General features: G+C 47.8%; 83 protein-coding genes, 2 pseudogenes and 1 other annotated feature. Of the genes and pseudogenes, 75 read left to right on the top strand and 10 right to left on the bottom strand.

What is annotated here, in order from left to right:
- The 15 genes from GPK83_RS15185 to GPK83_RS15115 all read left to right on the top strand — a co-directional run.
- Positions 1 to 687, top strand: a 687-nt coding sequence (locus GPK83_RS15185; RefSeq protein WP_215705165.1) for a LytTR family DNA-binding domain-containing protein, incomplete at its 5' end; no start/stop codon positions are given.
- A 293-nt stretch (positions 688 to 980) separates the two neighbouring features.
- Complete coding sequence (locus GPK83_RS15180; RefSeq protein WP_117552990.1) at positions 981 to 1,616, top strand: hypothetical protein; 636 nt, start codon at positions 981 to 983, stop codon at positions 1,614 to 1,616.
- Positions 1,609 to 1,902, top strand: a complete 294-nt coding sequence (locus tag GPK83_RS15175; protein WP_117552989.1) for a hypothetical protein — start codon at positions 1,609 to 1,611, stop codon at positions 1,900 to 1,902. Before GPK83_RS15180 ends, GPK83_RS15175 begins: the two co-directional genes overlap by 8 nt.
- Before the next feature lie 195 nt (positions 1,903 to 2,097).
- Positions 2,098 to 3,144, top strand: coding sequence for a hypothetical protein (locus GPK83_RS15170; RefSeq protein WP_117552988.1), 1,047 nt, complete (start codon positions 2,098 to 2,100; stop codon positions 3,142 to 3,144).
- Positions 3,145 to 3,161: 17 nt separating this feature from the next.
- Positions 3,162 to 4,460, top strand: coding sequence for a CpaF family protein (locus GPK83_RS15165; RefSeq protein WP_242994106.1), 1,299 nt, complete (start codon positions 3,162 to 3,164; stop codon positions 4,458 to 4,460).
- Positions 4,444 to 5,217: a hypothetical protein gene (locus GPK83_RS15160; protein WP_117552987.1), complete on the top strand. Its 774-nt coding sequence runs from the start codon at positions 4,444 to 4,446 to the stop codon at positions 5,215 to 5,217. Before GPK83_RS15165 ends, GPK83_RS15160 begins: the two co-directional genes overlap by 17 nt.
- Before the next feature lie 15 nt (positions 5,218 to 5,232).
- A complete protein-coding gene (locus GPK83_RS17420) occupies positions 5,233 to 6,324 on the top strand; it encodes a type II secretion system F family protein (RefSeq protein WP_147327155.1) in 1,092 nt (363 codons plus the stop codon).
- Positions 6,325 to 6,375: 51 nt separating this feature from the next.
- Entirely contained in the window at positions 6,376 to 6,594 is a 219-nt protein-coding gene (locus GPK83_RS15150) for a hypothetical protein (protein WP_117552985.1), read from the top strand.
- 36 nt (positions 6,595 to 6,630) lie between these two features.
- Positions 6,631 to 7,290: a hypothetical protein gene (locus GPK83_RS15145; RefSeq protein WP_117552984.1), complete on the top strand. Its 660-nt coding sequence runs from the start codon at positions 6,631 to 6,633 to the stop codon at positions 7,288 to 7,290.
- A gap of 18 nt (positions 7,291 to 7,308) precedes the next feature.
- Complete coding sequence (locus tag GPK83_RS15140) at positions 7,309 to 9,837, top strand: DUF5702 domain-containing protein (protein WP_147327154.1); 2,529 nt, start codon at positions 7,309 to 7,311, stop codon at positions 9,835 to 9,837.
- A 15-nt stretch (positions 9,838 to 9,852) separates the two neighbouring features.
- The gene (locus tag GPK83_RS15135) at positions 9,853 to 10,653 is read left to right on the top strand and encodes a hypothetical protein (protein WP_117552982.1); all 801 of its coding nucleotides are present in this window, start codon (positions 9,853 to 9,855) and stop codon (positions 10,651 to 10,653) included.
- A gap of 12 nt (positions 10,654 to 10,665) precedes the next feature.
- The gene (locus GPK83_RS15130) at positions 10,666 to 11,295 is read left to right on the top strand and encodes an A24 family peptidase (protein WP_215705164.1); all 630 of its coding nucleotides are present in this window, start codon (positions 10,666 to 10,668) and stop codon (positions 11,293 to 11,295) included.
- Between the two features lie 24 nt (positions 11,296 to 11,319).
- Positions 11,320 to 12,657: a WG repeat-containing protein gene (locus tag GPK83_RS15125; protein WP_117552980.1), complete on the top strand. Its 1,338-nt coding sequence runs from the start codon at positions 11,320 to 11,322 to the stop codon at positions 12,655 to 12,657.
- A 21-nt stretch (positions 12,658 to 12,678) separates the two neighbouring features.
- The gene (locus GPK83_RS15120; RefSeq protein ID WP_117552979.1) at positions 12,679 to 14,118 is read left to right on the top strand and encodes a DUF6382 domain-containing protein; all 1,440 of its coding nucleotides are present in this window, start codon (positions 12,679 to 12,681) and stop codon (positions 14,116 to 14,118) included.
- Positions 14,119 to 14,132: 14 nt separating this feature from the next.
- The gene (locus tag GPK83_RS15115; RefSeq protein ID WP_117552978.1) at positions 14,133 to 14,861 is read left to right on the top strand and encodes a PP2C family serine/threonine-protein phosphatase; all 729 of its coding nucleotides are present in this window, start codon (positions 14,133 to 14,135) and stop codon (positions 14,859 to 14,861) included.
- A 58-nt stretch (positions 14,862 to 14,919) separates the two neighbouring features.
- Here GPK83_RS15115 and GPK83_RS15110 read toward each other — a convergent pair whose 3' ends face one another.
- The gene (locus GPK83_RS15110) at positions 14,920 to 15,390 is read right to left on the bottom strand and encodes a prepilin peptidase (protein ID WP_181968073.1); all 471 of its coding nucleotides are present in this window, start codon (positions 15,388 to 15,390) and stop codon (positions 14,920 to 14,922) included.
- A 480-nt stretch (positions 15,391 to 15,870) separates the two neighbouring features.
- On the opposite strand from GPK83_RS15110, the gene GPK83_RS15105 reads away from it, so the two are divergent.
- The 7 genes from GPK83_RS15105 to GPK83_RS15070 all read left to right on the top strand — a co-directional run bounded on the left by GPK83_RS15105 (position 15,871) and on the right by GPK83_RS15070 (position 24,802).
- On the top strand, positions 15,871 to 18,795 hold the full coding sequence (locus GPK83_RS15105) for a WD40 repeat domain-containing serine/threonine protein kinase (RefSeq protein ID WP_117552976.1): 2,925 nt from the start codon (positions 15,871 to 15,873) through the stop codon (positions 18,793 to 18,795).
- Positions 18,796 to 18,818: 23 nt separating this feature from the next.
- Entirely contained in the window at positions 18,819 to 22,532 is a 3,714-nt protein-coding gene (locus GPK83_RS15100) for an Ig domain-containing protein (RefSeq protein ID WP_117552975.1), read from the top strand.
- A 72-nt stretch (positions 22,533 to 22,604) separates the two neighbouring features.
- The gene (locus tag GPK83_RS15095; RefSeq protein ID WP_181968072.1) at positions 22,605 to 22,748 is read left to right on the top strand and encodes a hypothetical protein; all 144 of its coding nucleotides are present in this window, start codon (positions 22,605 to 22,607) and stop codon (positions 22,746 to 22,748) included.
- Between the two features lie 63 nt (positions 22,749 to 22,811).
- Entirely contained in the window at positions 22,812 to 23,075 is a 264-nt protein-coding gene (locus tag GPK83_RS15085) for a hypothetical protein (RefSeq protein ID WP_345941832.1), read from the top strand.
- A 38-nt stretch (positions 23,076 to 23,113) separates the two neighbouring features.
- A complete protein-coding gene (locus GPK83_RS15080; protein ID WP_215705162.1) occupies positions 23,114 to 23,368 on the top strand; it encodes a hypothetical protein in 255 nt (84 codons plus the stop codon).
- A 187-nt stretch (positions 23,369 to 23,555) separates the two neighbouring features.
- Positions 23,556 to 24,245, top strand: coding sequence for a hypothetical protein (locus GPK83_RS17185; RefSeq protein WP_118529343.1), 690 nt, complete (start codon positions 23,556 to 23,558; stop codon positions 24,243 to 24,245).
- A 317-nt stretch (positions 24,246 to 24,562) separates the two neighbouring features.
- Positions 24,563 to 24,802, top strand: coding sequence for a hypothetical protein (locus GPK83_RS15070; RefSeq protein WP_117553001.1), 240 nt, complete (start codon positions 24,563 to 24,565; stop codon positions 24,800 to 24,802).
- Positions 24,803 to 24,972: 170 nt separating this feature from the next.
- Here GPK83_RS15070 and GPK83_RS15065 read toward each other — a convergent pair whose 3' ends face one another.
- Positions 24,973 to 25,356: a metal-dependent transcriptional regulator gene (locus tag GPK83_RS15065; RefSeq protein ID WP_117552972.1), complete on the bottom strand. Its 384-nt coding sequence runs from the start codon at positions 25,354 to 25,356 to the stop codon at positions 24,973 to 24,975.
- 370 nt (positions 25,357 to 25,726) lie between these two features.
- Here GPK83_RS15065 and GPK83_RS15060 point away from each other — a divergent pair, with 370 nt between their 5' ends.
- The 3 genes from GPK83_RS15060 to GPK83_RS15050 all read left to right on the top strand — a co-directional run bounded on the left by GPK83_RS15060 (position 25,727) and on the right by GPK83_RS15050 (position 27,247).
- Positions 25,727 to 26,008: a DUF2325 domain-containing protein gene (locus GPK83_RS15060; protein WP_015555087.1), complete on the top strand. Its 282-nt coding sequence runs from the start codon at positions 25,727 to 25,729 to the stop codon at positions 26,006 to 26,008.
- A 135-nt stretch (positions 26,009 to 26,143) separates the two neighbouring features.
- Positions 26,144 to 26,731 carry a DUF3793 family protein gene (locus tag GPK83_RS15055; protein ID WP_117552971.1) on the top strand — a complete coding sequence of 196 codons (588 nt, stop codon included), beginning with the start codon at positions 26,144 to 26,146 and terminating at the stop codon, positions 26,729 to 26,731.
- A gap of 81 nt (positions 26,732 to 26,812) precedes the next feature.
- Complete coding sequence (locus GPK83_RS15050) at positions 26,813 to 27,247, top strand: flavodoxin (protein WP_117552970.1); 435 nt, start codon at positions 26,813 to 26,815, stop codon at positions 27,245 to 27,247.
- Between the two features lie 362 nt (positions 27,248 to 27,609).
- Here the strand turns inward: GPK83_RS15050 and GPK83_RS15045 are convergent, their stop codons facing one another.
- Positions 27,610 to 28,920, bottom strand: coding sequence for a hypothetical protein (locus GPK83_RS15045; RefSeq protein ID WP_117471065.1), 1,311 nt, complete (start codon positions 28,918 to 28,920; stop codon positions 27,610 to 27,612).
- 417 nt (positions 28,921 to 29,337) lie between these two features.
- Here GPK83_RS15045 and gdhA point away from each other — a divergent pair, with 417 nt between their 5' ends.
- The 4 genes from gdhA (at position 29,338) to GPK83_RS15025 (ending at position 34,080) form a co-directional block, all read left to right on the top strand.
- The gene (gene gdhA / locus GPK83_RS15040) at positions 29,338 to 30,690 is read left to right on the top strand and encodes an NADP-specific glutamate dehydrogenase (RefSeq protein WP_015555083.1); all 1,353 of its coding nucleotides are present in this window, start codon (positions 29,338 to 29,340) and stop codon (positions 30,688 to 30,690) included.
- Positions 30,691 to 30,982: 292 nt separating this feature from the next.
- Positions 30,983 to 31,927 carry a D-2-hydroxyacid dehydrogenase gene (locus GPK83_RS15035; RefSeq protein WP_015555082.1) on the top strand — a complete coding sequence of 315 codons (945 nt, stop codon included), beginning with the start codon at positions 30,983 to 30,985 and terminating at the stop codon, positions 31,925 to 31,927.
- 82 nt (positions 31,928 to 32,009) lie between these two features.
- Positions 32,010 to 33,191 (top strand): amidohydrolase, encoded by a 1,182-nt coding sequence (locus tag GPK83_RS15030; protein WP_015555081.1) that lies wholly within the window; start codon positions 32,010 to 32,012, stop codon positions 33,189 to 33,191.
- Between the two features lie 145 nt (positions 33,192 to 33,336).
- Complete coding sequence (locus GPK83_RS15025) at positions 33,337 to 34,080, top strand: zinc ribbon domain-containing protein (protein ID WP_015555080.1); 744 nt, start codon at positions 33,337 to 33,339, stop codon at positions 34,078 to 34,080.
- 80 nt (positions 34,081 to 34,160) lie between these two features.
- Here the strand turns inward: GPK83_RS15025 and GPK83_RS15020 are convergent, their stop codons facing one another.
- A complete protein-coding gene (locus GPK83_RS15020; protein ID WP_117552847.1) occupies positions 34,161 to 35,594 on the bottom strand; it encodes an amino acid permease in 1,434 nt (477 codons plus the stop codon).
- Between the two features lie 242 nt (positions 35,595 to 35,836).
- Between GPK83_RS15020 and GPK83_RS15015 the strand changes: the two genes are divergently transcribed.
- The 3 genes from GPK83_RS15015 to GPK83_RS15005 all read left to right on the top strand — a co-directional run bounded on the left by GPK83_RS15015 (position 35,837) and on the right by GPK83_RS15005 (position 38,294).
- Positions 35,837 to 36,061 carry a hypothetical protein gene (locus GPK83_RS15015; RefSeq protein WP_117552846.1) on the top strand — a complete coding sequence of 75 codons (225 nt, stop codon included), beginning with the start codon at positions 35,837 to 35,839 and terminating at the stop codon, positions 36,059 to 36,061.
- A gap of 121 nt (positions 36,062 to 36,182) precedes the next feature.
- Complete coding sequence (locus tag GPK83_RS15010) at positions 36,183 to 37,490, top strand: putative ABC transporter permease (protein ID WP_117505224.1); 1,308 nt, start codon at positions 36,183 to 36,185, stop codon at positions 37,488 to 37,490.
- Positions 37,491 to 37,565: 75 nt separating this feature from the next.
- The gene (locus GPK83_RS15005) at positions 37,566 to 38,294 is read left to right on the top strand and encodes a purine-nucleoside phosphorylase (RefSeq protein ID WP_117552845.1); all 729 of its coding nucleotides are present in this window, start codon (positions 37,566 to 37,568) and stop codon (positions 38,292 to 38,294) included.
- A 161-nt stretch (positions 38,295 to 38,455) separates the two neighbouring features.
- Here GPK83_RS15005 and pckA read toward each other — a convergent pair whose 3' ends face one another.
- Positions 38,456 to 40,060, bottom strand: coding sequence for a phosphoenolpyruvate carboxykinase (ATP) (pckA, locus tag GPK83_RS15000; RefSeq protein ID WP_117552844.1), 1,605 nt, complete (start codon positions 40,058 to 40,060; stop codon positions 38,456 to 38,458).
- Between the two features lie 503 nt (positions 40,061 to 40,563).
- On the opposite strand from pckA, the gene GPK83_RS14995 reads away from it, so the two are divergent.
- The 18 genes and pseudogenes from GPK83_RS14995 to GPK83_RS14910 form a co-directional block, all read left to right on the top strand.
- Entirely contained in the window at positions 40,564 to 41,055 is a 492-nt protein-coding gene (locus GPK83_RS14995; RefSeq protein ID WP_215705161.1) for a MarR family transcriptional regulator, read from the top strand.
- A gap of 209 nt (positions 41,056 to 41,264) precedes the next feature.
- The gene (locus GPK83_RS14990) at positions 41,265 to 43,169 is read left to right on the top strand and encodes an ABC transporter ATP-binding protein (RefSeq protein WP_215705160.1); all 1,905 of its coding nucleotides are present in this window, start codon (positions 41,265 to 41,267) and stop codon (positions 43,167 to 43,169) included.
- Between the two features lie 77 nt (positions 43,170 to 43,246).
- On the top strand, positions 43,247 to 45,034 hold the full coding sequence (locus GPK83_RS14985) for an ABC transporter ATP-binding protein (RefSeq protein ID WP_215705159.1): 1,788 nt from the start codon (positions 43,247 to 43,249) through the stop codon (positions 45,032 to 45,034).
- Between the two features lie 226 nt (positions 45,035 to 45,260).
- Positions 45,261 to 45,479, top strand: coding sequence for a hypothetical protein (locus GPK83_RS14980; protein WP_117505215.1), 219 nt, complete (start codon positions 45,261 to 45,263; stop codon positions 45,477 to 45,479).
- A 127-nt stretch (positions 45,480 to 45,606) separates the two neighbouring features.
- Positions 45,607 to 45,869 (top strand) — a binding site (T-box leader).
- A 188-nt stretch (positions 45,870 to 46,057) separates the two neighbouring features.
- Entirely contained in the window at positions 46,058 to 47,491 is a 1,434-nt protein-coding gene (proS, locus tag GPK83_RS14975) for a proline--tRNA ligase (RefSeq protein ID WP_015555070.1), read from the top strand.
- Positions 47,491 to 48,057, top strand: coding sequence for a biotin transporter BioY (locus GPK83_RS14970; protein WP_021905906.1), 567 nt, complete (start codon positions 47,491 to 47,493; stop codon positions 48,055 to 48,057). Before proS ends, GPK83_RS14970 begins: the two co-directional genes overlap by 1 nt.
- A gap of 30 nt (positions 48,058 to 48,087) precedes the next feature.
- On the top strand, positions 48,088 to 49,380 hold the full coding sequence (locus GPK83_RS14965) for a polynucleotide adenylyltransferase (protein ID WP_215705158.1): 1,293 nt from the start codon (positions 48,088 to 48,090) through the stop codon (positions 49,378 to 49,380).
- A gap of 295 nt (positions 49,381 to 49,675) precedes the next feature.
- Positions 49,676 to 50,731 (top strand): spore coat protein CotS, encoded by a 1,056-nt coding sequence (locus tag GPK83_RS14960; RefSeq protein WP_252196387.1) that lies wholly within the window; start codon positions 49,676 to 49,678, stop codon positions 50,729 to 50,731.
- Positions 50,732 to 50,868: 137 nt separating this feature from the next.
- Positions 50,869 to 51,324: a transcriptional regulator NrdR gene (gene nrdR, locus GPK83_RS14955; protein WP_117470946.1), complete on the top strand. Its 456-nt coding sequence runs from the start codon at positions 50,869 to 50,871 to the stop codon at positions 51,322 to 51,324.
- Between the two features lie 117 nt (positions 51,325 to 51,441).
- Positions 51,442 to 51,975, top strand: a complete 534-nt coding sequence (locus GPK83_RS14950; protein WP_215705157.1) for a YqeG family HAD IIIA-type phosphatase — start codon at positions 51,442 to 51,444, stop codon at positions 51,973 to 51,975.
- Between the two features lie 102 nt (positions 51,976 to 52,077).
- The gene (efp, locus tag GPK83_RS14945) at positions 52,078 to 52,635 is read left to right on the top strand and encodes an elongation factor P (RefSeq protein WP_118599501.1); all 558 of its coding nucleotides are present in this window, start codon (positions 52,078 to 52,080) and stop codon (positions 52,633 to 52,635) included.
- A 567-nt stretch (positions 52,636 to 53,202) separates the two neighbouring features.
- On the top strand, positions 53,203 to 54,540 hold the full coding sequence (mgtE, locus tag GPK83_RS14940) for a magnesium transporter (RefSeq protein WP_345941831.1): 1,338 nt from the start codon (positions 53,203 to 53,205) through the stop codon (positions 54,538 to 54,540).
- A gap of 61 nt (positions 54,541 to 54,601) precedes the next feature.
- Complete coding sequence (gene gltX, locus GPK83_RS14935) at positions 54,602 to 56,059, top strand: glutamate--tRNA ligase (protein WP_215705156.1); 1,458 nt, start codon at positions 54,602 to 54,604, stop codon at positions 56,057 to 56,059.
- Between the two features lie 103 nt (positions 56,060 to 56,162).
- Positions 56,163 to 58,133 (top strand): ATP-dependent helicase, encoded by a 1,971-nt coding sequence (locus GPK83_RS14930; RefSeq protein ID WP_215705155.1) that lies wholly within the window; start codon positions 56,163 to 56,165, stop codon positions 58,131 to 58,133.
- 107 nt (positions 58,134 to 58,240) lie between these two features.
- A complete protein-coding gene (locus GPK83_RS14925) occupies positions 58,241 to 58,771 on the top strand; it encodes a cob(I)yrinic acid a,c-diamide adenosyltransferase (RefSeq protein WP_117552837.1) in 531 nt (176 codons plus the stop codon).
- 167 nt (positions 58,772 to 58,938) lie between these two features.
- The gene (locus GPK83_RS14920; protein ID WP_144364385.1) at positions 58,939 to 59,274 is read left to right on the top strand and encodes a DUF1292 domain-containing protein; all 336 of its coding nucleotides are present in this window, start codon (positions 58,939 to 58,941) and stop codon (positions 59,272 to 59,274) included.
- Positions 59,275 to 60,065: 791 nt separating this feature from the next.
- Positions 60,066 to 60,812 carry a 3-oxoacyl-ACP reductase family protein gene (locus GPK83_RS14915; protein ID WP_215705154.1) on the top strand — a complete coding sequence of 249 codons (747 nt, stop codon included), beginning with the start codon at positions 60,066 to 60,068 and terminating at the stop codon, positions 60,810 to 60,812.
- A gap of 12 nt (positions 60,813 to 60,824) precedes the next feature.
- A pseudogene (locus GPK83_RS14910) lies at positions 60,825 to 61,106 on the top strand (thioredoxin domain-containing protein); the annotation flags it as partial.
- A 149-nt stretch (positions 61,107 to 61,255) separates the two neighbouring features.
- Here the strand turns inward: GPK83_RS14910 and GPK83_RS14905 are convergent.
- The 3 genes from GPK83_RS14905 to GPK83_RS14895 are packed head-to-tail and all read right to left on the bottom strand — an operon-like array spanning position 61,256 to position 64,799.
- On the bottom strand, positions 61,256 to 62,542 hold the full coding sequence (locus tag GPK83_RS14905; RefSeq protein WP_215705153.1) for an ATP-binding protein: 1,287 nt from the start codon (positions 62,540 to 62,542) through the stop codon (positions 61,256 to 61,258).
- Between the two features lie 24 nt (positions 62,543 to 62,566).
- Positions 62,567 to 63,859, bottom strand: a complete 1,293-nt coding sequence (locus GPK83_RS14900; protein WP_215705152.1) for a GHKL domain-containing protein — start codon at positions 63,857 to 63,859, stop codon at positions 62,567 to 62,569.
- On the bottom strand, positions 63,849 to 64,799 hold the full coding sequence (locus tag GPK83_RS14895) for a LytTR family DNA-binding domain-containing protein (protein WP_215705151.1): 951 nt from the start codon (positions 64,797 to 64,799) through the stop codon (positions 63,849 to 63,851). Before GPK83_RS14895 ends, GPK83_RS14900 begins: the two co-directional genes overlap by 11 nt.
- Before the next feature lie 78 nt (positions 64,800 to 64,877).
- On the opposite strand from GPK83_RS14895, the gene GPK83_RS14890 reads away from it, so the two are divergent.
- The gene (locus tag GPK83_RS14890; protein WP_215705150.1) at positions 64,878 to 74,345 is read left to right on the top strand and encodes an InlB B-repeat-containing protein; all 9,468 of its coding nucleotides are present in this window, start codon (positions 64,878 to 64,880) and stop codon (positions 74,343 to 74,345) included.
- 96 nt (positions 74,346 to 74,441) lie between these two features.
- Here GPK83_RS14890 and GPK83_RS14885 read toward each other — a convergent pair whose 3' ends face one another.
- Positions 74,442 to 74,924 (bottom strand): HD domain-containing phosphohydrolase, encoded by a 483-nt coding sequence (locus GPK83_RS14885; RefSeq protein WP_215705149.1) that lies wholly within the window; start codon positions 74,922 to 74,924, stop codon positions 74,442 to 74,444.
- Between the two features lie 226 nt (positions 74,925 to 75,150).
- On the opposite strand from GPK83_RS14885, the gene GPK83_RS17010 reads away from it, so the two are divergent.
- The 19 genes from GPK83_RS17010 (at position 75,151) to sigE (ending at position 95,726) form a co-directional block, all read left to right on the top strand.
- Positions 75,151 to 75,393, top strand: a complete 243-nt coding sequence (locus GPK83_RS17010) for an integrase DNA-binding domain-containing protein (RefSeq protein WP_252196386.1) — start codon at positions 75,151 to 75,153, stop codon at positions 75,391 to 75,393.
- 6 nt (positions 75,394 to 75,399) lie between these two features.
- Positions 75,400 to 75,981: a hypothetical protein gene (locus tag GPK83_RS14880; RefSeq protein WP_252196385.1), complete on the top strand. Its 582-nt coding sequence runs from the start codon at positions 75,400 to 75,402 to the stop codon at positions 75,979 to 75,981.
- A gap of 96 nt (positions 75,982 to 76,077) precedes the next feature.
- Entirely contained in the window at positions 76,078 to 77,175 is a 1,098-nt protein-coding gene (gene ychF, locus GPK83_RS14875) for a redox-regulated ATPase YchF (protein WP_015555060.1), read from the top strand.
- A 237-nt stretch (positions 77,176 to 77,412) separates the two neighbouring features.
- Positions 77,413 to 78,288, top strand: a complete 876-nt coding sequence (gene lgt / locus GPK83_RS14870; RefSeq protein ID WP_015555059.1) for a prolipoprotein diacylglyceryl transferase — start codon at positions 77,413 to 77,415, stop codon at positions 78,286 to 78,288.
- A gap of 1 nt (position 78,289) precedes the next feature.
- Entirely contained in the window at positions 78,290 to 78,442 is a 153-nt protein-coding gene (locus GPK83_RS14865; protein ID WP_015555058.1) for an aspartyl-phosphate phosphatase Spo0E family protein, read from the top strand.
- Between the two features lie 398 nt (positions 78,443 to 78,840).
- A complete protein-coding gene (mraZ, locus tag GPK83_RS14860; protein WP_015555057.1) occupies positions 78,841 to 79,266 on the top strand; it encodes a division/cell wall cluster transcriptional repressor MraZ in 426 nt (141 codons plus the stop codon).
- Positions 79,263 to 80,198 (top strand): 16S rRNA (cytosine(1402)-N(4))-methyltransferase RsmH, encoded by a 936-nt coding sequence (gene rsmH / locus GPK83_RS14855; RefSeq protein ID WP_015555056.1) that lies wholly within the window; start codon positions 79,263 to 79,265, stop codon positions 80,196 to 80,198. The genes mraZ and rsmH overlap by 4 nt, the downstream gene beginning before the upstream one ends.
- A gap of 137 nt (positions 80,199 to 80,335) precedes the next feature.
- Positions 80,336 to 80,827 carry a septum formation initiator family protein gene (locus GPK83_RS14850; RefSeq protein WP_015555055.1) on the top strand — a complete coding sequence of 164 codons (492 nt, stop codon included), beginning with the start codon at positions 80,336 to 80,338 and terminating at the stop codon, positions 80,825 to 80,827.
- Entirely contained in the window at positions 80,805 to 82,979 is a 2,175-nt protein-coding gene (locus tag GPK83_RS14845; protein ID WP_215705148.1) for a penicillin-binding transpeptidase domain-containing protein, read from the top strand. The genes GPK83_RS14850 and GPK83_RS14845 overlap by 23 nt, the downstream gene beginning before the upstream one ends.
- 196 nt (positions 82,980 to 83,175) lie before the next feature.
- Positions 83,176 to 83,853: a YkgJ family cysteine cluster protein gene (locus GPK83_RS14840; protein WP_215705147.1), complete on the top strand. Its 678-nt coding sequence runs from the start codon at positions 83,176 to 83,178 to the stop codon at positions 83,851 to 83,853.
- Positions 83,854 to 83,959: 106 nt separating this feature from the next.
- The gene (locus tag GPK83_RS14835) at positions 83,960 to 85,693 is read left to right on the top strand and encodes a penicillin-binding transpeptidase domain-containing protein (RefSeq protein WP_215705146.1); all 1,734 of its coding nucleotides are present in this window, start codon (positions 83,960 to 83,962) and stop codon (positions 85,691 to 85,693) included.
- 258 nt (positions 85,694 to 85,951) lie between these two features.
- Positions 85,952 to 86,920: a phospho-N-acetylmuramoyl-pentapeptide-transferase gene (mraY, locus tag GPK83_RS14830; protein WP_117470952.1), complete on the top strand. Its 969-nt coding sequence runs from the start codon at positions 85,952 to 85,954 to the stop codon at positions 86,918 to 86,920.
- Between the two features lie 79 nt (positions 86,921 to 86,999).
- Entirely contained in the window at positions 87,000 to 88,346 is a 1,347-nt protein-coding gene (gene murD / locus GPK83_RS14825) for a UDP-N-acetylmuramoyl-L-alanine--D-glutamate ligase (RefSeq protein WP_015555051.1), read from the top strand.
- A 12-nt stretch (positions 88,347 to 88,358) separates the two neighbouring features.
- On the top strand, positions 88,359 to 89,771 hold the full coding sequence (locus GPK83_RS14820; protein ID WP_345941830.1) for a putative peptidoglycan glycosyltransferase FtsW: 1,413 nt from the start codon (positions 88,359 to 88,361) through the stop codon (positions 89,769 to 89,771).
- A gap of 62 nt (positions 89,772 to 89,833) precedes the next feature.
- A complete protein-coding gene (gene murA, locus GPK83_RS14815) occupies positions 89,834 to 91,096 on the top strand; it encodes a UDP-N-acetylglucosamine 1-carboxyvinyltransferase (protein ID WP_242990596.1) in 1,263 nt (420 codons plus the stop codon).
- A gap of 119 nt (positions 91,097 to 91,215) precedes the next feature.
- Positions 91,216 to 92,031 (top strand): cell division protein FtsQ, encoded by an 816-nt coding sequence (locus GPK83_RS14810; RefSeq protein ID WP_345941829.1) that lies wholly within the window; start codon positions 91,216 to 91,218, stop codon positions 92,029 to 92,031.
- Positions 92,032 to 92,249: 218 nt separating this feature from the next.
- Positions 92,250 to 93,446 carry a cell division protein FtsZ gene (gene ftsZ / locus GPK83_RS14805; RefSeq protein ID WP_021905887.1) on the top strand — a complete coding sequence of 399 codons (1,197 nt, stop codon included), beginning with the start codon at positions 92,250 to 92,252 and terminating at the stop codon, positions 93,444 to 93,446.
- 555 nt (positions 93,447 to 94,001) lie between these two features.
- Entirely contained in the window at positions 94,002 to 94,910 is a 909-nt protein-coding gene (locus tag GPK83_RS14800; RefSeq protein ID WP_215705145.1) for a sigma-E processing peptidase SpoIIGA, read from the top strand.
- Positions 94,911 to 94,985: 75 nt separating this feature from the next.
- A complete protein-coding gene (gene sigE / locus GPK83_RS14795; protein ID WP_215705144.1) occupies positions 94,986 to 95,726 on the top strand; it encodes an RNA polymerase sporulation sigma factor SigE in 741 nt (246 codons plus the stop codon).
- A gap of 60 nt (positions 95,727 to 95,786) precedes the next feature.
- On the opposite strand, the gene GPK83_RS14790 is transcribed toward sigE, so the two are convergent.
- Positions 95,787 to 96,515: a hypothetical protein gene (locus GPK83_RS14790; RefSeq protein WP_252196383.1), complete on the bottom strand. Its 729-nt coding sequence runs from the start codon at positions 96,513 to 96,515 to the stop codon at positions 95,787 to 95,789.
- A gap of 274 nt (positions 96,516 to 96,789) precedes the next feature.
- On the opposite strand from GPK83_RS14790, the gene GPK83_RS14785 reads away from it, so the two are divergent.
- From GPK83_RS14785 to GPK83_RS14765, 5 genes and pseudogenes are all read left to right on the top strand, one after another.
- Positions 96,790 to 97,674 carry a DegV family protein gene (locus tag GPK83_RS14785; RefSeq protein WP_015555045.1) on the top strand — a complete coding sequence of 295 codons (885 nt, stop codon included), beginning with the start codon at positions 96,790 to 96,792 and terminating at the stop codon, positions 97,672 to 97,674.
- Positions 97,661 to 99,133, top strand: coding sequence for a HAMP domain-containing sensor histidine kinase (locus GPK83_RS14780; RefSeq protein WP_215705143.1), 1,473 nt, complete (start codon positions 97,661 to 97,663; stop codon positions 99,131 to 99,133). The genes GPK83_RS14785 and GPK83_RS14780 overlap by 14 nt, the downstream gene beginning before the upstream one ends.
- Positions 99,134 to 99,144: 11 nt before the next feature.
- Positions 99,145 to 100,083: a GerMN domain-containing protein gene (locus tag GPK83_RS14775; RefSeq protein ID WP_015555043.1), complete on the top strand. Its 939-nt coding sequence runs from the start codon at positions 99,145 to 99,147 to the stop codon at positions 100,081 to 100,083.
- A 28-nt stretch (positions 100,084 to 100,111) separates the two neighbouring features.
- Positions 100,112 to 102,487: a DNA internalization-related competence protein ComEC/Rec2 gene (locus GPK83_RS14770; RefSeq protein WP_215705142.1), complete on the top strand. Its 2,376-nt coding sequence runs from the start codon at positions 100,112 to 100,114 to the stop codon at positions 102,485 to 102,487.
- A gap of 339 nt (positions 102,488 to 102,826) precedes the next feature.
- Positions 102,827 to 102,913: pseudogene (locus tag GPK83_RS14765) on the top strand (IS200/IS605 family transposase); the annotation flags it as partial.

The following is a 102,913-nucleotide window of genomic DNA, read 5'->3' as shown; positions in this document are numbered from 1 at the left end:
GGGGGGGGGGTAATAGCTGGCATAGAAAACGTTGATACCTATCAGGATATCAGAAAACTGAAAAAAGAATTCCAGGCTGGAAATCGACCGGATGTACTGATCATGGATATCTGTCATGAGTTTAATCCTGCACTTCTGAAAACGAAAGAGCGGCAGGAGGGAATTGACTGTGCATATGAGTTAAATCAGAGGTATCCAGAACTTCAGATCATCTATATGACGGAGGATGCAAAGAAATACTCCCAGCATATTTTTCTGAAACCGGTGAATCTCCTCGGCTACCTTACAAAGCCGGTGGATCTGATTATTTTAAAGAAACTTCTTGAAATAGCAAAAGAAAAGCAGAAACAAAATGATGAGAAACGAGTTACGATCATGTGTCGGAACCATAAACAGATATTCTATCTCGATGAGATCTTGTATCTGGAAAGCCGGGCCCACCGGACCATGATCCACACCTATGAGGGAGAAGAGGTGTGCCGCGATAAAATATCGGATCTTGAACAGAGGATGGGAGATACCTTTGTGCGCTGCCATCAGAGCTTTCTTGTCAATATGAAATATATCAGACGGATCGAGAATGAAAGCTTTAAGCTGGAAAATGGGGAGGAGATTTCGATCAGTAAGAGGAGGTATGTGGAGACGAAGAACAGGTATTTCGCATATCTGAACAGAATCGAAAAATAGAGATAATAAGCTTGTTTTTTGAACTATTAGAAGAACTTATTTCAGGAGATACGCGGATGTTAAAGAAAAAACTGATTTATTTGGAGATATTGGCCAGTCTGATTTTGTATGGATGCAGTCCATCCGTAAAATAGACACAGGCGGCAGCAGAGAAAACGACGATAGAGGCCGAGACAACTGCTGAAGCGGAGGAGCCAGAGATTCCATATCTAGAGGCAGCAGATTCATTTGCAGGCGGAAGCGGAACAGAGGAAGATCCATACCAGATCGCCACAGCAGAACAGATAGCCCTGATGGGAAAGGTAAATGACGACTGGTCGCAGGAATATAATAAGGCATATTATGTGCTCACAGCAGATATCCAGTTAAATGATGTTGAAAATTATGAAAACTGGAAAGAGACTCCACCGGAATATCAGTGGAAACCGGTTGGCAATTCTTTTAAGGGAAGTTTTGATGGTGATGGGCATGTGATCAGTGGAATGTATGTACGGTCAGTAAAAGACTGGTTTGGGATTGGTTTATTTAGAGAACTTTTTACGGGCAGTGTTTCAAATGTAAAAATTGAAAAAGGATATCTTTATATAAACGATTCCAATACGTATGCGGGAGGAGTTATCGGAAATATTGTCGGAAATGTAAAAGTTGAGAACTGTTCAGTTGATATGGCTGTCTGCTCAGAAGTTACTAATGGAACGGACTGTGTAGGAGGAATCGTTGGTTGGTGCCAAAGCGGAGCTGTGATTACTGAATGTGCATTCCACGGAGATATCAGTTATCGTGATAGCCGTGGGATATTCGGTGGAATCTGCGGATATGCAAGCAGATCCACAATTATAAACTGTGAAACAACAGGAAGTGTACGAGTCAGAGATGAAAAGGAATATCCAGCGTTCAAGGATTATGATGGGCGGTTCCTGTATGGGTGAGATTGCAGGGGAAATGAATGGTGGTTTTATCAAAAATTGTCTGGCTGCAGGCGATATACTGGTAAATGAAAATTATAGCGGGTATGCAGGTGCTATCTGTGGACAGGTATTCTTCACAGGAGATAATTCAGAAGAAAAGTGTTACATCTCCAACTGTAAATACCTGAACAAATATCCTTTTGCCGCAACGGTTCCTCTTGCCCGTGAAAATGATCAGTCGGTCCAGAATGCAGAAGGAATCAGTGAAGAGGAAGCGGAAGTACTTTTGCAGCGATGGGGGCTGTAATAGAAAACATCAAAACAGTTAAAAAGGGAAACTTCTTTTCAATAGAGAAGCTTCTCTTTTTTTGTCGAAAAGTGGGTCGATTTTGAACGCCATAATAAAAGTTAGGGAATATATGGTATTTTATTTTTAGTAAATAGGAGACATTTTGCTTCTGTTCAAATAATTACAAAAAAGAAAATAAATGGGGGACTTGGTATGAATATTTTACTTGCAATAGCAGACTCAAATAAAGAGTACCTGAGAAAAATATCCGAAGAGCTGCAGGGCTACAGCGATTTGACGATCTATGTTTATACCAGTGCAGATAAACTTGAGAATGCGATGGAAAATGAGTCCTTTGATGTTGTAATGTTTGACCCGGATCTGTCGGAATCAAGGATTAATTTTTCAAGGGTGAAAATGCCGATCTGCCTTTACAGTGAAGAGGCGGAAAATACAAGTCTTTATAAGGAATGTGTTCACATTTCAAAATACCAGAGAATCAGTAAAATATATAAGGATATGATCCGCGCATATGCAGAAAAAGCCGGATATTCCTACGAATCAGATCATGCGGGAAAAATGTCAGTCGTATCGGTATATTCTCCTATTGGAGGAAGCGGAAAGACTACGGTTGCCCTTGCAATCGCCGGTCTGGCAGCAAAAAAAGGAAAGAAACCTCTGTTTTTAAGCTTGGAGGCATTGTGCAGTGCCGATGCACTGAATCCATATCAGGAGCCGGGGATTGTAGCACTGGCTGAAGCCGCGGCAGACGAGAGTGTAAACTTCGAATTAAAAATGAAAGGCCTGATGAAACAAGGCGTCAATGATATCTGCTATGTCGAGGGATTTGAGCGGCTTGCGGATCATAAGGCTGTTTCAGGGGAGGAAATCGAGGACATTATCCATAAGATCCAGAAGAGCGGTGTGTGCGATGTTCTGGTCGTAGACCTCAACAGTGGTATTGGATCTATGGAAGCGGCGGTAATGAAAATCTCTGATACGATCGTCGTGACAGAAAAACCTGGGGAGCTGTGTTCTATGAAGATGCAGCTGTTTTTACGACAGGGAATCGTCAATGAATATAAGAAAAAAATGCTGGTAGTCCATAATTTCGCTGAAAGTAATTCCTCATACTGCAGACAAAATGCCTTTGCTGAGGCGGGACTGATCCACAATTATGGAAATTTACAGATGAAAAATATTCTGCATGCGATCGAAAAAAATGGAGAAATGGACATCGACAGAATTCTGGAATCATAATGTAAAAGGGGTTTTTTATGGCAAAAGAATATTTTATGGATGAAGTTGCCGTTTTAAAGAAGATCGTTCAGGAAGCAGGACGGATGCGGGAGTACTCGGAAAATGAAATGTCTGATCTGATCGATCATAAGATTCAGGAACGAATCGAATGGGCGAGACAGAATGATGAAGGTCTCTACTGGTACTATCAGAATCTGTCATTCAAAGATAAAAAGACACTGAAATACACAGTGACAGAATCTGTAGAAGGTCTTGGAATTCTTGGCAAGATCATTATGGACCCGGATATCACGGAGGTCATGATCAATGGATATGACACGATTTTTGTGGAGAAAAGCGGAAAATTAATGCAGCTGGAAGAGCACTTTGAGAGCAGTGAGGATCTGGAACGTATTGTAAAGCGGTTTGTCAGCAGCATGGACCGAACAGTCGATGCCAGTAACCCGATCGTTGACGCAAGACTCGATGATGGATCACGTGTTCATGTAGTTCTCCCGCCGGTTGCGCTAAACGGGGCAACCGTCACGATCCGACGGTTTTCGAAAAACCCGATGACGATCGAAAAACTTCTTTCCTACGGATCCATCACTCCGGAAGCAGCGGACTTTCTGGAAAAGGTTGTGGCGACCAGACACAATGTGTTTGTATGCGGCGGAACCGGAAGTGGTAAGACAACATTTTTAAACGCACTGTCAAATTACATACAGCCGTGGGAACGTGTAATCACGATAGAGGATTCCGCCGAACTTCAGATCAAGAATATTCCAAACCTGGTACGCATGGAGACGAAAAAGGCGAATTCGAAGGATTCCAATGAAATTACGATCCGTGATCTGATCAAAGCATCCCTGCGAATGCGACCGGATCGGATCATCGTCGGAGAGGTCCGTGGACCGGAGGCACTGGATATGCTTCAGGCCATGAACACCGGACACGATGGAAGCCTTTCCACCGGACATGCAAATTCTCCGGAAGGAATGCTTTCCCGATTGGAGACAATGGTCCTTACAGGAAGTGCAGAGCTTCCGCTTGAGGCGATCCGGCAGCAGATCGCTTCCGCTGTGGACTATATCGTACATCTGTCAAGACTGCGCGACTTCTCCAGAAAGTGTATGGAGATTACGGAAGTTACTGGCTATAAAGATGGAAGAGTAACGCTGAACTCAATCTACAAATTTAAAGAGGATGAGAAGTCAACATTAAAGAAAGTATCCGGAAGACTGGTAAGGACAGAAAACAAGATACAGAATCAGGAAAAATTCATTCTGGCCGGAGTATATGACTATCTGGAGGAAAATGATGGACGAGAAGAATAAGGTAAGGCTCAAATATTATGAGTGTAATATGACAAAGGGACAGCATGTGCTGGCATATCTGTTTTTCTCTGTGATGATCGGTGCCGTGCTGTTTATCTACTATCGGTTTATTCCGGTTGCAGTGATCGGTGGATTTATAATCGGAATCTGGCAGGAAAAGAATTATTCTCAGACTGTGACAAAGAGACGCCAGGAAAAACTGAGACTTCAATTTAAAGAATTTCTGGAAATTATTTCGATCTCCATCAGCGGAGGAAGCGGACGGTCGATGGAAAATGCAGTTGAGGATTCATTGAGAGAACTTCAGATGATCTACAATCAGGATTCCGACATTGTCCGGGAAATTGCCCTGATCGTGAGTGATTACAGACATGCTGGAATTCCCATGGTGAAGGGATTTGAGGAACTGGGTGAGCGGAGCGATATTGATGATGTGCTGAGCTTTGCCGCAATCTACAAGACGATTGAAGGAAAGACAAGCGATTTCGGATATATCATTGCCCAGACCCGCGACATTATCAAGGACAAAGTTGAGATTGCCATGGAGATCCAGACAGAGATCAACTCTGCAAAGTCTGAGGCGTACATGATGTTAGTCCTTCCATTGGTACTTGTAATTATGATGTCCACAATGGGAAGCGGCTTCATGGACTCATTATTTACAACAGCTATCGGACGCATTGCAGCAACAGTTGGTGTGGTCTGCACATTTGTATCGTATGTGATAGCAACGAGAGCCGCAGAAATTGACGTATAAACGGAGGTGGAATTTGTGGCAGCGATAATACTGATGATAGTGGCAACGGTGGGAATAGTGCTCTTTTTTGTGAAAACGGGAAAGGCAGGAAAAACATCAGCTGCTGAAATTGTTCTTTCCAGAGCCTGGTCGAACCGGTTTTCGAGAATAGATCTGGAAGATAAAAGATTGGCATATTTGAAAGAGTACGAAAAATACCGCAGAGATAAAGAAAAAAAGGCAAAGAAGAAAGTTCGCGACTGGGACAAGCAGATTGAGAACTATAGGAATCAGGAAGAAAAATATTACAGCGGATCGACATTTTCATTCTTGGATTATATCTGCCTTTTCGGGTACCAGATGCTGATCGATCTGAAGCTGGACGGAGACAATGAAGTTTTAAAGAAGTTGACAGCGAGCTGTGAACAGTCTGGTTTTATTGAACTCGAGAGAAACCAGGAGACAAGTGGAAAGAGAAATTCGGCTATTTATGCATATTTCCTTCTGGCATCATTGGTGGCATTTATGTGGATCGGTCTAATTCTGGCCTGCCTGATGGGAACACTGATGATCGCGGCAGGAAAAGAAACAGGCGGTATTTTAATGCCGATGATGGCATCATTTATAGGATGTACCCTGTATGGATACCTTCCGTATGACGGTATACTCACAAGAGCAAAAAAACGTCAGGAAGAGCTGGATCGGGATTTTCCGAATGCAGTCTCAAAAATTACACTTCTGGTAACAGCTGGAATGAATATTACCCGCGCGATCGAGGAGACAGCCCAGAGCGACACTTCCCTGATTTATCAGGAACTGACACTTGTGGTGAAGGAGATGAACCGATCTTCAACACTTCAGGGAGCGTTTACACGTATGCAGTGCAGATGCAGCAATAAATATCTGGATAAGATGATCACGGTTATCAGTAAGAGCTATGCGTCAGGTAACGCAAACCTTTCGGATGATCTGAAAGAAATTAATGACGAGTGCTGGCTGGATAAAAAACACAGCGCCAGACGAATGAGTGAAGCGGTTCAGAACCGGCTGTATATTCCGACAATGTTGATGTTTATCGGAATTCTGGTTGTGATCATTGTTCCCGCTATGGCAGGTTTTAACCTGTAATTCAGAAAAGGGAATTGATGGTAATATACAAATCAAGAGGAGGAAACGAGAATGAAAATGTTAGACAAGATCTGCATTAATGCTATGCTCAGAGCAAATGTGGCAAAAGACAAACTGGAGAGCTTTTTAGAAGAGCAGGATGGCGTTTCAAACGTAGTTGCAACACTTCTTATTTTAGTAATTGTTGTTACGTTAGTTACCACATTCTGGGGCAGACTTCAGGAGTGGACTAACAAGTTGATGGATATTATTTTCAAAACAACTATTTAATAGGTGTGAATTACTGCAAAGACGGGGGAATAGCGTATGAACAGAAAAAAAGAAAAAGGACATATTGCTGTGGAAGCAATCGTCATACTTCCAATTGCTGTGTTAAGTACATTACTGCTTCTTTATCTGGCGCTATTCCTCTTTCAGCGCGCAAGTCTTCAGGCCGCACTGGAGACAACCCTTGTCTATTATAAGAATACGGTAACGGACACTTATGTGACAAAAAATGCGGAGATGGAGTATACGGAAGGCAGCGATTATCAGGTGGGAGCGGGAAACTCATATTCCGCTTCGCGTCCTCTTTCTCCCTATAGAGGAATGTTTGGAGACGGGAACAATCTGAATTCCCAGAAGGATTTTGAAAAGTATTTTAAATCTACAGCGGAACGCATTCTGTATCGGAACGACCTTTCACTTACGATCGATTACAGCAATTATGTACTGTTAAAACAATTTGAGGCGACTGCAACGCAGACAGTCTCATCGCCGTTGGATTTCTCAATTCTTGGAATCGACAATAAGTACCAAATTTCCGCTACGGCCCGTGTTGCGGTGGTGGATCATGACAGTCTGATCCGAAATGGAGATTATGCGATCAGTCTCGTGAAAGACACAAAGCTCGGAGAGGTGGCCCGGAATTTTGCAGGAAAAATTTCTGCGGCCTACTCGAAATTAAAAGAAATTCTTGGAGCATAGAAAAGGGGAGTTTCAGGAATGAAAATAATGAAAAAAATCTGGAAAAAAGAAAACAAGAAGAAGAGAACAGGCAGTCATGGAATCATCACAGTCTTCCTGACCCTGATGATGGTGCCGGTCGTTGCAATCAGCAGTGTTATGGTTGACGTGGCACGGTTAAATCTCTATAGTTCCCAGGCTGTTATGGCGGCGGATACTTATGGTGACGCAGTTTTAAGTGAATTTGACAATCTTCTGAAAGAGTTGTATGGCTTATTTTCAGTTACACAGAATAAAGAGGGACTTGAGGCAGTCAATAAGCTTGCGGATACGGTGGGATATTCCTTCAATCCGGTTGGTGATGGAAAAGCTTTATCCGGTTTTATGCCTTACAAGGATGCCGATGTAAAGATTTCCTATGAGAAAGTGGACGGTGCCAGTCTTTCCAATAATAACGTGCTGATGACTCAGATCAGTGACTTTATGAAATACCGTATTGTGGAACAGGTTATGGACGAGAATGGTATTTTGAGTTCGCTGGGGGAATTTGAAACTGTTGATGATGATATGGATGCAATCAAAAAAAGAAAAGAAATTTCCGAAAAAAGCCAGAAGGCGATGGAAGACATCCAGGATTATTATGATACATTGAAAGCGATTGCAGCATATCCGGATTATCTTGATGGTCTGGAGAGAAGGTTTGTTGCCTACAGTGATAAGCTGGAAGCAGTTGTAAAATCGGAGGAATACGAAAAATATACTTATTATTTAGAACACCAGGAAGAAATTGAAGCTGCCCTGGAAATGTTTGACAGTGAAGAGGAAGATACAGATACAGAAAGCAGCAGTTCAGAGGATGATCCGGAGGATGCTGAAAAAGTGGCAGACATGGCGGATCTGTATGACAAATATAAAGATTTTGATGTAGATGAATACCTTGACGACCTTGAGATAGAGTTATTAGTATACGAGAACCCATTGACAGATCCGAAAGGAGAACCAATCAATTTCGATAATGCAGGCGAAGCGATTAGCGCGCTGAGGGTACAGACAGTTATGCTGGATAACACTCTCAAGACATTAAAGGAACAGGTAAGGGAATTAAAAGAGCATCTTGTCGACTGTTCTGATGACATCAGAGTGGGAATCGAAGCGGAAATAAAAGATCTGGAAGATATTTTGAAACTTTCGGATCAATTCCAGGAAGTATATGACCTGATTGAGCCGACCAATCAGGACAAATTGAAAAATGAAAGAAATAAAAGTGATCTTGCTTATGAAGTAGGTGAACTGAAAGATGTCCGGGAAAAGATCTTAAGTGGTGAAATTGAAGCGGGTACTGACCGCACGTGGAAGTCAAAAGTCTGGGGACAATGGTATGACTTCAGGGATGATAAAGGAGAGTTTTATCAGGAGCTTCAGAAATTCTGCGAAGGAGGAGCAAGTGGAAAAGGCGATAAAGATGCCGGAGATAAAAAAATAGATGAGGCAAAAAAAGCACAGGAAAAGGCGGAGGAAGAACTGAATAAGCCTGAACAAACCGAGGCAAGAAATATCCCGGAGGGGATTGCAGCACAATTAAAATCCGGCGGAGCTACGGGAGATGTTCCAGGATTCAGTGATTATTTCTCAGGAGGACTTTCCCTGAAAAACCTGTCAGCAGGCGGAGAACATGCGTTGGATAAATTTCTCGTTACCAGTTATGATTTCGGAATGTTTTCCAGCAGAGTGACAGGCGTGAAATCACCAAAGAAAAACAGTCTTGAAACGAATATGACGGAAGAAAAAAAGGATTCCAAAGAAGACATCAGCCTGACCGGATACGAAATGTCACCGGATATCAACTACCTGTATGGAGCGGAACTGGAATATCTTCTCGGCGGATATAATAATTCGGTATCAAATCTGAATAAATCGAGAAATATCATCTGTGGAGTCCGTGAGACGATGAACTTTGCAGCCAGTTACGCGATCACGGAAATAAATGAGGCAATCTGTGCAGTGGCAGATACGGCAGCGACCGCAGTAGCTGCAACAGGAGTAGGTGCAGCGGTGGCTCCCCTTGTGCGGATTTCTGTCAGCGGCGCGTTGAGACTGGCGTTTGCTTCTATAGAGACAGCGGCGGACTGGATGGAACTAAAAGAGCGGGATAAGGTAACCTTTATGAAAACGGAGATGGAAGACCTGAACGGAATTGACGGAATCGCATCTCTGCTTCATATCGACATTCCGGAGTCCTCGGAAGATAAATTCGGCCTTACCTATGAGGATTATATGTTTGTACTGCTTTGCATTTTTACAGACTCAAATACGCTTACCTCACGAACGGCCAATTTGATCACACTAAATATGAATCAGGCAAAGCATAAAGGCGGTGAATGGTCGTCTCTTGACTTTAAAATGCAGGATACCGTGACAGCGGTAAAAGCGACCTGTAAAGTGAAGGCGGATTTTGTTGTTCTTCCCGATAATTTTGCGGAGATGTTTTATTCCGGTACAAGCACAGAGTCACAGATCGAACGTCTTGAGAACCATTATTTCGGATATTCTGTTATTCGAGGTTACTAAGGAGGGAATCGGTACATGCAGTGGAAAAAAACAGGAGAAGAAGGACTACTGACTGTTGAAGCAATTCTCGGTCTTGTACCTTTTATCCTGGTGATTCTTGGAATTATTTCTTTTATTGATATTTTTGCGGTTCATAATAAGATCCAGTATGCCATGCATCAGATGGGAAATGAAATCTCAGCGTATACATATTTTTATGAGGCGTTGGGGATCCGCTCTGCCGACCTTGGTTTAAAGGCCGACATTGATGAGCAGACAGCGCCACTGGATACGACATTGGATGATTTCTCCAGCTTTCTGGAGCAGGTCGGACAATTTGAAGATGACCTTAATGGAATAAAAAGTGGTTCATCATCCCTTTCCGGAACCATTGAATCCGGAAAGAATACGATCAATAAAGGACAGCAGCTGGTAAACTCTGCGGGAGTTTTTATCAGTGACCCGAAACAGCTGCTCAGGAGCATAGTATATCTTGGGATCGAAAAAGGCGAGCAAAAGGCTAAAACGTGGCTTCTCGGATGTATCTCGAACGGCATGTTTCAGGTTTATCTGGATGAAAGCTTCGCAAAACACAGGGCGATGTCTGCGGATGAATATCTGATCCACTATGGAGTGAAGGACGGAATAAACGGCCTGAATTTCAAAAACAGCAGTTTTTTGAGCGACGATCAGTATCGGATGATCGACTTGGTGGTGGAATACGATATCGAAGTGTACTTCTTTAAGCTTTTTCGGAAGGATCCGACGATCCACGTCGTTCAGAGATGTGAGGTCCCGGCCTGGCTGGACGGAGACGGCGTGACATATTCAAAATAGCAGGGGTATGAAATGAATGAGTATTTAATATTGGCAGCGGGAATGATCTTGCTGCCGGGAATTTATATATGTCTCACATTCTGGCAGACAGAGAAATTCAACGGAATGTCTAAATTTGAAGTGATCGTCCTTGCAGCGGCAGAAATTGCGTTTCTACGGATGTGGAGAACGGACAGCGCCGGGGAAGTGCCATATATTTTATCAGAGATGAAATACGTGATGCTCGCGTTCATGACATATTTCTGTGTGGAAGACCATAAAGAGCAGCTGGTTCCAAATCGTGTATTGTTGCTTCTTTTGGTATTATTTCCCATTCTGTTGGGCGGATATGGAATCCATGATATGGACACGGTCTTAAAGATCATACCGTCGATTATCTTGGGCTTTCTGTTCTGCTTGATCTCCTTCGGATTGGGATATCTGCTGAGTCATGGAAGCATGGGAGCGGGGGATGTAAAGCTTTCTCTGATTATGGGTATTTACCTAACCGGAAACGACATTCCAGGAGCAATCTTCTACGGATGCCTTATCTCGGCGGGATATTCAATCGTTCAGTTATTAAGGAAAAAAATATCGAAAAAAGATCGGCTTCCGTTCGTCCCATTTTTATACATGGGCGTGGTTGTTCGATATATTCTGTAAATTTATACGGGGCAGGTGGAAGAGATGGCAAAAAAGAAAAATCTTGTAGGCGGAGCAAAGGTAAAAATCAGTTTAATGCTGACTGCCGGTATGATTGCAGGCTGGGGAATTTGTGGATACGCAGTGATTCTGCAGAATGGAGTCAGAAAACAGAACGCAATGGTGGAGAATGCTGAAAGTTTCTTGCCAGACAAGCTGTATATCAGGGCAGCTAATGGGTACAAAGAGGCTTTAAAAACATATTCGACGAAGAATAACCTCACATACGAAAGACGCCTTCTCGATATTTACGATGAAGCGGGCATGGAGGATGAATATGCAGACCTTGTCGACGACAGGATTGAGGCAAAGACAGCACTTGTGGATGAGTATCAGAGCCGTGCGGAAACACTGATCGGAGAAGACAACATAAAGAAAGCAATCACCATTTTAAAACAGGGAATTGAAATATATGGCGACAGTCAGCTGGTGGAGCTCTGTGAGTCTATAAAATATCAAACCCGCGAGAATGGAACGAATTATCAGGAAGGAAAACTTCCGTCGGACAACTGGATCATTCCCATGTGGAACGGGGAAAAATGGGGATACACTGGAAAGAATGGACGTACAAGCCTGGATTTTATATATGACGAAGCTACACGATTTTCCGGAAATTATGCGGTCGTAAAGCTTGATGGAGTTTACACATTGATTGACCAGAATGGCTACTGGAATGCTGTGGACAAAAATGGTCTGGACGAGGTCACTGAGATTGCAGGAACAAGGATCATTGGAGTTAAAGATGGAAAATACGGGATCTATTCAAATACCTTTATCCGCCAGAGCGAGGAAAATTATGAAGATGCCCACTTAAATGACAACGGAATGATTCTGGTGAAACAGTCTGGAAAATGGGCAATTTTGGATCAAAATTTAAAGAATGTAACAGATTTTGTATTCACAGATGTTGCGGTGAACAGTAAGAATCAGGTGTTTAGTGGAAATTATGCAGTCGTGGCAGATGAAAACGGATATTTTCTGATTGACCAGAAGGGAAAAGCCTGCTTTGAAAAGAGATTCCCGAATGCAAAGGGCATGGAAGGCGGTTACTACGCTGTAGCAGATGAGAGCGGGCAGTGGGGATTCGCGGATGAAAAGGGAGAACTTGTGGTTCCATGCCAGTATGTGGACGCATACTCATTTTCTAACCAGACGGCAGCAGTACAGTATGCCGGAAAATGGGGATATATCAATCGCTATGGCAACATGGTAATCGATGCCCAATTTTCAACCGCACTGCCTTTCTTAAACGGAAAAGCAATGGTACAGGACGATCAGGAAAATATAAAAGTGCTTGAACTGAGATATTTTGATACATTCTAAAATGGGAAAGGGGAATTTGAGATGCTGACAGATGTTTCAGACGCAAATAAAAGTTATACAAAGCTTGAGGTGGCAGAAAAAAGTGATCTGGACCTTATCGCTGTGAAAGTACTTCGGAAAGACTGCCCGGATTTTTTGTTTCCATTAAAAATGATGGAAATCGATGGAGAGACGGAAATCCGTTATGAACTGACAGATGGGGTACGGTTCTGTTATATGCCGACCCAGATGAAGAAAAGGGAATTTATTGAATTGCTCACAAATCTGATCCAGCCGTTTAAGGCATGTAGCGACTGGTTCCTTGATTACCACAATTTTGTGTTGGATGAAAATTATATTCTGGTCGGAAAGAATGAGCAGTCAGTGAAATATATTTATGTGCCGACTAAGTCACAGACTAATTCTGACCAGGAGATCATTAGCTTCTTTGCGGGTCTGATCCTGAAAATGGACATCAAGGATGATCAGAGTTATACGGTCGATCTGCTTCGTGTAATCAAGAGTTCGAATGCCAATTTAATGACGCTGTTGGAACATCTTCAGAAAGACCATGTGGAGAAAAAAGCAGCGCCTCTGGCTCCGCCAAAGCCAGCCGAGGATCATATGAAGAAGATCGTTTCATTTGTCCAGGATATTCCGGAAAAAATGGCAGAGAAGAAAGAAAAGCAGGAGCCTGTAAAGGCAGAGAAAAAGACACCTGTCCGGGAGCAGGGAACACGCCCGGGAATCAGTTCCGGCGCTTATGGAAAGAGCGATGAGGAGAACCGGCTGATCAATAACCTGTTCGGAGATGATGAGCCGGATAAAAAGAAGGACAGGAAAAAGAAGGAAAAACAGCCGAAGGAGAAGGCACCGAAAGAAAAGGGCGCTGGTCTGTTTGGCTTTTTAAAGGGAAAAAAGAAAGAGGAAGAAGAACCGGAAGATCTGCTGGCGGGATTTAAGAAGGCGGCAGAGCCGGAGAAGGTGCAGTCCACACCGAAATGGGAATCTGTACCAACACCAGCACCGGTTTCTGATCCGGCAGGAGGCGAGGATACAGTTGAAGCTTACCGTTCTTATGTTCAGGAGGAAGATGGGGATGACAGCACTGCAATAGCAGGAGACGGAGAGCTGGATGATAACCGCGTGATCCGGTTGAGACTGGAAGATTGTGCCGGATGCACATGCCCGAAATTTATCGAGATCGATCTGAGAAAAGGTCATGCGACGATTGGAAGAATGGACAAGAATGGTGAGCCATGCTCAGATTATAACTTTGATGCTGCGGTTTCGTTTGTCAGCCGCCGCCATTTCCGAATCGAGCCGAGCGGAAATGAATGGCAGATCATTGATATTGGATCTTCAAACGGTACGATCGTAAGTGGAGAAAATCTTACACCAAATATGCCGCACACCCTGAAAAGAAATGATACGATCATGATCGTGTGCAAAAAGAGATTTATGATCTATCGGGTGTGCTGAGAAAGGCAGGGGTAATGAGAAAGTATGCAGGCTGTCTTTCTGTAAAAGGAAATTACAGGAAGAAGAATCAGGACCGGGCATGCTGCCTGAGCAGTTCAAAAAAAGGAATATTATTTGCAGTGGGATGTGTGTGCGACGGAATCGGCAGTTTTGCGCAGAGTGAGATCGCGGCGGAGATGATCCGGGTAGGAATTGAACGTTGGTTTCTTGGAATGGAGCCGTTGTATCCTGAAAATATTGACGAAGAGTCCTTGATAGATGATCTGGATATGACGATTCGCGAACTGAATGAGCTGATTTGGATTTATCGAAAGGAAAACGGAATTGATATTGGATGCACGATGTCACTATTGGTTCTTTTGAATGAAAAATATCATGTATTTCATGTTGGAGACAGCAAGATCCTGCTGATAGATGATCGCGTCTCACAGATTACGAAAGACGAGGTATCGGTTGTCGAGCGGGATGGAAAGTTGAAGACATTATTGGCAAATTTTATGGGGAAGGTCGAAGAATTGTGGATGAATCAGTCAAGCGGAAGCCTTGTTCCGGGAGAGACATTTCTTGTGGGGTCCGACGGACTTTTTAAGAGACTCCGGGAAGATATTCTGTTTGATGTGATTAGAAGGAAGAATGTGCAGAGTGATACAGAGGCAGAGGACGTGCTGAAATATCTGATCCGGAATGTCATGGAGATGGGGGAGAAGGATAATATATCAGGAGTTCTGGTCCGGATTGCTTAGAGTTCCAGGTATGCCTTATATATTGGATAAGGCTGCCGGAAGCAGGTCTTGAAGACCGTCAAAGCAGCCCAAGAGCAGCATAAATGATGAGAAAAACGGCTGAATAGATGAGATGATAGCCGGTGAAGATCATGATTCCTTTTAGCGTTCCGCGAAGATGGGAACTGCAGCGGAAGAACAGGAGAACGATCACGGCAGCGATCCACAGACCGCAGAGAAAGAGCGGATGCGTGAAAAATAACAGAAATGTAATCCCGTAGAAACATGTGAAGCTGAACTCGATAAGCGGGTAGCGGAGCGGGATTTTTGTTCCGCAGTAGTGACACTTTCCACCGAGAGCGATCCAGCTGATCACAGGAATCTGGTGCAGACCGTTTAAGACATGACCGCACTCCGGACAGTAACAGTCTTTTGTGATCAGCGGCTTATCAAAACGGATCCGATACTCGGCAGTCGTAAAATAAGCGCCGATGATGCTGCCGAAGACCAGTGTGCAGATCAGAAGAACAGAAAAATAATATGTGGTCACTGGAAAGTCCTCCAAATAGGTAAATTATAAAACATTTTTATATTAAAGAGCCTGGAGGAAAAAGTCAAGGACAAAGGGGGAAGAGAGTATGAAGAAGGGCTGGAAGATCGCAGCAGTGGGATTGATTATATTATTGCTGTTTTTGATTTTTTTTAAGGAGTGTTTGTGGGAGTGGTATGACGAAGTTCTGCATCCGTGGGCGCCATGTCGTGCGGATTGGCTTTGAAAAGTTGGACAAAGTATTAACAGATATGGTTTGCTTTATTGAGCATAATGAAACTGTCATGAAAAAATCAGAGGAAAAGCAAAATGCTGAATGAACATTTATTTTACGGTGGAATTTTTCTATGCGCGTGTTCCGTCGGACTTGCGGTGATTTTGGGAAGTCTGTATACAATCCAAAAGATCAGGCTGAACAGCAAGCTGAATGAAGAGTATGGGAAAGAAATAAAAGGAAAGTAACAAAGCGGGAGGTACCAGGTGGAGGAAATTATTGCATCGACGTATCGGATCATAAGAAAACTGGGATCCGGCGGCGGCGGAAACGTATATCTCGCAGATCATCTGAGATTGAATAAGAAAGTAGTCCTGAAGGCGGACAAACGCCGGATTACGACGAAAACGGCTCTGCTTCGCCGAGAGGCAGATGTTCTGAAAAACCTGAATCATCCGAATATTCCGAAGGTATATGATTTCTTTGTTGAAGATGACACGGTATATACCGTTATGGACTATATCGAGGGAGAGAGTCTTGACCGTCCATTAAAGCGGGGAGAACATTTTTCACAGCCTCAGGTAATTCAATGGGCGAAAGAACTCTTAGACGCTCTTGATTATCTCCATAGTCCGACACACGGAGACCCGCCGCGGGGATTTGTACATAGTGATATCAAGCCGGCGAATCTGATGCGGACACCGGATAACCATATCGTTCTCATTGATTTTAATATTGCTTTATCGCTCGGCGAGGACACAGTGATCGGCTGCAGTGCCGGATACGCATCACCGGAACACTACGGACTTGATTTCTCTTCAGACAGCGATACAGTAAACGGCGAGTCAGAGACAGAGGCGGAATCAAAATCCGGACAGGATAGTGAGACAGAGGTTGATAATCCTACAGTTGAGAGGACGATCACGGAATCTGATACAGAATCCACAGAGAAGGAAGAAGGAAACAGAAAAGAGAAAAGCTTTTCTGCATCCCCGAAGAAGATCATCGTTCCGGATGTGAGATCCGATATTTATAGTACCGGAGCAACCCTATATCACCTTCTCAGTGGTTCAAAGCCGGCAAAAAATGCGAAGGCAGTCGTATCGCTTTCAGAAAAAGAATATAGTCCGCAGGTTGTAAAGATCATCAAAAAGGCGATGAATCCGAATCCGGATCTGCGATATCAGACGGCGCAGGACATGCGTTCAGATTTTTTACATCTGAGAGACCGGGATCCCCGGGTCAGACGATTGAAGGCGGTAAAACGGCTGGATATCGGTGTAGTTCTTCTGCTTCTTGCGGCAGGTGCATCCATGACATTTGTGGGATTAAAGCGGATGCAGACGACGGAGAACTGGCTGAAGCTTGCGGAATACTCGAAAAGTGCTCTTGAGTCAGGGGATGTGGACGAGGCGGTCAAGGATGCTCTTGCAGGTCTTCCCGAGGCGAAAGGAATCCTGAAACCGGAATGGCTTCCAGAATCTAAGCGGGCGCTGGCAAATGCGCTGGGAGTGTATGATCTCTCCGACAAGTTTCGGTCGAGCGGAGTTATAAAGCTTCCGTCGGCTCCTTATAAGATAAAGATGTCCCCGGACGGGAAGAAGCTTGCGGCTGTATACCAGTCCGAGGCTGCGGTTTATGATGCGGAAAGCTTAAAATCGTTAATGACCTGCCCGATGATGGATTCAGCATTAGCGGATGCGTTGTTTTCCGATGATAGTCATCTGCTGGCTGCGGGAAAAGACGGAGTTTCACTTTACAACATTGAGAGCAGAGAGCAGATGTGGAGGGCAGGAATGGCTTCGACTCTGACAATCTCTGGAGACGGACAGGTTGCGGCGGCGATGGACCGGGACAGAAATATTGTCTCATTCTATGACATGAAAGATGGTCAGCTGCTGCGGGAACGCTCTATGGGAGATAAAAAAATGCCCTCTGCATTTAATGATTCCTTTGCGGATCCGGACAATGCAATTTTCTGCCTGAATATGGACGGAACCATGTTGGCGATCAGTTTTTCGGACGGCGGACTATATGTGATGGATACAGAGCATCCGGAGGATGACCTGATCGTGTACGAGAGCTCGGATTATACAGAGTTTGCAGGCGGCTTCCATGGAGATAAATTTGCGTTTTCTGCCGGAAAGAGTGGTCACAGCATCTTTGGACTCATCAATGTGGACGAGGGAGCCTATATCGGTGATATGGAGTCGAACCTGCAGATGAAGGCAAAGGCAGATGAGAGTGGAATCTGGGTTTCAGAGGGAAATCTCCTGTCTGAGTTTGATCCGGATACGCTGGATGATAAGGAGGTCTCCTTCACAGATACATGGAACATCAGCCATTTCAGCGTTTCGGACAAGCATGTGCTTGCCGTGACGGATGAGCCGGGATTTTCCATCTTCGATCAGGGAGAGAACGCCCTGGTACATGAAAAGAGTGATGAGGAATATAGCTTTGCGGAACTCGGGACAGAGTACGCGGCGTTGGCAAACCGGAGTCAGCCGGATATCCGCGTCATGAAGGAGGAGACTCATGAGGATACATGTGTGGTGCGTTACGACGCGAAGTATTCCCATGACGAGGCCAGAGTGACGGGAGACGGGGAAAAGGCGATGCTTTTCAGTTATGATGGATTCCGGATCTATGGTAGTGACGGAACCCTGACGGCGGAAGGAAGCTTCCCAGAGGCGGAAAAGATCTACGACCAGCAGTTTAGAAGGGACGGAGAAAAGTCCTGGCTGGATGTGATCTGGTACGATGGGACAGTCCGGGCGTATAGTTCGGAGGATGGCACTCTGATCTCGGAGGAGAGAGGGGAAGCGCCTTCAAAGGATCTGGAAGAGGAATTTTCAACAGAAAAGTACCGGTTTGTGTCGGAACTTCACAGCGCTCCGAAGGTTTATGACAAGCAGAGCGGAAAGTTTGTAAAGGAACTGGAGAAGGATGATTTCCTGGCCTATGTGACAGAGGTCGGCGAGTACATACTAACAGAATATGTCCGGGCAGATGGTGAGAGATACGGTCTTTTGCTGGACCAGAACCTTGAGATACTGGCAGATCTGCCGGATCTGTGTGATATTCATATCCCGGATGAAACAATCTATTTCGATTACAAAAATGGAGAATTGAGACAGTGTCATTTGTATTCGATCCAGGAACTGATCGATCTTGGAAAGAATTACAGATAAAATTTTAAGAAAGGGGAAAAATTATGAAAAAACGCATCTTTAAACAGGGAATGGCATTGATGCTGGCAGCTGCACTGGCGCTTCCGGCTAATGTGGTTCCGGCGGAAATTCTGGATCAGCAGACGGAGACAGAGCTGCCGCATATTGTATTAAATCAGGAAACACCTGATGAAAAAGTTACTGACAGTGATGCGAAGGAGAAGGAGGAGCAGACTGGAACGCAGACAGAGACAAAGAAAAAGACAGAAGTCAATACCACAGAAACTGCGGAACAGATCATTTACAATACCGGTTCCTTCAATGTTCACGTCGTAAGCGCGGAAGATTTTGAGAACGATCTCGGCGACGCATATTTTGAGGAGGATGGCAGCTATACCATCAATATCCCAGAGGAAAACCCATTCTTCCCGTATGAGGTTCAGTTTACCTATGACGGAAAAACAGAAAATGAGTGGTTCATGAATCCGGAGGATTCCATCGAGATCGACGGACATACCTTCTATGTATCCGCAAGCTTCGACGGAACAGCCGTTACCCAGATGACCATGGATGTTGCAGGTCAGGAGGTTGTTGTTTATCCGGAGAAGAAAGAGTTTACGGACGGAGATGATGTGGCGTTGATGTCATTGCTGCCGTTGGAGGAGAGAAATCTGTCGCTTGATCTGTCGGGATTTACGCCGATTGAACTGGCATGTGTAAAACCGGCGACTGTTTTTAAGGGTGAGAACCAGATTGGAACGGAAACAGAAATTTTATGGAAACCACGTGACAGCAGAGATAATTATGAAAGCGATCCAGATTCTGTCGGAGTAGTAGCGATGGATCTTGCATTTAATACCAGTGGGGCTACAAGTACCAGCTGGGAGATGATCGTAGGTAACCCGGATCAGCTGGATGCTTCCAATATTCGCTATTATGTAGATATTGCAGTGACAGATACAGAGAATTGGTTGATTCCAACTGTGACGATTCATAATGATGATGGAACGACCAAAAATGTGACAGTAACGGATGCGTATTATTCTGATTACGCATTTAGTAGACGGATGCATGTGGATGTACCGACAGAAGAAGTAAAAGGAAATACAGAGATGACAGTTTCTCTGAAAATCAATTCTGACTTATTTGAAAGATCGGTAATATCCAAAATAGAAACTCACAGTTTGTCAAGTGAGGTATCGCCTGAAGCTGTAAAAAAGGATGATGGTTGGTATCTTGAGATAACCGGAGAAAGAAGTAGAATTAGTCATAGCGTCTTCCGCATGAATGGTTATGATAAAAATGATCAGGTACTGGGGGATGCTTTCGATTTCAAACTTTATTTGTCCTCAGAGAGCGATCATATTTATACAAGCCTTTATGACAAAACAGGTAATAGCATCTCCTATAGCACAAGCTGGGAAGAAGATGAAGAAGATCCTTGGATGGAAGAAAAACTTGTCTATAATCTGGGAGCTTCCTATGCAGACAATGACACATACAGACTTGTTTTAACATTTGAAAAAGCAGTTGCAACAAGTGAGAACCAGATAATCGGAGCATTCATAGGAAGATATGAATCGATTGATGCGGCAAAGGCAGCAGGGGCTGTGGATGTCAAGGAAAGCCTGTTTAATCAGACACAGGGATATGAAGCAGATTTCAGCAAGGGTGTATATGTAAGTGTATTCAGCGGAAAAGCCGATGATGACAGCAGAAAGCTTAAAAGATATGTTTGGCATATTTATACAAGATCGGAGGCATTCTTAGATAATTCAACAGCGGTATCATTTTATGGCATCAATGATGCACAGGGAAATTATGTTGCTTGTAAGGTTCTAAATCCGTCTTATGGAGATTATAAAGACGATTATGCGGATTTCTCATACATTACGATTCTTGTAGGCGAGGATACCGATTTAACTTCATTAGCGCCTGTATTTACCATGCAGAACGGAATGAAACTGTATACCAATAAAGAAGAAATCAGCGGACAGAGTTTGCATGACTTCTCCAATGGCCCGGTTCATTATACCGCATCAGCCGAAAACTCTAAGAATGCAAAGAACTACTGGCTGCAGATCATTAAGCCAAAACAGGGTGAAAGCTGGCTTTATATGAACAGCCTTGCAGACGAGAGCTCAGATACCAGAGAAGAAAACGGTGTTGTTTATACAACTCGTGAAGCAATGCTGAATAGTATCCATGATTATGAGCACAGAATCATTCTTGCTAATATGGGAACGAAGGCATTATCCAAATTATCAGTGGAAGCAGAAGGTGCTTTATTTGATTCGTGGGTTGTAACTCTGGATAACTATTGGACATTAAAGGGAGAGCATGATCTTTCCGGTTATCAGGGACTGGGATATGATGAACTTGCAAATCTTGCAAAACTGAAGTTGGTTTATGATGGTGATGAGATAAATGGACAGGATCTCACAGGTACACTGACAATCAAGGAAGCTGGAAAGCCAATTATGGTAATAAATCTGACGGGTGTTGTTGGTGACCCGGGTATTGTGACAACTGAGATTCCGGACGCGGTCAAATATGTCCACTACGGTTCTATGATCCAGAACAGCAATAAGTATGATTTTAATACGGTAAGCTATAAGATCACAGATGGAAAACTTCCGAGTGGAATGGAATTAAAACCAAACGGTGAGCTCTATGGAGTACCGTTAGAAACAGGTGAATTTACATTTACCGTTCAGATGAAGAACAGCTATAGTGAGTTTGCAAATGTTACAAAAGAATTCACCTTAAAGGTTGTAGACAACACCGACGCAAACGTAGATAGTGCAGTCGATCAGGGATATGATCTGAAGGAACGTGTTCCAAATATCTTACTGAGTGACAACAACGATTATACTATGACATCCATCGGTGTGATCGAGGAATGGGACAACCTTACTCTTGATGGTAAACGCCTTGTAGAGGGTGTTGATTTCGATGCAAAATCCGGAAGTACCCGTCTTACGATCAGAAGCCAGACCTTAAAGGCTAATAATCAGGTAGGAACTCATACACTGAGTGCGGAGTTCCGTGAAAAAGGAACAGGAAACTTAAAGCGTGCGGCTCAGAACTACAGAGTTGGTAGAAAATCTTCCGGTGGCAGCAGCGGCGGCGGACACAGCAGCTCCGGACGTGCAACAGTAAGAGCTGATTATGGAAATATCGGCGCAGACGGCGCATGGGTGCAGGATGCAAAGGGCTGGAAGTGCAAAGCCGCAGATGGAACATGGTATACAGACTGCTGGAAAGAACTGAATTATCAGAACGAGAAGTCATGGTATCGCTTTGATGCTCAGGGGTATCTTGTAACCGGCTGGTATCAGGATAACGGAACCTGGTATTATCTGAATCCGAAGTCCGACGGAAAGCTTGGAAAGATGATGACGGGCTGGCAGTATATCAACGATATCTGGTATTACTTTACTGAAAATGCAGGCGACAAACAGGGCGCAATGTTCTGCAAGCGATGGGCGGAAGTCCCGTATAACGGTACAGTTGAGTGGTATTATTTCGATGAAAACGGAACGATGAAAACGGATTGGCTGACACAGGATGAAAACAAATTCTATCTTTATCCGATCGCAGACGGAACAAGAGGCAGAATGCTGACCGGCTGGCAGAAGATTGGTGATAACTGGTACTATTTCCATGAAGAGTCTGATGGAAATAAGGGCGTTCTTGCGAGAAGAACAAAAATTGGCAATTACTATGTAAACTCAGACGGAGTTTGGGCGAAATAATAAGTCAGGTAATGGGGCAGGATCGTAGGAATCCTGTCCTATTACTTATTTTACTTATGGAGGAATGAAGCTATGAAGAAAAAATTGTTAGTCCTGGGGTTAAGCATGGCAGGCGTACTTATGTTGTCAAATACTGCATTTGCGGGTGAATGGAAAAGAAATAATGTCGGCTGGTGGTATCAGGAAAGTACAGGTACATACCCGATGAGCCGATGAAGCAATATAGGCGGAAAATGGTATTATTTTGATAATGTCGGATATATGGTTCATGATAAATAGATCGGAGATTATTACCTGGGATCAGATGGCACTATGCTGACCAGTATCGTTACACCGGCTGGTTATAGGGTAGATGCGTCAGGAAAATGGATTTATAGTTCTCCAGAAGAGACTATATTTGGAAATTTTATTCAAAATGGAGAGTACAAGCAGTATATAGCTGATTGGTATGCGGATCCCGCTAAGTATGGTTATTTAGATATAGATGGGGATGGAAAAAAAGAATTAATCATTACGAGTGATGGTGTTTTTTTTATGCACTGATCTGCTCTGCAGATCTGCAAAGTGGAGAAGTGACAGTATTGGATAATGGATATTATTATGGAAGTCTGCGGTATTCAGAAAAACATCATGCATTGGTGTTGACAGATGTTCGGCCAAACTCCATGATGGGTGATTATGCGTTTGTGGAGATAAATGGTTCTGGAATGGATGTAAAATTTCATTTGGGGTGGGACGCAACAGAAGGGGAACGTTATTATAAAGATAAAACAAAAATCTCAGAGCAAGAGTTTTCAGAATATTTTAAAGATTTGAAAGAACTGGATTATATGTGACAGAATTGAGTAGAATAGCTTTTAAAAGCCCTTGAAGCTGCGGCATCGAGGGCTTTGTGCTGTAGTAGCTCTTCCGCCCCCATTTTGCCACTTTTCCATAAGAGAAGCGTAAGACTCGTCAAGTTGCATTTCGTTCGGAGATAAGCTATAATGGAATGAGTGCTAAATTTAAGTGAGGTGGATCGCTATGAAAAAATCGATCAAGACAGCTATCTTTGCCTGCATCTTCGCGGCAGCATTCCAGATCACGGCGTTTGCCGGATTTACCTGGAGAGTTGAGAGTGCGGACAGTTCCTATGTGGGGACGACGAATGTGACTGTGACAAATACATCGGGAAAGAAAGAGACGGAGGATGCGCCGATCGTGAAGAGAGGAACCGTCGTGACGTTTACGGAGGCGGCAGCGAGTGCGACTTATACGGTAAGGGCATATGATGGGATGGGAAATCCGATCCGGGATTTCAGCGCGTCTCTCGGAACGGTAAAGAAAGGCGGTACTCTCCAGTATACACTGGACTGGAACGCGAGAAAGTCGGAAGGAAAGTCCTCCTACACAGGACAGGCCGGTGTCTTTGAAATCCAGGCGAAGGATTCCGACGGAAAGACATGGAGACAGAGATTTGTGATCAATAATGTCTGCGCGTCAGGTGTGCTCTCCAATATGTACCTCTACAGCAAAGGTGCTCTCTACCAGTGGAAGAGCAATTCCAAAGGCTGGTGGGTGGACAAAAAGTCCGGCGGCTACCTCACAAATGCCTGGTTCCAGTCGCCGGTGAGCGGACTCTGGTACTATATGGGCTCTGACGGATATATGCTGACGAATACGACAACTCCGGATGGATATAAGGTCAATGCAAGTGGTGTGTGGGTGAAATAGTACTGCACTATAAAGATTCTGGAAAAGTCATGGCAGGAAAAGCCCTGTGTTCAGATATTCTACGGATCTGAAATGCGAAATATCGGTAAAATGTCGCCATAGTGTGTGTGTAAAAAAATTGCATGTCATAAATGATAATTTACTTAAATGAGAAAATTTCTCAATAAGAATCTTCCATTTTCTGCAAAAAGGTGTATGATAAAAATAGTTAGCAGCACCTAACAAACGGCTCGCGATCCACCCGGATCACATGAAAAACTTCCGATGGGAACGGCCGCTTTTAACGCAACTCCTGCGGGAGGGAAATGGAGCAGATCATGGGAAGATTTTATCAGCTTTCAAAGAAGATTTCGGAGCAGGAGGCATCGGAGATCATGCGGGAAGTCCTGGAACTTCCGGATATCCGGGATGCCGAGATCATTGATGACCGCAGCCGGGTCAGAGTTGAGACGAAGGACAATGTGTTTATCGATGTGATGAGTACGGTTGTAAATATTTTCCGCCGCGTGGCAGGCGGATGCGAGCTGTCCTTTGTGGGATTCGCTTATAAGGACTGAGGAGCAATAAAAAGAAAAGTGTGCGGGAAATCGCGCGCGGCAATAAAAAGCGCAGGATCATGGACTTATTGGAGTCTGTGATCGCTGCGCTTTTTTGTTGAATTGCATTTCAGACATTTTTAAGGACGTTCATAATGAAAATGGAACTTTCGAGAGAAGTTTTACATTACTCAATTCTTCGCTTCAGAAGAATATTTCTTAATATGTTCCTTGATCGCCGCAAAGCTCTCAGCACTGATATCGTGCTCGATACGGCACGCGTCATCGAGAGCTGTCTTTTCACTGACTCCGAGGTCCATCAGCCATTTGGAGAGGGCCGTGTGGCGCTCATAGATCGTCTCGGCGATCCGGCGGCCTTCGTCGGTCAGTGTAATGTGTCCCTCGTCATTTACCAGGATCAGATTGTTGACCCGGAGATTTTTCATTGCGACACTGACGCTTGGTTTCGAGAAGCCGAGCTCGGTCGCGATATCGATAGAACGCACATACGGCTGTTTTTCACTTAACATTAAAATTGTCTCAAGATAGTTTTCAGCGGATTCCTGGATTTTCAAGTAATTACCCCCATATGTTGTGTACATGGTTAGAAATAGTTCGGCGTTTTCATATACGAAAACCGTCATGAAAAAATACAACTGCGCAGAAAGATCAGCACAAGCCTGTAAACGTCGAAATATTAAAATATTGTGAGTACTCATGATCAGTTAAACAGAACTTTACTGTTCTTCTCACAAGTATAACATAATCCTGAAATTGAGTCAAAGTGTATTCTTTCTAATAAAAAAATATTTGAATTTAAAATTAGTTCAAACTAACCAAATGAGAAAATGTCTCATTTGCAGATATTGACAACAAAGTTAGCATATGCTAACCTTATATCATCAGTTAGACGAAGCTAACCCTTGGGCAAAGGAGGAACACATCATGAGCGTTGTTATTATTGGCGGACATGACCGTATGGTCAGACAGTATAAAGAAATCTGTGAAAATCATAAATATAAAGCGAAAGTTTTCACCCAGATGAAGACAGGGCTTGATAAACTGATCGGAAGACCGGATCTTCTGATCCTGTTTACCAACACCGTATCCCACAAGATGGTGCGCTGCGTATTAGATGAGGTAGATGAGAACCGTACTGATATCGTCCGCTGTCATACAAGCAGCGGCACAGCGCTTGCTGAGATTCTTGAAAAGCACAGTGCATAAACCGGAACTGCCGGTGGGATAATGTGATGAGAAAACAGGCAATAATCCGGCAGACCTGCACATTTACTGTGATGACAGTAAGAAAGCGCAGGCCGGAAGGCACGGAATCATTATGATGGAAAGGCGGTAAGACGCATGAGCGAAGAGATCTTCGGGGCAGTACAGAAGCTCCCGGTCAATGGAACGAAGAAGCAGGTCGTTTTACAGTGTGCGCCGCTTCTCACAGGCATCAAATTATCCAACCTTTTAAATGTGCGGGCAGACCAGAAAGACGAAGTGTTCAAGCTTTTTGAGGGATCAAAGATATGTTGCCGGGTTCTCTATGAATTCCGCGGCAGACTGTCGATCCTGCTTTACCGTCCGGGGATGCTTGCAGCATATCTGGAACGGGAGGACGTTCAGAAGCTGATGACGTCCTTCGGATATGGAGACCTTGAGCTGGAGGAGATATTAGACCGCATCGCGGACGGTTATCAGGAGCACATGGACGGAAAAAGGGGCTTCCCCCATGAGATTGGCCTTGTTCTCGGATATCCGCCGGTGGATGTGGAGGGATTCATCAAGAAGGAAGGCAGAGATTTTCTGTATTCCGGATATTGGAAAGTATATGGGAATCTGGAAGATACGTTAAAAACATTTGAAGCGTATGACCGGGCGAGAGATTACGTGATCTGCATGACCGGAAACGGAAATGAAATCAGGGATATTCTGGCGGCATCTTAAATACCGCCGGTTCCAATCATAAAAAACGGCGGACGGAGAAGTCCGGGTTACCGTAAAACAAATTTCAGGAGGAATTTAAAAATGGATAAGGTTATTGTTGCATACTGGTCACAGACAGGAAATACTGCTGCTATGGCTGCAGCAGTCGGCGAAGGGATCAAAGAGGCAGGCAAGGAAGCTGTTGTTACAGACATCTCCTCCGTTTCCATGGACGATTTAAAGGAAGCTTCCGCGTTCGCGCTTGGATGCCCGGCAATGGGAGCTGAGGTTCTTGAGGAAGGCGAGATGGAGCCGTTTGTAACTGAGGTTGAGGCATTTGCATCCGGCAAGAAGATCGGTCTGTTCGGTTCCTACGGATGGGGAGACGGTCAGTGGATGAGAGACTGGGAAGACAGAATGAAAGCTGCTGGCGCTACGGTTGTAGGCGGCGAGGGTGTTATCTGCCAGGAAACTCCGGATGATGAGGCTCTTGAGAACTGCAAGGCACTTGGAAAAGAGCTTGCTGCATTAGCATAAGATATATTTAAAGTAACTGTTCAGTAGGTCTGCGCACTTGCTGCGCTGACCGTAAGAAAACATAGGCTGGAGGGCAAAAATCCCATCAGCGAAGCTGATCTGGAATGGATTTTTGCGTGTAACTATGAAGGTACTGAATAGTTACTATTTAAATAAGAATGTTCTGACATAAACATAAAAGATGCCGCCGGGAAAGGATGCAGTCCCGGCGGCGTTTTTTATGGTGCTATATGTCTGAAAGAAGCTGCCGATCATCACGAGTGACCACTTCAGCGCAAAATGTACTTTGACATACTCTTACAGGTGATACAAAAGACCGCACCCCGCATGAAATGTGGCGGAGCGCGGTCTTTTATAATAGCCTAGAAGAAGGTCCGGATAAAATTATTCTTGCAGAACCGGTACTGTCTCGTCGGCCGTCCTTTGCCTTCCTGCTTCTGGGATTCGATCTCTTCTATTAAATTGGAATCCAGAAGCTGCTGTAAAATACGGTTGCAGCTGCGGCTCGTGATGTTGAGCCACTGGGACAGGGAGGCGGCTGTCATGATCGTGTCTTTATCCATCTGGAAGAGGCCGACGATCTTTAAGAGATTGCTCTCATTGATCCCATTGCTCTGGGAATAGTCCAGCGCTTTTGTGTTGGAATAGCTGTAATTTAAGGATCGCGTAAGAGAGAGCGGGCCGGTGAGGGCATTGTCCTCGCCGGAGATGACAAAACCGTCATTCTTTCCGTATTTGACAGCCTCCTGCAGGGCAAGATCTGCCTGATAATGACTCTCACCGAGAGATTTTCCGAATCCGGCGCCGAGACGGAATTCCAGATCGCCTTTCTGATCCAGAAAAGCGATGAGATCCTGGATACGGCTGAAGCTGCTCTTGTAGAGATCACTGTCGAGATCCAGCTCAAACCGGTTGGAGACTGCGTGAAGTGAGAAATCGTACGCGTACTCTTTTCGGAAATCAAGAAGATATTTGTGAAGGGTGATCTCCAGATATTCCCGGTCCTGTGAGGAGATATTATCCGGATAGACAAGCTTTATGAGGATCACGAGCTTGTTGAGCTGGTTCTTCTGTTTTAAGCGGATAGAATTGATTGCGTGCCGGATGGAATCGCGGACCATCTCCTCCGTGGGGAGAAAGTGGATATAGGGGATCTGAAGCTTGTTGAGAACCTCCAGCTGGTTTGTGGTCCGCGTGAACATCATGTCGATCTTTTTACTTTCCCAGAGCTCCACAGCCCGCTCTTTTAAGGTTTCATAGTTATAGACAGGATTTTCAAAGCAGTAAGGCATATGTTCCGGATCCAGATATTTCTTTAAATTCATAAAATCATTTACCGGAGTCAGAAAATCAATATAGAGTCTGTTTAGCGGAACATCCGGGTAATGGATTACAAAATTTAACAGGATGGACAGCAGAGTCTTTTCAGTATAGGAGATAAAGGTACATGGGACCTTCAGATCATCCACATGGGTCAGAATATAGGAGTAACCAAGTTCCCCGGAGAAAAACAGCACATCGGAGATGTCCTTACACTGTTCGTATATGTCTTTAATTTCTTCCAGATTTTCGTAAACGTACCTGTGAAATACACATCCAAAGTCGTTGTGTTCGATCGCTTTATCGATGACAGCCATTGATTTTAAAGGACTTATGATACTGATGCTGATCATGGCCGAACCTCCCTTTTTTTATATAAGGACATGCTATTAATGACAGGCATGTCGATAAATCAGCTTTTATAAGAATCGTACCACAGATTGTTGACAAAGTCAAAAGGGTATGTTAGAATAAAGACAAATAAAGGACGTAAGCAAAATGAGTCCCAAATAAATCAAGAGATTTGTAAGATTTGTATTGAGGGAAATGCGAAAGCTTCCAAATCGCGAGATACAGCGAGAAATCCTGTATACATAGTGAAAAACAACGTATTATATATGATATTTAAACTATATATACAAAAGATACAAAAGCTTTCTCGGAGATCCAATTAAGGACTTGATTTGGGATTCGTGAGCAGGGAAAAGTCTTTTATTGGTGCAAAATGGCACAGGGGTTTAAGAACCAACATTTAAGGAGGTATTTGCGAGATGAGCAAGTATGTTGAGAGGGTAATTGAGGACGTAAAGACTAAATATGCTAACGAGCCGGAGTTCTGCCAGACTGTAGAAGAAGTATTATCTTCCTTAGGTCCGGTTGTAGATGCACATCCGGAGTATGAGAAGGTTGCCCTTCTTGAGAGAATGGTAATCCCGGAGAGAGTTATCGAGTTCCGTGTTCCGTGGGAGGATGACAACGGAAACATTCATGTAAATACAGGTTACCGTGTACAGTTCAACGGAGCAATTGGACCGTACAAGGGAGGTTTAAGATTCGCACCGAGTGTAAACCTTTCCATCATGAAATTCTTAGGTTTCGAGCAGACATTCAAAGACAGCTTAACAACACTTCCGATCGGCGGCGCTAAGGGTGGTTCCGACTTCGATCCGAACGGCAAGAGCGATAGAGAAGTTATGAGATTCTGCCAGGCATTCATGACAGAGTTATATCGTCACATCGGTCCGGATGTCGATGTTCCGGCTGGTGACCTTGGTGTTGGCGGACGTGAGATCGGTTATCTGTTCGGTCAGTACAGAAAACTTAGAGGAGCTTACGAGAACGGCGTATTAACAGGTAAGGCTCGTTCCTTCGGTGGTTCCTTAATTCGTCCGGAAGCTACAGGTTTCGGTGCTGTTTACTACCTTGAGTCTGTTATGAAACATGAGCATGACACATTAGAGGGTAAGACAGTTGCAGTTGCTGGTTTCGGTAACGTAGCTTGGGGCGTTGTACAGAAATTATCTGAGTTAGGTGCTAAGCCTGTTACACTTTCTGGCCCGGATGGATACATCTACGATCCGGACGGAATTACAACAAAAGAGAAATTCGACTTCATGCTTGAGATGAGAGCTTCTGGACGTAACAAAGTTCAGGACTACGCTGATAAGTTTGGCTGCAAGTTCGTAGCTGGAGACAAGCCGTGGGGCGAGAAAGTTGATATCATCATGCCGTGTGCTACACAGAACGATGTAGACCTTACACAGGCTAAGAGAATCGTTGCTAACAACATCAAGTACTACATCGAAGTTGCTAACATGCCGACAACAAACGAAGCTCTTAGATTCTTAATGGATCAGAAGAACATGGTTGTTGCTCCGTCTAAGGCTGTTAACGCTGGTGGTGTTCTTGTATCCGCTCTCGAGATGAGCCAGAACAGCGAGAGAATCTCCTGGACAGCTAAGGAAGTTGATGATAAGCTTCATCAGATCATGACAGAGATCCATGATGGTTCTGCTGAGTGCGCTGAGAAGTACGGCCTTGGTTACAACCTGGTTGCAGGTGCTAACATGGTTGGTTTCCAGAAGGTTGCAGATGCTATGATGGCTCAGGGTATCGCTTGGTAGTTTGAAGCGAGTCTCAAATATGACAGCTTCCGATTTGCGAAAACTGCATAAAGAGCATTAGGTTCTGAATATTGGGGATGCTGTCGGGGAGTGTGTCCGACGGCATCCCTTTTAAGTTGTTGGCGTCTGCGAGAGGGCGTTGACGGCATGACGGCTATTAAGAAAATAAAACATATTCGCGAAAATGCTTTACAAAATTAGTTTGGTTTTGTAAAATATAATGAGAGCAGGGTAATTCCTGTTCACTGAGGGTTTGGGGAATAATTTCATTTCTTGAAAGGAGAATTTTATTATGAATTGCCTTATCATTGATAAAGTATGGGGTGGTATCGCTGAGGAACTCAGCAAATGCATGAACGTTAAAACAGCTGACAATCTTCCGTCCAGCAAAGAGCAGCTTATCGCTGAGATCGGTGATGTTGATGTCCTGATCATGCGTGTAGACCCGAAGATCGACAAAGAGATCCTCGACGCAGCTAAGAACTTAAAGGTTATCGGCGTTTGCTCCGTTGGTTTAAACCATATCGATATGGAATATGCGAAATCCAAAGGAATTCAGGTATTCAACGCACCGGGCTTAAACGCAAACGCAGTAGCAGAGTTAACAATTTCCAAGATGTTAGACATCTCCCGTGGAACCTTTACAGCAAACTACGATGTAAAATATAACCATGAGTGGGATAAGTACAAATTCGAAGGCCGTGAGTTAAGAGGAAAGACTCTTGGTATCATGGGATTCGGCCGTATCGGTCAGCGTGTAGGCGAGCTTGGCCGTGCATTCAAGATGAACATCGTTGCTTACGATCCGTTCCTTCCGGACGACGTATTTAAGCAGCAGTGCGCAACAAAGGCTTCTATCGACGAGCTGATCAAGGTTGCTGATTTCATCTCCATCCATGTACCGCTGACACCGGAGACAAAGAATCTCTTCAATAAGAAATCCATCGCTGAGATGAAAGACGGCGCTGTTGTTCTTAACATGAGCCGTGGCGGTATCGTAAACGAGGCTGATATGTATGAAGCTCTGAAAGAGGGTAGAATCGGCGGCTACGCAGCAGACGTTATGGAGAACGAGCTTGCAGGCAGCGGTTTAACAGGTAATGATACATTCGCAAGCCCGCTGTTCGAGTGCGATAACTTCATCGTATCCCCGCACATCGGCGCTCAGTCTGTAGATGCTTCTAAGGACATCGGTGTTCATATCGTTGCTAAAGTTAAAGAGGCTCTTGGTTTATAATTCAGAGAACTCAGAAGAACCCGGAGACGGACTGTCGCCGGGTTCTTTTCATTAAGACTTCAAAAATAAGGAGGACATAAAAATGGGCACAATTACGGAGTCAGCAAAGGCTTTCATGCCGAAATTATCTGAAATCAGAAGAGATTTTCACATGCACCCGGAGGTTTCCCAGCATGAGGAAAGAACCGGAAAGAAGGTAGCAGAGTATCTGAAGGAGATGGGATGCGACGAAGTATATGAAAATGTCGGCGGATACGGTGTAGTGGGAGTTATCAAGGGAAAGAAAACGGGTAAAGTCGTTGCTCTCCGTGCGGATATGGATGCATTACAGATCCAGGAGATGAATGAGGTTCCTTATAAATCCCAGAATGACGGTGTTATGCATGCCTGCGGACATGACAACCACATGACGGGTCTTCTTGGTGCTGCAATGCTTCTCTGCGAGAGAAGAGAAGAGATCGCCGGAACGGTGAAACTGATCTTCCAGCCTGCGGAGGAGATGTCTCCGGTTGGCGGATCCAGAGGAATGCTCCATTCCGGATATATGGATGATGTGGAAGCTGTATTCGGTCTTCATGTATGGCCGGATCTTCCGCACGGCAAGATCGGGGTGAAGGCAGGCCCGTTAATGGCTGCAACAGACCACTTTACGATCAATATCCATGGTAAGACTGCCCATGGCGCAAAACCGAATCAGGGTATTGACGCTGTTGTTCTCGGGTCCCAGTTCGTTATGGCCGCACAGACCATCGTCAGCAGAAAAGTTGATCCGCTTGACAATGCTGTTGTGACATTCGGTATTTTTAACGCAGGAACAAGATACAACATTATCGCAGGTGACTGTACACTGGACGGAACCGTTCGTACATTAAATGAGGACACCCGCGCGATGATCGAGGATTCTATGAGAAAGACTCTCGATGGTCTCTGCTTACAGTCCGGCGCAACTGCTGATATCAACTATGGTCATGGCTATCCGGCACTTGTAAATCATGAGGAGGACGCTGAGCTGATCCGCAATACAGCAATCAAGCTCTTCGGCAAAGATGATGTTGTGGATGTAAAACTCCCGGCTATGCCGGCGGAGGACTTCTCCTTCTATCTGAAAGAGAAGAAAGGCGCGTTTGTATGGCTCGGTACCGCTAAACAGGATCAGGATCCGGTATGGCCGTTACATAACAGCCGTTTTGATGTGGACGAGGATATCCTCTGGAGAGGTTCTTCCCTGTTAGCACAGACTGCGATCGATTATTTAAATAAATAATGGATGATCCTGGGGCGGCGGTTGGAGTAGAACTCCGGCTGGTCGCCCTGCTTTGTCTATGTGGTCAGCAGTTGAAAATACATGGTGAAACCACGATAACGAAAGGGGTCCGTTTGGAGGATTCCTTACAGCAGGAGGAAACGATATGACAGCAGGAAACGCGATCCTCATCGTCGCGATCGTGACTGGGCTGGGTCTGATCGGAGCTCTCTTTTTTGTGATGTTTAAGATCCGGCAGATTTCGCGGGAATTTTTCGGAACCTCGAGTCTGATCGAAGGGCTGAAGCGTCAGGAAGCGCTGGAGGACGATACGCCGAAGTCGGTGTCTGGAATGACGAGGGTGGAGCTTCCGCGGATCGAGAAGGATTTCCCAGAGTTTCACTGGCCGGAGTGGAAGCAGAGGTGTGAAAATCAGTTAAAGGGCTATCTGGAGGCGCTGGAGCACCGGGATCTCTCTTACCTTGGAAAGGTGTCTGTGTCCTTAAGGGATCAGGTACGGCTGAAGATCGAGGAGATGGAGGAGAAGGAGATCCGGGAAGAATTTGACGCGATCCATGTCCATCAGACGGAGATCTCCAGATACGACAAAGATCCGGGAAAATGCCGGATCCGGATCCAGTCCGCGGTGGAGTACCTGCACACATTAAAGACGCCGGATAAAAAGAAAAATGTGGAGCAGGAAAAAGAACAGCACCGCTTCAATATGGAGCTGGTCTACATCCAGGATATCACAAAGATACGCGCTGGCGAGACCGCTATCGGTGTCAGCTGTCCCCACTGCGGCGCACCGATCGCCGGTCTTGGCGATCGCGTCTGCCCATACTGCGGCGGCGCCGTGGAACCGGTGAATGTGAGAGTGTGGGAGCTGCATCGGATCGAGGAAGTGTAAATTGAAATGAACTGAAAAAACTCTGGAATTCTGATATTTTTGATCAGAATACTCCAGAGTCTTTTTGTCATTGAAATAAATTATTTTGCCTTTGCAACTTCCCGCTTTTTGATCTCCGGTAAGATCAGACCAAGTGCTGTGAGCACTACCGGTGTGATTACATTTAATGCTGTGGAAGCGATATCGCCTTCAACATACATTCCGAGGAGACAGCAAGCTGCGGTTACGAAGAAGCACCAGCCGCCTGCAACAAGGGCAACTGTCTGGTTCTTTGTAAATTTGTACTCCGGGTTGAACTTGTTGAGGGATTTTCTGAGAGCAATGTATGCTGCGAATACCCACAAGTAACGAAGCGGCATGGTTACAGAGTTCAGTTTGTTTAACTGAGTCAGAACGGATGCAGCACCCGGTACGAAGGACTGGATCAGGATGATGCTGCCGGATAAGCAGATAACCATCTTGATACCGTTGATGTATGCGCCATGCTCATTCTTCTTTAAGAGGCCGGACGGAACGAACTGTCTTGCGTCCTCGTTGTCAAGAAGTATACGAAGCGGAGCGTCGATACTTAATACAAGTGTGGAGAACTGACCGATGGCGTTGCATGCTGCGTAGATAACGAGCAGGAGGTTGCCAACATGGTAGTACTCACCGAGCTTCTGGAAGGACCAGTAAGCGCCGTTGGAAACGTAGGACTTGAAGCTGTCTGTGCTCTCGTTGATGACAGCCGGATCAAACATCATGCCCATCGCGATACTTCCGAGGATCGCGCAGACCATAACCATAACGGCTAACATGATCATACCCTTCGGGAATCCCTTGGACGGATCTTTTACCTTATTTACATAAGGGGAGATCTTCTCGCATCCGCCGACTGCGAATACAAGGATGGAGAGGGATGTGAAGTAGTTCACGTTGAACTGCGGGATCAGACCTTTTACTGTGTAATCAGCAGATACGAAACCGCCGTTCGGGTTGATTGCCGGAGCTGCGAACATCATTAAGATGAACAGGATGGACATTACGAACATACTGGAACCAGCGATCGTTGCTAATTTCTTTAACGGGTTTAAGCCGCGGCTTGCAACCCAGCAGAAGAACAGGAAGACAGCGAGTGTTGCCATCTGTACAGCGATCGTCGGGAATGTGTCGTAAGTGGAGCCGTTCTGGAATACCATCCAGCTTAATGCCTTTAATCCGCCGCTTCCTTTACTTGCGATGTAAGTTACATGGCAAGCCCAGTAAGTCCAGCCAGCGTAATAAGCGCATTTCGGGCCGATCGTTTCGTGGATCCAGGAGCTCACGCCGCCGCCGGACTGTTTGAACGCGGAGCCGAGCTCACCTACCATCAGGGCATACGGCACGAAATAGAGAGCGAACATCAGAACCCAGCTGAAGATTACCTGTACTCCGTTGAAGTAAACGAAGCCATTCAGCACGTTTCCGAATCCCCAAACCGTGGAGAATGCCATGAAGGCCAGGGTGTACCAGTCGATTTTCTTGGTGTTTTCCATAAGAAACCTTCCTTTGATATAAAATTGTATTTGTCCGCGTAACACGAACTTGTCTAGTATAACATATAATTATGGAAATATGAACAATTTTTTATGAGAAAAAAATGGAAATCAATTAAGAAAATTTGGTAGAAAACCATAAAAATGCAGGAAAAGGTCGGATCGAAAAGATTTTCTAAAGAAAAGGGGGGGACAGAGAGAAAAATGAAAGGGATGAGGGATTGGGGCAGCGGTGTGGAAATATGAATGAAAAAACAGATGTCCTTGCGAGAAGGACAAATATGACAAAAGTCATGGAAAAAGCGGAGAATCCACTGCATATTTATTCGGAATATTGGATGCAGGGGTGCGGTGGGAGATGCCCTTATTTAAATAGGAAAACTTTGAAAAAACGAAATAAAAGAAACATATTCTATATGAAGAAGAAATGTGGTAGAATATCTGGATACATGTTCTGCTTTTTATAGAAGCAGGATGAAAAATAAGGGAATGAAAAAGCGGAGGACCGTATTCCGGGGAACAGATGCAAAAATGAGGCAATGCTTCCGGGAAAACAAAAGAAAAATCAGGAGAGGATAGGTACAAAATATGGGGTATACAGGATTTGAGCGACTGTGGCTGTTCTTTGCGTTCAGCTTTTTCGGCTGGGTCCTCGAGACGGTGACAGCGGCAGTGCGGCAGAGACGGTTTGTAAACAGAGGTCTCGTGAATGGGCCGTTCTGCGTGCTTTACGGTATTACGGGAACCGCGATGCTTGTTGTCTGCCGGGAACTGCATGGAATCTGGCTGTTTCTCGGCAGTATGATCTTTTCGACCCTGGCGGAGTGGATCGCTGGCCATGTGATCGAGAGGATGTACCATGAGCGGTGGTGGGATTATTCCCACATGAAATGGAACCTGGACGGATATATCTGTGTGCCGGTGTCTATCGTATGGGGCGTTCTTGGTGCCGCTACGATGCGGTGGGGTGCACCGGTCCTGGTGCGGGTATTCCGGATGCTCCCGCGGACTCCGGGGCATCTGATCGTGTGGATTCTGGCGGCTGTGCTGGCGATGGATGTCACGGCGACCTTATGTATCTTATCCGGCAGAAGCCGCAGAATCCGCCAGTGGGAAGGCGTGGATTCCTGGCTCACAGGTGTGAGCTCAAGGCTTGAGCGGAAGATCTATGGCTGGGTGGACCGCCGTATCCAGAACGCCTACCCGGAGGCGGTATACCGGGAGGAGCTCCAGGCGGAGGCTGAGCAGAGAAAGACGATATTCGCCTACGGCCTTTGTTTTTACAAGATCGCGCTGCTTCTGGTAGTCGGCGCGTTCCTCGGAGATATCGTGGAGACGATCTTCTGCCGGGTGACGGCGGGCGTGTGGATGAGCCGCAGCAGCTTTGTCTGGGGACCGTTCAGCATCGTCTGGGGCGTGGCCCTGGCTGCGGCGACGATGCTGCTGTACCGCTACCGGAAGTATTCCGACCGGTTCCTGTTCTTTATGGGAACATTCCTCGGCGGTGCCTATGAGTATACCTGCAGCGTTTTGACAGAAATGCTCTTTGGAAAAGTTTTCTGGGACTACAGTAAGATTCCGTTTAACCTTGGCGGGCGGATCAATCTTTTGTATTGCTTTTTCTGGGGAATTGCGGCTGTGGCATGGATCAAGGGTATCTACCCGGTAATGTCCGCCTGGATCGAGAAGATTCCGATAAACTTCGGAAAGGCAGCGACATGGCTTCTCCTGATATTTTTCTGCGTGGACATGGCGGTCTCCGGGCTGGCCCTTGTGCGAAGCAGTGAGAGGGAAAAGGGAATCCCAGCGGATTCCGCTTGGCAGCAGGTGATGGATGAGCATTATGGGGATGAGGTGCTGAAAAAGATCTATCCGAATGCGCTGAAAGTGGAGTAACCATGGTTTCCGGCAGACAATCCGGTGAAATTATGGTAGGATATACATATGAAAGAAAAAGGAGCGTGAATACAGATGACGATGCATAATCATGCCGAAGTCGGCGAAATTTCTGAGCGGATCGTCCTGGTAGGAGATCCGAACCGGGCGAAGTATATCGCGGAACATTATCTGGAAGATGCGGTGCTTGTGAATGATGTGCGGTGTGCGTACTGCTATACGGGAATGTTTGAGGGAGTACGGGTATCTGTGATGGCAGTCGGAATGGGCGGACCGTCCATGCTGATCTACGCCACGGAGCTCTGCAGGGATTATGGCTGTAAGATCCTGGTGCGGGCAGGTACCTCCGGCGGCTACCGGGACGATATGAAAAACTTCGATATCGTCCTGTCCCAGGCGGTCAGCACCACCAGCGGAATCAACGACAACATGTTCAACGGACATTTCTCACCGGTGGCAGATTTCGGGCTTTTGAGCACCGCGAGAAGCATTGCGGATGAGGAACATCTCGTGACGTACGTGGGCGGAACGGTCTGCAACGACAGACTTTACCGCGACGAAAATTATAAGTCGAAGATGTGGAAGAAGTACGGCATGCTGTGCTCTGAACAGGAGGGCTGCGCATTTTATACGGCGGCAGCAGAGTTTGGATGCCGGGCTCTGATGATGGTGGGAATCACAACAGGAATCCGCTATGACGAGAACGGACAGGAGATCTTTGTGGACCTTCCAGAGCGGGAACATGCCCAGTCCATGGATGATCTGGTACGGCTGGCGCTTAAGACGGCGGCACATGCGGAGTAGAGAGCGCTGAACAGGAAAGACCAGCTTATAGTAGGAGCGGATCCTGCTGGCTCAGAATGTTAAGGATCGTAATAGTGATAAGATGCAAAAAGAGGACACTGCACGTTACATGCAGTGTCCTCTGACATTTATCAGCTTATAAAGCTAAATCAGTAAGACGATCAGATCTGCGGGCCAGCGGCAACGAGAGCCTTACCAGCTTCGTTACTCTCATATTTTGCAAAGTTCTTGACGAATCTGCCGGAGAGGTCTTTTGCCTTCTCTTCCCAGTCAGCAACGTTTGCGTATGTATCACGCGGGTCGAGGATCTTGGAGTCAACGCCCGGAAGCTCAGTCGGAACTTCGAAGTTGAAGTGCGGGATCTTCTTTGTCGGTGCGTTTAAGATATCGCCGTTTAAGATCGCGTCGATGATTCCACGGGTATCTTTGATGGAGATACGCTTGCCGGTTCCGTTCCAGCCTGTGTTAACGAGGTATGCCTTAGCGCCGCTCTTTTCCATCTTCTTAACAAGCTCTTCCGCGTATTTTGTCGGATGGAGCTCCAGGAATGCCTGACCGAAGCAAGCGGAGAAGGTCGGTGTCGGCTCTGTGATTCCGCGCTCTGTACCAGCAAGCTTTGCTGTGAAACCGGACAGGAAGTAGTACTTTGTCTGCTCCGGAGTCAGGATGGATACCGGCGGAAGTACACCGAATGCATCTGCGGAGAGGAAGATCACGTTCTTAGCTGCCGGACCTGCGGAGATCGGGCGAACGATATTTTTAATATGGTCGATCGGATAGGATACACGGGTGTTCTCGGTTACGCTCTTGTCAGCGAAGTCGATCACACCGTCTTTATCAAGTGTTACGTTCTCGAGAAGAGCATCGCGCTTGATCGCGTTGTAGATATCCGGCTCGGATTCTTTATCAAGGTTGATAACTTTAGCGTAGCAGCCGCCCTCGAAGTTGAATATTCCGTTGTCGTCCCAGCCGTGCTCGTCATCACCGATCAGGAGACGCTTCGGATCTGTGGAAAGAGTTGTCTTACCTGTTCCGGAAAGTCCGAAGAAGATCGCTGTGTTTTTGCCTTCCATATCTGTGTTAGCGGAGCAGTGCATGGATGCGATGCCCTTTAACGGAAGGTAGTAGTTCATCATGGAGAACATACCTTTCTTCATCTCTCCGCCGTACCAGGTGTTGATGATAACCTGCTCGCGGCTTGTGATATTGAAGACAACAGCTGTCTCGGAGTTTAAGCCGAGTTCCTTGTAGTTCTCAACTTTTGCTTTGGATGCGTTATAAACAACGAAATCCGGCTCGAAGTTTTCAAGCTCTTCAGCAGTCGGCTTGATGAACATGTTCTTTACGAAGTGTGCCTGCCAAGCGACCTCAACGATAAAACGGATCGCCATGCGGGTGTCTTTGTTTGCGCCGCAGAATGCGTCGACAACGAAAAGTCTCTTGTTGGAGAGCTCTTTTAATGCGATATCTTTTACTGCCTTCCAGGTTTCCTGGGAAGCCGGATGGTTGTCGTTCTTATACTCGTCAGAAGTCCACCATACAGTATCTTTGGAATTTTCATCCACAACGATAAATTTATCTTTCGGTGAACGGCCGGTGTAGATACCGGTCATAACATTAACTGCTCCGAGTTCGCTGACCTGTCCTTTTTCGTAGCCTTCGAGTTCCGGCTTCATTTCCTCCTCGAATAACATCTCGTAAGACGGGTTGTAGACGATCTCTGTGGTTCCGGTGATGCCATACTTGCTTAAATCAATCTTTGCCATCGCTTATCTAACCTCTTTTCATAAATTTGGTCCCGACCGCAGTGGGGCAGGACTATCGTCTTGTACATGTTCAGGGTTGAACAGGTACCATTACCTGGAAATTTTACAGGCAATAATGATATCTTTCACTTCCATTATACATGAAATTTGGACAAAATCAACAACAAAATGGCAGACTTTGTTAAAATAATGTCATTCTTTTGCCGGATGCTGTTTTTCATACTGAAATTTTAAGAAAATAAAGTAAAGACATTATTTTCGAAGAAAAAGCAGAAATATGAGGTTGACAAAATTAGATAGTTGTACTATCATCCAATTTAGATGATGGTACAACTATCTGGAGCAAAATTGTGTTAAAATTTGCATAGTGGTGAGACAGGACGGATATGAACGAGGGAGTCCGCCGGGATTTACGATATTGTAATTCTATGGAACAGGAATAAGATACGCAGATAGCGTGAAGCCGGGAGAGCAAAAGTAAAGCGATATTTGGAGGAGACTTTATGGACCAGACTGGAAGAAAGATCACAAAGATCGCCCGTGAGGTTGGAAAGTTCACGGTGCAGACCATGAAGGAAGAGGGGATCGGAACAGCGGAATTCGATTTTATCCATCTCGTGCGCCACAATCCGGGAATCACCCAGACGGAGGTACGGGAGACTCTTAAGATCGATAAGGGCGCTGCGGCGAGGCGGGCGGCAAGCCTGGAGGCAAAAGGGTATCTCGAGAGAAAGCCGAATCCGGCGGATGGAAGAAGCCAGCTGCTTTACGCGACAAAAAAGGCGGAGGCATTAAAGAATTCGAAGGCGAGTATCGAGGCGGTCTTTTATGAGTGGCTGCTGGCGGAGCTGCCGGAGGAGGAGAAAAACGCATTTTGTGAGACGCTCGACAAACTGTACTGGCGGTCGAAGAATGAGCGGAGAGCTGGATTTGTGGATATAGCGGAGTTAGTGGAGAAGCATAAGGAAGAGAATATAGAGGGTGCAGATGAATAAAAAAAGATGTAAAAAATAGAACTGTTTGAAGCTAGGATCTTGAAAGCAGCGGTGATAATAAAGAGAATGAGAAATTCTGGGTCTGGAGCAGAAAAAAGATATTTTTGAAGAAATTGCAGCAAAAATAAAAACAGACACTCCAGAAGAAGCTGCTTCAGAGAGAAATCGGTAACTCGGAAAAGTTTATAAGACTTCAGGAAAGAACAGAAATGGAAAAGAAAAATTTTCGCCCAGATAAGATCATGATGTATTTCCGGGCAGAATGGAAGGTTCTGGCGTTGATCACGGTGTCGGGATTGATCTATAACCTGGGCCTCATGGCGGGGCCATGGTTTGAGGGAAAGATGGCGGGCTGCCTGATGCAGATCCTGACAGGGACGGAGCGTTTTCCGGCGATGCTCCGGCTGGCGCCCGCCTATGTGATCGTGATCGGAACGGTGCAGCTGGCGAGATATATCAAGCGGTTCTATGTGCGCCGGTTCGCCAACAATGTAAACCGGCGGATGAAGCGGATCCTGTACCGGACACTGATACATAAATCCCGTGTGGAGCTGGAAAAAGAGGGCGCCGGAAATGTCATCACGAAGGCGATCTCCGACGTGGATGACTGCGTGGAAGGTATGAGAAAGTTTACCACGGAGATCTTTGATACAGGTGTGGCACTTTTCGGATATGTGTGCATGCTGCTCTATTACGACTGGAGACTGGCGCTCTGTTCCATGATCTTTCCTCCTTTTTCCTATATTATAGCAGAGAAGATGAAACGGATTGTCCAGACAACGGGAGCAGCTTACAAGAAGCAGACCGGAAAGCTCAACGCGGTGACCCTGGATCGGATCACCAACGCCATTACATACCGTGTTTTCGGATGTGAGAAGGAGCGCGGGGAGAACTACGAGGTCCACTTAAAAGAGTATGAACAAGCAGCTGTGAAGGCGAATATCTGGAACGCGGCTCTGCCGCCGGTCTACAAGGTGATCGCCATGGCGGGAACTGTGATGATCCTGTATTTCGGTTCAGAAAATATCCTCGGAATGGGCTGGACGTCATGGGATGTGGCGGCATTTACCACATTCCTGGCATGTTACGCGAAGCTCTCCGATAAGTCCTCGAAGGCGGCGAAGCTCTTCAATGCGGTCCACAAGGCGCAGGTTTCCTGGAAGAGGATCCATCCGTACATGGAGCGGGCGTCTGAGGCTGTGGAGAAAGATGAGATCGCGGCGCAGAATGAAAACTACAATGCTGAAAGCTCCGACAAGGATGTGAAGAATGGACCGGGAGGCAGTGCGGTGCAAAAATCCGGGCAGCAGTCAGAAAAAAACAGCGTCAAAGAAAACGTAGCCGTAGCTGATCATCTCACTTTCGCCTATCCGGGCAGTGACCCGATCTTTAAGGAGATTTCCTTCACTGCGAAACCAGGTCAGATCGTTGGCATCACGGGTCCGGTGGCGTGCGGAAAATCTACACTGGGAAAGAGTTTTCTCTGCGAATATCCGTATGAGGGTCATCTGACTTACGGCGGCAGGGAGCTTTCTTCCTACACGGAAAATGAGCGGAGCCGGATCATCGGGTATCTTGGACATGATCCGGAGCTTCTGGGAGACAGCGTGGAAAACAACGTGCTCTTGGGGGATGATGACAACGTCTGGACATGGCTTAGGGCTGTATGCTTCGACGAAGAGGTCCGGGAGATGGAGGAGAAGGAGAAGACCGTTGTGGGAAACAGTGGCGTCCGTCTCTCGGGAGGGCAGGCGGCGCGTCTTGCGTTGGCGAGAACACTCTGCCATGGAAAGCCGGTGCTGGTTCTGGATGATCCGTTCTCGGCGCTCGACAGAAATACAGAAAAACAGGTATTTGAGCATGTGAAGGAGCTCTCGAAAGACAGGATCGTGTTCCTGATCTCCCACAGACTATACCTGTTCCCGGAGTTCGACCAGGTGATCTGGATGGACCAGAAGATGGGAACATGCAGCAGCCATGAGAGGTTGATGGCGGAAAATCCGCAGTACGCGGAGCTTTACAGGGCGCAGGTTTCGGAGAAAGATGAAAATATTCTGTCAAGTGAGAAAAAAGATCATCCTGACGGCGCACAGAAATATGAGGATATTGAATAGACAACGAAAAGAAGCGGAAATCGCGGGAATCCATCAGGGAGACCGCGTGAAAATTCTGGGGAGAGGAGATGGAAATCATGACTGCAAATAGACGTATCAGCGCGGCATCGATTATCGGAAATACCGTCGTGCGGGAAAAATGGCTTTCCATCGGAATCATTCTGACGGTGACGGGTGCCGTTGTCATTTCCCTGCTTCCGCCTCTCGTTCTCGGAAAGATCATTGACCGGATCGCCGGCGGAAATTTCCCGGGATTTTCCATGGCAGCGGAGTATTTTCTGCTGATCTTTTTGTCGGGGGCGCTGGAGTCCTTGAGAGAAAGTTTCCTGACTGTGTTTGGACAGAAGATGACCCATGCGTTCCGAAGCGAGCTTTCGAAGAAGCTTGTCCGGCTGAGCGCTGACACATTAAATAAGGAAGAGCCGGGTGCTGTGGTATCCAGGTTTGTGGGCGATGTAGATACCGTGGAGGCATTGTTTACCTCCGGAATCATCAGCATGTTCGCGGATGCCTGCAGAGTCATCAGTATCTTTGCGGTGATCTGGTTCCAGAACCGGGGACTTGCGCTGCTTCTTGTTGTATTGATTCCGGTGATCTTTGCGTTCACGAGAATCGTCCAGAAGCAGATGCTGACGGCGCAGTTAGAGAACCGCGCGGCAATGAGCCGTGTCACAAATCATGTTCCGGAGACAATCTGGTGTATCAGAACGATCCATACACTTGGAAAAGAGACGTATATGGAGAAAAGGTATGATGACTATATCGGGGAGAGCTATTCGGCGGTCGAGAAGACGAACTTTTACGACGCTGTTTACTCGCCGTTGATCCTGTTCCTGAATGCGGTGGCGGTGGCGATCATCATGCTGCTTGCGGCATCCGGAAACGCGAAGATCCTGGCATTGTTCGGCATGTCCGTGGGAAAATCTGTCGCAGTCATCAACTATATTTCCCAGGTATTCTCGCCGATCGAGAACCTCGGCATGGAGATCCAGACGATCCAGTCGGCGGTTGCGGGTGTTTACCGGATCAACGAGTTTCTGGCGAAGCCGGAGAGGGAGATGGTAGAAGAGAGAGCATTTGTGGATTCCAGACATACAGTTGGAAAGAATGGCGCTGTACAGGAATTAGAGAATACGCAGGGGAGAGCGGAGAATAGTTCCGGGGACACCAGTGCGGCAAGTATAGATTTAGATGCAGTCAAGGTAAATGATAGCGGAATTTTCGAGAACACAGAACCATGCGTGGAGTTTAAGGATGTCACCTTCGGCTACGACGACCACATCGTTTTAAATGACATGAATTTCGCAATCTATCCGGGCGAGCAGGTAACGCTGACGGGACGTACCGGCGCCGGAAAGAGTACGATCTTTAAGCTGCTTTTGGGACTCTATCGCCCGAATTCCGGTGAGGCTCTGATTGAGGGCGAGGCGGCATATCGGCTCTCTGACAAGGAGAAAAGAAAGAAGTTCGGCTATGTGGAACAGTCCTTTCATATGGTTCCGGGCACGGTCCGCGACCAGATCACACTGTTTGACCCGGCGATCGGGGACGAGGCGGTGCAGGCGGCCGCGAAGCTCGTGGGACTCCATGGGACGATCGTGAGCCTGGATGATGGCTATGACACATTATGTAAACCGGAGATATTCTCCCAGGGTCAGTGGCAGCTCTTATCCATCGCGAGAGCCGTTGCCGGAAAACCTGGGATCCTGCTTCTCGATGAGATCACGGCGAACCTTGACGCGGAGACGGAGGAGATGGTGCTCCGGGCATTAAAGAGCGCGTCGGAAGGACGTACTGTTATCTCGATCTCCCACCGTGTTTACCAGAAGGACGGAACTGGGCGGCTCATTACCGTGTATGGATAGGGATTTTCTGAACTGAAAATCCCGTACAATACAGTTATGGCAGCGGATTTTGCCGATTTGGAATGCGAAGCATCGGCAAAATCGGTTACAGTTCATGTAAGCATGAACTGTAACACCAGATCAGGTATTTAGCGATTGGGAGCTGATTTATATTTACAAATGTTGACAGTGGGAATATAATAAGCCGAAGAAATCCTCGAGATTTTGTTTGACTGGAGGCGAAATCATGTCAATTTTATTTGCGATCGTATTTCTTGTCGTGATCTTTAAGTGCGTTGGTCTTGTGCTTGGCGTATGTGGAAAACTTCTCGGCGCGGTGCTGAGCTTGTTTGGATTTATCTTATCCATCGCTGTCGGAGCAATCGTATTCGGAATTTCCACGGCATTTGCATTGGTGCTGTTATGCATCGCGGCGGGATGGCTGTTGATCAAGCTGATATTTTAAAGATCGTGTGTTCAGAATGGACACAGAAAGTGTGAGACTCCGGGATGGTGATGCCGGCCTGCAAAATCCGTCCCGGAGTCTTGACAAACATGGAAAAATCCATTAAAATCCATCATATATGCATATCAGACAGGCATTGAAGAGGGAAAGTAGATGAATGGCGGCATCCCAGAGAGGAAGCAGACGGTGAGAGCTTCCATGTGCGCGTTGTTGAACCGGCCTCGGAGCTTTGTGCGAGAGATGTGGAAAACGGCAGTGAAAACAGATTGCCGCAGTGAATGACTACATTGCTAAGTACAGCGTAGATCCGGCGTTAACGGATATCAGAGGAGAGTTCCCGTAAAGTGCGGGAGCTAATTTGGGTGGTAACGCCGGCTGTCGGTCCCTTTTGTGGACGACAGCCTTTTTTATGTAACAGGGAATTCCTTGGAATTTCCTGTTACATAAAAAGGTACTAATGTGCCAAGGCACATTCTTTTTCGTTTCCACGGGGAGTGTCCCGGAACGGAACAGGCGTCCTGCATCCTCAGAAATTTTAGATGTATGCAATCCAAGAATTCATATAAAGGAGAAAAGCAATGGCAAGAGAGAAGAAACTTGTGGAATCCATCACTTCTATGGAAGACGATTTCGCGCAGTGGTACACAGACGTTGTAAAAAAAGCAGAATTATGTGATTATGCAAGCGTAAAGGGCTGCATGGTCATCAAACCGGACGGATACGCGATCTGGGAGAACATCCAGCATGAACTGGACAAGCGCTTCAAAAAAGCAGGCGTAAAGAATGTTTACATGCCGTTATTCATCCCGGAGAGCTTACTTGATAAAGAGAAAGACCATGTAGAAGGTTTTGCACCGGAAGTTGCATGGGTAACACAGGGAGGTCTTGAGCCGCTTCAGGAGCGTCTCTGCGTCCGCCCGACATCCGAGACTCTGTTCTGTGATTTCTACCAGAAAGACATCCACTCCTACCGTGACCTTCCGAAGGTATACAACCAGTGGTGTTCCGTAGTAAGATGGGAGAAGACGACAAGACCGTTCCTCCGCTCCAGAGAGTTCTTATGGCAGGAGGGCCACACCGCACATGCGACAGCAGAGGAAGCTCAGGAGAGAACGATCCAGATGTTAAACCTCTATGCAGATTTCTGCGAGGATTTCCTTGCGATCCCGGTCGTTCGCGGACAGAAGACAGATAAAGAAAAATTCGCAGGTGCTGAGGCAACCTATACCATCGAGTCCTTAATGCATGACGGAAAGGCACTCCAGTCCGGAACCAGCCACAACTTCGGCGATGGTTTCGCAAAGGCTTTCGGCATCCAGTATTCCGATAAGGACAATCAGTTAAAATATGTTCACCAGACCTCCTGGGGTATGACGACCCGTATGATCGGTGCCATCATCATGGTACACGGTGACAACGAGGGTCTTGTACTTCCGCCGAACGTAGCTCCGACTCAGGTTGTGATCGTTCCGATCCGCCAGCAGCAGGAGGGCGTCCTTGAGAAGGCAAGGGAGGTTGAAGAGGTTCTCTCCAACTTCCGCGTAAAAGTTGATGATTCCGATAAGAGCCCGGGCTGGAAGTTCTCCGAGTCCGAGATGAGAGGAATCCCGGTCCGTGTAGAGTTAGGACCGAAGGATATCGAGGCAGGTCAGGCTGTATTAGTACGCCGTGATACCCATGAGAAGATCACTGTCGCTTTAAGCGAGATCGCAGAGAAGGTGGATGAGCTCTTAAAGACCATCCAGCACGACATGTACGAGCGCGCGAAAGCACACCGTGACGCCCACACCTACGACGCACACAACATGGAAGAGATGAAGGATATCGCTGACAATAAGCCGGGCTTCATCCGCGCAATGTGGTGCGGCTGCCAGGAATGTGAGGATAAGTTAAAGGAGCAGGTTGGCGTGACCTCCAGATGTATGCCGTTCAAGCAGGAGAAGCTTGCTGAGACCTGCGTATGCTGCGGCAAACCGGCAACCAAGATGGTTTACTGGGGCAAAGCATATTAATGAAGCAATGGAACATCAGGGATCTGACGCTCGGAGGGCTGTTTACAGCCCTCATTGGCGTCGGAGCTTTTCTTAAGATCACGATCCCGGTGCAGCCAGTGCCCATGCACTTTACGCTGCAGTTTTTCTTTGTGCTGCTTGCGGCCCTTTTGCTTGGATCAAAAAGGGCATTTGCCAGCGTGCTGACATATCTGGTGATCGGATTGTGTGGGATCCCGGTCTTTGCCACGGGCGGTGGTCCGGCGTATCTTTTAAAGCCTACATTCGGCTTTTTGATCGGATTTGCGGCGGCGGCCTATGTGACGGGACGTGTATATGAGATCAGGAAAAGTACATCTTTTTCCTGGCTTTTATTTTCTGCATTCTGGGGACTTCTCGCAGACTATGGCTGCGGGATGATCTATTTTTATGTGTGCAGCAATTTTGTCCTTGGCGTAAGCGTCGGATGGAAGGTCGTGTTTGTCAACTGCTTTCTTCTGACGGTCGGTGAGGATTTTATTTTATGTGTTCTGGCGGCAGTTTTGGCGAAACGGCTGATCCCAGTTCTTAAGAATCTGGGGAAATGATTACTAATTTATAAGGAGGAAACCGGACCGGTGAGAATTGAGATGCCCTATGAGGCGGAATGGATCATTGACAATATACGAAGCCATGGATACGAGGCATTTATCGTCGGAGGCTGTGTCCGGGACGCAGTCCTCGGGAGAATTCCGGGGGACTGGGACATTACAACCTCCGCAAAGCCGGAGCAGGTGAAGGAGATCTTCGGGAAAACCGTGGATACAGGCCTTAAGCATGGAACGGTGACGATCATTAAGCATGGAAGCGGCTATGAGGTCACCACATACCGGATCGACGGGGAATATCTGGACGGAAGACATCCGGAGACGGTTGAGTTTACGCCGGATCTCAGGGAAGATCTAAAGCGCCGGGACTTTACGATCAATGCCATGGCATACAGCCATGAGACGGGGATCGTGGATGAGTTTGAGGGCATGGAAGACCTGAAGCGCCGGGTGATCCGGTGCGTCGGCTGTGCGAAGGACCGGTTTACGGAGGACGCGCTGCGGATTCTCAGGGCAGTGCGGTTTGCGGCACAGCTGGACTTCGTGATCGAGGATGAGACGTACAAGGCCATTGCTGAGATCGCGCCGAACCTCGTCCATGTGAGCAAGGAGCGGATCCAGGTGGAACTCACGAAGCTTCTGCTGTCGGATCATCCGGAGAAGATCTGGATGGTGGACGCGACGGGAATTGCAGACTATGTGACATCCGGGTTCCCGGAGGTGTTTGAGAGGGAGCTGGAGAGAGAAAATTCGCATAATGCAGGGGAAAACGAAACTCCGGGGACATCTGGCTGTTTGGTGGACGGGGCTTCCAGAGATGCATTGAAAGAATGCTGGATCGGTCTCGCCGCGCTTCCGGCTGACAAATCCCATCGCTGGGCAGGTTTCCTGCGCCATATGACAGCGGAGCAGGCGGTGAAGATCCTTCGCGGATTAAAGCTTGACAATGATACTATTGGAAACGTAAAGAACATGATCATGGCATTCCAGGCACCGCTTGCGGTCGATAAGGTCGAGATCCGGAGACTTTTAAGCCGGGTGACGGAGTACCAGTTCCTCGGAGCCATGCAGCTAAAGAAGCTGGACGGCGATGAGACAGTTCCGGGGATCCTGCGGCTTTTTGAGGAGATCAAAGAGGCAGGAGACTGTGTGAGCCTGAAGCAGCTGGCGGTCAACGGAGGCGATCTTCTCGCAAAAGGTCTGGAAAAAGGAAAACAGATCGGCGACGGGCTCATGTACCTTTTGAATCTGGTGCTTGAAAAACCAGAATTAAACAAAAAAGATATATTATTAGAGAAAATCAATCAATTTAAAGAGAAATAAAAATGTCAGTAGGGACATCTGCAGAGAATTTTGCAGGTGTCTTTTTGTAATAGGAAATTCCAAGGAATTCCCTATTACAAAAAAGGCACTAACGTGTCGATGATGCGCACTCGCGCGAAAATGTAGGTTGTTGCAAGCGGCCGCGCGAGGCGCGAAAATGTGCCAAGGCGCACTTTTTTTATTTAACGGCGGACAGCCAGAAAGCAGGAAAAATGTACAGGCAGTATTCTGGAAACAGGGGAATAATCCCCCCTTTCATTTCATATCTTGTGCAGAAGGAAATTCCGGCAGCAGGATGAGGGCCGGAATTGTTGTCGATGGAAAAGGTCAGAGCAGGATATGGGGGGATAGAATCGTGATCGACTGGAAGGAAGAGGCGGAGAAGACGTACGGATTTCGGGTGGATGTGCTGCGGAGAGGACGAGGATCCTGGATCCTTGAGACGGATCTGGGACTGCGGCTTTTAAAGGAATATCGTGGAAGTGTGAACCGCCTGGAGTTTGAGGAGGCGGTTTTGCAGTCTTTAGATGGAATGGAGACTCTGAAGGCGGACCAATATGTGAGAAATTCTGAGGGGGAGCTGTTGTCGACGGCGGAGGATGGGACCAGATATATCGTGAAGGAATGGTTCGCGGACCGGGAATGTGACCTGAAGGATGAAAGAGAGGTATTGTCGGCGGTGCGGGCATTGGCGCTTCTGCATCGGCAGTTCCGCATGATCAAACGGCAGGAAACGTGGAATATGAGATCCATGATCTCACTGCCGCTCTTTGAGGCCATGCGCCGCCACAACCGGGAGTTAAAGAAGGCGAGGACATTTATCCGCGGAAAGCGGAAGAAAAATGAATTTGAGCTCCGAGTGATCGGAAATTTTGAAATTTTCGCAGCCCAGGCCGTGGAAGCAGAGCGGGGCATGGAAAAGCTGTATGAGATTCACGGAAAAGAGATCGCAGATGGGTACGCGGTCTGCCATGGGGAGCCGGATTACCACCATATCCTGATCGGAAACGGATACACGGCGGTGACGGAGTTCAACCAGATGCACCTGGGTGTCCAGATGGAGGACCTGTATTATTTCCTCAGGAAGATTATGGAGAAGCATGACTGGAATGAGCGGCTGGGGCGGCAGGTCATGGAGTCCTACGAACGGGTGCTGCCGGTCTCGGAAGTGGAGCGGCAGGTGCTTTATTACCTGTTTTTATATCCGGAAAAGTATTGGAAACAGATCAATTTTTATTACAACGCCAACAAGGCCTGGGTGCCAGCGAAGAGTACGGAGAAGATCAGAAAGCTGGAGGCTCAGCAGGAGGCGAGGGAGAGCTTTATACAGACAGTTATTCAAGGCGTGTAAGGAAAAAGCCAGGAGATCGGAATTACGGATAAAGAGCAAAAGACTTGCGGAACCAGAGGATAGTGTGATAAGATATGGTATAAAAATGCGGCCGTGAGCGGAAAAATAGTACGGTCGGCAGCAAAGGAGGAAGTCCCATGAAATGTCCGTTTTGTGGTGCCCAGGATACAAAGGTCATCGATTCGCGTCCGGCTGATGATAACAGCTCGATCAGACGCCGACGTCAGTGCGAGGAGTGCGGAAAGCGCTTTACGACATATGAGAAATTAGAGACACTGCCGCTTATGATCATCAAGAAAGATGATTCCAGAGAACCGTACAATCGTGCGAAGATCGAAAACGGAATCCTTTTGTCATGTCATAAGCGTCCGGTCTCCTCGGACCAGATCACGAAGATGATTGACGAGATCGAGAAGCAGATCTTCAGCATGGAAGAGCGTGAGATCCCGTCCGTGACCATCGGCGAGCTTGTCATGAAAAAACTCAAGATGGTGGACGAGGTTGCATACGTCCGTTTTGCGTCTGTCTACAGGGAATTTAAGGATGTGAACGCGTTTATGGATGAATTGGCTAAGTTCTTAAATAATAAATAACAGCAAAAGAGGCGGTTTGGCTGTGTACCGGTCTGCAAAAGGGTCAATGAATGACGTTGTTCACCCGGATAAAAACAGGAGCAGGTATGGCTGAAGTGCTGAATTAAGGGTAATATTATGTTTGAAACATTCTATCCGGGGAACTATGTGGACAGCGCATACGAGATCCCGTACGAGAAACTTTATGAGAGAGGATACCGGGGAATCATCTTCGATGTGGACAATACCCTGGTTCCCCACGGGGCACCGGCGGACAAGCAGGCGATCGAGCTCTTTGAGCGGCTCCGCGCCATCGGCTTTTCCACCTGCATCCTTTCCAATAATAAGGAGCCGCGTGTATCACCTTTTGCGGACAAGGTGGGAAGTCCCTATATTTTTAAGGGTGGGAAACCGTCGAGAAAAGGCTACGAGCGGGCTATGGAGCGGATGAAAACGGACCGTGATACCACTTTTTTTGTCGGCGACCAGCTGTTTACGGACGTCTGGGGCGCAAACAGGACAGGCCTCTATTCGATCCTTGTAAAGCCCATCAATCCAAAAGAAGAGATCCAGATTGTCCTGAAACGGTATCTCGAGGCGGTAGTTCTCATGTTTTACAGGAAACGATTGAAAAAAACGGGGCGGACAGCCGGGGATTTTTGCAAAAAATAGTTGAAAACCGTTGGAGAATAGTATAGAATAGGATAGAATCAGCGATAAGCGTGAAATTTGAAATGAAATAATTGGAAACAGTTTTAAGGAGGATTATCATTTATGGTATCAGCAGGTGATTTCAGAAATGGCGTTACACTTGAAATCGATGGACAGGTTGTTCAGATCTTAGAGTTCCAGCACGTAAAACCGGGTAAGGGTGCTGCTTTCGTTAGAACAAAATTAAAAAACGTTATCAACGGCGGTGTAGTTGAGAGAACATTCCGTCCGACCGAGAAATTCCCGGCAGCAAGAATCGACCGCGTAGATATGCAGTATCTGTATGCAGATGGTGACCTTTACAACTTCATGGATGTTAACACATACGAGCAGATCGCATTATCCTCTGACGTTGTTGGTGATGCATTAAAGTTCGTTAAAGAGAACGAGACAGTTAAAGTCTGCTCCTACAACGGCAAGGTATTCTCTGTTGAGGCTCCGTTATTCGTAGAGCTCGAGATCACAGATACAGAGCCGGGCTTCAAGGGCGATACAGCTACAGGCGCAACAAAGCCGGCTACTCTTGAGACAGGCGCTCAGATCAACGTTCCGTTATTCGTTAACCAGGGTGACCGCGTTAAGATCGATACACGTACTGGTGAGTACCTTTCCAGAGCTTAATCCACGCAGTATTATAACCCCAGGAAACCTTATGTTTCCTGGGGTTTTCGTTCCATAAAACGCTGTAAAATACGCACAACTAGTAACGTAATAGTAACAAACTAATAACACTGTGTTCATGAACGCTGCCAGCCCATATCCTGGCGGCTTTTTGTCATTGTTCACGGGTAGGAATTTTCTGAACTGAAAATTCCGTACAATACAGTGGTGGTAGTGGATTTTTCATCTTCTTCACGAAAAATTGCGTAACCGGTTGCCAATTGGGTAAAATTTTCTTATAATGGAAAGCACAGAGAAAGGAAGTGAACACATAATGGAAGGTCGAAGTCATACGATGGAAGCAGACGTACACCCTGAACCGGTGGCAATAGGCATGACAGGGACGATCTGTTATGTGTATTGCCGAATTTAACTGTACAGGAGCTTGTGGACCGGCGCAGGGGAAATGCGGCGGCTGCAGGTGTCTTTGCTTCCATAATCGCGTGAAAAGATCAGCAAAATGCTGAGTGAAAACAACTGATTATGGGGGAAAAGAAAATGCCGAATGATGGAAATGAGACATTTGACATGGAGCATCTTCTGGAACTGGCGAAGGAGAAAAAGTACCGCCTGTTAAAGGAAGAGCTTGTGGAACTGAACGAGGTGGATATCGCGTCGTTCATCGAAGAACTGGATTCCGAGCGTACGGTCATCGTGTTCCGGATGCTGCCGAAGGCGCTGGCGACCGAAGTGTTTGCCGAGCTTCCGGTGGACAAGCAGAGTCACATTATCAACAGCATCACCGATAAAGAGCTTTCCGAGATCGTGGAAGAGCTTTATGTGGATGATGCCGTAGACCTGGTGGAGGAACTTCCGGCAACGGTGGTCCGCCGTGTCCTTCAGAACACGAAGCCGGAGACGAGAAAACTGATCAACCAGTTCTTAAACTATCCGGAAAACACAGCCGGAAGTATCATGACGGCTGAGTACGTCGGATTAAAGAAGACTATGACGGTGGAACAGTGTTTTGCCTATATCCGTCACCACGCGGTGGATTCCGAGACGATCTACACCTGCTATGTGATGGACGAAAAACGGATGCTGGACGGAGTTGTTACGGTGAAGGATCTTCTCCTTCAGCCTTATGAACGTCAGGTGGGCGATATTATGGACACCCACGTCATCAAAGCCCAGACGACCGATGACCAGGAGCAGGTGGCGGACACGATGAACAAGTACGGTCTGCTCTCCATGCCGGTAGTTGACAGTGAGGACCGCCTTGTGGGGATCATCACCGTTGACGATGTCATGGAAGTCATGGAAGAGGAGGCCACCGAGGACTTCGAGAAGATGGCGGCGATGCTGCCGAGTGAAAAGCCCTATTTAAAGACCGGTGTCTTCACGCTGGCGAAAAACAGGATCCCGTGGCTTCTGATCTTAATGCTTTCCAGTACGATCACCGGCGGAATCCTCGTAAAATATGAGAATGCCTTTGCGGCGATCCCGCTTCTTGTAAGCTTTATCCCGATGCTTATGGATACCGGCGGGAACTCCGGAAGCCAGAGCAGCACCATGATCATCCGTGGTATGGCCATCGGCGATGTGGAGCCTTCGGATATCCTGAAGGTCGTGTGGAAGGAAGTACGGGTTGGCGTGATCGTTGGCTTTGTCCTGGCGGTGGTAAACTTTATCCGTCTGATGATCCAGTATCCGGGCAACACGATGATCTGCGTGACTGTCGTGATCAGCCTGTTCTGTACGGTCATCGTTGCGAAGACGATCGGATGCACACTGCCGATCGGGGCAAAGGTCTTAAAGCTTGACCCGGCGATCATGGCGTCACCGATGATCACGACGATCGTGGATGCGGTGAGTCTGATGGTGTACTTTAATCTGGCTTGTCATTTATTAGATATGACGGTATAAAAAGAATGTCTGTCTGCGGAACTATCCGCGGATAAATATATATCAACAGGAGATATGGATTATGGAAAAAATCAGAACAAGATTTGCGCCGAGCCCGACCGGCCGGATGCATGTAGGTAATTTAAGAACAGCTCTTTACACATACCTGATCGCAAAGCATGAAGGCGGAGATTTCATTCTCCGTATTGAGGATACAGACCAGGAGCGCCACGTTGAGGGTGCTGAGGGAATCATCTACCGCACACTGGCAAAGACCGGACTGATCCATGACGAGGGTCCGGATAAGGACGGCGGCTATGGTCCGTATGTCCAGAGTGAGCGCCAGAAAGCCGGAATCTACATGGAGTACGCGAAAAAGCTTGTAGAAAAAGGTGAGGCATATTACTGCTTCTGTACCCAGGAGCGCTTAAATTCATTAAAGAAGACCGTAAACGGTGAGGAGATCATGGTTTACGATAAGCACTGCCTGCATCTTACCAAAGAAGAGGTAGAGGCAAACTTAAAGGCAGGAAAGCCGTTCGTTATCCGCCAGAACAACCCGAAAGAGGGAACTACAACATTCCACGATGAGATCTACGGAGATATCACGGTAGACAACGCAGAGCTCGACGATATGGTCCTTATCAAATCCGACGGATACCCAACCTACAACTTCGCAAACGTTGTGGATGACCATCTGATGAAGATCACACACGTTGTCCGCGGAAACGAGTACCTTTCTTCCTCACCGAAGTACAACCGTCTATACGACGCATTCGGCTGGAAAGTTCCGGTATATGTACACTGCCCAACCATCACAAACGAGGAGCACAAGAAATTAAGCAAGAGAAGCGGACATTCCTCCTTCGAGGATCTTCTTGAGCAGGGCTTCTTAACAGAGGCGATCGTAAACTTCGTTGCCCTTTTAGGATGGTCCCCGACAGACAACCAGGAGTTCTTTACTCTTGAGGAGCTTGTAAAAGCGTTCGACTACCACAATATGAGCAAGTCCCCGGCGGTCTTCGATATGACAAAGCTTCGCTGGATGAACGGCGAGTACATCAAGAAGATGGACGATGAGAAGTTCTTCGAGCTTGCAAAGCCGTACCTTGAGGCTGCGATCAAGAAACCGTTAGACTTAAAGAAGATTGCCGGAATGGTGAAGACGAGAATCGAGACACTGTGCGATATCGCGGATCAGGTCGACTTCTTCGAGGAGATGCCGGAGTACAGCGCGGACATGTATGTTCATAAGAAGATGAAGACAACAAAGGAGAACTCCTTAGAGACATTAAAGGAGGTTCTTCCGATCCTTGAGGCACAGGAGGTCTACAGCAACGACGATCTGTTTGAGACCCTATCCAAATATGTTGCCGATAAGGGCGTAAAGACTGGTTTCGTTATGTGGCCGATCCGCACAGCAGTATCTGGAAAACAGATGACACCGGCAGGCGCTACCGAGATCATGGAGATCATCGGAAAAGAGGAGTCCCTGGCACGTATCAGGAAGGGAATTGAATTGTTGGAGGCTGCTGAGTAATTTGCAAATCGCGTAGCGGTGGACTGAACAGTCGCAAAACCGCAATACGATCATGCGGCGGACCGGACAGAAACAGAAAGAAACCTGACCGGAATGGATAAATATGGATTTTAATAAAGCACAGATGACGGCCTTGGAGCACCGGGATGGACCGATGATGGTCTTAGCGGGTCCGGGGTCCGGAAAGACAACAGTAATTACACACAGAATCAAGAGACTGCTGGAGGCGGGCGTTGACCCCTCCGGCATTCTTGTCATTACGTTCACGAAAGCGGCGGCCGCGGAGATGAAGGAGCGGTTTCTCAGACTGGCGCGGGAGGAAGATGAAAAGCGGAGAAAGGCGGGGAAGAAAGATGATCACCTGCCGAAAAACGGATGGAGTCTGCACAGGCCGGAAAAAAGCCAACAGAGTGCAGCCGAGGCCAGGCAGCGCGCGCAGGGAGCCGGAAATTCTTTGGAAGCCGCGGGCAGCCGTGTGAGTTTCGGAACCTTCCATTCCGTCTTTTACCACATCTTAAAGTGGGCGTACCGCTTTCCCGCCGGAAATGTGATCAGCGGGGAGGAAAAGCGGCAGTATTTTAAAAAGTTTCTCGATGAGTCCGGGATGGAGGTGGAGGACGAGGCGGAGTTTATCTCCTCCATCATCAACGAGATCAGCTACGTGAAGGGCGAGCGCCTGAACTTAAAATATTACTATTCCCAGAACTGCCCGGAAGAGTGGTTCAAGAAGCTCTATGACGGGTACGATGAGATGCTGAAGCAGACTGGAAAGATCGATTTCGACGATATGCTCGTCATGTGCCATGAACTGTTCACGGAACGGAAGGACATCCTGGCTGCCTGGCAGAAAAAATTCAAGTATATTCTTGTGGACGAATTCCAGGACATCAATCTTTTACAGTATCAGGTGGTGCGGATGTTAGCACTGCCGGAAAACAATCTCTTTATCGTCGGGGATGATGACCAGTCCATCTATCGGTTCCGCGGGGCGAAGCCGGAGATCATGCTGGGATTTGAGAAGGACTTTCCGGGGACAGAACGGGTCCTTCTTGGAACAAACTACCGGTCCACAAAGGAGATCGTGGAGACGTCCCTGCGGCTTATCCGTCACAACAAAGTCCGCTTTGAGAAGAAGCTGGAGCCATTCCGGGGATCCGGGCGGCCGGTGGATTTCAGGGTCTTTGACAATCCGGGACATGAGATGGACACGGTGGCCCAGAGTATCCGGGCGTACCATGACGCCGGGTACGCGTGGAACGAGATCGCGGTGCTGTTCCGCACCGGGGCGAACTCCGGACTGATGGCGGAGCGGCTCATGGGATACAATATTCCCTTTCAGCTCCGGGATGTGATCCCAAACCTCTATAGCCACTGGATCGCGAAGGACCTCTTTGCCTACATGGAGATCGCGGCGGGCAGCAGGAAACGGTCGGATTTCTACCGGATCATGAACCGTCCGAACCGGTATTTCAGCAGGGACGCCTTTGATACGCCGACGGTGTCCTTCGACCGGTTAAAGTCCTTTTATCAGGACAGGGACTGGATGGAGGACCGGATATGCGACCTGGAGGCGGATCTCAGGGCGATGTCGAGGCTCAAGCCTGTGGCAGCGGTGAACTATATCCGAAAGGTCATCGGGTATGACGATTATCTCAGGTCCTACGCGGAGTTCCGGAGAATGAAACCGGAGGAACTTTTCGAGACAGCGGACAAGCTGGCGGAGAGTGCGGCAGAGTTTGAGACCTTCGAGGCTTGGAAGGAACATGCGGTGCGGTACGAGGAAGAGTTGAAAAAGCAGAATCTCGAGGAGACCAGGGAAGCGAAAGACCGGGTGACACTGTCCACGATGCACAGCGCGAAGGGGCTGGAATATCCGGTGGTGTTCGTGGTGGATGTGAATGAGGGGATCGTTCCGCACCATAAGGCGGGACTCCCGGCGGATATCGAGGAGGAGCGGCGGCTGTTTTATGTGGCCCTGACCCGCGCAAAGGACCGGCTCCATGTGGCGGCGGTGCGGGAGCGGTACCACAGGAAGACGGATGTTTCGCGGTTTATCGGGGAAACAGGTTTGTAGAGGATTCAGAGAGGAGCCAGAGCCATTGCGGCTTAGGCCGCCGGAAAGGCACCATAGCAGAGAACAGTTCTTTTCTGCTGTGAATGCATGAAGAATGGAGGAGACAAATGGGACTTGTCCATATTTACTGTGGTGACGGAAAAGGAAAGACCAGCGCGGCGATAGGGCTTGCGGTCCGGGCAGCGGGCAGCGGCAGGCGTGTCGTGATCGCGCGGTTTTTAAAGACAGATAACTCCGGGGAAGTGGAGATCTTAAAGAGACTTCCGGAGGTGACACTGATCCCGTGCCGGAAGAACTTTGGCTTTGTCCGGTCTATGGATGAGGAGACGAAAAAAGAGTGCGCGGATTATAACAGAAATCTGTTTTTGGAGGCGGCAGAGCTGGCGAAAACTGCGGATCTCGTGGTCTTTGACGAGATCATGGCGGCGGTGAACTACGGGATGGTACTGGAAAAGGACATCCTGGATTTTCTGGAAAACCGGCCGAAAAAGGGCGAGCCGGATGGACTGGAAATCGTCCTTACGGGGCGGAACCCGTCGGAGTCGCTACTTGGGGCGGCGGACTATGTGTCGGAGATCTGCAAGAGAAAGCATCCGTTTGACAAGGGAATCATGGCACGACGCGGAATAGAATACTGATGTTACTGTGCGTGGGCATGGAGTGCCCGTGTACTGTAACTGGATTTAGGTAATTCTTTCTATTGATTTTATGGATGTTTACTGGTATTCTATAAAAAACAGCGGCCGCAGATAAAACGGCTGTCAATTAACGGCACACGGCCGGAAATGAGAGGAATGTTGAGGTTATGGCAAAGGACAAAAATATGAATCAGGACGCAGCAAACGATGAGGAGATGACTGTCACTCTGACACTGGATGATGGAACAGATTTAGAGTGCGTGGTTCTTACGATCTTCGAGGCGGCAGATAAGGAATATATTGCGCTTCTCCCGTTAGATGGCAATGAGGCTGAGGACGGAGAGGTCTACTTATACCGCTACACAGAGGATGCAGAGGGCAACCCGGATATCCAGAATATCGAGAGCGATGAGGAGTACGAGATCGTTGCGGACGCTTTCGACGAGTTCCTTGATACAGCAGAGTACGATGAGATCGTAAGCGAGGAAGACTTAGACGATTAAGCCGGGAGCAAAATAGTGTTTTCAGACCGGGTCTGTCAACAGTGCAGCGGAAAATGGAGATATGTTTCCGACAGGGAAACTGGTTCGGAGACAAAGATAAAAAGCATAGATGGAGTCAAAAAAATACAACAAAGAAAAAAGCCTGCCAAGGTTAGTTAATCCCTGGCAGGCTTTATTTGACATCTAGGCGGTGTGGTCAAAGATTTCTCCTGAGACCATCCGTGTGATATTCGATATTCATATACTTTACGAGCGGTTCCCCAATGCTCACACATGGATGTGATACTGTAATACTTTTCACCAAGGTGGTCGTAACATACAATACCACCATGTCTATTTGTCTACAAAAACCAATAAACTATTGTAACAATCATAAGGAAGATACCATATAGCCATATTATTATTTCTGTAATAGAAAGAAGTTGCTTAAGGTGTAGACATTTAGGACAGAATACGGAGTAGTGATTTCTCTATTGACATGAGGAGGGCGTATGATAGGCTGCCTTGCCTGTGGCAAACGTCCCTTGGACTGGGGGCCGTTTTGCTGATGCGTCATGCGCCCGAGAGGCTCGTGTCAATAGGGACAGATAATAAAAAACAGAGTATACTCTGTTTTTATTTGCTGCAGGGGATTTTGCATGTAACTGTGGGTACAGAACAGTCATGGATCTATTTCCTGACAGGGAAGGGATATTCAGCTGCGTGATTATATCACAGAAAATGGCGAAGTGTTTGCTTACAATAAGATCATAAACAAAGGTATAACCAAACAAAGCAAGGAGGTATTTTGAATGAGATTAAAGGATAAAGTTGCGATCATTACAGGAGGAAGCCGGGGCATTGGCTATGCTACCGCTGATAAATTTTTGAAGGAAGGAGCTGCCGTTATTGTAACAGCAAGTACGCAGGGATCAGCAGATCGTGCAGTGACAAAGCTGAAAGAAAAATATCCGGATGCCATCGTCGATGGAATCAGTCCCGATCTGGCCAGTCTTGAATCTGTCAGAAAGGCTTTTAAAGAAGTAACCGGAAAATACGGATGCGTGGATATTCTGGTAAATAATGCGGGGATTTCGGAAAGCACCCCGTTTATGGAGTATACAGAGGAGACATATGATAAGGTCATGGATCTGAATGTAAAAGGAGTTTTTACGGCTACCCGTGCAGCAGCAGAATGCATGGTGGCAAGAGGTGAGGGTGTCATTCTTTCCACTTCCTCCATGGTCAGTATTTCCGGACAGCCAAGCGGATTTGCCTATCCGGCATCAAAATTTGCAGTAAACGGCTTCACGATATCTTTGGCAAGAGAGCTGGGACCTAAAGGTATTCGTGTGAATGCAGTTGCTCCCGGTATCACCGAAACGGATATGATGAAGGCTGTGCCAAGGGAGGTCATTGAACCCATGATTGAAAGAATCCCGCTTCGTCGTCTGGGACAGCCGGAAGATATTGCCAATGCATTTGTATTTCTTGCTTCCGATGAAGCAAGCTATATCACCGGCGTGATACTGAGTGTGGATGGCATGGCAAGAAGTTAAGACAATGTAAGAATGGTGATGTCATCACCGAATATAAATGGATTTCAGGCTATCATAGAGTCATCAAAACAAAAGACAAAGGAGGAATGTAACATGTCTGCGATCAATATCAGTACCAATAATTTTCAGAAAGAAGTAATGAATTCCGATAAACCCGTCCTGCTGGATTTCTGGGCGCCCTGGTGCGGACCCTGCCGTATGGTAGTTCCGATCATAGAGGAGATTGCAGAGGAACGGTCTGATATCAAAGTGGGTAAGATCAATGTGGATGAGCAGCCGGAGCTTGCTGACAGGCTGCGGAAGGACATGATTTGAGTAGAGCACTTAGCGAGGTTATTTCGAGCTTAGTGCGAACCATACAAGTTCACTTGGCAAACCGAAGGTGAGTCTAGTGAAGCTTGTTCAGGAGTGGGCAGGCTCCTTTTGCGAAGTAAAACTTCAGCTTACAGAGCAATCACGAGCTTAAACCAGCCGCCTTCTGTGGAAAAATTATAAAAGGCATTATGCTTTTCACAGAAAGCCATGATGGAGCGTGTACCAGTTCCGTGACCTGTTCTGGTTGAGGTTGGGAGTCCGTTTCTTCCAAAGGTGATCTGTCCTTTATAGGGGTTTGCAATCTCAAACATAAAGGCAGGCCTGCAGATACAGCGGATAATAATTTTTCTCTCATTTTCAGGAAGCTCTGTACATGCTTTGGTGGCATTTTCCAGGGCATTGGCAAAACAGATGGAAAGCTCGGCGGAATCAATAGGGAGGCTTTCCGGAATCGCAAGATGGTGCTCTATGGTAATGCCAAAATTCCGGGCCCGCTCAAGATAAGCAGTGAGAGTAGCATTTAATATGGGATCACTGCAGTAGTGAGTGGGAGTGCTAATCCGGTTCAGCTCAGTTGATTCGGATATAAGATCAAGGATGGCCTTAGAATTTCCTTCTTTAGCAAGAGCCGCGATACCGGACAGCATCTTGTGAGTATCCTGCCAGATGAGCGTTACTTCTTTGGCGTTCCGTTTCGTATCATCAACATGTTTTTTAATGCCCTGTATCTGGATTTCCAGAATCTCACGGTTCTGTTCATCCATCTGATACTGATACTGTGTCCGCAGATATTGGAAAACAGCATAATAAATGATGGCGATGACAGCACCTGAGAGGTAGAACAGAAGTGGAAAAGCCGGGTTTTGTGTGTAATGGACCGGATAGAGTGCAAGCGTCATCACAAAGAGGAAAAAGGCGATAGGGATCAATGCGAGAATTCCAAAGCCCCGGGTGTTCATCCCGGTTATATCCGGAAAAGCTCTTCTCAGAACAAAAAATTCCAAGACAATCGCAGCAAGATAGGCAGACAGAAGAAGTATTGCATTTGACAGCAGCGTGCCTTTAAACAGTGTGTTGAGCAGTGTTACACTGATCAGAAGGTAGAGTGAGAGCAGGAGCTGAGACAGGCATTTGAAGACATGCCTTGAGACGGTGGTGTCTGCAGTCATATAGATCATGATCACACCCGGCAGAGAAATAGTAAGGATAACGCTTCTGAGAAAAGACAGAAATCCCCAAAAATGCATGAAAAAAAAGGTGAACACAATTGCATAAATGGCATATCCGCCTAAAAAAAGCAGATTCCTTTTATAGTTTTTTCTCATCGGAGATGTGGCAACTACCATGCCGAGCGTGCCAAATATAGCGACAAAGATACGGTAGATCTGGTAAGCCGTATTATCATCAAAAATCATAGTATTCCTCCATTTTGAACATTATCATAATGTGACCATAATCTTAAACCAGCCGTTTTCAGTCGTAAAGGTGTAAAAGGCATCATATTTTTTGCAGAATGCCACGATAGAACGGATATGGGCTTCCATACCGCCCTCCGGTAAATGTGGAAGACCATTTCTGTCAAAGGTTATCCTGTCCGGCTGAGGATTCTCAATCTCAAACATCAGCTTAGGTTTCCCAATGCATTTAAAAATAATTTTTCGTTTCTCCTTTGGCAGCTTTTCACAGCATTCGATGGCATTTCCAAGCACATTGGCAAAGCAGATGGCAAGTCCGGCAGAGTCAACCGGAAGAATATCTGGGATAGTGACGGAGATTTGAAGCAGGATACCGGATTCCTCTGCGGATTTAAAATAAGAATAAAGTGTTGCATTCAAAAGGGCATCTGTGCAGTAATGGAAGGCTTCAGGCATATCAGGCTTCTGGTAGGCGTTGTCGGTAAAGTCAAGGATCGCCTGCATATCTCCGCTCTCAGCAAGAGATGCGATTGTGGAAAGTATGTGCCGGGTGTCGTGCCGGATGATTTTTGTCTGCGTTGCAAGCTTTTCCATGTCGGCAGCCTCTCTTTGTATATTTTGTACCTGCAGCTCAAGAATTTTTCTGTTCTGATCTATTTCCTGCCTGTGATACTGCATAGAAAGAAATACGCCGATCGCAGTGTAAAGAATGACGATGACGGCACCGAGCAGATAGATCATTACGACACTTGTGGGACGTTTAGTATAATGCTCCGGATAAAAAGCAAGTGCTACGGCAAGGAGGATCAGAGCACAGGGAATCAGGGAAAGGATTCCCCAGCCTTTCCTGATCTCTGTGATAAAATCCAGATAGATGCGGCGGATGAAATGAAAATCAAACAGGATGACAAGCAGATAGGCGAGCAGACGCATCAGGATATCTGAGAGCTCCGTTCCGTGCAGCGCAGTATTTATGAGTGTGATGGTGCCTGCGATATATAAAGAAACAAGTATGTGTGTTGCACGGATGAATACAAGCCGTGGAAATGGCTCGTCAGACATATTATGCAGCAGAAGGATGGCGGGACAGGATATTGTCAGGAGAAATACCCGCAGCAAATGCTGGTAGCTGAAAAAACAGATGATCGCATAGGATGAAATTATGACATAAATGAAGTAGGAAGCAAAAATGATGATACTTATGGGCTTCTCCTTCACATAGCGGAACTTCGTGGTGGAGCCCATCATGCCTAAGGTACCTGTGAAGGTGATCATAACTTTTAAGATCAAAAAAATAATATTTTCCTCAAAAAGCATAGTATCTGCCTCCATTCAGCCAAAAGTCCGCCCACTCCTTCTTGACTGTTTCGTACATACGGCGGGGAACCGGAACACGAAGCTCCCCGGTCAGCAGCAGATCTGATCTTGTAACCTCTGTGACATGGAATAAATTGACGACAAAGGAGGAACCTACCAGAAGCATTCGTTTGTGCGAAAGCAGCTCAGACACAGCATTTTGGAAAGAACAGTTGAAGCTGGTGCTGTGTATCACAGTATTATCTGTCAGATGATAATCGATATGTTTATCTATGCGCTCTGCATACCGTATGTCGGCGATGGGGATCATACGGATACTGTCCGTGGTCTTTATGGCAACGGTCTTTTGCATGATCTGTGAAAAAGAGCGGTAAGCCTTGTCAAGGCTTTGGAAAAATAGTTCGCTCTCGACAGGCTTTAACAGATAATCAAAGGCATCTACCCGGTAAGAATCAAGCGCAAAGTCGGGGGAGGTGGTGAGGTAGATCAGGAATCCCGTATCATCACGCGTTCTCAGGGCAGCACCAAGCTCAATACCATTCATTTCCGGCATAATACAGTCCAGGATATAGAGGTCAAAGCAACCATGTTCATCTACATGGTTGATAAGCTCTTTTCCTGATGCAAAAGAAGATAAGGAAAGAGTCCGGTCAGAATGTAGCTGTTTATATTGTCTGATAAGCTCCCTGACCGTTTCATGGTTCGTTATTTCATCATCACATAAAGCAATCTGCAAGGCTTGCTCCCCCTCCCGGTTTATTTTCTGAATAGTTACCAGTATATATAAAAGCTTGTAAAACGCCTGTTCCGGACGCATGAAACAGGCGTGGTCATTATCTGCGATTACATCTATAGTGTAGCAAAGAAGGCAGGAAGAGTCAACGAAACGGGGGGTGACCAAATCCGAACAAAAAGCTGCCAAATCCGCAATGATGACCATAACAAAAAGTAATTCCGATATACTTTAGCTGAAAAGACAGAAAAAGCTTTTAGAAGATAAAATGGGAAGGAGAGCATTATGAAGATACATAAGCTTAAGGCCGGAGAAAAAGCTACTCGTATCACAGCACTGGTTCTGACAGCAGCACTGATATTTACAAGCATTGATCTTGCCGTGTTTGCAGCTGCCAATGAAGGAATAAAAACACAGGAAGTGATCACGGGCTTTGGAGAGTTGGATGAATCGGTCGCAGTGCAGCTTTTGCCGGTCGGTGCACAGGAAAGTGAAATCGTATTTCCTGATACCCTTACTGTAATGTTGGAAACAAACAGTGTGGAGGAGTCCACCGGGGATGTAACGCAGGAGACAGAAGCTTCTGCGAAAGAGAACACAGAAGCTGAAGAAATCCAGACACCGGAGAAAGATACAGAGCATGGGGGAAGCACAGCTTCAGGAGAAAGCACAGACACCGGAGAAAGTATGGACTCGGGAGAAAGCACAGACACCGGGGAAAGTATAGCTTCGAAAGAAAGCACAGACACCGGGGAAAGCACAGCTTCAGGAGAAAGGACAGACACCGGGGAAAGTATAGCTTCAGGAGAAAGGACAGACACCGGGGAAAGTATAGATTCAGGAGAAAGCACAGACACCGGGGAAAGTATAGATTCAGGAGAAAGCACAGACACCGGGGAAAGTATAGCTTCGAAAGAAAACGCAGGAACGGAAGAAGATGCGGCAGAGGAAGAGAAACCGGCAGAGGAAGAACAACCGACAGAGGAAGAACAACCGACAGAGGAAGAACAACCGACAGAGGAAGAACAACCGACAGAGGAAGAACAACCGACAGAGGAAGAGAAACCGACAGAGGAAGAACAACCGACAGAGGAAGAACAACCGGCAGAGGAAGAACAACCGACAGAGGAAGAAACGCTCCCCCCTGTAAAAAGAACGCAGGAGACTTCCATTCATGTGACATGGGAAAACAACACAGAGGACAGCTTTGACTCTTCCGCATTGGGAAATCATTATGTTTATATTCCGGTTATTCCGGAAGAATACAGGCTGGCGGATGGTGTCAGCCTTCCGCAGATCAGTGTGACAATTGCAGCTAAGGGAGGACAGGGGCTTGCAGAACTGCTTGCATTGTTAGAGAAGCTGCCGGATCCCCTTACCTATCTCTCCACAGGCGTAGAAAATAAGGAGATAATTGATCCGGAGCAGCTTACCGAGGCGCGGGAGAAGCTGGATGCATGGCTTGCAGAAAATAAAACAGAGGATACAGAGAATAAAGAAACATTTTCCGGGGAAGAGGAGGAGCGTCTTACGGAGCTTATCAAGCGTCTGGAGGGCCTTGAGCATATACGTGATACGGAGACGGACTGCATAGATCTCAAATGTCCGTATCATTATCCGGAGCTGATACAGCAGCGGATGGCGGAGGATGAGCTGCCGGAGCTTCTGACACTGGAGGATCTGGTGGAGGACTATGGAGTAGAGCCGCCGGAAGAGAATGCCTTGCCTGCTGCTGCCTGGGATATAGACCTGCCCTTGCGGGCACCTGCCAAGGCACCGGCTCTTACACCACATCCACAGACACTGATGGTTACGACAGATAATGAGAACAACAGTCATACGGGAAAGGCAGATGGCGACATTGATGTAAGTATGGGTGTTTCAGACAAAAAACATCCCATCGAGCTGGCTTTTACTCTGGACGAGCTTCCGACCCAGAGTGCCTATCTGGCGGTGAAGGCTTATGATGTGGATGAGGATTACGGTGAGACAGATTACGTGTACCTCAATGATGACATATATCTGCCGATGGATCAGACCAATCAATCTGGTAAAAATTATAATAAAGAGACAATCGGGTATCTGTCAGGCACGGACAATACGTGGAATACGACTATATTGGAGATACCCCTTGAAAAATTAAAAAAGGGAAAAAATGTCATATCTGTAACGGTGGCACCGCCGGGCTGGATTGTAAGAATAGACTGGATGCAGCTTGTGCTGGACGGTGGTGCAGCAGATCCTGACATTGAAAAATTTTCCCTGGAGCTTCAGGACACATCCACAAAAGGTAAAACGGTTACCGTACAGTCTCTTGTGACAATCCGGCAGAAAGGAAAGAAAGAATATGCGACAGAGTATACACTGACACAGACAGAGACAGGCAATGCGCTGGATGCCTGTTTTGGTAAGGCAAAGTCACAGGAGCAGATTGCTTTGAGCATGCCCCTGAACTCGCCTGGCGGTGTATACAAAATCACCGGAATTCTCAAGGATCCTGAGACAGAAGAAATCAAGGCAACAGACAGCTTCAGCTTTTATTTTAATCAGGGTGTAGGTCTTGGCCCGAAGGTCAGTCATACGCTGTCACCGGACACACTCACCAATCGTGATGTGACGATAACGGTAAAGGCTGAGGATATGCCGAAGCTGGGAATCACGGATGTAAAGGTTGCAGCTGGAGCAACGAAGACAGCGACAGTAAACAAAAAATACACCTTTACGATAACCTATAAGTTAAAAGGCAGTGATAAGTCCCTCTCTTATCCGGTATGGGTGGACAATATCGACAAGATGGCACCGGTGCTCACCTATACGCCGGTCATTGTGGTGGAGGAAGAGCAGCAGGAGACGGTGGAGAAGCTGTTTGGTGAGTCACTCTCTGTAGCGGATAACCACAGGCTTGCCGAGAAGCCTTTGACTTATACCATACCAAAGGATATCGCAGCTCTTCCAGGGAAAAAGACAATCAAGGTAACAGCATCCGATGACGCAGGAAATACGACCACTAAGGATTGTGTAATCACGGTGACTGCAAAGCCATTGGAACTAAAGCTTGGCACACTTACCGCAGCTGCAGGAAGCAAGGACAGCTTCAATCTGAAAGCGGTTCTGGCACATACCGGTGGGGATACAATCAAGGAAACCGGCTTTGTATGGGGCGTGATGCCTGCTCCAACGGTGGAGTTTCATAACGGAAGTATCAAAACCGCACAGGTCATTACAACAAAAAATGGAAATCTGACTGCAAAAGCTACAGGTCTGAATGCTGGCGTGGAATACTATGCGCGGGCGTATGCGAAGGTTACGGCTGACGGCAAAGAGAAGGTGTATTACAGTGAAGCGGGAAAATTCGGCTTCGGGATTCCGCAGTATGGTACATTCTCTGTGAGCAGTGTATCAGGTAGTAATGGCAAAGCAACCTTTACAATCACAAGAAGTAATGGAACGGATAAATATCAGGTGGTATATTACCGCACGGTAAATGGCTCAGCGGTGGGTGGCACGCATTTTACCCATACGGAGGGGGCTGTCTTCTTTGCGGAGGGAGAAACGTCAAAGACCGTGACAGTGACGGAGCTTGGCGTGACAGAGCCTTATCAGAGTAAGGCGGGAACAAAGTATTCCAATGCCGACAGAACGTATTCGCTGGAACTCTACCGTGTGGGGGTGGGCGGCGGAACGATTGACCAGGCGCACCGCTCGATGCTGCGGACAATGCCGAAAGACAACAGCTATACCGTGGACCGGTCGGTTTACACAACAGAAAAAACGATCACGGATTTCCCTGAGACGACCGGGAAAAACGGAAAACGGATTGCAGATACAAACCAAAATCAGGGTGGAAAAAGAACCAATGTGAGTTTTCTTAAAAACCGCTACAACGATACAAACTATAATACCAGCAGTTCTTTTTCCGGCTATTATACGGATGCACGGCAACAGGAGTATCTAAGATCCACAGCCGGCGGATGGTATTACCGGTATGTGCTGAGGGCATATGAAGACATTGACGGCTATGAACACGCCTATCTGGGAACCGAACCATTAGAAAATATAAATTATGGTATAAATAGTGAAAGTGCAGCTGTCACAGGAGTAAAAGGGCAGCTCTGGGCATGTAATTTTCTGCAGCCAGCAAAAGGTAATGCCGGAACCTATTCTTTTCCTGATAAAAGAACGGGTGGAGGGGAAGGATCATATTATCCCAAAAACAGCCACGGTACGGCGTATATTTACAATGATAAAATCTGGGTGAAGCTTGGAGTGGATCAGACCTGCTACGCTTATTTTGGTGCGACCGGTGCGGATAGCGATGTATGGTATGTGGACGGTCTGCAAAGCTTTGTGATGGTCAATGACGAGAAGGAGCCGGCGCTCCTTGGGGTTGCACCGATGGCAAAAGGCACCTATCTTCCGGGAGATCCGATCACGGTAGCACTCGTCTTTGATGAGATTGTCGACAGTCAGAATAGCAGCTTAAGCAGCAGCCTTACGATTTCTACGAATGTGGGAACTCTGTCCTATGCCGGTGGTGCGGACACGAATGTGCTCTATTTTACAGGGAAAGTATCCTCCGCTGTCAGCTTAAATAGTACTGACGCACTCAAGGTCAACAGCATCAGTAGTATTGGCAGCATTAAGGATATGTGCAATCTATCCGGTACGAGCCAGACCTTTACAGGAGGCAATACCAATATCAATGTGGATGCCACGAAACCGGTACTGACCGTCAGGGCGGATACCAGTGGCAGTCTGCCTCGTCATAAGGCAACGATCACAGCCACAGGAGCAGCCTCCATTCAGTATGCATGGACGAAGGATACTAAACTGCCAGGCTATGGCTGGCAGACCACTACAAGTGGTACGCAGCTCACAGAGAGCAGAGGAACCGCAGGACAGACACAGACCTGGTATCTGCATGTGCTTGCGACTGCAGCATCGGGGGCATCGACACATGAGTGTCTGGCATTTTCCTTTATGAATCCAGCAATCACGGATGTGTCAGTGAGGGCTGGCAGCGCAGCAGCTTCAGCGGATGCAGCCGATGTGTGGAAGCCAGGCAAATATATCGTGGTGCAGTATGCAGGCGCCCAAAGCATAGGGACTAAGCTTACCTTTGACGGACCAAAGAAGGAAGTGAAAAGTATTACATCCTCCAGTGGTTCAGCCAATCTGTATGTCACGGAAAATGGAAGCTATACCGTCACGCTGGCGGATACCTATGGAAATGTGATATCAAAAATTATTGAGGTTAAAAAAATAGATAGTAAAAAACCGACCGTGACGCTTCGCAGCGGCAGCAGTACCGGAGCGGACACGGTATACAATGAGCTGACCATTGCCGTACTGCCGGAGGACACCGGTGGCAGTGGTCTGGCAAAGGTGGAGTATGCATGGACAAATACGGCAGGGACACCTTCTGCATGGACGCCACTGTCTGCGGCTGCAAATGGCAGCTATCAGGCGGAGTATGCCGCAACAGAGACATCAAAGACCGCAAAGTATCTTCATGTAAGGGTGACAGACAATGCAGGCAATGTATCGGAAACCGTGAAGTCGGGACCTTATTATGTGATAAAGAAAGCAGTGGGAGCAGCCCTTCCTTCTATTACAGTAACGGGAAATCCGTCTTCGTGGACAAAAAGTGCCACACTTACATGGAAAGCTGCACCGGGAAGCGGCACAGGTGCGGGAGCACTTGCGTTTGTCTACACGCCGAAGGGTATCGTGACGGAGAATATGACCGGCGGAAGCTGTACTGTGACGAAAAATGGTGTCTATGAATTTATGGTAACGGATAAATTCGGGAACTCTGCGGCAACAGAGGTGCTTGTGACCAGAATCGACAATGAGGCACCGAAACTGGAAGCTCTTACAGCTGCAGGCAGCAAGCCGGGAACAATACGGCTGACAGGTGTTACAGATGACCATACGGCTGTTTATGATAAGAAGGGAAGCATTACAGGATATAGTGGCAGCGGCATCAAGACCAGAGAGTACAGGATGCATGGAGATAGCAGATGGACAACCTTCACCGGAGACAGCTTGACCGTAACGAAAAACGGAAGCTATGTGGTAAGGCTTACGGACAATGCGGGAAATGTCAGTGAAGAATACCGTGTGGAAATCACAGGTATGGATACGACCGCACCAACAGTCAGCTGTACAGTCAATGGAACACTTAATGGAACAAGTGGATGGTATCCGTATTCCGATGTTTCAGTAAAGCTTACCTTTACGGATAAGGTAGGGGCTGAGGGAGGCACACCCAGCGGCGTTCAAAGTGCAGCGTATCAATGGGTGACAGATACTTCCCAGAAACCGGTCACAGGAATGGTCAATCTTGACGCAGCTGCGGTTGCAGCGGGTGAGTATACGATTTCTTTGTCAGACTATTATGGAACCTGTTATTTATATTATAAGGTGACAGACCAGAAGGGAAATGTAAGGGATGGTTTTTCCAAGCAGATAAAAAAGGATGATGTCCATCGTCTGGGATTTACCGGGCCAGACAAGGCACAGCCCTTGTCTGCAGGACTGCCGATGAATGTTTCTCTTACCTATGGACCATCAGGAGGAAAGCTCACCGGAACGGTACAGACGGAGATATTGGCAGAGTTAGAGGCCTATCAGGGAATCTACCATTTCTCAGAGCTGAAAAAGACACAACCGGTCTATACGGTAAAAAGCACCGGCACAAAGCAGATTCAATATTATAAGAAGGCATACAGTGACAGCACCGCCTGTGAGCAAAAGACCTTTTATGTCAGACAGATTACCTTTAACAGTCAGGGCGGAAGCAGCGTGGAGCCGCAGCTGATATGGACGACCTACAATGGTCTTATTCCGGGGGCGGCTGTGCAGTGTGCGGTCACGGAGCCGCAGGAACCTGTCCGTGAGGGCTACACCTTCGGAGGATGGTATAGGGATGCGGAATGTACAGACAGCCGGAAATTTAATTTTGATACCCAATCGCAGCTTATGACAGACACAACACTTTTTGCAAAGTGGATGCCGAATTCCTATCGTGTGAATTATAAGCTGTCCCTGCCGGATGGCAGCGTTTATGAGCCGGAAGACAGTTATAAAACCTATGTCCATGGACAGGAGCTGGCTATGCCGGTTCCATCACAGGAAGGATATGAGTTCTGTGGATGGTATGACAATGCCGGTTATACAGGAACAGCTTATACAAAGATCGGGGCAGCGGAATGTGGAGACAAAATCTGCTATGGTTATTTTAAGGATGTACAAAAGCCAGAGCTTGCCGCGGCAGTAGAGAGTAATGTCAGCCCGAATACAAAGGGCTGGTATAGTACGGATCAGATCCGCATTGTTCTGTCATATTCCGATAACAAGGGAGTCAAAAGCCTGTATGGTAAGGTGGATGATGGTGAGTATGAAGAGATTAATGGTGTTATTACAGGAGGGGGGACAACCCTAACAAAGGATTATGCCTGTGTCGAGGGATGGCACACCTATACCTTCAAGGCAGTGGATGCAGCAGGAAATGAAACGGTGACAGAAGCACTGACCGTAAAGCTTGATACGATAAAGCCGGTGATGGGTGAAGCAGTCTTCAATGAGGGATATAAAAATCTCTGGAACTGGCTGATCCGAAAAGACAGTCTTGAAATTACGGTACCTGTCGAAGAGGCGGGAAGTGGAATAGAGAGCGTAGATTACGAGCTGATACCGGAAGATGGCAGTACTACAGCAGGCCGGACATCGGTAAAAAAGGCTTCAGGAGAGAACAGTGCCGGTTATACGGCGGTAATCTATGTCAACCCGGACTTTAAGGGAAAAATCAAGATCACTGCAAAGGATCATGCAGGAAATGTTTCAGATACGAAGATGATAGGAACGGATGGCAGTGGCATCCATGGTATTATCGTGGAGGATCATGCACCGGAGATCACATTTTCGGTAAATGGCAGTGAAAGTCCGGCAGAAGAATATGAGAAAGCCCCGACAGTCGATGTGACGGTAAAGGATGATAAGGAGAATGTTCTTTCCGCAGGACTGGCTTCGGTAGCTTATCAGGTTGGAAACAGTGCAGAACATGTATTACAGGAGGATTTTACCACAGGCATTAGAACAGAGGTCAAATTCAGCATACCCAAAGAGAAGCTTCCGGCAGCCGGTGCGGACATTACCGTGAAAGCTGTGGATAATGCCGGAAACCGGGCAGAAAAGAAAATCACGGTAAGGATACATACTCACAGAGCAGTTCTGGTGAAGGCTGTAGAGCCAACCTGTCTTGCAGAGGGAAACATAGCCTATTATGTCTGTGCCTGTGGAAGACGGTATGCAGACAGCAGTTGTACGACAGAAATCACATCGCAGGATGTGGTACTGCCGGCAAAAGGCCATACAGAAGCCATAGATCCGGCCAAAGAAGCTACCTGTACGCAGACAGGACGAACACAAGGCAGTCATTGCAGTGTCTGTGGGGTGGTGATCAAGGCTCAGACAGTGACACCAGCGCTGGGACATCATTATAGTGGGGATTATGCTTACGATGCAGACGGACATTGGAGAGTATGCAGCCGATGTGCTGCATTGGAGGAAAAGCATAGCCATGCATATGACGATGATAAGGATGCCATCTGCAATGTCTGTGGCTTTGAACGGACGATAAAGAATCCGGAACCGGAGAAACCGGGAGGTGGTGGAACAGAAAAACCATTACCAACAGTACAGCCGGAAAAACCGGAAAATACCCCGGAGAACAAACCGGAAAATACTCCGGAAAACAAGCCGGAGAACAAACCGGAGAACACTCCGGAGAACAAACCAGAGAACAAACCGGAAAACAAGCCGGAAAACAAACCGGGGAACACTCTGGAGAACAAACCGGAGAACAAGCCGGAAAACAAACCGGGGGACAAGCCGGAAAATACTCCGGAAAACAAGCCGGAGAACAAACCGGAAAACAAACCGGAGAACAAGCCGGATGAACAACCGGGCATAAGAGATGGCGTAGATGTACCGGAGATGACAGAGGATGGCAAGGCAAACACATCGGGTGAAGCTGTGCCAACGGGAAATGTGCAAGGCATGGCGGACGCAAGTACGGCCTTGGATTATGGAGATGGTACAGTCATTGTAACGGTTGTCTGTGAGGAACAGGAGTATACGGCAGGAGTGTCTGATACTGCTGCGGTGGTGAATGCAGTACTGACACCGGCACAGCTAAAAAGTGTAGCTGCTGGAGAAAACATAGAAATCCGGGTAGAGGTGAAGGATATTTCCGGCAATGTACCAAGGAAGGATAAGAGTGTGATTGAGAACGGTATAAAAGAGTACCGTAAGGAGATACCTGATCTGACACTTGGAATGTATGTCGATATCTCTCTGTTCGTTAAAATAGGAGAAGCTGACTGGAATGCCGTTACAGGAACGGTAGAACCGGTCGAGGTAGTGATCGGTATTCCGCAGAAGATGCAAAGCATTGACAGGGAGTTTTTCATTATCCGTTCCCACGAAGGGGAATATACCCTTTTAACGGATATGGATGATGCACCGGATACAGTAACGATCCATACAGACAGATTCTCTGCTTATGCCATTGCGTACAAGCAGGTGAGCCGGACACCACAAGCCGGTAAATGCAGTCTATGCCACATTTGTCCGACTTTCCTTGGCATCTGTTATTTTGTGTGGCTGATACTTATTATGGCAGTGCTTTTGATTGTCTTTAGAGTGATACGAAGAAACAGAAATGTGAGAGAAAACCAGAAGCCGTAATAGAAAATGGATTGTGGAAGTATACATTGGTTGTATGTGTAGTGCTGCAATAAAGTAGAAAATAAGTGACTTTATTGCAGCACATTTGATGATATCCTATGTCCGGAAACAGGAATCAACCTTGGAAACGATATCAGCGTCAAGCCAGCTCTTGTCTGCCATATCTTTTAGAATTCCACAGGCTTTTTCATGGGACATGCCCTGTTTATAAGGACGGCTCTCAGTTAAAGCCTGAGAAATATCTACACATGCCATCATGCGCTCCTGGGTGTTCAGGTCGGCAGCCGTTTTGCCGAAGGGATAACCGGTGCCGTCTAACCGTTCATGATGAAAAGCCGCCCAGTCCCGCAGCTCTTCGAAACCATCAATTATATATTGTGTCAGGGCATTGTCGTGTAATAGGGCACAGACCGCCAGATCCTGCAGCTCTTTGCCCTGAATGCCCATCTGCTCTGCAACGCAGACACTCATATATGCAACACGCTTGGCATGCTCACTGGTTACGTGAACCAGCTCTGCTTCCACACAGTCCAGTGCATAAGAGCATGCCGAAATCAATCCTAAAGCATCCAGTTCCATAAGGTGTTCCTCCTTATGATAAATCCATTTTACTCCAAAACCGGTGGAATGCAAGCAGAAAAGTGTGAGCAGGTGAAGATGGTCTTGACTATTGTCTGCGGTATTTATCTAATCATCGTAGAATCCCTGAAAGGGCTTAAAAGTGAAATTACTATTGAAAAAAAGAGCTTGTTGTGGTACACTCTATAAGTTGTATTGGGCTCATTTTTTCAGAAAGGAGCTCAATATGGGAAAAGATTTAAAAGGTAGGGAGCTAGGCACTGGCCTTGCTCAAAGAAAAGATGGTCGGTATACCGCTCGCTTTGTTACCCGAACGGGGTATAGAAAGCAATCTTACTTTGACACGCTTACGCAAGCACGTAACTGGCTACAAGACGCGCAATATAATGACAAGCGCAAAAGCATTGTAGCACCGTTCGATATGGTTGCAAAAGATATCGTAAGTAGCAATGCTGAATTGGCTGCATGAAATGATATGACGGTGGATGGGTTCTTTGAGTTTTGGATGAATCATCTTATTCCTGATTTACGTAGCAACACAAAGCGAAATTATCGGGATCGTTACATCCATAATATTCAGCCTGTCGTTGGAAAGTTGAAAGTTGGAGATGTGCGTCCTTTTCATTGCAAAAAGGTTTTGCTTGATATGGAAGAGGATTATTCACCTTCTACTGTCGTTCAAACGTATATTGCGATGGGAACTTTGTTTAAGGCGGCGCGTGAAAATGGTGTAATTAATAAGCATCCTATGGATGGTGTGAAATGCCCAACAGCGCGCAAGAGTATGTCGGATATCAAGGTTCTTACTGTTGAGGAACAGACCAAGCTTTTAGAAGTGGTAAAGAGGTCTCATAATTATGACCAATATGTTTTGCTTCTGCAGACAGGTTTACGAACAATAGAGCGCCAGATACCACCCAAAACGCTGCAGCGTCTTCTTGGTCACGCTTCATTGCAGGTTACGATGGACACTTATGTTCATGTAACTGAGAATACGAAAATTGAAGCTATTAAGCAGTTTGAGAAAAATGAACCTGAATCATTAAAAATGGTGTAATGGTGTAAAACATTTCATCAGAATGGTGTAAAAATGGTGTAAAACCTCGCTGCATTACACTAAAAATCCCATAAATACGGGCAAGGAGGATATATTATGAAACTAGGCATTGTCGGCCTGCCGAACGTAGGTAAAAGTACATTATTCAACTCTTTGACAAAGGCGGGCGCTGAATCCGCAAACTATCCGTTCTGTACCATCGACCCGAATGTGGGCGTTGTTCCGGTACCGGATTTCCGTTTGAAACTCTTATCCGATCTTTACAATTCCGAGAAGATCACACCGGCTGTGATCGAGTTCGTAGATATCGCAGGTCTCGTAAAGGGTGCGTCCAAAGGTGAGGGTCTTGGAAACCAGTTCCTGGCAAATATTCGTGAGGTAGACGCTATCGTTCACGTTGTCCGCTGCTTCGAGGACCCGAACGTGATTCATGTAGACGGAAGCGTTGATCCGCTTCGCGACATCGAAACCATCAACTTAGAGCTGATCTTCTCCGATATCGAGGTCATCGACCGCCGGATCGCGAAGATGGGCAAGGGCGCAGCTTCCAACAAGGCACTTGCGAAAGAATTAAATATCTTAAAGGCTGTGAAGGAACACCTCGAGAACGGCAATCTTGCAAAGAGCTTTGAGTGTGAGGACGATGAGGAGCAGGCCTTTGTTGCTTCTTTAGATCTTCTTACCTGGAAACCGGTGATCTTCGCTGCGAATGTTGGTGAGGATGATCTTGCCGATGACGGCGCTTCCAATCCACATGTACAGGCTGTCCGCAAGTTCGCTTCTGAGAACGACAGCGAAGTGTTTGTTGTGTGCGCGCAGATCGAGGAGGAGATCTCCGAGTTAGATGACGATGAGAAAAAGATGTTCTTAGATGACCTTGGTTTAAAGGAGTCCGGACTTGACAAGCTGATCGCGGCAAGCTACCGTCTCCTCGGTCTTATCAGCTACCTGACAGCAGGAGAGAAGGAGACACGTGCATGGACCATCAAGGTCGGCACAAAAGCACCGCAGGCAGCAGGAAAGATCCACACCGATTTCGAGCGCGGATTTATCAAGGCAGAGGTTGTAAACTACAAGGATCTCTTAGACTGCGGTTCCTACAACGGAGCGAAGGAAAAAGGACTTGTCCGCATGGAAGGTAAGGACTACGTGATGAAGGACGGAGATGTCGTTCTTTTCCGGTTCAATGTATAATTTCTCCTGAAGATCTGATAGAATAAGGAATATAAAAGTCATGGAGTGTATCAGTTAAACACCATTCCATGGCTTTTCTTTTGTTTTAGGACAGCTTCCTGACGGTTCCTGTTTGCGCAAGACGTGAACGGCAGTTCATGTCGAATAAACACGAGGACTGTCAAGCGAATCTGTTTGCTTTTTGCCGCTTTTCGGAGTAAAATAAAATTCACCAAAGAAAAAAGGAGAACAGAATCAATGTCAGGAGCAGATGTAAGCTTCGTTCACCTGGGGATCTCGATTCCCCACATGGTGAAGAGCTTTTCAATCGGAGGAATATCCTTTGCGTACTACGGACTGATCATCGGGATCGGCATGATCTTAGGACTCTGTGTTGCCCAGTCCGATGCGAAGCGCAGGGGACAGAATCCGGATATTTACCTTGATTTCGCACTTTACGGAATTATCTTTTCCATCATCGGAGCGCGGATCTACTATGTTTTCTTCCAGTGGGCCTACTACAAGGACCACCTGATGGAGATCGTGAACTTGAGGAAAGGCGGACTTGCGATCTACGGCGGAGTGATCGCCGGAATCCTGACGCTGCTTGTCTTTACAAAGAAACGCCACCTTTCCTTTTTGTCCATGGCAGACAGCGCATGCCTTGGACTTATAACCGGACAAATGATCGGACGATGGGGTAACTTTATCAACTGCGAGGCCTTCGGCCGCTACACAGACTGCCTGTTTGCCATGCGGATCAGACGCAGCATTGTGAATGAGAGCATGATCTCACAAAATCTCCTTGACCATCTGATCCTGGACAATGGAATCGAGTACATTCAGGTCCATCCGACGTTCCTCTACGAGTCCCTCTGGAACTTCGGTCTCCTGATGTTCATGTTCTGGTTCCGCAAGCGGAAAACGTTCACAGGGGAAATGCTTTGTATCTATCTGGCCGGGTATGGAATCGGAAGAGCGTGGATCGAAGGATTGAGAACGGATTCTCTCCTGATACCGGGTACCCAGATCGCGGTATCCCAGGCATTGTCTGTTGTGCTGGCGACCGTCTCTCTTGTGATCCTTATTTACAACAGGAGAAAGGCTTTCGTCCAGGGAAAGGAAGCAAACTGATATGGAGAGCAGGGAAGAATTGGTAAATCAGATCGAGGAGGCGAGAAAACGATTGAACGGAAGTATTGATGGAAAGGAGTCCTACGATCTGATCTACCGATACAGTGTGGAACTTGACCGGCTGATCGAACAGTATATGGACGCGGGATACTAAGGGGGCCACAGTACATAAAAATCGAATAAACTCCAGATAAAATGCGGAAAAGCTGCCTGAAAGGTGGCTTTTTCGTGTTTTATAGGAAGATTTCCATAAAATGGCACCTTGTTTGTTACTGTACACGGGTAGGAATTTTCTGAACTGAAAATTCCGTACAATACAGTGGTGGTAGTGGATTTTGCCGATTCGGAATGCGAAGCATCGGCATAATCAGTTACTGTTTGCGCAAGGCGTGAACAGTGACCCTTGTTTTGTACATGAAAAAATGAAAAATTCCTTGCTATTTTAAAGTAAATGTACTAAGATTACATTAGAAGTGGTGGAAAGTGGATAAAAGTGGTTTAAAATGGTGGATCAGTGGATTACGATGGACCACATAATCACAGGAGTGAGTAATGTTCATTGGAGAGTACAGTCATACAATCGATGCAAAAGGCCGTCTGATTGTCCCTTCCAAATTCCGTGAGCAGCTGGGCGATGAGTTCGTTGTTACAAAGGGATTGGATGGGTGTCTCTTCGTGTACGAAAATTCTGAGTGGAAATCTTTTGAGGAAAAGCTCCACGCGCTTCCTCTTACGAATGCTAATGCCAGAAAGTTTTCGAGATTTTTCCTGGCTGGTGCCTGTGCCTGTGAGGTGGACAGGCAGGGAAGGATCCTGATCCCTTCTGTTTTAAGAGAATTCGCGAAGCTGGAAAAAGACGTTGTATTGGTCGGCGTCGGAAGCCGGATCGAGATCTGGAACAAGGCGGTCTGGAACGAGAAGAATGTCTACGATGACATGGAAGAAATTGCAGAAAATATGGAAGGTCTTGGCATATGATTTTTGAACATAAATCAGTCCTGCTGATGGAAACCGTCGACAGCCTGAATGTAAAACCGGATGGGATCTACGTGGACGGGACTTTAGGCGGCGGCGGACATGCATACGAAGTATCCCGGAGACTCGGCGAAAAGGGCCGTCTGATCGGAATCGATCAGGACGCGGACGCAATCGCAGCGGCAACGGAACGTCTTCTCCCATTTAAAGATAAAGTTACGATCGTCAGAAGCAACTATAAGAATATCCGGGAAGTGCTCTTTAACCTTGGAATTGAAAAGGTGGACGGCATCTACCTGGATCTTGGTGTGTCTTCATACCAGCTGGATACGGCGGACCGTGGATTCTCTTACAGAGAGGATGCCCCGCTGGATATGAGAATGGATCAGAGAAACGACAAGACCGCGGCGGATATCGTAAACGGCTACAGCGAGATGGAGCTGTATAGAATTATCCGCGATTACGGCGAGGATCGTTTCGCAAAGAATATCGCGAAGCACATCGTCAGAGAGAGGGAGATCCACCCAATCGAGACGACACTGCAGCTCGCAGAGATCATCCGCGGCGCGATCCCGGCAAAGATCCGGGCGGAAGGCGGACATCCGGCAAAACGGACATTTCAGGCGATCCGCATTGAATTAAACCACGAGCTGGATGTGTTAAACGATTCCATCGACACAATGATCGACCTCTTAAATCCGGGTGGACGTTTATCGATCATTACGTTCCACTCTTTGGAGGACCGCATCGTGAAGACGAGATTCCGCACAAATGAAAATCCGTGTATCTGCCCTCCGGATTTCCCGGTATGCGTATGCGGAAGAAAGAGCAAAGGCCGCGTTGTGACGAGAAAACCGATCGTTCCATCAGATGAGGAACTGGAAGAGAACAGAAGATCAAAGAGTTCGAAACTGAGGGTGTTCGAGAGAAGCTGAGAGTTCCCAAGTACAGAAAAAGCAGAAAGTTTATGGTAAAGGTTCAGCAGGTCTGCATGTTCCTGAAATCGACAACAGGGGAACATGAGCAGAACGGCACTGGACTGTTGCATATATATTAGAAAGGAAGTGATGGTATGGCAGCAAGGAGACGGAAAAGAGCCCCGCAGACCGAAGAATATGTAGAGGGAAATACTGTCCGTAAAGTCGAGCGTGTTCCCCGGTACGAGGAGCAGGAAAGAGGACATCAGCAGAAGCGGAATGTATCCCATACCGTTACAGTTCGGAGAAATCAGGAAAAAGCGCTTCAGATGAATCTTTTTTCCGTATTGTTGCTGACAGTGGCGGTGATCTGCACACTGTATATCTGTGTGAGCTATTTAAAGCTTCAGTCTTCCGTCACAGCGAGACTCAATCATATTGAGAGTCTGGAGGAGAGTATTGAAAAACTGAAAGGGGATAACGACGCTCTTCTCACAAGGATCAACACGTCGGTGGACCTGGATTATGTGTATAAGGTAGCGACTGAGGAACTGGGAATGGTTTATGCCAATAAGGACCAGGTCCGCTTATACAATAAGACGGAAAGCGAGTATGTAAGACAGTATGAAGACATCCCGGAACAGTAATAATAAGAAAGTTTTTACCATGAGTATGAAAGAAAAGCTGGCGGTTACGGTTCTCGTAACGACGCTGGCTTTGTTTGGTCTTGTCGTTGTTTTATACCGGATGATCAAGGATAAAAACGAGGATTACACCCAGATCGTATTGAACCAGCATTCCTCCTACGACAGCCGGACGATCCCGTACCGCCGCGGCGATATCGTGGACCGGAACGGAACATATCTGGCTACCAGTGAGAAGGTCTACAACCTGATCCTTGATCCGAACCAGATCAACCAGGATAAAGAGAACTACCTGGAACCGACGGTGTCCGCACTCTGTGAGGTATTCGGATACGACAGGGCAGATATTCTGGCGACGATCTCCGCCAATGAAAATTCCTACTATGTGCCTTATGAGAAACAGATCTCCGCAGACAAGAAGGAAGAATTTGAGACAAAAAAGAAAGAGCTGAATGATGCCTACGCGAAGTCAAAGGAAGACAGTGGAAAGAAGATCAAGGGCGTCTGGTTTGAGGATGAGTACCGGAGATTTTATCCGTATAATACCCTGGCCTGCAACGTGGTGGGATTCTCCTACGATAACGGAAAGCAGGGAAGTGGCGGAATTGAGCAGTATTACAATGACCAGCTCACCGGAACAAACGGAAGAGAGTATGGATACCTGGATGACGAGTTCAACATGGAGAAGGTTATTAAATCCGCTGAGAACGGAAATACTATCGTATCCACCATCGATGTGAATATCCAGAGGATCGTGGAAAAATATATCGATGAGTGGATGAGCGGGATCGGCAGCAAGACGGCGGCTGTGATCGCCATGGATCCGAGAAACGGTGAGATTCTTGCCATGTCTTCCAACCGCAGATTTGATCTGAATAATCCGAGAGACTTAAGCTATGCTTACTCTCAGGATGAGATATCGGCTATGACGGATGAGGGCAGGATGGATGCCTGGAACCAGATGTGGAGAAATTTCTGTGTAAATGATACTTACGAGCCGGGTTCCCCGGCGAAGCCGATGACAGTTGCGGCGGGGCTTGAGGAAGGCGTCATCAGTCAGAATGATACATTTCTCTGCGACGGCGGACAGGATATTGGCGGCTACAGGATCAAATGTTCCAATATCTATGGACACGGAATCCTGACGTTGGAGCAGTCCTTAATGAAATCCTGCAACGATGCTATGATGCAGATCGCGGCGAAACTCGGAGTACAGCGGTTTGCAAAATATCAGAAATTATTCGGCATGGGTCAGAAGACCGGAATCGATCTTCCGGGAGAGGCATATGGACTGATCTACAATGCGGACAATATGGGCCCGACAGACCTTGCGGTAAACTCCTTCGGACAGAGCTATAACAGTACGATGATCCAGATGGCGGCGGCATTCGCCTCTGTCATCAACGGCGGTTCCTACTATGAACCTCATGTGGTAAAGCAGATCTTAAATGATCAGGGTTCTGTTGTGAAGAAGATAGAGCCGAATTTGGTGCGGGAGACCGTTTCCCAGTCCACCAGTGACTTTATCAGACACGCCCTGTTTATGACGGTCGACGATGAGGAGGGAACCGGTAAGGCGGGACGTGTTGCCGGGTATAAGGTCGGCGGAAAGACGGGAACGGCGGAGAAGCTTCCGCGTTCCGCTCACAACTATCTTGTATCTTTCTGCGGTTTCGCGCCGGCAGATGACCCGCAGCTTCTTGTGTACGTGGTCATCGATACCCCGAATCTTCCGGGCAAAGAGCAGGCGCACAGCACTTTCGCCACAGGGGTCTTTCAGAAGATCATGGCGGAAGCGCTTCCATACTTAAATGTATTCCCGGATACGGATACGATGACGGAGGACGCAGGTCTTACGGACCAGAGTGAGGGAATCACAAACAACAATGAGGGCGGACTGGAGCCTGGAACCGGAGAGACCGGGGCGGAGACTGAGGCATCGACGGATGCGGAAGGAAATGTGATCCAGACGGAGCCTGCGCCGGAGGAAGAAGTGATCCCGTATGATGACGGTCTTGGACTTCCGGATGATATACCGTCTGACGGATCGGAATCTGCGGCGGGGAGTGCGGGCGAAGCCCAGAGCATGGAATCAGTCCAGGAGACTGAGACCATGGAAAATGGAGCAGAGGAGACAACGCAGGTCGCGCAGTAATTTGCTGACGGTTGAGCCATGTGGTAATTTATATTTGTGCAGAAAAATGTGCTGCAAGCTTGCTTGCATAAGCGTTTTCCTGCACAAATTAGTATATAGGGTAACTGTTGCCATGCATCTGGAAAAAACTGCCGGTGGCAGGTTCTGCAGGTGAGGGTGCTGAACAATTACATATGGGAAATAATAGGAGAAGATCATGAACAGAGAGATGGATATGGCGGAGGTTTCCGACGGAAAACTCTATGGCCTGGATGATATGGTGAAGGCGGACTGCGCAGGGTGTGAGGGCTGCCATGCCTGCTGTACCGGGATGGGAACCTCCGTGGTTCTCGATCCTTTTGACGCGTACCGCATGACGGCGGGGACAGGGAAGACCTTTGAGGCGCTTCTCGCGGGACCTCTGGAACTTAATGTGGTGGATGGGATCATTCTCCCGAACCTCAAGATGGCGGGGGAGGAGGAGGCCTGTTCCTTTTTAGACCAGAATGGACGCTGCAGGATTCATGCGTACCGCCCAGGGATCTGCCGGCTGTTTCCGCTTGGAAGAATTTATGGGGACGGCGGTTTTAAGTATTTTTTGCAGGTCTACGAGTGCGCGAAGGAGACCAGGGCCAAGGTAAAGGTTAAAAAATGGATCGATATGCCGGAGCCGAAGCGTTATGACGAGTTTGTCTGTACCTGGCATTATTTTTTAAAGGATCTGGAGCAGGTGATCGGGAAAGACACGTCAGGTCAGGCAGCGAAGACCGTGAGTCTTTATCTGATCAAACAGTTTTATCTTCTCCCTTATAATAAGGAAGAGGAGTTTTACCCGCAGTTTGACGAGAGAATGACCGGAGCTAAGAGAGCACTGGCGGGCTTCCTTGCAATGTAAGAGTTCACAGCAACGATCCGTGATTGATTTTTATGGATTTTCGTGCATGAGAAAATGAGAAGTCCCGTATATTAATTACCAAGACTTTTGAGATAAAGGTTTTGGAATGACGGAATTTCTGACACATCACAGAAAGAAGCTTTTTATCGTTTTTCTAATCTCGGTGCTTCTGATGGTGGGGCTGTGCGCCCAGCTGGGATTCCTGATGATCGCGAGGTCGGACCACTACAGCAAGATGGCGGATGAGCTCCACAAGAGGGAGCGGACCATCAAGGCTGCCCGGGGCGAGATCGTGGATCGGAATGGCACTGTGATCGCCGCGAACCGGACGGTCTGCACCGTGTCCGTGATCCACAATCAGGTGACGGAGCCGGAGAAGGTGATCCGGGAGCTGGTGCGGATCCTGGAGCTTCCGGAGCCGGAGGTCCGGAAAAAGGTAGAAAAGTGGTCTTCCAGGGAGATCATCCGGACAAATGTGGAGAAGTCGGTGGGGGACCAGATCATGAATCTCGGACTCTCCGGTGTGAAGGTCGATGAGGATTATAAGAGATATTATCCTTACGGAAGTCTCGCATCAAAGGTCCTGGGATTCACCGGAGCGGACAATCAGGGGATCATCGGCCTGGAGGTCAAGTACGAGAGGTACTTAAAGGGCAGGGACGGTCTGATACTGACGACCTCCGACGCGAAGGGCACGGAACTCCAGAATGCCGCGGAGGAGCGGGTAGAGCCGGTGCCCGGAAATACCCTGACCGTGAGCCTGGATGTGAACATCCAGAAGTACGCGGAGCAGGCGGCGTACCAGGTCATGGAGAAAAAAGGTGCGAAGGCGGTCTCCGTGATCGTCATGAATCCCCGGAATGGGGAGATCTACGCTATGGTAAATGTCCCGGAGTTTGATCTGAACGACCCGTTCACGCTGAATGTGGAAAGCGGCGGACTCACTGGGACGGAGCTCCAGGACGCGAGAAATAAGATGTGGCGGAATCGCTGCATCAACGATACCTACGAGCCCGGCTCCACATTTAAGATCATCACAGCCGCGGCGGGGCTGGAGGCGGGAGTGGTCCATCTGGATGACAGGTTCTCCTGCCCGGGCTTCCGGATCGTGGAAGACCGGAAGATCCGCTGCCATAAGATCGGTGGACATGGAGGAGAGACATTTTTACAGGGAGCCATGAACTCCTGTAACCCGGTGTTTATCGACGTTGGCGCGAGACTTGGCGTGGATTCGTTCTATCATTATTTCGAACAGTTTGGGCTTCTCGGAAAGACCGGGATCGATCTCCCCGGCGAGGCAGCGACGATCATGCACAAGAAGGAAAATATGGGACTTGTGGAGCTGGCCACCGTCTCCTTTGGACAGTCCTTTCAGATCACGCCGATCCAGCTCATCACGACGGCGTCCTCCATCATAAACGGGGGCAGGCGGATCACGCCCCACTTTGCGATGAATGTGGAGAGCACGGATGGGACATATTACCAGAAGTTTTCCTATCCGGAGCGGATGGGAGTCGTGTCGGAAGCTACCAGCGAGACCATGCGGTATATTTTAGAGCAGGTAGTGGCGGAAGGAAGCGGAAAGCGGGCGAAGCTTCCAGGTTACCGGGTCGGCGGAAAGACGGCGACATCGGAGAAGCTGCCGAGAAGCTTAAAGAAATATATTTCTTCTTTTTTAGGATTTGCGCCCGCCGATGATCCCCAGGTCATCGCGCTGATCACTATCGACGAGCCGGTGGGGATCTATTACGGCGGAACCATCGCGGCACCGGTGGTGGCTGATATTTTTTCGAATATTCTGCCGTATCTGGATATCACGTCGGTTTCGGAGACGGATTAATATTGAACCGCTCTGCGCTTTGTGCGTATGTGAGCACAGATGGCGGGAGAAATTCAGGTCTTTTGCTCTTTGTATCAAATGTTCTGATTGATTATTGGGAAAAAAGGACGTATACTATTTACGCTATGAAATGTTGTCAGGCGGCAGCTGTGGGAGCGCCGAAGGCGCGGAACAGCTGAATTTCATGGTGCTGTCGGAAGACGGCATGTCAATTTACATAGGAAGTATGAGGTGCAGCAGGAAAATATGAGGTTCAGCATGGTAAATGAGACAATTCTGGCGATCATTATCGCCTTCGCAATCAGCGCAGCGCTCTGCCCGGTGATCATTCCATTTCTTCACCGGCTGAAATTCGGACAGCAGGTCCGCGATGACGGTCCGCAGAGCCATTTAAAGAAACAGGGAACACCGACGATGGGAGGACTCATCATCCTCACGGCGATCGTGATCACATCCTTATTTTACATTAAGAGCTATCCGCGGATCATCCCGATCCTCTTCGTGACGGTGGGATTCGGAATCATCGGTTTTCTGGATGACTACATCAAGATCGTCATGAAGCGTTCGGAAGGTTTAAACCCGATCCAGAAGCTCATCGGTCAGTTCATCATCACAGGGATTTTCACCTACTATCTGATGACTTCCGGGGAAGTGGGAACAGGAATGCTGATCCCTTTCACTGGCGGATTTGAAAATGGATATTATCTGAATCTCGGCTGGCTGTTTATTCCGGCGGTATTCTTTATCGTTCTCGGAACCGACAACGGTGTAAACTTTACAGACGGCCTTGACGGTCTCTGCACAAGTGTTACGATCCTTGTGGCGACATTCTTCACCGTGGTTGCCATCGGAGAAAACAGTGGGATCAGCCCGATCACAGGTGCCGTTGTGGGAAGTCTGTTAGGCTTTTTACTGTTCAACGTATATCCGGCGAAGGTGTTCATGGGAGACACGGGTTCCCTGGCCCTCGGCGGTTTCGTGGCATCCAGCGCGTTCATGATGCAGATGCCGATCTTTATCGCCGTCGTTGGCCTGATCTACCTGGTGGAGGTCCTCTCCGTCATCATTCAGGTCACATACTTTAAAAAGACTGGCGGGAAGAGAATCTTCAAGATGGCTCCGATCCACCACCATTTCGAGCTTTGCGGATGGTCCGAGACGAGAGTTGTCGCAGTATTTTCGATCGTTACGGCGATCCTTTGCCTGGTTGCCTACATGGGATTATAATTAGGGTAAATGTTCAGACATGCGCAGGAAAATAGCAGGCTGAGCGGTCATTCATTACGAGTATATAGGAGGAGAAACCATGTCACAGAAAGTATTAGTTGCAGGAACGGGAATCAGCGGTATTTCTGCCGCAAAGCTTCTGCTTGCTCAGGGCGGCGAAGTGGTTCTTTATGATGGAAATGAGAAGCTTTCCGAAGAGAAGCTGAAAGCAAAATTTGATGAGGGCGCGAAGGTGACGATCGTTCTCGGTGAACTGAAGAAGACAGACCTTATGGGTGTGGAGTTATGCGTCATCAGCCCTGGTATTCCGCTTGAGGCACCGTTCGTTGCGGTGATCGACGAGGCGAAGATCCCGATCTGGAGTGAGATCGAGCTTGCTTACCACTGCTCAAAGGGAAAACTTGCGGCTATCACAGGTACAAACGGAAAGACAACAACGACAGCCCTCACAGGCGAGATCATGAGAAAGTTCTATAAGAGCGTATTCGTAGTAGGAAATATCGGTGATCCGTACACCGCTCACGCTCTTGAAACCACAGACGAGTCCGTTACCGTCGCGGAGGTTTCCAGCTTCCAGCTTGAGACCATCATGGATTTCCATCCGAATGTGTCCGCGATCACAAACATCACTCCGGACCATCTGGACCGCCATAAGACCATGGAGTGCTATATCCAGGTCAAAGAGGGGATCACAAGAAACCAGACAGAGGAAGATACCTGCGTATTAAACTACGAGGATCCGGTCCTCAGAGAATTCGGAAAGACCTTAAAGTGCAAGGTCCTCTACTTCAGCAGCAAGGAGAAGCTCGACGAGGGCATCTTCATGGACGGAGATTTCATCGTTTACCGCCATGATGGAAAGAACGAGAAGGTCCTCGATGTCAACGAGTTAAACATCATCGGAAGACATAACCACGAGAACGTGATGACAGCCGTTGCCATCGCGATCCATTTAGGCGTCCCGATGGATATGATCCGCGAGGCATGCAGGGAGTTCAAGGCTGTAGAGCACAGGATCGAGTATGTAAGAGAGCGTTTCGGCGTTACTTATTATAATGACTCCAAGGGAACAAACCCGGATGCGGCGATCCAGGCCATCAAGGCGATGCCGGGACCGACACTTTTAATCGCAGGCGGGTATGACAAGCATTCCGAGTATGACGAGTGGATCGAGAACTTTGACGGAAAAGTCCGCTATCTCGTCCTCATTGGCCAGACAAGAGACAAGATCGCCGAGTGCGCAAAGAAACATGGTATCACGGATATCATGTACGCGGAAGACATGCAGGAGGCCGTTCAGGTATGCGCTTCTTACGCGAATGCAGGCGATTATGTGCTGCTCTCTCCGGCATGCGCAAGCTGGGGAATGTTCAAGAACTTTGAGGAGCGCGGACGGATCTTTAAGGAATGCGTCAACGCGCTGTAATGGAGGCTTAGCGTGGCTCGAAAGAAAGTTCGAAAAGCCGGCGGCAGGGCACAGGCGCAGAGACAGCAGGTACATCGTCAGCAGATGCAGAGACAGCAGATGCAGAGACAGCAGATGTCCGGAGAACAGTTGGAGCGTCAGCAGATTGAAAGAGAGCGGGCGAAACGCCAGCAGGAGGGACAGCGAAGAGAGCAGCTTCTGATGCAGCAGCGCCGTGAGATGCAGCAGAGACAGGAAATGCTGCGGCAGCAGCAGATGTACGGGGCTCCTGTACAGGAAGAGGGAAAACGGAAAAAGAAAGCACGCCGTTTTTACGACTATGACCTCTTAGTGGTCATTATCTTCCTTACGGTATTCGGACTGATCATGATCTACAGTTCCAGCGCCTACAATGCCCAGGTGAGCAGGCAGCCGTCCAACTACTACATGGTGCGTCAGGGACAGATCGCCGTGGCTGGATTCATCCTGATGCTGATCATTTCAAAGATCGACTATCACTTCTTTGCGAAGATTACTGTTCCGGCAGTAGTGGTATCCTATATCTGCGAGATCCTTGTAACATTTACACCACTGGGAATCGCGGTTAACGGCAAGAAAAGATGGCTGGGAACAAGATCCCTGCGTTTCCAGCCTGCAGAGCTTGTAAAGATCGTGGTGATCCTGCTTCTGGCCGTGCTCATCACGAGGCTTGGAAAGCAGATCAATGAATGGCGGGTGTGGGGAATGATCGCGGTCCTCATCGGACCTCTGGCACTCCTCGTCACCATGAACAACTTAAGCTCCGGTATCATCATCTGCGGAATCGCTTTCGTCATGATGTTTATCGCGTGCAAGAGAAAATGGCCATTTATTGCGACGGTGGTGCTTGGAATCACTGTCATCGTCTTCGCGCCGCCTGTGGCCATCGCCCTCGAGAAGGCAGGAATCCTCCATTCCTACCAGCTGAGCCGAATCCTGGTGTGGAAAAACCCGGAGGCGTATCCGAAGTCCGGTGGATATCAGGTCCTTCAGGGACTGTACGCCATCGGTTCCGGCGGCCTTCTCGGAAAGGGACTGGGACAGAGTATCCAGAAGTTAAGCTTCCTTCCGGAGCCGCAGAACGATATGATCTTCGCGGTGATCTGTGAGGAGCTGGGACTTTTCGGCGCGGTAGCCGTGATATTCATGTTCCTGTTCATGCTGTACAGATTTTTAGTCATCGCCGGAAATGCGCCGGATCTATTTGGTGCAATGCTGGTGACAGGTGTTCTGGCACATATCGCGATCCAGGTCGTCTTGAACATTGCCGTTGTTACGAATGTGATTCCTAACACGGGAATCACGCTTCCGTTTATCAGTTACGGGGGTACGTCGGTGCTGTTTTTGATGATTGAGATGGGAATGGTACTAAGTGTGTCCAACCAGATCAGGCTGGAACAGCAGTAACATAATTGATGCTCTTGCATATACTGTTTTATAGCGGCATATGCGGGGGAATCGGTTTGCAGGTGTTTAAAGTTCAGGGGCTTAAGCCTCTGCATGGAAAAATAAAAGTCCAGGGTGCAAAAAACGCGGTGCTGCCCATGATGGCGGTGAGTCTTTTGACAGAGGGAAGAACCGAGATACGGAATGTTCCGAGAATTTCGGACGTGTTCCTCATGGCGGAGATCTTAAGGGACCTTGGGTGTCAGGTGATGTTTCAGGACGATGTCCTGGAGATCGATGCCTCCGGGCTCTCTGGAACGGTGATCTCCGAGAAGACGGTGGGGAAGATGCGGTCTTCCAGCCTGCTTTTGGGACCGCTGTTATCCAGGGCCGGGGAGGTGACGACCTGGTATCCGGGCGGCTGTGTGATCGGAAAACGTCCGATCGATTTTCACCTGGATGTGCTCCGGGCAATGGGAGCAGAGATACTTGATGATGGCGGAATGCTGATTGCAAAAGCGAAAAAGCTTTGTGGAACAACATTCCGTTTTCCATATCCCAGTGTCGGTGCGACGGAGAACGCGTTGATGGCTGCCGCTCTGGCATCCGGCACGACAAAGCTCCTAAACTGTGCCAGGGAGCCGGAGATCGTGGAACTCTGCAGCTTCCTGCGTTCCATGGGAGCAAAGATATCCGGGGAGCGCACCGGGACTATCACGGTGGACGGGGTGGAAAAGCTCTTTCCGACGGATCATGTGACGGCAGGAGACAGAATCTGTGCGGGGACATACCTGGCGGCGGCAGCGGCAGCCGGCGGGGAGATCGAGATCACCGGTGTGGATCCGGTGGTTCTGGTAGAACCGTTAAAGGCACTCCGAAAAATGGGAGCCGGGATCCGGATATCCGGGGCGACCGGACCGAAAGCCAGGATCGGTATGGTGATGGAACGGCGTCCGGCCGGGGTCGAGATCGACACCGGGCCATACCCGGGATTTCCGACGGATCTTCAGTCTGTCTTTCTCGCCGTGGAGGCAGCGGGAAGCGGGGAGAGCCGGTTTAAAGAGACCGTGTATGAGGCACGGTTTGAGGCGGCGATGCGGCTTGCAGCCTTTGGGGCCGACGTATCGCTCCATAAAGATACAGCCATAATAAGAGGAAGATATCCTCTTGTTCCGGGAATTGCGGAGACGCCGGATCTTCGCGGCGGGGCGGCGCTTCTAGTGGCGGCCCTGGCGGCGGACGGACTCAGTGTGATCTCGGACAGTGGACATTTAAAGCGCGGGTACGAGGATATCGGAAGAGATTTGAGAAAGCTTGGGGCAGACATAGAGGAAGATGAGCTGTGATGATCGTGGCAATGGATTTTTTGCTCCAGACCAGAGTCTTCCGGTGATCAGTGTGTCAGGTGCGCGGGTCCCAATGATGTTACGTGAGAACAAGTGATCAGATAACAGGTGAAGAGAAGATGTTATTTAGAAGAAGAGGTCTTGGATTTGGAAGACGCGGCTTCAATTTCCATTTCGGGAGAAGAAGCAGCAACGGATTTGGAATGTACAACAGGAGAGGAGGAAGAAAGACGGGGATCATCATTGGAGTGATCCTGGCGATTCTCGTCATTCTTCTCGTTCTTGTCTTTTCGATACGGATCAAGGATGTGGAAGTGAGCGGAAATAAGCAGTATACGAAGGAACAGATCGAGTCGCTCTTATTTGACGGCAAGTGGTCCAGAAATTCCGCGTTCTGCTATTATCAGAACCGGTTTAAGGAGCACAAGTCTATTCCGTTTATCGAGGAATATAAGATCAATTTCAAGAGCCCCACAAAGGTGGAGGTCGTTGTGTTTGAGAAGAGCGTTGTGGGCTGCGTCTCCTACATGAGCAGCTACATGTACTTCGATAAGGACGGAATCATTGTGGAGAGCTCTTCCGAGCAGCTTCCGGGCGTTCCGGTGATCACTGGTCTCGAGTTCGGACATATCGTCCTGCACCAGCCGCTTCCGGTGGCGGATCAGGATATTTTCGGCGAGATCTTAAACCTGACCCAGGTGCTGAATGTCAGCGATATCCAGGTGGACAAGATCAACTATAACAGCTACAATGAGGCAGAGCTTGTGATGGGGGACATCACGGTGGAGCTTGGAAATTCGGATAGCCTTGACGGAAAGATCGCGGAGCTTCACGATATCATGACGGAGCTCACAGGACTTTCGGGTACGCTGTATCTGGATACCTATGACGAGACGAATTCCAGCCCGACGTACCGTTTTGTGAAGAAGAATTAGAGTAACGATTCATCAGGTCTGCGCACTTGCTGCGCTGACCGTAAGAAAGCTTAGGCCGGGGACAGCGGAAAATCAGTGTTTTTTTCAAAAAAACCATAAATTTAAGGTTGATATTTTTCAAAAAATCAAATATGATATATGTTAGATTAACTTGGGATTTTTATGACCATGCTAATACAGATGTAATAGATTGATAGATATTAAAGGAGGAGACATTCTTGTTAGAGATTAAGATAAACGAGGCAGAGAATGCCGCAAGAATTCTTGTGATCGGTGTCGGCGGTGCCGGAAATAACGCGGTAAACCGCATGGTAGAAGAAAATATTATGGGCGTTGAGTTTATCGGTATCAACACAGATAAACAGGCGCTTCAGTTCTGTAAAGCTCCGACTGCCATGCAGATCGGTGAGAAGCTCACAAAGGGACTCGGCGCAGGCGCAAAGCCGGAGATCGGCGAGAAGGCAGCTGAGGAGAGCCAGGAGGAGATCTCCCAGGCACTTAAGGGCGCAGATATGGTATTCGTTACCTGTGGTATGGGAGGCGGAACCGGTACCGGTGCAGCTCCAGTGATCGCTCAGATCGCAAAAGACATGGGAATTCTTACAGTCGGCGTTGTAACAAAGCCGTTCCGCTTCGAAGCCAGACAGAGAATGAACAACGCGTTAAAGGGAATCGAGAACTTAAAGAACGCAGTGGATACTCTGATCGTGATCCCGAACGACCGTCTCCTTGAGATCGTTGACAGACGGACAACCATGCCGGATGCATTAAAGAAAGCCGATGAGGTTCTTCTCCAGGCAGTACAGGGAATCACAGACCTGATCAATGTTCCGGGTCTTATCAACCTTGACTTCGCTGATGTTCAGACGGTTATGACAGATAAGGGCATCGCTCATATCGGTATTGGTAAGGCGAAGGGCGACGAGAAGGCACTTGAGGCTGTTAAGCAGGCTGTATCCAGCCCGCTTCTTGAGACAACCATCGAGGGTGCTTCCCACGTTATCATCAACATTTCCGGCGACATCAGCCTGATCGAGGCAAACGAGGCTGCTGGCTATGTTCAGGAGCTTGCAGGCGATGATGCTAACATCATCTTCGGCGCTATGTACGATGAGAATGCGGAGGACGAGGTAACGATCACAGTTATCGCTACAGGCCTTGACGCACACGGTGCAAACACACCGGTTGAGCGCGCAATGAAGGATTTCACAAACTACAAGACAAAGGTACCGGCTCAGCAGGCTCCGGTTCAGAGAACTGCTCCGTCCGTAAAGACTCCGTCTGAGGCAGCAGCTACAACAGAGACTTCCGTACCGAAGTACAACATCCCGACTGGAAATGCCCCGGTTTACCGTCCGGCACAGCGCGGCGAGACCCAGATCAATATCCCGGATTTCTTAAAGAACCGCAGATAAGATTCTGAGGACGGACAAGCCGTATTGGAATTTAATTTATGGTAACTATTCAGTACCTTCATAGTTACGTGCAAAAATCCATTCCAGATCAGCTTCGCTGATGGGATTTTTGCCTTCCAGCCTATGTTTTCTTACGGTCAGCGCAGCAAGTGCGCAGACCTATTGAACAGTTACAATTTATGAACATATTGAGACCTGGAAGAGAGAAATCTTTTCCAGGTCTTTTTGTGTAATAGGAAATTCCGAGGAATTCCCTATTACACAAAAGGCACTAACGTGCCAATGATGCGCATTCGCGCAAAATATTTCTGAAATTTCACCGCAGATCGCGACAAAAAATGTCCAGATCTGCTTTCTTTTTGTTCTTCTTTTTTCGTGTATTCCGCAAATGTCTGCGGAAATCTCTGATCTTCATGAAAAAACAGGAGAGATTCTGTTAAAACGACCCGATGGGTTTTCAAATTTCTCGTCCCTGCTTTGACAAATTCTGGAGAGAAAGACAGGTATACTATGGGAAAACATCAGAAAGGGATGCCAGGGAAAGGAGGAAGTCCGGTGGAGTATGATTGGTACGCCGATCTCTTTTTTCTGGAGGAGGTGTACCGGGATGCTTTGATCTTATGGCTGGCGGCGGTGCTTATGAGAAGGCGGGCAGAGGCCTTGAGACTTCTGGGCGCCGGGATCGCCGGGGGACTCTGCAGTACTGGAAGCGTTTATCTGGAACTTATGGGAAGATGTCCTGCAGGCGGACAGCCGGTATTCGCTGGGATATGGGAAGTTTGGAAACTGCTGGTGACAGGATTTTTGATGATCTGGATCGCTTTTCCGGGAAAACAGACCATGCGCCAGGAGAAAAGGAATGCTTCTGCAGATAGCGGAGATTCCTGGATGAAAGTTTTGAAGTGGCGCGGGAAGGAACTGGGAGTCCTGGTCTTATCCGCAGGGATTTTGCAGAGTGGGCTGGCGATTCTGCGGGAGCGGTGTTTTCTTACAGGCTGGAAAAGTCTGATGTTTATGGGATTTTTCTGTATGGGAGTTCGTTTCTTGGCGGTAGCTCTTGTGAGGCGGCCGATGATCGGGAAAACACGGTATCAGGTCCGTCTTTTCTTAAATGAAAAGTCGAAGGAGTTCACGGCGATGGCGGATTCAGGGAATCGGCTCGTGGAGCCTGTGACGGGAAAGCCGGTGAGCATTATCGCGGCGGCGGATGCGAAAGAGTTCTTAGGAGAGAAGGCGGGAGTCCTTATGATCCCATACCGGGCTGTCGGAACGGAAAATGGAATGCTGCCGGGAGTTCTCTTTGACCGGATGGAGGTCATGTCCGAAGAGTGCGGGAGTATCTGGATCGAGCGTCCGATCGTGGCGATTTCGAAGGAACCTCTGTTTTTCGGGAAGGATTTTGCGATGATACTGCCGGAGTGTCTGGTGTCAGGGGAAAATGTGCCTGTGGCAATAGGGGATTGACATGAAGTATGAATGACGATGTGTGAAAAAATAACTGTGAAGGTGACTAACAGTTAGAAAAAGGAGAGAATGAGTATGATTATGAGAATTTCTATGCCAAACCGGTTCCGCCTCAAAAAAGTGATGGGGTTCCGCACGATGATCCGTCCGGAGCGGGGGGAGATCCATTATATTGGAGGTGCGGATATTCTTCCGGCTCCGCTGTCACTGAAGGAGGAGACTGAGGCGTTAAATAAGTTTGGAACCGAAGAGGAGAAAGAGGCAAAGGCAGAGCTGATCGAGCACAATCTCCGCCTGGTCGTCTACATAGCAAAGAAATTTGATAATACCAGCGTTGGCGTAGAGGACCTGATCTCCATCGGGACCATTGGACTCATCAAGGCCATCAACACCTTTAACCCGACAAAAAATATCAAGCTGGCGACCTATGCGTCCAGATGTATTGAGAATGAGATCCTGATGTATCTTCGTAGGACCAGCAAGATGAAGCTTGAGGTTTCCATCGATGAGCCGTTAAACGTGGACTGGGACGGGAATGAGCTTCTGCTGTCGGATATTCTCGGGACGGAGGAGGATGTGATCTATAAAGACATGGAGGATGAGGTGGAAAAAGACCTTCTTAAGAAGGCGGTGAACCGCTTAAGCCCGAGGGAGAGAAAAATCGTGGAGCTGCGCTATGGTCTGAAGCGTCGGGATGGGACGGAGATGACGCAGAAAGAGGTGGCGGATCTCATGGGGATCTCCCAGTCATATATTTCGAGGTTGGAGAAGAAGATCATGATGAGGCTGAAGAAGGAAATCGTGAAATTTGAATAAGAAAATTAAAAAGACTGCCCGGCTGATGAATCAGGTTCATCGGTCAGACAGTCTTTTAAATTATTCCTGATCGTACAGCTTCGTATACAGCGTCTCACAGAGCGAATCCGCATAGGACTGGTCAGGGATGTCGCGGCCGGTGATGAGGAAATCCTGGATCAGCTCGAAGCGCTTGAGACTCAGTTCCTCGCCGGAGAGGTCCGGGTCTTCCATCAGAAGCTGCTCATCCAGCTCTTTTGCGGAGTAATTCTTTAAGAACCAATCGATGATCTCCTGGGTCTGGCGTTTTTCATCGTCGGCTTCCACCTTTAACTCGGCAGCGCGCTTCCTTGAGGAGACTGCAACGACAAAGCTGCCGATGGCGAGAACAACGAGAACGCCCTCAAACATATATTTCTGGAATCCTGCCATTGGGAGATGGAAAATTCCCAGAAGGCAGAGTGCCGCGCCGATGGCAAGTACCCCGCCGACTAAGAAGAACGCGGATGCGGAGGAACTCATGTCATCGTAGCGCTGGCCCTTATCCACGTAGGCGTGGACCGGCTCAGCGGCCGGGGAAGACTTCTCGGGTGGATTATCCCCGGAGAACTCCGTATCAGTCCCTTCACCGGAAAACGGATCCATCTCCTGCGCCATGGCGGCAAGCTGTTCTTCCTGTTCCTTCTTTTTCATGGCTTCCGCCACTTCTTTTGATTCCACGAGGGGACCGCCGCAATCGCTGCAGACTTTGATTCCCTCGACAAATTCCATATCGCATTTCGGACAATAAGGCATAATCTGTACCCCCATATTAAAAATACATTGCATATTACGGTCTGCGCTTTCACACTAAGCGCTGCTTTGCGGCTGCCGTAATCCGCTTCGCCGCTCGTGCCAAACATGCGAGCATGTTTTTCACTCACTTACTGCTCAGCATATCATAAATTTTCTATTTCGTCCACAGTTTGGGCAGTTTTGCACTTCCATTTAGGTAGGAAATCGGTTAAAATAGGAGCGAGTCCTGTCCGTATGGAATGGAGAGAAAGAGGGCGGACGAAAGAGAAACAGAAAGGGGCAGTTTTGTATGAAAATTGCAGTTGTAACAGACAGCAACAGCGGAATCACCCAGGCTCAGGCAAAAGAGATGGGAGTTGCGGTTCTGCCAATGCCGTTTATGATAGATGGAGAAACATATTACGAAGATATCACACTGACACGGGAGCAGTTCTACCAGAGATTAAAGGACAATGCTGATATCGCTACCTCCCAGCCCACACCGGATTCCATCCTGAAGATGTGGGACAAGCTCTTAAAAGAGTATGACCAGATCATCCATATCCCGATGTCCTCCGGACTTTCCGGATCCTGCTCCACAGCGATGATGCTGGCGGGAGAGGATGAGTACGAGGGAAAAGTGTTCGTCGTTGACAATCGACGGATCTCTGTGACCCAGTATCAGTCTGTAAAGGACGCGCAGATGCTGGCAGCTATGGGGATGGACGGAACGCAGATCAAGAAGCGCCTGGAGGAGACTGCGGCTGATTCCGTCATCTTCATCACCGTCGATACCTTAAAATACCTGAAAAAGGGCGGCCGGATCACACCGGCTGCAGCGGCTCTCGGCACACTTTTAAAAATCAAGCCAGTGCTGATCATTTTAGGTGAAAAGCTTGATTCCTTCGCGAAAGCCCGTACCATGAAGCAGGCAAAGACCATGATGATGAACGCGATCCAGAAAGAGCTGGACGGGAGGCTTCACGACAGTGAGTGCAGAAACTGCCATCTGGCAATCGCCCACACCGACAACGAGGAAGCAGCGCTGGAGTTTAAGAAAGAGGTCGAAGAGCGCTTCCCGAATGCTGATGTATACATGGCACCGCTTTCCTTAAGCATCGCGTGCCATATCGGACCGGGCAGCCTTGCTGTGACGGCAACGAGAAAGATGGAAGAGGAACATGAGAAAAATTAGGGAAAGGATCCGGAAAATTTACCGGAAGCATACGCCGAGCGTCAAGGTTCCCCTGATCATCCTGATGGTGATGTTCTGTATGATCCCGCTTCTCGTGGAGAGCCGGATCCTTGCCAGTTCCTCAAGACAGAGTCAGGTGGAGCGCCGGATCATTGATGTCCAGAACCAGTGTCAGATCCTGAGCAATAAGATGTCAAGAACTGGATATCTCACAAACTCGGTGGTGGACAACGCCGCCATCGATACGGAGCTCTCCCTGCTCTCGGATATCTTCAGCGGACGGATCCTGATCGTAAACTCCGGGTTTAAGATCGTAGAGGATACGTTTTCTCTCTCGAAGGGAAAGACATTGATTTCCAATGAGGTGATCAGGTGCTTCCAGGGTGAGAATACGAGCCGGTATGACAGCCTGAAACACTATTTCGTCCTGGCAATCCCAATTCCGGAGTTTGAGCAGGAGACGGGAACCATCACAACGGGAAAGACTGCGGGCGTGATGATCGTGACAGCGTCGACGGAGAGCATGTACAGTCTGGAGGACAGTCTGAATGATAAGGCATCCCTGTACGAGATGATGATCTTCGTGATCCTGCTGATCCTTGCGGTCCTCTCGGTCCATTTTATCATGAAGCCCTTTGGAAGCCTGATCGCGTCGATCCGGCGTGTAGGTGAGGGAAACCTGGATGAGGATGTCAATGAGGAGGCGTACCGGGAGACAAAGCAGATCTCCGAGACCATCAATAAAACCCTGGAGAAGCTGAAGGCCGCGGACCAGTCGAGACAGGAGTTTGTTTCCAATGTCTCCCATGAGCTCAAGACTCCGATCACGTCGATCCGTGTCCTTGCGGATTCCCTGATGGGAATGGAGGACACGCCGAAGGAACTTTACCAGGAATTCATGCACGATATCTCCGATGAGATCGACCGTGAGAGTAAGATCATCGACGATCTTCTGACTCTGGTCCGCATGGACAAGGCGTCCTCGGGACTTTCCTGCAGCCAGGTCCAGATCAACGGACTGATCGAGATGGTCTTAAAACGCCTGCGTCCCATCGCCAGAAAGCGGAATATCGAGCTGATCTTCGAGAGTAAGCGCGATGTCTCAGCGGATATTGACGAGGTGAAATTCTCCCTGGCGGTGAATAACCTGGTGGAGAATGCGGTCAAATATAATAAGGAAGACGGATGGGTCCGGGTCACACTGGATGCCGACCACAAGTTCTTCTATTTAAAGGTTGCGGATTCCGGAATCGGTATTCCTGCGGAGTTTAAGGAGCGCGTGTTCGAACGCTTCTACCGCGTGGACAAGGCGAGATCCAGGGAGACCGGCGGAACAGGGCTTGGACTTGCGATCACGAAAAGTGTGGTCCTGATGCATCACGGCGCGATCCGTGTGGACAGTGTCGAGGGCGAGGGAAGTACCTTTATGGTACGGATCCCGTTGATCTATATTCCGTAGGAGGGAGAAAAATGAAGAAATTTAGGATGTTTCGGGTGTTTTTTCTCCTCTTCGCGGTTCTGTTCGCCTTAAGCGGCTGTACGGGAAAGACGACCGTGGAGCAGAGCGGAAATGCCTATACGATCTACTATTTAAACACGTCCGGGATCCAGCTCGTTGGAAGCGAGTACCGGACGGAGACGACGGACCTGGATGCACTGGTCCGGGAACTTCTCGATAAGATGGGAAATGTGCCGGCGGATCTCGACTGTCAGAGAGCGCTGCCGGAGCGGATCGAAAAGATCACCTACCGGATCGAGGGGAATGTTCTGTATTTATATGCAGATGCCAACTATGCGCTGATGAATTCGGTGCAGGAGATCCTGTGCCGGGCGGCGCTGACGAAAACACTGACCCAGATTCCGGATATCGAGTATCTGAGCATCTACTGCGCGGAGCAGCCGATCACGGACGCTGCGGGAAACCCGGTGGGAATGCTTTCCGCCTCTGATTTTGTGGACAGCATCCGCGATGTCAACTCCTTCGAGCGGACGGAGCTGACGCTGTATTTTGCCAATGAGGCGGGAGACCAGCTGGTGGAGGAAAAGCGGGAAGTTATGCAGAACAGCAATACATCCCTGGAGCGCCTCATCGTGGAACAGCTGATCGAAGGTCCTCAGGAGCTTGGACATTATGCGACGATCCCGTCAGATGTGAAGCTTTTGAATGTGTCCGTCAATGATTCGGTCTGCTCGATCAACCTTGACGCGGCGTTTTTAAACAGCACTCTGGATGTGGCGGCATATATTCCGATCTATTCCATCGTGGATTCCCTTGCGGAGCTCTCGACGGTGAGCCGTGTGCAGATCCGGATCAACGGATCCCAGGACGATGTGTTCCGGGACCAGATTCCGTTAAGCACGGTATTTGAACGAAATTACGATTATATCGTAGGAGGAAAAAACGATTAAAAGGCCTTTGCTGTGTGTGACAGGGGGATTGGTACTTGGAGAGGCACTGAACCTGTGGATCCCGGCAGAGCAGATGATTTTTGGACTGGCAGTCTGGCTGCTCTTTTTGGTGTGCGTGTTTGTCCGCCGGAAGAGCAGATATGGGCTGCCGGTCTTTCTTTTTGTGGCGGGAATGTCTGCCGGATGTCTTCGGATGGGAGCGGAGCAGGCGGTTTTCTCCCGGGAGGAGGGATTTTTCCGGGAGGAACATGAGGATGGCGTGGTTCTTCAGGGAACTGTCCAGTCGGTGAAGGAGAAGGATGGGACGCTGGAGGTCGTGCTTAGGGATTGCGCAATGGAAGGTAAAGATGGGGAGTCTGGTGAGAAGCTTCGAAGAGTTTTATGTTATCTGGATGTGAATAAAACAGGGGAAGCAGCTGAGGCGGTTTCGAAGCAAAAACCATCACCCGCTGTCGGTGAGAAAATCCGAGTCTTCGGAGAGGGAAAAGCGGCAGATCCGGCGAGAAATCCTGGGGCGTTTGACTACCGTCTGTATTGCAGGTCCCGCGGAATTTCCGGGATCATCTATGTGGAGGGATATACGGTGACTGGCGGGAAGGTACATGTATTTTCGGACAGCCTGTACCGGATCCGGAGGTGCCTTTCTGAGCGGTTAAAGGCGATCGCTCTCCCAGAGGACGCTGGAATTCTGTCGGCGGTTCTCTTTGGGGAGAAGGATGATCTGGACAGTGAAATTTATGAACTTTACCGGAAGAATGGGATATCCCACCTCCTTGCCATCAGCGGGCTTCATGTCTCCATTGTGGGACTGGGAATCTGGAAGATTTTCAGGAAAGGCGGGGCGGGGTTCTGGATCTCCGGGATCTTCGCAGGGGGATTTCTCTGCGCCTACGGCATGATGGTGGGCAGCGGCGCGTCTGTGGCCCGGGCGGTGTCAATGGCAGGGCTCTCCTTTCTCGCGGCGGCCGTAGGGCGGACATACGATCTTCCGACGGCAATGTGTATTCCGGCGGCAGGATTGCTGCTTGCCCATCCGTATCTGCTGTCCCAGGCGTCCTTTCAGCTGTCCTTTCTTGCGGTGACATCACTGATCTATCCCGGCAGGCTTTTTTCTTCGCGGGGGGAAAAGCTTTTTACGGATGAAAAAATATCTGCGGCAGCGTCCGCGTTCTTTACAAGTCTTTCGATCCAGGTGGTGACAGCGCCGGTCATTCTCTGGCATTCTTTTGGGATACCGGTCTACGGGGTGTTCTTAAATCTAATTGTGATCCCGCTTATGACGTATGTGGTCATATCGGGATTTCTTGGACTAGGTCTGTCTTTTTTATCAGAATCGGTTGGGGGTGCGATGCTTGGAGGCGCGCATTATATTTTGAAATTTTATGAGGTGATATGTAATTGGACAGGGGAGCTTCCGGGGGCAGAGCTGGTGCTGGGGCAGCCGGAAATATGGAAAATTGGGTGTTATTATGGATTGATGATATTCGGAGCAGTTGTTTATGAGAGGGGGATGGAGATTGCGGAAAATAAAAAACATCGCCTGGTGTTATTATGCGCCGCCTGGCTTGCGGCATTTCTTTTCCTGATCCCATCCCGCCAAACCGGACTCTCTGCCACATTCCTCGACGTAGGCCAGGGTGACGGAATCGTTCTGCGCTCCGAATCCCATACGATCCTGGTGGACTGCGGCAGCAGCCAGCAGAAATCCATCGGAGAGAAGGTTCTGGTGCCGTATCTTAAGAGCCAGGGGGTGACGCGTCTGGATCTTGCGGTCATGACCCACGGGGACCAGGATCACATGAACGGGATCCGGTATCTTCTGGAACACCCGGAATCGGGAATCCGGGTGGGAGGTCTCATGATGCCGGAGGCGGGAAAGGATGAGATCTACGGGAAGATGGCGGAGATTGCGAAAAAGCGGGATATTCCTGTTTTTTATGCCAAAAAGGGAGATATATGGAATAACTTTCCGGGAAAAGGAATGTCCATGGAATGCCTGTCACCGGATGGCGGAACAGAGTTCACGGACCGGAATGAGGAATCCCTGGTATTCCGCCTGACCTACGGACGTTTTTCCGTGCTCCTCACGGGAGATATGGAGACATCCGGGGAGGAAACACTTTTGACTTCCGGTGTTCTGACTCCGGTGACGATATTAAAAGCCGGACATCACGGTTCCGCCACCTCATCCAGCGAAGAGTTTATAGAAAAACTGTCCCCATCCGTGACGATCCTCTCCTACGGAAGAAAGAACCGGTACGGACATCCTGCAGAGAAAGTCCGGGAGCGGCTTTTAGAACATGGATCAAAGATCTATGAAACAGGCCTTTCCGGCGCTGTCATGGTCCGGACAGATGGAAAGAAACTCAAAATAAAAACGATGCTTCCGCTTGACACAGACTGACCGTGCTTTACATCGGAAGGAAAAGTTTTAACAAGAATCAGCAAGAATTCGCCCACCTCTATAGGTGGTGAGATGAATTGCTATCTCTTGCATAGTGCCATAGTTGGCATGTAAATATCAGATTATTGCACATGGCTGTGTTGTGTATTGTAAATTTCTCCGATATTGATTTTTGTAGTCGTGCTATATCATCAATTCTGCATACAATGAATAAGCCTGAAGTCTGAAGGGAAAATAGATTGCAGATTAAGCAGAACAAATGTTCTGAAATATAATGGACAAATGATCTCATTTGTGATATAATTAAATCAGTCGAAATGAAAAGAAAGGCTGATAAATATGAGAAAACTTGACAATAATGCACATTCAGTATTTTTACTCTATTATCATCTGATCCTGGTCGTAAAGTACCGGAAAAAGGTCCTG

The organism is Clostridium sp. MCC328, assembly GCF_018785465.1.
Classification (GTDB): domain Bacteria; phylum Bacillota; class Clostridia; order Lachnospirales; family Lachnospiraceae; genus Pilosibacter; species Pilosibacter fragilis.
Note: the sequence above shows the minus strand (reverse complement) of the source record. Positions and strands in the feature narration are given on the sequence as shown.

Coding starts and splice junctions, on each gene's coding strand:
- GPK83_RS15180 (WP_117552990.1), top strand. CDS start 981: ATGGGAAAGGTAAATGACGACTGGTCGCAGGAATATAATAAGGCATAT.
- GPK83_RS15175 (WP_117552989.1), top strand. CDS start 1,609: ATGGGTGAGATTGCAGGGGAAATGAATGGTGGTTTTATCAAAAATTGT.
- GPK83_RS15170 (WP_117552988.1), top strand. CDS start 2,098: ATGAATATTTTACTTGCAATAGCAGACTCAAATAAAGAGTACCTGAGA.
- GPK83_RS15165 (WP_242994106.1), top strand. CDS start 3,162: ATGGCAAAAGAATATTTTATGGATGAAGTTGCCGTTTTAAAGAAGATC.
- GPK83_RS15160 (WP_117552987.1), top strand. CDS start 4,444: ATGGACGAGAAGAATAAGGTAAGGCTCAAATATTATGAGTGTAATATG.
- GPK83_RS15150 (WP_117552985.1), top strand. CDS start 6,376: ATGAAAATGTTAGACAAGATCTGCATTAATGCTATGCTCAGAGCAAAT.
- GPK83_RS15145 (WP_117552984.1), top strand. CDS start 6,631: ATGAACAGAAAAAAAGAAAAAGGACATATTGCTGTGGAAGCAATCGTC.
- GPK83_RS15140 (WP_147327154.1), top strand. CDS start 7,309: ATGAAAATAATGAAAAAAATCTGGAAAAAAGAAAACAAGAAGAAGAGA.
- GPK83_RS15135 (WP_117552982.1), top strand. CDS start 9,853: ATGCAGTGGAAAAAAACAGGAGAAGAAGGACTACTGACTGTTGAAGCA.
- GPK83_RS15130 (WP_215705164.1), top strand. CDS start 10,666: ATGAATGAGTATTTAATATTGGCAGCGGGAATGATCTTGCTGCCGGGA.
- GPK83_RS15125 (WP_117552980.1), top strand. CDS start 11,320: ATGGCAAAAAAGAAAAATCTTGTAGGCGGAGCAAAGGTAAAAATCAGT.
- GPK83_RS15120 (WP_117552979.1), top strand. CDS start 12,679: ATGCTGACAGATGTTTCAGACGCAAATAAAAGTTATACAAAGCTTGAG.
- GPK83_RS15115 (WP_117552978.1), top strand. CDS start 14,133: ATGAGAAAGTATGCAGGCTGTCTTTCTGTAAAAGGAAATTACAGGAAG.
- GPK83_RS15100 (WP_117552975.1), top strand. CDS start 18,819: ATGAAAAAACGCATCTTTAAACAGGGAATGGCATTGATGCTGGCAGCT.
- GPK83_RS15095 (WP_181968072.1), top strand. CDS start 22,605: ATGAAGAAAAAATTGTTAGTCCTGGGGTTAAGCATGGCAGGCGTACTT.
- GPK83_RS17185 (WP_118529343.1), top strand. CDS start 23,556: ATGAAAAAATCGATCAAGACAGCTATCTTTGCCTGCATCTTCGCGGCA.
- GPK83_RS15070 (WP_117553001.1), top strand. CDS start 24,563: ATGGGAAGATTTTATCAGCTTTCAAAGAAGATTTCGGAGCAGGAGGCA.
- GPK83_RS15060 (WP_015555087.1), top strand. CDS start 25,727: ATGAGCGTTGTTATTATTGGCGGACATGACCGTATGGTCAGACAGTAT.
- GPK83_RS15055 (WP_117552971.1), top strand. CDS start 26,144: ATGAGCGAAGAGATCTTCGGGGCAGTACAGAAGCTCCCGGTCAATGGA.
- GPK83_RS15050 (WP_117552970.1), top strand. CDS start 26,813: ATGGATAAGGTTATTGTTGCATACTGGTCACAGACAGGAAATACTGCT.
- GPK83_RS15045 (WP_117471065.1), bottom strand. CDS start 28,920: ATGATCAGCATCAGTATCATAAGTCCTTTAAAATCAATGGCTGTCATC.
- gdhA (WP_015555083.1), top strand. CDS start 29,338: ATGAGCAAGTATGTTGAGAGGGTAATTGAGGACGTAAAGACTAAATAT.
- GPK83_RS15035 (WP_015555082.1), top strand. CDS start 30,983: ATGAATTGCCTTATCATTGATAAAGTATGGGGTGGTATCGCTGAGGAA.
- GPK83_RS15030 (WP_015555081.1), top strand. CDS start 32,010: ATGGGCACAATTACGGAGTCAGCAAAGGCTTTCATGCCGAAATTATCT.
- GPK83_RS15025 (WP_015555080.1), top strand. CDS start 33,337: ATGACAGCAGGAAACGCGATCCTCATCGTCGCGATCGTGACTGGGCTG.
- GPK83_RS15020 (WP_117552847.1), bottom strand. CDS start 35,594: ATGGAAAACACCAAGAAAATCGACTGGTACACCCTGGCCTTCATGGCA.
- GPK83_RS15015 (WP_117552846.1), top strand. CDS start 35,837: ATGAATGAAAAAACAGATGTCCTTGCGAGAAGGACAAATATGACAAAA.
- GPK83_RS15010 (WP_117505224.1), top strand. CDS start 36,183: ATGGGGTATACAGGATTTGAGCGACTGTGGCTGTTCTTTGCGTTCAGC.
- GPK83_RS15005 (WP_117552845.1), top strand. CDS start 37,566: ATGACGATGCATAATCATGCCGAAGTCGGCGAAATTTCTGAGCGGATC.
- pckA (WP_117552844.1), bottom strand. CDS start 40,060: ATGGCAAAGATTGATTTAAGCAAGTATGGCATCACCGGAACCACAGAG.
- GPK83_RS14995 (WP_215705161.1), top strand. CDS start 40,564: ATGGACCAGACTGGAAGAAAGATCACAAAGATCGCCCGTGAGGTTGGA.
- GPK83_RS14990 (WP_215705160.1), top strand. CDS start 41,265: ATGGAAAAGAAAAATTTTCGCCCAGATAAGATCATGATGTATTTCCGG.
- GPK83_RS14985 (WP_215705159.1), top strand. CDS start 43,247: ATGACTGCAAATAGACGTATCAGCGCGGCATCGATTATCGGAAATACC.
- GPK83_RS14980 (WP_117505215.1), top strand. CDS start 45,261: ATGTCAATTTTATTTGCGATCGTATTTCTTGTCGTGATCTTTAAGTGC.
- proS (WP_015555070.1), top strand. CDS start 46,058: ATGGCAAGAGAGAAGAAACTTGTGGAATCCATCACTTCTATGGAAGAC.
- GPK83_RS14970 (WP_021905906.1), top strand. CDS start 47,491: ATGAAGCAATGGAACATCAGGGATCTGACGCTCGGAGGGCTGTTTACA.
- GPK83_RS14960 (WP_252196387.1), top strand. CDS start 49,676: ATGAGGGCCGGAATTGTTGTCGATGGAAAAGGTCAGAGCAGGATATGG.
- nrdR (WP_117470946.1), top strand. CDS start 50,869: ATGAAATGTCCGTTTTGTGGTGCCCAGGATACAAAGGTCATCGATTCG.
- GPK83_RS14950 (WP_215705157.1), top strand. CDS start 51,442: ATGTTTGAAACATTCTATCCGGGGAACTATGTGGACAGCGCATACGAG.
- efp (WP_118599501.1), top strand. CDS start 52,078: ATGGTATCAGCAGGTGATTTCAGAAATGGCGTTACACTTGAAATCGAT.
- mgtE (WP_345941831.1), top strand. CDS start 53,203: ATGGAGCATCTTCTGGAACTGGCGAAGGAGAAAAAGTACCGCCTGTTA.
- gltX (WP_215705156.1), top strand. CDS start 54,602: ATGGAAAAAATCAGAACAAGATTTGCGCCGAGCCCGACCGGCCGGATG.
- GPK83_RS14930 (WP_215705155.1), top strand. CDS start 56,163: ATGGATTTTAATAAAGCACAGATGACGGCCTTGGAGCACCGGGATGGA.
- GPK83_RS14925 (WP_117552837.1), top strand. CDS start 58,241: ATGGGACTTGTCCATATTTACTGTGGTGACGGAAAAGGAAAGACCAGC.
- GPK83_RS14920 (WP_144364385.1), top strand. CDS start 58,939: ATGGCAAAGGACAAAAATATGAATCAGGACGCAGCAAACGATGAGGAG.
- GPK83_RS14915 (WP_215705154.1), top strand. CDS start 60,066: ATGAGATTAAAGGATAAAGTTGCGATCATTACAGGAGGAAGCCGGGGC.
- GPK83_RS14905 (WP_215705153.1), bottom strand. CDS start 62,542: ATGATTTTTGATGATAATACGGCTTACCAGATCTACCGTATCTTTGTC.
- GPK83_RS14900 (WP_215705152.1), bottom strand. CDS start 63,859: ATGCTTTTTGAGGAAAATATTATTTTTTTGATCTTAAAAGTTATGATC.
- GPK83_RS14895 (WP_215705151.1), bottom strand. CDS start 64,799: ATGGTCATCATTGCGGATTTGGCAGCTTTTTGTTCGGATTTGGTCACC.
- GPK83_RS14890 (WP_215705150.1), top strand. CDS start 64,878: ATGAAGATACATAAGCTTAAGGCCGGAGAAAAAGCTACTCGTATCACA.
- GPK83_RS14885 (WP_215705149.1), bottom strand. CDS start 74,924: ATGGAACTGGATGCTTTAGGATTGATTTCGGCATGCTCTTATGCACTG.
- GPK83_RS17010 (WP_252196386.1), top strand. CDS start 75,151: ATGGGAAAAGATTTAAAAGGTAGGGAGCTAGGCACTGGCCTTGCTCAA.
- GPK83_RS14880 (WP_252196385.1), top strand. CDS start 75,400: ATGACGGTGGATGGGTTCTTTGAGTTTTGGATGAATCATCTTATTCCT.
- ychF (WP_015555060.1), top strand. CDS start 76,078: ATGAAACTAGGCATTGTCGGCCTGCCGAACGTAGGTAAAAGTACATTA.
- lgt (WP_015555059.1), top strand. CDS start 77,413: ATGTCAGGAGCAGATGTAAGCTTCGTTCACCTGGGGATCTCGATTCCC.
- GPK83_RS14865 (WP_015555058.1), top strand. CDS start 78,290: ATGGAGAGCAGGGAAGAATTGGTAAATCAGATCGAGGAGGCGAGAAAA.
- mraZ (WP_015555057.1), top strand. CDS start 78,841: ATGTTCATTGGAGAGTACAGTCATACAATCGATGCAAAAGGCCGTCTG.
- rsmH (WP_015555056.1), top strand. CDS start 79,263: ATGATTTTTGAACATAAATCAGTCCTGCTGATGGAAACCGTCGACAGC.
- GPK83_RS14850 (WP_015555055.1), top strand. CDS start 80,336: ATGGCAGCAAGGAGACGGAAAAGAGCCCCGCAGACCGAAGAATATGTA.
- GPK83_RS14845 (WP_215705148.1), top strand. CDS start 80,805: ATGAAGACATCCCGGAACAGTAATAATAAGAAAGTTTTTACCATGAGT.
- GPK83_RS14840 (WP_215705147.1), top strand. CDS start 83,176: ATGAACAGAGAGATGGATATGGCGGAGGTTTCCGACGGAAAACTCTAT.
- GPK83_RS14835 (WP_215705146.1), top strand. CDS start 83,960: ATGACGGAATTTCTGACACATCACAGAAAGAAGCTTTTTATCGTTTTT.
- mraY (WP_117470952.1), top strand. CDS start 85,952: ATGGTAAATGAGACAATTCTGGCGATCATTATCGCCTTCGCAATCAGC.
- murD (WP_015555051.1), top strand. CDS start 87,000: ATGTCACAGAAAGTATTAGTTGCAGGAACGGGAATCAGCGGTATTTCT.
- GPK83_RS14810 (WP_345941829.1), top strand. CDS start 91,216: ATGTTATTTAGAAGAAGAGGTCTTGGATTTGGAAGACGCGGCTTCAAT.
- sigE (WP_215705144.1), top strand. CDS start 94,986: ATGATTATGAGAATTTCTATGCCAAACCGGTTCCGCCTCAAAAAAGTG.
- GPK83_RS14790 (WP_252196383.1), bottom strand. CDS start 96,515: ATGGGGGTACAGATTATGCCTTATTGTCCGAAATGCGATATGGAATTT.
- GPK83_RS14785 (WP_015555045.1), top strand. CDS start 96,790: ATGAAAATTGCAGTTGTAACAGACAGCAACAGCGGAATCACCCAGGCT.
- GPK83_RS14780 (WP_215705143.1), top strand. CDS start 97,661: ATGAGAAAAATTAGGGAAAGGATCCGGAAAATTTACCGGAAGCATACG.
- GPK83_RS14775 (WP_015555043.1), top strand. CDS start 99,145: ATGAAGAAATTTAGGATGTTTCGGGTGTTTTTTCTCCTCTTCGCGGTT.